This window comes from Streptomyces ferrugineus, from assembly GCF_015160855.1.
Classification (GTDB): domain Bacteria; phylum Actinomycetota; class Actinomycetes; order Streptomycetales; family Streptomycetaceae; genus Streptomyces; species Streptomyces ferrugineus.
The window spans coordinates 7,360,085-7,475,427 of record NZ_CP063373.1; the positions used below are offsets into that span (position 1 = coordinate 7,360,085).

Below are 115,343 nucleotides of genomic sequence, written 5' to 3' on the forward strand. Positions count from 1 at the left end.
GCTGTCCTCGTTGCGCTCGCGCAGCAGTCCGGGATGGCTGATCGCGCTCACGGCGACGTACGGCATGAGGCGCCACCGCCTTCCCGTAGCGGACGAACCGCCCGACTACGAGTCTAGGAACACCCGCGCCCCACCCGCCAGCGCGACCGGCCCCCGCGTCAGCCCTCGTCCGGCGTCAGCCGCAGGGCGATGCTGTTGATGCAGTACCGCTGGTCGGTCGGGGTGGGGTACCCCTCGCCCTCGAAGACATGCCCGAGGTGGGACCCGCACCGGGCGCACCGCACCTCGGTCCGCACCATCCCGTGCGAGCGGTCCTCGATCAGCTCCACCGCGTCGGTGTCCTTCGGGTCGAAGAAGGACGGCCAGCCGCAGTGCGACTCGAACTTCGTGGTGGACGTGAACAGTTCGGCGCCGCAGGCGCGGCAGGAGTAGACGCCCGTCGTCTTGGTGTTGGTGTACTCACCGGTGAAGGCGGGCTCCGTGGCGGCCTCGCGCAGCACGGCGTACTCGGCCGGGGTCAGCTCCGCGCGCCACTGCTCGTCCGGCTTTTCGACGTCGTACGACATGAATGCTTGTCCCTCACTTCGACAGGCGGTCCAGGATGAGCGGGCCGAGGTCGGTGACATCGCCCGCGCCCATGGTGAGAACGAGATCACCGGGCTTGGCCATTCCCGCGATGTGCGCGGGGACCGCGGACTTGTCGTGCGCCGCCGTCACCTGGGCGCCGGCCGCCCGGGCCGCGTCGATGATCAGCTCGCTGGTGACGCCGGGGATCGGGTCCTCGCGGGCCGGGTAGATGTCCAGGACCAGCGAGGAGTCCGCGAGGGCGAGGGCCTCGCCCATCTCCTTGCCCAGTTCCTGGGTGCGGGAGAACAGGTGGGGCTGGTAGGCGACCAGGATCCGGGCGTCCCCGGCGGCGGCGCGCATGGCCTCCAGGTCGGCCACCATCTCGGTCGGGTGGTGGGCGTAGGAGTCGATGACCTGGACGCCCGCGACCTCGCCCTTGAGCTGCAGCCGCCGCTTGACGCCGGTGTACGCCGCGAGCGCCGGGGCCAGCTCGTCGGCCGGGACGCCCAGGGCCGCGCCCGCCGCGAGGGCGGCCACCGCGTTGAGGGCGTAGTGGCGGCCCGGGACCGAGACCCCGAAGGTGCGCTCCTGGCCGTCCAGCAGGACGGTGACCTGGCTCTTCAGCCCCTGCGCCAGCACCGACAGCACACGTACGTCGGCGTCCTCCGCCTCGCCGTACGTCACCGTCCGCACGGTCCCGGCCACGCGCCGGGTCAGCTCCCGCGCCCCGTCCTGGTCGGCCGAGATCACCAGGGTCCCGCCGTCGACGACGCGATCGGCGAAGGTCACGAAGGACTCGTAGATCTCGTCCATCGACGCGTAGTTGGCGTGGTGGTCGAGTTCGACGTTCAGGACGATGGCGACCTCGGGCGCGTACTTGTGGAAGCTGCGGTCCGATTCATCCGCCTCGGCGACGAAGATGTCGCCGTCGCCGTGCAGGGCGTTCGAGCCGGGGGCGTCGAGGTCGCCGCCGATGGCGTACGAGGGCTCGAGGCCCAGCTCGGACAGGGAGACCGCCAGCATCGACGTCGTGGTCGTCTTGCCGTGCGTGCCGGCGACGGCGATCGGGCGCAGCCCCGCCATCAGCGAGGCCAGCGCGTCGGCGCGGTGCACCACCGGGACGCCCCGCTCGGCGGCGCGGGCCAGCTCGGGGTTGTCCTGCCGGATCGCCGACGACACCACGACACAGCTGGCGTCGTCGGCGAGGTGCTCCGCCGCGTGCCCGATGTGCACGGTCACGCCGAGGGCCCGCAGCGCCTCGGCGGTCCCGGACTCCTTGGCGTCACTGCCGGCCACCTTGGCCCCACGCTGCGCGAGAATCTTCGCGATCCCCGACATCCCGGCCCCGCCGATGCCGATGAAGTGCGGTCGGTCCATGGCGGTGGGAATGCCGGGTGCCATGCGTGTCTCCCTGTGCGTGCTGGTGCGGCGGACGTTCGACGCCGACCCTAGTACTTTCCGGTACCTTCTTTGACACCGCTGGTCAGCTACGCCTTGCTGTGCGAGAACAGCTTCAGCACCGGCACCCCCACCTTGTGCCGGGCCCGCGACGCCCAGTCCCGGTGGAAGAACTCCTCCACGTAGTGGGGATCGGTCAGCACGATGACCTCGTCCGCGCCGACCTCGTCCACCACGGCCTTCAGCGCGTCCAGCGGATGGTCCTCCAGCAGCCGCCCCTCCGCCTCCGCCCCGGCCGTACGCAGGGCGGTCAGCGACACCTCCAGCGCCCGCTCCCCCGTGCTCAGCGCCTCCTCGCCCTCCGGGGTCTCGCCCTCCCGCACCGCCTCGTCGAGCTCGCCGAGGGCGATGTCGTCGATGGCGCGCAACAGTCTGTCGGCCTGCTCGCCGCGTGGCTGGAGCAGCACCTGGAAGGCGACCTGCTCGTCCCCGTGCAAGGTGGTGACGAACTCCACGTCGGCGGACGTCAGGGCCTTCTCAATCATCAAAACGCTGGTGAACACCGGGCGCCCCTTCTGCGGAAACCATCCTGCCCCGTGACTGCACGGGACTGCGACTTTCAGTGTGCCCGGCGGAAGCTAAACGGAACGGTGGATTCCGCCGTTTTAAGGACTACGGCACACAGAGAACCCATGTCCGAACCAAGGTCACGTCCGCCGGTACCGGCCGAACAGAAAGCCCTCCTCCTCCAGCAGGGACACCAGCTCGAACCGTTTCGGGACCGCCACCGAGGGCCCGCCGGCGATGCGCTGGGCGTCTCCGGCGGTGAGCATCGGGGAGATCGTCAGACAGAGTTCGTCGAGCACTCCGGCGGCCACCAGCTGGCCGAGCAGCCGCGGCCCGCCCTCGGTCAGCAGCCGGGTGTGCCCGAGCTCGGCGAGGGCCTGGACGGCACGGACGGGGTCCACACCGACGCCGTCACCGGCGATCACGACCTGGGCGCCGGCCTTCTCCGCGGCCGCGATCCGGTCCGGGGCCGCGGCGGCGCCGGTCAGGACGAGGGTGGGCACGGAGGGCGAGGTGAACAGTGGCAGGCCGTAGTCCAGGTCCAGGCTCGCGCTGACCACCGCGATGGCGGGCGCGGGTCCCTGCCCGGCGGCCTCGCGCGCCTCGGCGAACTCGGCACGCGCGCGTGCCGGGCGGTACCCCTCCTGCCGTACCGTTTCGGCGCCGACGACCACGACGTCCGCCAGCGCCCGCAGCGTTCCGAAGATCCGCATGTCGGCCGCGGTGGAGATGGGCTGCGAACGCCCGTCGTGCTGGGCGGCCCCGTCCAGGGTGGACACCATGTTCGCCCGCAACCAGGGCTGCGGGCCGCCGGTCCCGGGCTCGGGCTCGGGGTACGCATAGGCGGCGGCAAGCTCGTCGAGGCTCCACTCCCGGTCGACGAGATCCCCACCGGGAACGCCGACGGCCCCACCCCGAGCCCCAGGCCCCGAGGCGACGCCCTCCGAAACCTCCTCGCCACCCCCCTCGGCCGACCCGGCACCAGTACCGGCCAAGCCGCCCGACCGGCCACCCGGCGCCCCGTCGAGCCCACCGGCCGCAAGCCCACCTCCGGCAGCTCCACCCCCGTCCGCCCCGGCCGTACCGCCGGAGGCCCTCGCTGCTGTTTCGTCGGTCACAGGGAACAGGCGTCGCATGTCATGGAGTGTGGCACGGCGCTTACCATGGTGACCCGTGTCGTCCTCCACAGCCGCGTCCAAGCCGAGCGCGATAGCCGAAGCGAGCCCGCTGTCCCTGTGCGCCCGTGAGCCGCACGTCCCGGCGGACCGGCTGGTCGCCGAGATGGTGCCGCCGCCGCGCTTCGACTCGGTCCGCTTCAGCACCTACATCCCGGACCCGAACCAGCCCAGCCAGACCGAGGCGGTCCGCGTCCTGGAGGGCTTCGCGGGCGGGCTCGGCGGGGCGCACGAGAGCGGCGCCGGCAAGAACCGGCGAGGCCTGTTCGGGTTCGGCAGGGCAAGGGCGCCCAAGGCCCCGGCCGGACCCCGCGGCGTCTACCTCGACGGCGGCTACGGCGTCGGCAAGACCCATCTGCTCGCCTCCCTGTGGCACGCCACCCCGGCCGAGCCGTCCCTGAAGGCGTTCGGCACCTTCGTGGAGCTGACCAACCTCGTCGGCGCCCTGGGCTTCCAGCAGACGGTGCGGACGCTCTCCGGTCACCGGCTGCTGTGCATCGACGAGTTCGAGCTGGACGACCCGGGCGACACCGTCCTCGTCTCCACCCTGCTCGGCAAGCTGGTCGACGCGGGCGTCGCGCTCGCCGCCACCTCCAACACGCTGCCCGGCAAGCTCGGCGAGGGCCGCTTCGCGGCGGCCGACTTCCTGCGCGAGATCCAGGGCCTCGCGGCCCACTTCCGCCCGCTGCGCATCGACGGCGAGGACTACCGCCACCGCGGCCTGCCCGAGGCTCCGGCGCCCTACTCCGCCGAACAGGTGACGAAGGCGGCGTACGCCACCGAGGGCGCCTCGCTCGACGACTTCCCGCGGCTGCTGGAGCACCTCGCCCGCGTCCACCCCAGCCGGTACGGCGCGCTGACCGATGACCTGAAGGCCGTGTGCCTCACCGACGTACAGCCGATTCCCGACCAGTCCACCGCCCTGCGGCTCGTGGTGCTCGCCGACCGGCTGTACGACCGTGAGGTCCCGGTCCTGGCCTCCGGGCTGCCCTTCGACCGGCTCTTCAGCGAGGAGATGCTGAAGGGCGGCTACCGCAAGAAGTACTTCCGCGCGATCTCCCGCCTCACCGCCCTGGCGCGCGACGCCAAGGGCCTCGTCACCGCCTGACGCCCTCTAACCGCTGAACTCCCCCTGGTCAAGGGGGAGTTCAAGCCATGCCATGCCTGCATTTCAGGCTCTCTTCAGGTGGAAACGTTAAGTTAACCCTGCAAACAACTTTGCCGGGCTAATGTGTTTCTTGACCAACGGTTGACCAAGCGTTGGCTCGCGCATGAGGAGTGGACTGCCTGGAGGGAGGCGCATGTTCCGAGGTACGACGGCCCGGACCGTGATGTCACTCCTCGCCGCCGTCCTGCTCGCCCTCCAGTTCTTCGCTCCCCGAGCGTCCTTCGCACACGCGCATACGGTCAGTCAGGCAGAGGCCAAGGCCCAGCCCGGAAACAAGCTCTCCGGGAAGGCGCTGCGCGACGAAATTCTCATGTCCCGCCAGTGCACACCGTCGGGCGATGGGGGCCCGACCGATCCGCTGCCCGGCCGGGACCGTTCACGCTTCGCCGACTGCGGGCCCACGGCGCCCGACAGACCGTCGCTCACCCGGGACCCCGCGTCCGCACACCGGCCGGAGATACCCGGGGCCGGGCAGCACCGCACGTCGAGACCCTCGGCGTCGCACACCCCGGCCGCGCTTCAGGTCTTCCGCTGCTGAGAAGCAGAGCAGTCCCCCCACCTGTCATGTAAACCCCGACGCGCCACAGCGGCGCGCCAGGAGGAGTCACCACACATGCAGCCCCTCATCGACAACGCCCGTATGTTCGGACAGCGCCCTGAGGAGTTCGCCAAACTGGCCGAAGGGCAGTCCCCGCAGGTCCTGTTCATCACCTGCTCCGACTCCCGGGTCGTTCCGGCCCTGATCACGGGCGCGCGCCCCGGCGAGCTCTTCGAGCTGCGCACCGCGGGCAACATCGTCCCGCCGTACGCCTCCGAGCACCCCACCAGCGAGGCGGCCACCATCGAGTACGCCGTGGAGGTCCTCGGCGTCAGCGACATCGTGGTCTGCGGCCACTCGCACTGCGGGGCCGTCGGCGCGCTGGTGCGCGGCGACGACCTCGACGCCGTACCGGCCGTGCGCGGCTGGCTCGCGCAGGCCGACCCGCGTCCGACGGGTGCCGTAGAGGACCCGGAGGTCGCCGAGGGCGTCCAGTCCCATGTGCTGACGCAGCTGCTGCGGCTGCGCTCGTACCCGTTCATCGACAAGAAACTGAAGGAGCGTCAACTGACCCTGCACGCCTGGTACTACGAGGTGCACAAGGGCGCGGTGCACGTCCACAGCGCCGAGACCGACGCGTTCGAGGCGCTGTGATCGGCATGATGACCAAGTTCCCTCATCTGCGGCAGGACTTCGCCGCCTCGCTGGTCGTCTTCCTCGTCGCGCTGCCGCTGTGCGTCGGCGTGGCCGTCGCCTCCGGAGTGCCGGCCGAGCTCGGCCTCGTCACCGGCATCGTCGGCGGCGTCGTCACCGGCCTGATGCGCGGCAGCAGCCTTCAGGTCTCCGGGCCCGCCGCCGGTCTGACCGTGCTGGTCTTCGAGGCCGTACGGGAGTTCGGGCTGCCGGTCCTCGGCGTGCTGGTGCTCGCCACCGGCCTGCTCCAGCTGCTCATGGGCGCCCTGAAGCTGGGGCGCTGGTTCCGGGCCATCTCGGTCTCCGTCGTCGAGGGCATGCTGGCCGGTATCGGCCTGGTGCTCATCGCCGGGCAGCTCTACTCGATGGCGGACGCCAAGGCGCCCGCTTCCGGCCTGGCGAAGATAGCCGGGCTGCCGGGGGCGCTCGCGCAGGCCGCCGGGAACACCGAGGCGCTGGCCTCCGTCGCACTGGGCGCCGGCACGATCGCCGTCCTGGTGCTGTGGAAGCAGATGCCGCGCCAGGTGCGCACCGTTCCCGGTCCGCTGGCAGCCGTGGGCCTCGCGACGCTCGTGGCCGCGATGTTCTCGCTGCCGGTCGCCACCGTCGAGGTCAAGGGCCTGCTGGGCGCCGTCCAGCCGCCGTCCCTGAGCGCCTTCGGCGAACTCGCGAACGTGGGTGTGCTCGCCACCATCGTCGCCTTCACGCTCATCGCGTCGGCCGAGTCGCTGTTCAGCGCCGCGGCCGTGGACCGGCTGCACGACGGGCCGCGCACCGAGTACGACAAGGAGCTGATGGCGCAGGGCGCCGGCAACACCGTCTGCGGTGTGCTCGGCGCGCTGCCGATGACCGCGGTCATCGTGCGCAGCTCCGCCAACGTCCAGGCGGGCGCGAAGACCAAGGCGTCCCGTGTCCTGCACGGCGTGTGGCTGCTGCTGTTCGCGGCGCTGCTGCCCGCCACGCTGGCGCTGATCCCGATCCCCGCGCTGGCCGGCATCCTGGTCCACGCCGGCTGCAAGCTGATCCCCTTCCGAGGGATCGTCTCGCTGTGGCGGGGCCACCGGGGCGAGGCGCTGATCCTCGTCGTCACCGCCGTCTCGATCGTCGCGGTGAACATGTTCGAGGGCGTGCTGATCGGTCTGGCCCTGTCAGTCGCCAAGACCGCCTGGGAGGCCTCGCACGTGAAGCTGGAGGTCATAGACAAGGGCGCCGGACCGATCCAGGCGTACCTGTCGGGCAACGCGACCTTCCTGAGGCTGCCGAAGATCCTCGACAGTCTGGAGGCCCTGCCCCAGGACCGCCCGGTGGAGCTGAACCTGTCCGGGCTGCACCACCTCGACCACGCCTGCCGTACGGCCCTGGAGAACTGGGCCGAGCGGCACAGTTCGGCCGGCACCGAACCGGTGCGGGTCACGGCGTCCTGACCGGCGCATGACCCCTGGTCCGGGGCCGGGCATGGCCCCGGACCAGACGCCGGGCATATCGTTGCAGGAGCAGACCTCAACAGCCGTCGGCGGAGGAGGTCGTCATGCTCGAGGAGCTGCTGGGCGCAGCCGTCGGAGTGGGTGCGGCGGGCCTGGTGTACGTCGCGGCCGCGGCCCGGGTCGTCAAACAGTACGAGCGCGGGGTCGTGCTCCGGCTCGGACGGCTGGTGGGTGAGGTACGGCCACCGGGATTCACGTTGATCGTTCCGATCGTGGACCGGATGCACAAGGTCAACATGCAGATCGTCACGATGCCGGTGCCGGCCCAGGAGGGCATCACCCGCGACAACGTGACCGTGCGCGTGGACGCGGTCGTCTACTTCAAGGTCGTCGACGCGGCGAGCGCGCTCATCAAGGTCGAGGACTACAAGTACGCGGTCTCGCAGATGGCGCAGACGTCGCTGCGCTCGATCATCGGCAAGAGCGATCTGGACGATCTGCTGTCCAACCGCGAGAAGCTCAACCAGGGCCTGGAGCTGATGATCGACAGCCCGGCCGTCGGCTGGGGCGTGCAGGTGGACCGCGTCGAGATCAAGGACGTGTCGCTGCCGGACACGATGAAGCGCTCCATGGCCCGGCAGGCCGAGGCCGACCGCGAGCGGCGGGCCCGGATCATCAACGCGGACGCCGAGCTCCAGGCCTCCAAGAAGCTGGCCGAGGCCGCCCACCAGATGGCCGACGCGCCCTCCGCACTCCAGCTCCGGCTGCTGCAGACGGTGATGGCCGTGGCGGCGGAGAAGAACTCCACCCTGGTGCTGCCGATTCCGGTGGAGCTGCTGCGGTTCCTGGAGCGGGGCGAGGACCACGAGCGACATGTGAAGCGCGCCCCTGAGCCGGCCCCGGGTCACGCCCTGGAGGGCGCCGCCGGCGAGGACGCTCACCCGGCCGTCGAGCCCCGGGCCGAGCGGGAGGTCGAGCGGACCATCGAGGACATCATCGAGGACGCCACCGGGCAGTGACACGTGCTACGCGCGTGGTTCCCGAGGCCCGCACCAGGTGATAGACACGGCGGGGTCACAGTTCCTGTCCGCCAGCAGGAAGGCTGCCCCATGTCCGAGAACACGTCAGCCGACCCCACGACGCGCCGTCAGCTTCTCGCCCGCACGGGCGCGTTGGGTGTCTCGATCGCCTTCGCCGGAAATCTCACCGAGCTGTTCGCCGGCACCGCCGCCGCACAGAACCTGGGCCACTCCGGCTACGGCCCGCTGGTCCGCGACCCGAAGGGCCTGCTCGATCTGCCGAAAGGTTTCCGTTACCGGGTCCTCTCACGCGAGGGCGACGGGCTGCGCTCCGGCGAGGGCCGGGTCCCCTCCAACCACGACGGCATGACGGCGCTGCCCGGCAGACACGGCCGCGTCCACCTGGTCCGCAACCACGAGAACCGCGCCGACGCCCGGATTCCCGTGCCGACCGTCAAGGGGCTCACCTACGACCCGGCCGGCAAGGGCGGCTGTACGGCCCTCACGCTCGACGCCCGCAACCACGTCCTGTCCGAGCGTGTCGCCATCGCCGGTACGGCGGTCAACTGCGCGGGTGGGCCCACCCCGTGGGGCACCTGGCTGACCTGCGAGGAGACCGAGGACAAGGCGGGCACCAACGGCTACACCAAGGACCACGGCTTCATCTTCGAGGTCGATCCCGCCGACCCGCACCGCTCGGGCGCGGTCCCGCTGACCGCGATGGGCCGCTTCCAGCACGAGGCGATCGCGGTCGACCCGCGGCGCGGCATCGTGTACGAGACCGAGGACGCCTTCGACAAGCCCTTCGGCCTGTTCTACCGCTTCCTGCCGCACCGCCCGCGCGGCGGCCTGGGCACCCTGCGCGCGGGCGGCCGCCTGCAGGCGATGCGGGTGCCGGGCGTGCCCGATCTGTCGTCGATCCAGGAGCCGGGCGCGGCCTTCGGCGACATCGAGTGGGTGGACGTACCGGACCCGCTGGCCGCCCGGACCCCCATCCGCCTCCAGGACTTCGGCCGGAAGGGCATCACCCACGCGCAGAAGCTGGAGGGCTGCTACTGGGGCGGCCGCAGCGTCTACTTCGTGTCCTCCTTCGCCCGCAGCGCGGAGGGCTCGGCCGGGGACCACTACGGCCAGATCTGGCGCTACGACCCCGCCGCGCGCCGCCTCACCCTGGTGATCGTCTTCGGCCCCGACACGAACGTCCGGCTGCCCGGCGAGTCCCCCGACAACATCTGTCTCGCCCCCAGCGGCGGCCTCATGGTCTGCGAGGACGGCAACGGCGCCCAGCACGTCTATGGCGTCACGCGGCGCGGCGAGGTGTACGCGATGGCCCGCAACGCCCAGAACCTGGGCACGCCGGAGGAGCCCGAGTGGGGCGAGTTCGCCGGGGTCGCCTTCTCGCCCGACGGAAGGACGATGTACGTCAACTGCTACACGCCGGGGACGACGTTCGCGGTGACGGGACCCTGGCGCCGCTAGCCGGCGGCGGCACGGGCCGCGGCCGGAGGCGGGCGTTCCATCACGTCCTCTAACCTGTGCGGCATGAACGCAGCGGGGGATGTGGTCGACGGCCGTTTCGAGCTGGTGGAGCGGCTCGGCAGCGGAGGGATGGGCACCGTGTGGCGGGCTCGCGACACGGTGCTGCACCGGGAGGTCGCGCTCAAGGCGGTCCGGTCCGACGCGGACACGGTCGGGGTGGTGCGCGAGCGGGTGATGCGGGAGGCGCGGGCGCTGGCCCGGCTCAGCCATCCCCATGTGGTGACGGTCCACCAGATCGTGGACGCCGAGCCGCATCCGTGGATCGTGATGGAGCTGGTGCCGGGGGTCTCCCTCCAACAGCGGCTGGACGACGGCCCGTTGACACCCGTGGCGGCGGCCCGGCTCGGCCGCCAGGTGCTCGCCGCGCTGATGGCCGCGCACGCGGCGGGCATCCAGCACCGGGACGTCAAGCCCGCCAACATCCTGCTGCGCCCCGACGGCAGCGCCGTCCTCACGGACTTCGGCATCGCCGCCCTCCAGGGCACGACGGGCCTCACGGCGACGGGCGAGTTGGTCGGTTCGCCGGAGTACATGGCCCCGGAGCGGATCCGCGGGCACGGTGACGACAGTCCGGCCGCCGACCTCTGGTCGCTGGGCGTGGTCCTGTACCTCTGTGTGGAGGGCGTCAGCCCGCTGCGCCGCCCGACGACGCTGGCCACCCTGGCCGCCGTACTCGACGACCCGCTCCCACCGCCGTCCCGCTCGGGCCCGCTGACGCAGGTGCTGCAGGCCCTGCTGGTGCGGGACCCGGCGGCCCGCCCGGACGCCGCCCGGCTGGACGCGATGCTGGCGCGGGTGGAGACGGGGGCGACTCCGCACTGGGCCGCCCAGCCGACGACGACGGCGGCCGCGCCGCACCCGGTGCCGCCGCCGACCCCCACCCAGCTGGACACTCCGCGCCCCACGACCCCGCAGCAGGTGCGCGGCCGCAAACGCCGCACTCCCCTCGTGGTGGCCGCGACCGCGGTGCTGGCGATCGCCACGGCCACGGCCCTGGTCCTCACCCTGCGGGCCGGTGACACCGGCGGCGACAACAACAGGGCCGCCCCCCTCACCAAGCCCCCGGCCCCTACCAGCGCGACCCCCACACGCACCCCGGGCCGCACCCCGCCCGGCCGCTGGATCGCCCAGCTCCACTCCGAACCGGTCTCCGCCGGCACCGCCAACCGCGACCGCAGGCTGGCCACCATCCGCCGGACCATCCCCGGGGCCAAGTTCCTGCTCAGCGACAACTACGCGTCCCTGCGCGGCGGCTACTGGGTCTTCTACGCCCCCGGCCCCTTCCGCAACGGCCGCGCGGCCCTCACCTTCTGCGCCAAGCACGACCGCACCACGGCGAACTCCTGCCTCGGCCGCTACCTGAGCACGGACCCGACCGAGTCCATCCTCCAGTGCCGCCCACCGGTCTCGGCGCCCACGGGCTACTGCACCCGCAAGGACTGAGAACCCCCGAACCGCCGGGCGGGTGACAAGGACACGGCACACCCACCGGTGTACCGAAATGCCCTTTTGATCACCATATCTTCATATAGTGATCACTCTTGTACGACGCGTCACCACCGTCTGCGCCCTGGCCGCGACCCTCAGCGCGCTCGCCTCCTGCACGGCGCCCGAGGCGACCCGCGCTCCCCTCCCGGCGCCCAGTGCCACGGCCGCCTCCCCCTCTCCCAGGGCTCCGACGCTCGCCCCGGGTCCCGCCGGCACGACGCCCGTCTTCGGGCACGGCCCCCGGAGCGGGGCCAAGGCCGTCGCGCTGACCTTCGACGCCGACATGACCGCCGATCAGGGGCCGCGGGCGGCTCGGGGAGAGCGGTTCGACAACCCGGGGCTCATCGCGGCGCTGCGGGAGTTGAAGGTGCCGGCGACCGTGTTCATGACGGGCCGGTGGGCCGAGGAGTATCCGATCCAGGCCCGGTCCATCGGGCGGGACCCGCTCTTCGAGGTCGCCAACCACTCGTACAGCCACTACGCCTTCACCGACGACTGCTACGGCCTGCCGACCATCGGCGAGGAGCGGATGCGGGCGGACGTGGAGCGGGCGTACGCCGCGTTCCGGAAGGTGGGGGTGCGGGACGCGGTGCCGTACTTCCGGTTTCCGGGCGGGTGCTACGACCGGCGGGCGCTGCGGGCGCTGACCCCGCTCGGGATCACGGCCGTGCAGTGGGACGTGGTGAGCGGGGACGCCTTCGCGACGGACGCCGGCGCGGTCGCCCGGGAGGTGCTGGACGGGGTGCGGCCGGGGTCCGTGGTCGTGCTGCACTCCACGCGCAGTGCCGCTCCGACGACCGAGCGGGTGGTCCGCAGCGTCGTGCCGCAGCTGCGCCGCAAGGGCTTCCGGTTCGTGAAGGTGTCCGAGCTGATCGGGGCCGCGAGCGGGCGGCGGTGAGCGTCCTACGCTGGAGGCATGAGCGAGGACTACTGCACCATCGCCGACACGGCGAAGCCGCCCCGGGCGGACGGTCCGCCGTACGCGATGGGGGTCCCCCCGCTCGAGCGAATTCGAGAGTGGGGGAGCGTGCTGTGCCGGGAGCCGACGGAGTACCCGGAGTCGTACAAGGGGATCACGCTGTGCCCGGTGTGCGAGTGGCAGGAGGCGCAGCGCACCGCCTGTTCAGGGTGATCTGCGCGAGGTGAGCGCGCACGCCACGGCGATCGCCGCCGCCGTGAGCAGGGCCGCGGCCGCCAGGGGCAGCACGGGCAGCGGGACCGTGCCCGAGCGGGAGCCGGTGACCAGGCCGCTGACCGCCGCCTGGGCCGGGGAGCCGGTCACCACCACGGACAGCAGGGCCGCGAGCAGCATCGCCGGGATCGCGCGGCCGGTCGAGCGCAGCAGCGGCCAGGTGGTGAGGGCTCCGACGGCGGTGCCGAGCAGGGCGCAGGCCAGCGTGGCGAGCAGCCCGGCCGCGCCCGCCGGAAGCCGCGGTACGCGCGTCTGGTGGTCCGCGCTCGCCGGGTCGCTGATCAGTGCCACGACGACGGTCGCGACCGTGCCCAGGGCCGCCGCGGTGGCCAGCGCCACCAGTAGCGCGGCGAGGTGCGCCCGCCCGGGGCCGACCGCCGCGGAGACACAACTGCGGGCGGCCGGCGGCTCGTTGGTGACGCAGATCCGCACCAGCCACGCGGCGACGGGCAGCAGGGCCGCGGCCGTGTAGCCGAGCGAGTCGAGGATCGGCTGGCCGCTCTGGACGCCGATCCCGAGGAACGCGACGTACAGGATGAACGGCGGCAGCCAGCGCTGTGAGCGGACGAGCAGGTCGGCCTGGTATCCGAGCAGGGCGGTCATCGGCGGCTCTCGGTGTCGGGGCCGGCGGGCTCCTGGTGCACGCTCACCACGTGCCAGGGCGGCCGGGCGGTCAGCAGGGCGCGCAGGAGGAGGTCCGAATGGGACGCGGGCACGGTGAGGCGGTGGGTGCCCGGCGTGGGTTCCTCGGCCGAGACGACCGCGCGGGTCGCGTCGGCGGGGAGCTGCCCGCCACTGGGCCCCTGGACGACGACGCTCACGCGCGGGCCGGCGGGCTCCTGAGGCGGTTGGTCGGTACGCAGGTCCAGTCCCGCGTTCCGCACGGTGTACGTAGCGTCGGGCGCCCCCGCCAGACGGCGCGGGTCGTGGTCCACGAAGACCACGGCGGTGCCGCCCGCGGTGCGTTCGACGACGGCCCGCTCCAGCTCCGCGCGGGCGTCGGCGTCGAGGCCCGTCCACGCCTCGTCCAGCACCAGCAGCTCCGGTTCGGCGAGGAGCGCCTGGACGACGGCGACCTTCTGGCTGCTGCCCTTCGACAGCTCGGCCATGGGGGTACGGGCGTAGGGGGCGGCGCCGAAGCGGTCGAGCCACTCCAGGGCGGCACGGGTGGCCGCCGGGCGGGAGAGGCCGTGGACCGTGCCGAGGTGGGTCAGGTAGCCGAGGGCGGTGAAGGGAAGGGCGGTGGGGAAGCGTTCGGGGACGTACGCGGTGCGCGGCGCTCCGCTGACGCGGCCCTCCGTGGGGGCGTCTATGCGGGCGAGGAGGCGCAGGAGGGTGGATTTGCCGGTGCCGTTGGGGCCTTCTATGCGAATGAGGGTGCCGGGGGGCACGGTGAGGTGGATGCCGCGTAAGACCCATGGGCCGCGCAGGCCGAAGCGGCGGCCCACGTTGTCCAGACGAAGATCGCGTTGCATAGGGGGCATCTTCTCCTATCCCCCGAGTTGGCAGACTGGACGGTGTGAACAGCGATCCTTCGATTGACAGCCCCTTTCGGTCCGAGCCGGGCGCACGCGACGCCGCGCCGCAGTTCGTGCTCCCGCTCGTCGTGCGTATCGAGCGGGGCGCTCCCCCCGCCCGCACCGACGCCCTGGAGACCTCCGCCCGCGCCGTGCTGGTGATCCTCGGCGACGAACGCTCCGCCGGCGACGGCGAGTGGGCGCAGGCCATGCGCGACTGGCAGGACGCCCGGATCCGCAAGGTGGTGCGGCGGGCCCGCGGGGCCGAGTGGCGGCGGGCCGAGGGGCTGCCGGGGATCACCGTCACCGGGAAGTCGGCCGAGGTGCGGGTCTTCCCGCCCGTGCCGTTGGACGGGTGGCCCAGGGAACTGGCCAAGCTCCAGGTGTCCGGCACCGACCTCGACGACCCCGAGCCGCCCGTGGACGCCGATGCGTCGGCGCCGGTGCTGTGGCTCAACCCCGAACTCGACATGTCGGCCGGCAAGGCCATGGCGCAGACGGGCCACGCGGCACAGCTCGCCTGGTGGGAGCTGTCGGACGAGGAGCGGGCAGCGTGGCGCGACGCGGGGTTTCCACTGTCCGTGCGGACCGCGGAGCCGAGGCGCTGGCGTGAACTGACGAGCGCCGGGCTGCCGTTGGTGCGGGACGCGGGGTTCACGGAGATCGCGCCCGGCTCGTGCACCGTCGTCGCGGACCATCCGGCGCTGCGGTAGGCACGGCCCCGGCTTACCGTGGTGGGCGAGTACGGGATCGTGATCCCGGACGACGCCGTCGTCGACGCCGAGACCCCGGGCCGATCGTCTCGGACGACGGCCTGCGTGTGCTGGACGTATGGACGCCACCTCGCGGCTGAGCCATATCCACGACCTCTTTGCGGCCTGAACGCTCCCGCCGTCCCGCGCGTACCTCCTGGTGCCGATTGGCCACGATGCCCGGGCGCGGGTCCCAACCTCAAATGTTGCTCTGAAGGCGGCCCCCGAGGGGTTCGGGCCGGCCCGGCGGGGCCATACCCCCGTCACGTCCGGCGGGTCCGAGGAGACGGGGCGGGCGGGTACGGAAGAGGCCGAGGAGGGGACGATGGAGCGACTGGGCACGGGAATCGGATGGCGTCCGGAGATCGCGGACGCCGTGGAGCGCATGCCGGGCATCGACTGGGTCGAGACCGTCGCCGAGAACGTCTGCCCCGGGCATCTTCCGCCGTCCCTGGTACGGCTGCGGGAGCGCGGGGTGACCGTGATCCCGCACGGTGTCTCGCTGGGCCTGGGCGGCGCGGAGCGGCCCGACGCCGGTCGGCTGGCCGTGCTCGCCGAGCGGGTCGAGGCGCTGGGGGCGCCGCTGGTGACCGAGCACATCGCGTTCGTACGGGCGGGCGGGCCGATGACGGCGTCCCCGCGGCTGGAGGCGGGGCATCTGCTGCCGGTGCCGCGTACCCGGGACGCCCTCGACGTGCTGTGCGAGAACGTCCGTGTCGCACAGGACGCGCTGCCGGTGCCGCTGGCCGTGGAGAACATCGCGGCGCTCATCTCCTGGCCGGGCGAGGAGATGACCGAGGGACAGTTCCTGTACGAACTGGCCGACCGGACCGGCGTACGGCTGCTGATCGATGTCGCCAACCTGCACACCAACCACGTCAACCGGGGCGAGGACCCGGCCAAGGCGCTCGCCGAGCTGCCGCTGGAGGCCATCGCGTACGTCCATGTCGCGGGCGGCTTCGAACGCGACGGCGTCTGGCACGACAGCCACGCCCACCCCGTCCCCCAGCCGGTCCTCGACATCCTGACCGACCTCGCCTCCCGGGTGTCCCCGCCGGGGGTCCTGCTGGAGCGCGACGAGAACTTCCCCGAACCGGCCGAGCTGGAGCGGGAGTTGGGGGCGATTCGGGCGGCCTTGGAGAAGGGCGGCGCCGAGCGGGCCACGCCGACGGAGGGGGCCGTGCCGACGGAGGGGGCCGCGTCGGAGGAGCGGGAGAAGCCGGCGCCGGCCCAGGACGCCCTCGCGGAAGGGGCGCCGCCGGCCCAAGACGCCCTCACCGAGGGGACGAAGCCGGTCCAGGACGCCCTCGCCCCCGCCCGTCAGCGGCTCGCCCTCGCGCAGGCCGCCCTGCTCTCCGCGCTCGTCGCCGGGACGCCCGTGCCCGAGGGGTTCGACCGGGTGCGGCTCGGGGTGCAGGCGCGGGCGCTCGCCGGGAAGCGGGCGGATGTCGTGGCGAAGGTGGCGCCGGAGTTGCCGGTGATCCTCGGGGACGGATACCGGCGGGCCTTCCTCGCGTACACGCACGGGCATCCGATGGCCGACGGCTATCGGCGGGACGCGCTGGACTTCGCCGGGTATCTGCTGGCCGAGGGGCGCTGCGAAGACGCGCGGGTGCGGGCGGAGTTGCGGGAGTGGTGGCTGGAGCGGTCGGGGCCGAAGCCCAGGTCGCGGCGGCCGGGGGTACGGCTGGCCCGGGCCACCCGTCGGGTTCTGCTGCGACGCTGAGCGGGCGCCGCCCGGCAGTGAGTGTGCCGGGGTTAACACCCCGGCCCGCATCACGGGTCTTGGCGACGTTTCGTCCTCATATGTCGCCGCAGATCACCCGCTGTCACTTCCCATTCGCCCGCATTCGCCCCGCTTGCAACCATTCGCTCCTGTACGGCAGTTGGCGTAAGCGCCGAAGTAATATGCCAACCCGACCCTCGAAGCGCACTAACGTGCGGTGCCGCAACAGGAGGCACCATGCGACCGCGACCCCCCGTCAAGGGCCGAGGCATCTTCAGCGGCACCGGGATCATCATCACCGGCCTGGCGGCGACGCTGCTGGCGATGATCTTCCCGATCTGGTCGTACGCCGACCGGTCCGGGACGGGTCTGGACGCACTGAACGCCGAGACCGTCTCGACCGGGTACGGGCCGCTGTCCGCCCTCGACCGCGACTTCCTCACCAAGGTCCGGCTGGCCGGGCTGTGGGAGCTGCCCGCCGGCGAGCAGGCCAGGAGCAAGGGCACGACCCCGGCCGTACGAACCGCGGGGGAGCATCTGGTCGAGGGGCACATGTTCCTGGACGAGCGGGTGCGCGACGTCGCCGCCAGGCTGAGCCTCGCGCTGCCCAACGAGCCCACCGAGCAGCAGCGGGCATGGCTGGCGACCCTGGACGCGGCCCAGGGCGTCGCGTACGACCGGGAGTTCGCCAACATCCTGCGGCTGGCGCACGGCAAGGTGTTCTCCGTCGTCGCCCAGGTCCGGGCCAGTACCCGCAACTCCCTGGTGCGCAAGCTCGCCGACGACGCCAACACCGCCGTGCTGGACCACATCACGGTCCTGGAGGCCACCGGTTACGTCGACTTCGACGCCCTGGCCCGGGACATGGTCGCCGACAGCACCCCTCCGCTCACCCCCGCCCCGGCCCCGCCGGGTCCGACCACCGACCCCGCCCCGGCCGTCCCGGTGACCCCGTCCCCGTCGCCGACCTACAGCCTGCCGCCGGCCGTGACCAGCCCGCGCGCAACAATTCCGGCAAGTACTGAAAAAGCACCCCAAGACCGCAACCAATAATTGAGAAACCCCCACGGCGAGCAACCAACTCCGCGAGAGCGGCGGCGGTTTAGCCGCAAAATGGTGCCATGTTCTGGGTGCTTCTTCTGCTGCTGGCCTGGGCCGTCGCCGGCACAGCGTGCACACGGCTGTGCCTGGCCGCCGTACACACCGCGGCCATGGACAGGAACGAGGCGACCACGGCCCGGGACCACGATCTGACGCTGTACGAGGCCGCGTTCCTGTCCGGCGGCCCCCGGCGGGTCGCCGATCTGACCCTCGTCTCCATGGCGCGCCAGCAGCGGCTGCTGCTCGCGCACACCGGCTGGGCGACGGTCGTCGACCCGCGCGGACGGGACGAGATGGAGCGCTCGGTGATAGGGGCCATCGGGCCGCAGGGCCAGTCCCGGATCGAGCCGGTGCGGGACGCCGCGGCCGCCGCCGACGCGGTGGGCAGCCTCGCCGACCGCCTGGTCAGCGCGGGCCTCGCCGTGCCCGCCGAGGCGCGCGACGGAATAGGCGCCGCGATCCGTCAGGTGCGGCTCGCCGCGGCGGTCGTGGCCGCGCTGGGGGTGATCGCGCTGCTGGCGCCCGCCCAGTCGGAGATGCCGGCGCACCTGATCGCGCTGTGGTTCGCGCTGCCCTTCGTGCTCACCCTGAGTTGCCTGGCCATCGCCCGCGTCGAGATCCACCCGTACGCGCGGTGGGCCTCCCCGGCCGGGCAGCGGCTGTTGAGCGCCCTGGTGAGGCGTTCCGGGGACGGCGACGACCGTACATACCTCACCTTCGTCGCGGTACGCGGTGTGCGCGCGATCGGCGAGCCGGACCTGCGCGCGGCCTTCGCGCATCGCGAGCACGAGGCGTCGCACTGGCACGACTGACGGCTCCGGGGCCGACGGGCCCCGGAGTTGATGACGCATAGGGGGCAATGCGGCGACATCGGCGAGGCGGTGCTTGCCTTCGTCAACAGACGAACGAAATATCCCTTTTGTTGCTGCCGTGCACCGAAGGGAAACGTGATGAGAGCTGCCGCCCTCTACTCCGCCGCGGGGGCCATGCTCCTGTCCGCCCTCTCCCTGGCCCCGGCCGGCGACGCCGGGGCCGCGCCGGGCGCGGACGAGCGGTACGGCACGACGGTCGCCGTCGCGCGCGCCAAGGCGGCCGGTATCGCCTTCGGCGACTGCCCCGAGGACCAGGGCCTGCCGGGCCATGTGCAGTGCGGCACGGTGTCCGTCCCGCTGGACTACGCACACCCCGAGGGCAGGCAGATCAAGCTGCTGGTCAGCCGGGCCCGAGCCACGCACAAGGACCCGCACAACAGCAAGCACCGGGTGCCGGGACAGGGTGCCCTGGTCTACAACCCGGGCGGACCGGGCGCCTCCGGCCTGCAGTTCCCCCTGATCGGGGTCCTCCCGGCGTGGAAGCGACTGGCCGCCGCCTACGACCTGGTGGGCTACGCCCCGCGCGGCGTGGGGCCGTCCGCGCCGCTGTCCTGCGAGGACCCCAAGCACTACTTCAAGGGGCCCACGCAGGCACCGATGCACCCCTCGGAGGCATACAAGGCGGAGCGCGTCGCCCGGGCCAAGGCCTACGCCCGGGGCTGCGCCGAGCGGACCGGGAGCGCGCTGCAGCACTACAACTCCCTCAACAACGCCCGTGATCTGGACGTCCTGCGCGCCGCCCTCGGCCAGTCGAAGCTGACGTTCATGGGCGCGTCGTACGGCACCTACTTCGGCGCGCTGTACGCGCACATGTTCCCCTCGCACGTGCGGCGGATGGTGTTCGACTCGGCGGTCAACCCGGACCCCCGGCAGATCTGGTACTACAACAACCTCGCCCAGTCCGCCGCGTTCGAGGGGCGCTGGACGGACTTCCGGGAGTGGGTCGCCGAGCACGACGACGTGTACGGGCTCGGCAGCACCGCCGGCGAGGTGCTGCGCAACTACGAGAAGGTGCGGGCGCGGCTGGCCGTGAAGCCGGCCGGCGGGAAGATCGGGCCGGGGCAGTTGCAGGAGGCGTTCTTGCAGGCCGGCTACTACGACGACTACTGGCCCTCGCGGGCGCAGGCGCTGTCGGCGTATCTGAAGGGCGACTCCAAGCCGCTGGTCGAGCTGGCCGCGCCGGTGACGGAGGCGGCGGCCGAGGAGGAGAACACCAACGCGGTCTACACGGCCGTGGAGTGCAATGACGCGCCCTGGCCGACGGACTGGGCGGTCTGGGACCGGGACAACACCCGGCTCGCGCGCGTGGCGCCGTTCGAGACATGGGACAACGCGTGGATGAACCTGCCGTGCGCCTTCTGGCAGATGCCCCGGCAGCAGCCCCTCGATGTGCGGACCGAGCCGGGTGAGCTGCCGCCGACGCTGATCCTGGCCGCCGAGCGGGATGCCGCGACGCCGTACGACGGGGCGCTGGAGATGCACCGGCGGCTCGCCGGTTCGGTGCTGGTGACCGAGCGGGACGCCGGGACGCACGGCATCGCGTACGGGCCGAACCGCTGTGTCAACGGCCATGTCGACGCGTATCTGCTGGAGGGCCGCCTCCCGACGCGGTACGCGTCGTGCGAGGGGCACCCGGAGCCGAAGCCGAGCACTTCGCAGAAGGCCCGTCATCAGGCTGCGGCCCGTCCGTAGCGGATCGCGCCGACGCGGCTGAGCCCCGCACCCCTCGCAGGGGTGCGGGGCTCAGCCGCGTCCCGGCCTAGGCGAGCCCGGCGACCAGTTCCGCCACGGACTTGCGGCGGCCCGTGAAGAACGGGACCTCCTCGCGGACGTGCATCCGGGCCTCCGAGGCCCGCAGATGACGCATGAGGTCGACGATGCGGTACAGCTCGTCGGCCTCGAAGGCGAGCAGCCACTCGTAGTCGCCCAGCGAGAAGGAGGCGACCGTGTTGGCGCGGACGTCGGGGTAGCCGCGGGCCATCTTGCCGTGGTCGGCGAGCATGCGGCGGCGGTCCTCGTCGGGCAGCAGGTACCAGTCGTAGGAGCGCACGAAGGGGTACACGCTGACGTAGTTCCGCGGCGTCTCGTCGGCGAGGAACGCCGGGATGTGCGAGCGGTTGAACTCGGCGGGGCGGTGCAGCGCCATGTTCGACCAGACCGGCGTCAGGGCGCGGCCCAGCTTGGTGCGGCGGAAGAGGTTGTACGCCTCCTGGAGCTGGTCGCTGGTCTCGGCGTGCCACCAGATCATGAGATCGGCGTCGGCGCGCAGCCCGGACACGTCGTACGTGCCGCGGATCGTCACGTCCTTGGCGGCGAGCTGGTCGAACAGCTCCTGGACCTCGTCGGCGTAGCCCGCGCGGTCCTCGGGGAGCACGTCCTTCAGCTTGAAGACGGACCAGAGGGTGTAGCGGATGACCTCGTTCAGGTCCTTGGCCAGCTTGCCCTTGTTCGGGATCCGGCCGGCCTCGGTGGTGGGGGCGTCGTCACTCATGTCCCTATTCTCCTGCTCCTCCGTGCAGACTCTGCACCGGGTCGGCGGTGAGCTCCTCCACACCGCTCAGGTCGCCGTCCAGCTGGTCGACGGCGGCGTAGGCGCTCGCGATGCACGCCGGGATGCCGACGCCGTCGTACGGCGCGCCGCACACCGCGAGGCCCGGCACCTTGGCGATGTGCTCGCGGACGCGGGCCACGCGCGCGTGGTGGCCGACCGGGTACTGGGGCAGGCCGTCGGTCCAGCGGGTGACGCGGGTCTCCAGGGGGGTGGCGTCGAGGCCGGTCGCCGCCTCGAGGTCCCGGCGGGAGACGTCGACGAGATGGGCGTCGTCGCGGTCCAGGATCTCCGTCTCGCCGTACCGCCCGACGGAGGTGCGCAGGACGACCACGTCCGGGTTCTCGTCGGCGATCCAGCCCCACTTCTGGGAGGCGAACGTCGACGCCTTGATGGTGCGCCCGTCGACCGGCGGCACGAGGAAGCCGCTGCCCGCCGGGAGGCCGGTGCCGGCGCGGCGGTAGGCGAGGGTGATCAGGGCCATCGAGGCGTATTCGACGCCGTCCAGCTCGGCGGCGGCCTCGGGGGCCTCGGCGCGCAGCAGGCCGGCGGCGGCCGGGGCGGGTACGGCGACGACGACCGCGTCGGCGTGCAGCACCCGGTCGCCGGCGGCCACGCGCCAGCCGCCGGACGCCTCGCGACGCAGCTCCGTCACCGGCGCCCCGGTCACGATCTCGCCGCCCCGCGCGCGCACCGACTCCGTGACGGCGAGCGGGAGTTGGCCGACGCCGCCCTCGATGCCCATGAACACCGGCCCGGTCTGCTGGTTGGCCGCCGCCTTGGCCTGGATCTCACGGACCGCCTCGGTGAGCGAGTCGTGCGTCCGCGCGGCCTGGTAGAGCTGCGGGACCGCCGAGCGCATCGAGATGCGGTACGCGTCGCCCGCGTAGACGCCGCCCAGCAGGGGCTCGACCAGCCGGTCGACGACCTCGCGGCCCAGGCGCGCCGCCACGTACTCCCCCACCGCCACGTCGTCCCCGACCTCGGTGCGGGGCAGGTCGGCGTCGCGCTCGATGCGGGCCAGGCCCTCGTCGGACAGGACGCCGGCCAGGGCGGACGCGGTGCCGGGGACGCCCATGACATGGCCCTTGGGCATGGGGCGCAGGGCCCCCCGGGTCCAGATCGAGGCGGTCGCGGTGGCGGGCGGCTGGAGACGCTCGTCGAGGCCGACCTCGCGGGCGAGGGCGACGGCCTCGGGGCGGCGGGCCAGCATCGACTCGGCGCCGAGGTCCACGCGCACGCCCGCGATCTCGCCGGGCAGCAGCTTGCCGCCGACCCGGTCCGACGCCTCCAGGACGGTCACGCGTCTGCCGCCGGCCAGCACCCGGTGGGCGGCCGCCAGTCCGGCGATCCCACCGCCGATCACGACGACATGACCATGCCTCGTCGGGCCGTCTCCCGGGCGTGTGTCCTCGCTGTGCTCGCGCATGATCCCACTCTCTCAGACCCCACTGACACCCCCACCAGGGCCGTACGGCCCCACCCGACCGGGACCCCTGTGCCCGCGCCGAGTCCCGACCGTGACCGCATCGGGACCGTTTCCCGCCAACGTTCCGCCGGACCGCGGCGTCGAAGAAGCATCAGTCGTCACGACGACCCTCGGGGGTACGCCCGCATGCGCACACGACGATCCGTACGGCCCGTTCAGGCCCTGGCGGGCCTTCTGCTGGCCACCGCCCTCGCGCTCACCGGCTGCAGCGGTGCGAACGACGACGGGGGCGACGCCAGCGCCGCCAAGGGCGAGGCCCAGGCGGACACCCAGGCCGGCGCGAGGGAGGGTGCCTCCGACGGCAACTCCGACAGCGGATCCGGCAGCTCCGGCAGCGGCTCAGGCGCCGACAAGGCCGCGCCCGCCAAGGTCACCGCCAGTCACATCATCCGCACCGCCTCGCTGACCGTGCAGGTCAAGGACGTACCGAAGGCCCTCGACGAGGCCCGCACCACCACCGAGAACGCGGGCGGCTACGTCGGCGACGAGACCACGACACGCGACGGCGAGGGCCACGAGCGCACCCGGATCGTGCTGCGCGTGCCCGTCGAGCGGTACGCCGAGGTCCTCGCGGAGCTGGAGGGCGCGGGCAAGTTGATCGAGCGCAGCGCGAAGGCTCAGGACGTCACCGACCAGGTCGTCGACGTGGAGAGCCGCATCAAGACGCAGCGGGCCAGCGTGGCCCGGATCCGCGAGCTGATGGACCGGGCGACGAAGCTCAGCGACGTGGTGACCCTGGAGGGCGAGCTGAGCAGCCGCCAGGCCGACCTGGAGGCGCTGCTGGCCCAGCAGGAGTCCCTGAAGGACCGCACCAGCCTGGCCACCATCACCCTCTCGCTCTCCGAGACGCCGGTGAAGAAGGCCGCGAAGGACGACGACGACCCGGGCTTCCTGGACGCGCTCGCGGGTGGCTGGAACGCGTTCGTGACGATGCTGCGCTGGCTCGCCGTGGCGTTCGGCGCCGTGCTGCCCTTCGCCGCGGTGGCGGCGCTGCTGGTGCTGCTGTGGCTGAAGGTGCTGCGCCCCCGGCTGCCGCGCCGCCCGGCGACCGCGTCCGTGGCCACCGCGCTCGGCCCGCTGCCGACGGCCCGCCCCGCACCGCGCCCCACGCGCGCGGGCGACGACGAGGGCGGCGAGCAGGACTGAAATGCCCGGCGCCCGTAGCGTGTTCGCATGAACATGAGCGCTGCGAGGGATGTGCCGGGCGAGCCGGAACGACTGGTCGTGATCGGGGCCGACGCCGCGGGGATGTCCGCGGCGTCCCAGGCCCGGCGCCTGAAGAGCGCCGGGGAACTGGAGATCGTGGCGTTCGAACGCGGCCACTTCACCTCCTTCTCGGCGTGCGGCATCCCGTACTGGGTGGGTGGCGACGTCCCCGACCGCGACCAGTTGATCGCCCGTACGGCCGAGGAGCACCGCGCCCGGGACATCGACCTGCGGATGCGGACGGAGGTCATGGAGATCGACGTCGCCGGCGGCCGGGTACGCGCGCGTGACGTCGATTCCGGCGCCGAGTCCTGGACGTCGTACGACAAACTCGTGATCGCGACCGGCGCCCGCCCGATCCGCCCCGACATGCCGGGCGCCGACGCCCCCGGCGTCCACGGCGTCCAGACCCTCGACGACGGACAGGCCCTGATCGACACGCTGACCCGCACGCGTGGCCGTCGCGCGGTCGTCGTCGGCGCCGGGTACATCGGCGTGGAGATGGCCGAGGCGCTCATCAACCGCGGCTACGAGGTGACGGTCGTCAACCGCGGCAGCGAGCCCATGTCCACGCTCGACGCGGACATGGGCCGCATGGTGCACGAGGCCATGGAGGGCCTGGGCATCACCATGGTCAACGACGCCGAGGTCACCAAGATCCTCACGGGCGAGGACGGCCGGGTCCGCGCGGTGGCCACCGAGGACGCCGAGTACCCCGCGGACGTGGTCGTCCTGGGCATCGGAGTGCGCCCGGAGACCACGCTGGCACGAGCGGCCGGCCTCCCCCTGGGCGAGCACGGCGGCCTGCTGACCGACCTCGCGATGCGGGTGCGCGGCCACGAGAACATCTGGGCGGGCGGCGACTGCGTGGAGGTCCTCGACCTGGTCTCCGGCCGGGAACGCCACATCGCCCTCGGCACCCACGCCAACAAGCACGGCCAGGTCATCGGCACGAACGCGGCCGGCGGCTACGCCACCTTCCCCGGCGTCGTCGGGACGGCCGTCAGCAAGGTCTGCGACCTGGAGATCGCCCGCACGGGTCTGCGCGAGAAGGACGCCCGCAGGGCGGGCCTGCGGTACGTCACGGCCACGATCGAATCGACGAGCCGCGCGGGCTACTACCCCAGCGCCTCCCCCATGACGGTCAAAGTCCTCGCGGAACGCCGCACGGGCCGCCTCCTGGGCGTCCAGATCGTCGGCAGGGAGGGCGCGGGCAAGCGGGTCGACATCGCGGCGGTCGCCCTGACAGCAGGGATGACGGTGGAACAGATGACGTACCTGGACCTGGGATACGCGCCCCCGTTCTCACCGGTGTGGGATCCGGTGCTGGTAGCGGCCCGTAAGGCTGTAAAGGCGGTAGGACAGCCCACCTAGCGCGTGTCTCTTTGATGGGTTGGTCGGTTGATCGGATGTGTCCGTCCGGTTAGTGATCACTGATGCGATGTGGGACCGGATCGAGCCGCTGATGCCGGCCGATCCGGTCCGCGGACGGCGATGGGCCGACCACCGCCGAACGCTCGAGGCCATCGCGTGGAAGTACCGCACCAACTCGCCCTGGCGGGACCTGCCCGACGAGCTCGGCTCATTCCAAACCGCTCACAAGAGGCTGATCAGATGGGCCGTCGACGGCACCTGGGAAATGATCCTTGCTGCCGTCCTGGCGGCGGCGGACGCCGACGACGACATCGACTGGACGGTGTCGGTGGACTCCACGGTCGTCCGGGCCCACCAGCATGCTGCCGGAGCACTCAAAAAGGGGCGGCTCACTGCGGCGAGCCCGCCGATCACGCGCTCGGACGTTCCCGCGGCGGGCTGAGCACCAAGGTTCACCTGGCCGCAGACGGCCACGCCCGGCCCCTCGCCTTCACCGTCACCGCAGGCCAGGCAGGTGATGCACCCGCCTTCGAGACGGTGATGTCCCGCATCCGCGTGCCCCGCACTGGCCCGGGCAGGCCCCGGACCCGGCCCCTGGCCGTTCTTGCCGACCGCGCGTATTCCTCACGTGCCATCCGCAGCCACCTGCGGCGCCGGGGCATCCGTGCGGTCATCCCGCAGCCGTCCGACCAAGTTGGCCACCGCCTGCGGCGAGGCCGACTCGGTGGCCGCCCGCCCGGCTTCGACAGCGAGGCGTACAAGCAGCGGAACACCGTCGAGCGGTGCATCAACCGCCTCAAGCAGTGGCGCGGCCTGGCCACACGAACCGACAAACTCGCGATCGCCTACCAGGCCGCACTCCACCTCGCGGGCATCCTCATCTGGACCCGACGCTGACCAAAGAGACAGAACCTAAAGCGTGTTGCAGAACGCTGTGATCAGGCAGGCTGAACTGGGCGTTTGTCGCGTCTGGTCACGCGGTGAGGGCGAGGTTGTGCATGCGGGCGACGGCCTGAACGGCGTGATGGAGGCCGTCGCCGCGCTGCCGGCAGTCACGCAGGATCTTGTAATTCTTCATCCGTCCGATCACATGCTCCACACGGGCGCGGACCTTGCGGTGCTCCGCGTTGTCCTCCTCTTCGCCCTTGAGTAGCGGCCGTCCGGGGCGTTTGCGGTGCGGGACGATCAGGCCGGTGTTGAGATAAGCGCCGTCGCCGAGCACCGTCACGCCTTCGCAGTGCTCGGCCAGTCCGGAGCGCCGCCAGGCGTGCGCGTCCGCGGTGGTGCCCGGCAGCGGACGGGCCGCGGCCACCACGAGCCGGGTGTCTGCGTCCACGATGACCTGCACGTTTGCTGAGAAACGGTAGTTACGCGAGGAGGCACCCACACCTCGGTCACGGACCGGGATGAGGGTGCCGTCCACGATCCACAACCGCTCGACTGCCTCCTGCGGGGCACGTACCGGCTCGAGCGCGAGCAGCGGCCCCAGCCGCTGGATCACCCGGCACACGGTCGCCGGGGAGATGCCGAACAGCGGGGCGAGCTGCCGCATCGTGAGGTTCGTGCGGTAGTAGACAGCCACCAGCAGCACCCGCTCGGCCAGCGGAAGCCGCCACGGACGACCCCACCCGCACCCCTCACCACCACGTTCCCGAACCGCCCTTAGCAGCCGCCCGAACTGCTCAGCCCGCAGACCGGTGAACGTCTCCACCCAGACCGGCTCAGCCCTCAACACCCCACCCATGCAAGGGAAATGCCCTGATCACAGCGTTCTGCAACACGCTTTAGGGGCGCGGGGAACTGCGCGACATGCCACAACGAACCAGCAGCCGCCGAAAACCCCACACCCCTACGGCGGTCACGCGCTTCCGTTGATCCTCTCGATCGCCTGCCTGGCCTGCTCAGCCGGCGGCCGAGAAGGCAACGAAGAAACAGACGCACTCCCACTCGGCGGCATGGCGGCAGCCGCAGGCTGCTCCCCCGTCGGCTTGGCATGAGACGCCGCGGCCCGCGGGGAACGCAACCGGTGGCTCACCGCCTCATCGAGCGTCACCGGCCGCTGCATCTGCGTCGCCAGCCGCCCCGCCTCCTGACCCAGCCGGGCCACGTCCTCCCACGGCAGCCGCACCACCACCGCGATCTCGGCCTCCCCGTCGGGCAACGCGTGGATCGGAGGATTAACTCGGTCGTTCATCGCCTGTTCCTCACGTAGTCCCCGCGACCCGCCTTCCCCGTGCCGCGGGCGGTTGCCGAGTCATACGCACGTGACCGCGGCCACGTTCACCGATTCGCCGCACGGATCCCGGGCAGATACCAGTCGTGGTCATCCCCGTCCATGACGTGAACCCGGTGCGTCGCACCCCCTGGGTGACATACGCGCTCATCGCCGCGAACGTGTTCGTCTTCCTGTCCACGCCCGGCATAGCCGGCTCGGTGGCCGGTGAGAGCAGCCTGGCCCAGACGTGCCAACTGCACGCGTTCCTGGACCACTACGCGGCGGTGCCGCGGGAGTTGGTCCACGGTCAGCTGCCGGGTGTGGTCCCCACCGGCGACGTCGCCGTGGGCCCGCGCGGCCCCGGCTGTGTGATCGGACCGCCGGACTACGACAAGTCCCCCGCGCTGTCGGTGTTCACCGCGTTGTTCCTGCACGGCGGCTGGCTGCACCTGTTGGGCAACATGCTGTTCCTGCTGATCTTCGGCAACAACATCGAGGACCGCATGGGCCACGTGCGGTACTTGCTCTTCTACGTCGTCTGCGGCTACGCGGCGTCCTACGGCTTCGCGTTCCTCAACGACGACTCGGCCGACCCGCTGATTGGCGCGTCCGGCGCCATCGCGGGCGTGCTGGGCGCGTATCTCGTGCTGTATCCGAAGGCCAGGGTGTGGGTCCTGGTGCCGTTCCTGGTCTTCCTGCCACTCAGGCTGCCCGCCTGGCTGGTGCTCGGCTTCTGGTTTGTGCTGCAGGCGGTGTACTCGAACGGCGAGGGCGTCTCCGACGCGGGCACGGTGGCGTACGCGGCGCACATCGTGGGCTTCCTGGCCGGCATGGCGCTCGCCTGGCCGCTCAAGCCGGGGACACCGCCGCCTCCGGAGCCGCGCGGCCTGCTGTTCGGCAGGCGGGCGCGGCCCCACACGTGGTGAGGGCCGCTACCGGGCCGTCCGCGTGTGGACGTACTCGACGAGCCGGGTCAGCGTGTCCGGGTCGGTGGCCGGCATCACGCCGTGGCCGAGGTTGAAGACATGGCCCTCGAGACCGGCCGCGGCGTCGAGGACCTCGCGGGTCTTGGTCTCGATCGCCTCGGGGGTGGCGAACAGGACCGTCGGGTCGAGGTTGCCCTGGAGCGCCTTGCCGGGGCCGACGCGGCGGGCGGCCTCGTCCAGCGGGACGCGCCAGTCGACGCCGACGACGTCCGCGCCGGCCTCACCCATGAGCTTGAGCAACTCGCCGGTGCCGACGCCGAAGTGGATGCGCGGGACGCCGTACCCGGCGACCGCCTCGAAGACCTTCGCCGAGGCGGGCATCACCGAGCGGCGGTAGTCGGCGGGGGCGAGCGCGCCGACCCAGGAGTCGAAGAGCTGGACCGCGGAGGCGCCGGCCTCGATCTGCACCTTGAGGAAGGCCGCGGTGATGTCGGCGAGGCGGTCGAGGAGATCGGCCCACAGCTCGGGGTCGCCGTACATCATCGCCTTGGCGTTCTCGTACGTGCGCGACGGACCGCCCTCGACGAGGTAACTCGCGAGAGTGAAAGGCGCGCCGGCGAAGCCGATGAGAGGAGTGGCGCCGAGTTCGCGGGTGAGCAGGCCGATGGCCTCGGTGACGTACGAGACGTCCTCGGGGGTCAGGTCGCGCAGCCGGTCCAGGTCGGCGCGGGTGCGGATCGGGCGCTCGACGACCGGGCCGACGCCGGGCTTGATGTCGAGGTCGACGCCGATGGCCTTGAGCGGGACGACGATGTCGCTGAAGTAGATCGCCGCGTCCACGTTGTGCCTGCGCACGGGCTGCAGGGTGATCTCGGTGACCAGCTCGGGCCGCATGCAGGACTCGAGCATCGGGACGCCCTCGCGCACCTTGCGGTACTCCGGCAGTGAGCGCCCGGCCTGCCGCATGAACCACACCGGCGTGTGCGGCACGGGCTCGCGCCTGCACGCCTTGAGGAAGGCGGAATCGTACGTGGCGGACGGCGGCGTCTGGTTGGCACTCACGGGGGCAAGTCTCGCACGGCCGAATCCGGCCCCGTGCCGGGGTTGCCGTGTTGTCCGGGTGTCTCTCCCTGCACGAAGCCCCCGTTCCCCTTAATCTTCCCGGCATGGCTGCGGCTCAGGGAAGACTGTCGGACGGCACTGGCGGAACGGATGACGCGAAGGAGACCGGGGAGGCGGACCGTCATTCGCACAACACAACTCCCGCGGCCTTCCGGGCCGCGGTCGAGGCTCTGCGCGGCAGCCGGCTGCGGCCGCAGATCGAGGTCGAGCAGACCAAGGCGCCCCAGCGGCTGGCGCCGTACGCGTACGCGCTGGAGGCGACGGTCGTCGACGGCGGCCAGGACCTGGCCGACGGCCGCCTGGTGCTGCTGCACGACCCGGCGGGACACGACGCCTGGCGGGGCACCTTCCGGCTGGTGACCCTCGTGCGCGCCGAGCTGGAGCCGGAGATGGCCGCCGACCCGCTGCTGCCCGAGGTGTGCTGGTCGTGGCTGACCGGCGCGTTCCAGGCGCGCGGGCTGTCGTACGGCGAGCCGAGCGGCACCGTCACGCGCGCGAGTTCGCACTACTTCGGCGGCCTGTCCGAGCGCCCGGCGGCCTCGCAGATCGAGATCCGCGCCTCCTGGACCCCGCGAGAGGGCCTGGGCGGCGTCCCGGACACCGCGGCCCATCTGGCGTCGTGGTGTGATCTGCTGGCCCAGGTCGCGGGCCTGCCGCCGGCGGGTCCGGGCGATGCGTCGGTGGTGACACTGCCGCAGCGCCGCGATCCGCAGTCCCGTTGATCACCATCGGCACCGGACCGCCACCCGCTTGACCATCACTTTGTCGATACGGCCACTTTCGGTCAGGAACGGTCCATGATCGAAGTCATTCACTCGCCGAGTGATCGACCGTGTGTCTGAATTGCCCTAATTGTTACTCACTAAATCGTGATCTTTCCCTAAAGGGCCATGGGTTTGGTGCCGAAGACGACTGTGACCTTGAAGTCGTCCCCGCACCCCAGGAGGCCTGGTGTCCGTTCTCCTCGAGCAGCCCGCAAGCCTGGTCGCCTACCGCCCGAACAAGCCGACCGCCATGGTGGTCGTGGCCGATCCCCGCGTCCGCTCCACCGTCACCCGGCACCTCTGGGCTCTCGGTGTGCGCGACGTCATCGAGGCCTCGTCCATCGCGGAGGCTCGTCCCCGCATCGGCAACCCCCGCGACATCTGTGTCGCCGACGTCCATCTGCCCGACGGCTCCGGCCTCACCCTGCTGTCGGAGACCCGCGCCGCGGGCTGGCCCAACGGCCTGGCCCTGTCCGCCGCCGACGACATCGGCGCCGTGCGCAACGCCCTCGCCGGCGGTGTGAAGGGCTACGTCGTCACCGGCACCCGCACCAACGTCGGGCTCCCCACCCGGCCCGGTGCCGCCCCCATCGGCGCCGCCGCCGCCCGAATGCACCGTCGCCACCCGGGTGCCCCGAGCCACCCGGGCGGCTACCGCGAACTGTCCGGCCGTGAGGTCGAGGTGCTGCGGCTGGTGGCGGAGGGCCAGTCGAACAAGGCGATCGGCGTCTCGATGGGCCTGTCCGCCCTGACCGTCAAGAGCCACCTCGCCCGGATCGCCCGCAAGCTCGGCACCGGTGACCGCGCCGGCATGGTCGCCGTGGCCCTGCGGACCGGCATCATCCACTGAATCCACTGTTGAACCCACTGAACCCACTGAACCCACTGAATCCGCTGAATCCGCTGAATCCGCTGGACGTGAACGGGATCGGCCACCGGTCCCGTCCCCGTGCCCGCCACTGACCGACTCACCCCCTGGGCGCCCGCCGACGGAACGTTCCGTCGGCGGGCGCCGCCCTGCGCGTGGCCGAGAAGCGCCGGTGGGCCACAAGAGACGACGAGCCGTGTTTCCGCAGGTCAGCGGCAACGTGTCCAGAACGCGCAGGTCAGACGCTCACCCTTGCAGATACCCTTGACACGTGACCGACGCCCAAGAAGCCGCAGCAGACTGTTCACTGCGAACCACCGGAGGCGCCCCTCCGGAAGACGACGGATCTTCTGTTACGGAGGCGCCGATCCCTTTGCTGGAGCCCCGCGAGGGCATTCCGCCCGTGATCGCCGACGAGGCCGCGCTCGCCGAGGTGATCGCCGCCTTCGCCGCGGGCTCGGGCCCGGTCGCCGTCGACGCCGAACGCGCGTCCGGCTACCGCTACGGCCAGCGCGCCTATCTGGTGCAGCTGCGCCGCGCGGGCGCGGGGTCCGCGCTGATCGACCCCGTGGCCTGCCCCGATCTGTCCGGCCTCGGCGAGGCGCTGTCCGGTGTGGAGTGGGTGCTGCACGCGGCCACCCAGGATCTGCCCTGTCTGCGTGAGATAGGCATGGTACCGACCCGGCTGTTCGACACCGAGCTGGCCGGCCGGCTCGCCGGGTTCCCCAGAGTCGGCCTCGGCGCGATGGTCGAGAGCGTGCTCGGGTTCGTGCTGGAGAAGGGCCACTCGGCCGTCGACTGGTCGACCCGTCCGCTGCCCGAGCCGTGGCTGCGGTACGCGGCGCTGGACGTCGAGCTGCTCGTGGATCTGCGCGACGCGCTGGAGAAGGAGCTGGACCGGCAGGGGAAGCTGGAGTGGGCGCGGCAGGAGTTCGACGCGATCGCCACCGCGCCGCCCGCCGAGCCGCGCAAGGACCCCTGGCGGCGCACGTCGGGGATGCACAAGGTGCGGCGCCGCCGGCAGCTCGCCGTGGTGCGGGAGCTGTGGCAGACGCGGGATCGTATCGCCCAGAAACGGGACGTCTCGCCGGGCAAGGTGCTGTCGGACGCGGCCATCGTGGAGGCCGCGCTTTCCGTTCCGGGGAATGTGCACGCCCTCGCCGCCCTCAACGGGTTCGGGCATCGGATGGGGCGGCGGCAGCTAGAGCAGTGGCAGGCCGCCGTCGATCGTGCGAAGGCTCTGACCGAATCGCAGATGCCGGCCCCCGGACAGCCCGTGACCGGGCCTCCGCCGCCGCGGGCCTGGGCCGACAAGGACCCGGTGGCGGCGGCTCGGCTCTCCGCGGCCCGGGCGGCCGTCTCCGCGCTGGCCGAGCAGCTCAACATGCCCCAGGAGAACCTGATCACTCCGGACACCGTGCGGCGGGTCTGCTGGGAGCCGCCGACGGTGGTGAGCGCGGAGTCGGTCGCGGCGGCGCTGGCCGGTTACGGCGCTCGGGAGTGGCAGGTCGAGCAGGTCACGCCGGTTCTGGTCGCCGCGCTGTCCGCCTAGTCGCCGGGCCCCGAAGGGCGGCGCCTACCTCGTCGCCCCCTTCGTGAAGCCGTTGTAGATGAAGCGCTGCAGGAGCAGGAAGACGATCAGGGTCGGCAGGATCACCAGGACCGCTCCTGCCGAGATCGTCTCCCAGTGGGCGCCGAACGGGCCCTTGAAGCGGAACAGCGACGTCGATATCACGCCAAGATCTTCCGACGGCATGTAGAGAAACGGAATGTAGAAGTCGTTGTAGGTGGTGATGCCCTTGACGATCACCACTGTGGCGATCGCCGGCTTCAGCAGGGGGAAGATGATCCGGCGGTAGATCGTGAAGGCGCCCGCTCCGTCCAGGCGGGCGGCCTCGTCCAGTGAGGTCGGGATCGAGCGCACGAACTGCAGGAAGATGTAGATCGAGACGATGTCCGTGCCCATGTAGAGGACGATCGGCGCCCACAGGCTGTCGAACATGCCGAAGCTGTTGACGATCTGGAAGGTCGCGACCTGGGTCGTGACACCGGGGACCAGGGCGGCCGTCAGGAACAGGGCCACGACCAGCTTCCTGAAGCGGAAGGTGAAGCGGTCGATGGCGTAGGCCGTCATCGAGCCGATCAGGACCGTGCCGCCGATGGCGAAGAGCAGGATGATCGCCGTGTTGCCGAACGCCGACAACATGCGGCCGTCCTGGAACGCGGTCGCGTAGTTGTGGAAGTTCAGCAGGTCGTCCGGGAGGGCGAGGGCACCGCTGCCGTCGGCCATCTCCCGCTCGGACCTGAGCGACGTCAGGACCACGGCTGCCAGCGGGAGCAGGGCCACCGCCGTCGCGGCGATCAGGGACAGGTACACCAGCGTGCGGGCCACCGTGCGGCGGGTCATACGAGGTCCACCTTTTCGTCGGGGACGAGGCGCCGCTGCACCCAGGTCACCGCCAGGACGATCAGCAGCAGCACGACCGCGGCCGCCGAGGCGAGCCCCGTCTTGTTGAACTGGAAGGCCAGCTTCACGGTCTGGATGACGAAGGTCTCGGTGCCGGTCGCCCCGCCCGTCATGATGTACGGGATCTCGAAGACCGACAGTGAGCCGGAGATCGACAGGATCACGGTCAGGGACAGGACCGGCTTGATGCCGGGCGCGATGATGTGGCGGAACTGGTGCCAGCGGTTGGCTCCGTCCAGTTCGGCCGCCTCGTACAGCTCCCCCGGGATCGACTGGATCGCGCCCAGGAAGAGGACGAAGTTCAGGCCCAGGTAGCGCCATACGGAGACGGCGGCCAGTGAGGTGTTCGCCGACTCGGGTGTGCCGAGCCAGGCCCGGTCCGTCTGCACGCCGAGCAGGCTCAGCACCGAGTCGAGGGTGCCGCCGTCCTGGAAGAAGTAGAGGAAGACCATGCCGATGGCGACCCCGTTGATCAGGTAGGGGAAGAACAGCACGCCCTTGAAGAAGTTCCGGAACCGGACGTTGAAGCTGAGGATCGTCGCGAAGTAGAGCGCGGCGACTATCTGGACGACGGACGCCGCCAGGTAGTAGCCGCTGACCCAGAAGACCTCGAACAGGTCGGAGCGGGTGAACAGTTCGGCGTAGTTCTCGGCGCCCGTGTAGTGCAGCTCGGGGCTGACGCCGTCCCAGTCGGTGAAGCTGTACGCGACCATGTTGGCGATCGGCGCGTAGGTGAAGACGATCAGCAGGGTGAGCGGCGCGAGCAGGAAGAGCCACGGGGTGGCCCCGCGCCACAGGCGTGCCGTGCGCGGGGCGGGGGCCGGTTTCGGGGCGGCCGGCCCCGGGGCCGGCTCGACGGCCGCCTTCTCGGTGGTGTCCGTCATCAGGACCCCAGGGACGCTTGCGTCTCGGTCCACTTCTTCGCGAGGCGGTCCAGGAAGTCGTCCAGGCTGCCCTTCGTGGCGCCGCGGGCCAGGTCGACCAGGTCCTGGCGGTAGTCGGGCTTGTTGATGCCGACCTCGGACTGGTTGTCGATGGACTTGACCCGGGCGCCCTTGCTGTCGTCGAGGTCGAGGAGCTTGACCCCCGCCTCCTCGTACGGCTTCAGGATCGCCGGCAGCGGATCGGCCTTGAGCGGGGACAGGGCGAGGTTGTCGGCAGCGTAGCCGGACTTGTCGGTGAACCAGTCGATCCAGGCGCGGGCCGCCTCCTTGTGCTCGGAGTGGATGTTGACGGCCTGGTTGTAGTCGGGCAGCGTCACCGCGCAGAACGTGCCGTTCTTCTGGGCGGGGAAGGGCATGAACCCGATGTCGACCGGGTCGGCGCCGGCCTGCTTCGCCGCGCCCCGCATCTGGATGACCGCCCAGGAGCCGAGCCACATCGTGGCGATCTCGCCCTTGGCGATCCGGGGCTTGGACGCCTCCCAGTTGGTGGTCGTCGGGTCCTTCTCGATGAGACCCGACTTCACGATGTCGTACAGCAGCGTGTCGGCGGTGCGCAGATCGGCGCCCTCGGCCCACGGATCGCCCTCGGCGAGCCGGGTGGTGGCCTGCTCGTCACAGCTCACCGAGCCGTTGACCTCCGTCCACTGCCGCAGCGGCCACATGTCCTTGAAGTTGGTGTAGTACGGAATGGCGTCGGTCTTGGCCTTGATCGCCTTCAGGTCGTCGAGGAACTCGTCCGGTGTCGTGGGCCAGTCGGTGATCCCGGCCCGCTGCCACACCTTCTTGTTGTAGATGAAGCCGGGGACCGCGCCGAGCGGGCTCTGGCCGTAGACCTTGCCGTCGACGGTGGTGTAGTCGGTGAAGCGGTACTTCTCGCCGCGCTCGGCCTGAGAGCCCAGCGAGGCGAAGAACCTGGGGTAGTCCTTCTTCTCGATCACGGCCGGGATCATGAGGACGTCGCCGTAGTTCTCCGTGTTCATACGGATCTTGACTTCGCCCTCGTAGTCGGTGATGCCGTCGAACTCGACCTTCACCTTGGGGTACGCCTTGTTGAACTCGGCGGCGTACTTCTTCATCGTCCCGTCCTGCACGAGGTCGGTCCGGTGGGTGAGAACCGTGATGGTGCCGCTCACCTTTGACGGGTCGTCGGCGGCCTTGGCCTCCGCGCCCTTCGAGCTTCCTCCGGTGCCGGTGCACGCCGAGAGCAGCAGGGCACCCGTGACCATGGCGAGGACTGTACGGCGGTTCATGTGCGTCAGCTCCGTTCTCGGGACGGACGAGCACGATCGGGTTGGCTGGTTCCGAACTCTGACAACGTTTTCTTAACCGGTAAAGTCCGTATCTCGCCAACGATGCCAAGCTGGTTCCCGGGACCGGGATGAATCGGTTTAGGAGTGCGCGCATGCTTCAGGCGACACCGCTCACCGACGGATGGATCCTGCGGCACGAGTCGGCCGCGCTGCCGGCCGCCGTGCCCGGCTGTGTGCACACCGATCTGCTGGCGGCGGGGGTGATCCCGGACCCCTTTGTCGGGCTGGGCGAGACCGAGGTGGCGTGGGTGGGGCGGCGGGACTGGACGTACGAGACCGATCTGGACGCCGCGTCCGCCCACACGGCGTACGAGCAGACGGACCTGGTCTTCGACGGGCTCGACACCGTCGCCGAGATCTCGCTGGACGGGCGGCCGCTCGGCCGGGTACGGAACATGCACCGCTCGTACCGCTTCGACGTGACCGGCCTGAGCGGGCGGCTGTCGGTGCGCTTCGCCTCCGCGTACGCCGAGGCGGAGGCCGTGCGCGGCAGGCTGGGCGAGCGGCCCGCCGCCTATGCCGAGCCCTACCAGTACCTCCGCAAGATGGCCTGCTCCTTCGGCTGGGACTGGGGTCCTACGCTGGTGACGGCCGGGATCTGGCGGCCGGTGCGCCTCGAGCACTGGTCGACGGCCCGGATCGCCCGGGTACGGCCCCTGGTGACCGTCGAACAGGGCACCGGACGCGTCGAGTTGGCGATCGACGTCGAGCGCACCCGGGTCGAGGCCCCGCTCACCGTCGAGGCGACGGTCGACGGGGTGCGGGCGCGGGCGGAGATCGACGGGACGAGTGGGGCCGTACGGCTCGAGGTGCCGGACGTGCGGCTGTGGTGGCCGCGCGGCTACGGGGAACAGCCGCTGTACGACGTCGAGTTGACGCTGCTGCACGGGGAGGACGCGCTGGACGTCTGGCGGCGGCGGATCGGCTTCAGGACCGTGGCACTGGACCGCCGGGCCGACGCCGACGGCACCGGTTTCACCCTCGTCGTCAACGGCGAGCGGCTCTTCGCCCGGGGCGTCAACTGGATCCCGGACGACGTGTTCCCGTCCCGGGTGACACGCGAGCGGTACCGGACGCGGCTGCGGCAGGCGGCCGCCGCCGGAGTCGACCTCGTGCGGATCTGGGGCGGCGGGATCTACGAGAGCGAGGACTTCTACGACGCCTGCGACGAGCTGGGGCTGCTGGTCTGGCAGGACTTCCCGTTCGCGTGCGCGGCCTACCCGGAGGAGCAGCCGCTGCGCGGGGAGGTGGAGGCCGAGGCCCGGGAGAACGTCGTACGGCTGATGCCGCATCCCTCGCTGGTGCTGTGGAACGGCAACAACGAGAACCTGTGGGGGTTCCGGGACTGGGGCTGGGAGCCGCGGCTGGCCGGGGACTCCTGGGGCGAGGGGTACTACCTGGGCGTGCTGCCGCGGGTGGTGGCCGAGCTGGATCCGACGCGGCCGTACACCGCGGGGAGCCCCTGGTCCGGGTCGTGGGACCGGCATCCGAACGATCCGGCGCACGGCACGCACCACTCCTGGGAGGTGTGGAACCGGGAGGACTACGCCGAGTACCGCGCGGACGTGCCGCGTTTCGTGGCCGAGTTCGGCTGGCAGGCGCCGCCCGCGTACGCCACGCTGCGCCGGGCGCTGCCGGGTGAGGAGCTCGCGGCGGACTCCCCCGGCATGCTGCACCACCAGAAGGCCGAGGACGGGAACGGGAAGCTGAGGCGAGGCCTGGAGCGCCATTTCGCCTTCCCCGAAGGGGACTTCGACCGTTGGCACTACCTCACCCAGGTCAATCAGGCGCGGGCGGTCGCGGCCGGGATCGAGCACTGGCGGTCGCACTGGCCGGTGTGCGCGGGCACGGTCGTATGGCAGCTCAACGACTGCTGGCCGGTGACGTCCTGGGCGGCGATCGACGGGGACGGACGGGAGAAGCCGCTGTACCACGAGCTGCGACGGCTGTACGCGGACCGGCTGCTGACGCTCCAGGGGCGGGAGTTGGCTGTCGTCAACCAGGCGGCCGAGGCGTGGGCGGGTGCCGTGCGGCTGCGGCGGATGTCGGTCGAGGGCGCCGTCGTCGAGGAGGCGAGCGTGGACTTCGCCGCCGGGCGGCGGGCGGTGGACCGGGTCGCCGTGCCGAAGGAGCTGGAGCCCGTGGGTCCCAAGGAGTTCCTCGTCGCCGACGCGGACGGGCTGCGGGCGGTGCACTTTCCGGCGCCGGACCGGGAAGTGCCGTATCCCCGGCCGGAGTTCGAGGTCGTGCTGGTGCCGGGCGGGATCTCGGTGACGGCCCGGACCCTCGTACGGGATCTGCTGCTCCAGGCCGACCGGCTGCATCCGGACGCCCGCGCCGACCGGGGGCTGGTGACCCTGCTGCCCGGCGAGGAGGTGACCATCGGCGTGTCCGGCTGGGAGACTCCTGACGCAGCCGCCGCCAGGTCCGCCCTGTACTGCATGGAGCCCGCCCGATGACAGGACTCTCAGGTCCTCGCGTCACCATCAAGGATGTCGCCGCGCGCGCCGGGGTGTCCAAGGGTGCCGTGTCCCTCGCCTTCAACCACAAGCCGGGGCTGTCCGAGGCGACCCGGGACCGGATCTTCCGGGCCGCGCGGGAGCTGGGCTGGGCGCCCAACCTCACGGCGCGGACGCTGGCCGGATCGCGGGTGGACGTGGTGGGTCTCGCGGTCTGCCGGCCGGCGCGGATGCTGGGCCTCGAACCCTTCTACATGGAGTTCGTCTCGGGCGTGGAGAGCGTGCTGACCGAGCACTCGTGCTCGCTGCTGCTGCGGCTCGTGCGGACCGTGGAGGAGGAGGCCGGGCTCCAGGAGTCGTGGTGGCGGGGGCGGCAGATCGGCGGGTCGATCCTGGTCGACTTCCGCGCGGACGATCCGCGGGTGGCGGTGGCGCGACGGCTCGGGATGCCGGTGGTGGCGGTCGGGCATCCGTCGCTGACCGGCGGGCTGACGTCGGTGTGGACCGATGACGCCACCGCCGTGACGGAGGCGGTGCGGTACCTGGCGGCACTGGGGCATCGGCGAATCGCGCGGGTGGGCGGGGCGGCGGCGCTGGGTCACACCGCCATCCGTACGGCCGCCTTCGACGAGGCGGCGCGGGCGCTGGAGCTGGCCGGGGCGCTGCAGGTCGCGACCGACTTCTCCGGGGACGCGGGGGCGCGGGCCACGAGGTCGCTGCTGACGGCGGCGCCCGCGGACCGGCCGACGGCCATCGTCTACGACAACGACATCATGGCGGTGGCCGGGCTGTCGGTGGCGGCCGAGATGGGGCTGCGGGTGCCCGAAGAGGTGTCGCTGCTGGCGTGGGACGACTCGCAGCTGTGCCGGCTGACCCATCCGACCCTGTCCGCGATGAGCCATGACGTGCACGGGTTCGGGGCGGAGGTGGCCCGGACCCTGTTCGGGGTGATCACGGGAGACGGGCCCGGGTCGCATCCCGTGCCCACTCCGGTACTGACCCCGAGAGGCTCGACGGCTCCGCCGAAGGTGTGACCTTCGCCGCTTGGGCCCCCGGGACTGTGCAGCTACGTTACTCATAAGTAGCATGGCCATGAGCAAGCGCTCAGCGTCCCGCACCTCTGGAGGAGAGCCATCGTGCCTCGTACCCTCAGGGACGTCGTCTTCGTCGACGGCGTCCGCACCCCGTTCGGCAAGGCGGGCCCGAAGGGCATCTACCACGAGACCCGTGCCGACGACCTTGTCGTGAAGGCCATCCGGGAGCTGCTGCGCCGCAACCCCGGTCTCGACCCGAAGCAGATCGACGAGGTCGCCATCGCCGCGACCACGCAGATTGGCGACCAGGGCCTGACCATCGGCCGTACGGCGGGCATCCTCGCCGGACTCCCCCAGTCGGTGCCCGGCTACTCCATCGACCGCATGTGCGCCGGCGCCCTGACCGCCGTGACGACCACCGCCGGTTCGATCGCCTTCGGCGCCTACGACGCCGTCATCGCCGGTGGTGTCGAGCACATGGGCCGGCACCCGATGGGCGAGGGCGTGGACCCGAACCCGCGCTTCGTCAGCGAGAAGCTGGTCGACGAGTCCGCCCTGTTCATGGGCATGACCGCGGAGAACCTGCACGACCGGTACCCGCAGATCACCAAGCAGCGCGCCGACGAGTACGCCGTGCGCTCGCAGGAGAAGGCCGCCAAGGCGTACGCCAACGGCAAGATCCAGGCCGACCTGGTGCCGATCTCGGTACGCCGCACCAACCCGGAGGCCGGCGAGACCGGCTGGGGCCTGGTCACGGCCGACGAGCCGATGCGCCCGGGGACCACCCTGGAGAACCTGGCCGGCCTGAAGACCCCGTTCCGCGTCCACGGCCGGGTCACGGCCGGCAACGCGGCCGGTCTGAACGACGGTGCCACCGCCTCGATCATCGCCTCCGAGGACTTCGCCCGCGAGCACGACCTCCCGGTGAAGATGCGCCTGGTCTCCTACGCCTTCGCGGGCGTGGAGCCGGAGGTCATGGGCTACGGCCCGATCCCGGCCACGGAGAAGGCCCTCGCCAAGGCGGGCCTGTCCATCGAGGACATCAACCTCTTCGAGATCAACGAGGCCTTCGCCGTCCAGGTCCTGGCCTTCCTCGACCACTACGGCATCGCGGACGACGACGAGCGCGTCAACCAGTACGGCGGCGCCATCGCGTTCGGCCACCCGCTGGCCTCCTCCGGCGTGCGTCTGATGACGCAGCTGGCCCGCCAGTTCGAGGAGCAGCCGAACGTCCGCTACGGCCTGACCACCATGTGCGTCGGCTTCGGCATGGGCGCGACGGTCATCTGGGAGAACCCGCACTTCGAGAACGCCGGAGGCAGCAAGTGAGCACCACCGCTGAGCTTTTGAAGGGTGCGGCCGAGCTGTTCCCCGACGAGGTCGTGACGTCCGCGCACGTACGCCACCTCGACCTGCCGTCCGGCGCCGGGCGCTTCGCCCTGATCACGCTGGACAACGGCTTCGACCACACCAAGCCGACCACCTTCGGCCCGGCCTCGCTGGCGAACCTCAACACCGCGATCGACCAGGTCGAGGCGGAGGCCGCGGCGGGCGACATCGTCGGCGTCGGCATCACCGGCAAGCCGTTCATCTTCGCCGTCGGCGCCGACCTCAAGGGCGTCGAGCTGCTGAAGGAGCACGAGGACGCGCTGGCCATCGGCAAGGGCGGCCACGAGGTCTTCAAGCGCCTCGCGGCCCTCGCGGTGCCGACCTTCGCGTACTACAACGGCGCCGCGATGGGCGGCGGCGTCGAGGTCGGTCTGCACTGCAAGTACCGGACCGTCTCCAAGGCGCTCCCGGCCTTCTCCCTCCCCGAGGTGTTCCTGGGCCTGGTCCCAGGCTGGGGCGGCTGCACGCTGCTGCCGAACCTGATCGGCGCCGACAAGGCCGTCTCGGTGATCATCGAGAACAGCCTCAACCAGAACAAGCAGCTCAAGGGCCAGCAGGTCTACGACCTGGGCATCGCCGACGCCATCTTCGAGGGCGCCGACTTCCTCGAGCAGTCGCTGATCTGGACGGCGGGCGTCCTCAAGGGCGACATCGAGGTCGAGCGTCCGGTGATCGACCGTGGTGAGGCCTGGGACCAGGCCGTCGCCAAGGGCCGCTTCATCGCCGACGGCAAGGTGCACGGCGCGGCCCCCGCCGCCTACCGTGCGCTGGACATCGTCGCCGCCGCCAAGAACGGTGACCTGCAGCAGGGTTACGACGCCGAGGACAAGGCCCTCGCCGACCTGATCATGGGCGGCGAGCTGCGGGCCGGCATCTACGCCTTCAACCTGGTGCAGAAGCGCGGCAAGCGCCCGGCCGGTGCCCCGGACAAGAACCTGGCGCGTCCGGTCACCAAGGTGGGCGTGGTCGGCGCGGGCCTGATGGCCTCGCAGCTGGCGCTGCTCTTCCTGCGCCGCCTGGAGGTGCCGGTCGTGCTGACCGACATCGACCAGGAGCGCGTCGACAAGGGTGTGGGCTACGTCCACGCCGAGATCGACAAGCTGCTCGGCAAGGGCCGTATCAACCAGGACAAGGCCAACCGCCTCAAGGCCCTGGTCACCGGTGTGCTGGACAAGGCCGAGGGCTTCGCGGACGCCGACTTCGTCATCGAGGCCGTCTTCGAGGAGATCGGCGTCAAGCAGCAGGTGTTCGCGGAGGTCGAGGCGGTCGCCCCGGCGCACGCGATCTTCGCCACCAACACCTCTTCGCTGTCGGTCTCCGAGATGGCGTCGAAGCTGAAGCACCCCGAGCGGGTCGTCGGCTTCCACTTCTTCAACCCGGTCGCGGTGCTGCCGCTGCTGGAGATCGTCCGCGGCGAGCAGACGGACGACGCCTCGCTGGCGACCGCTTTCGCGGTGGCCAAGAAGCTGAAGAAGACCGCGGTCCTCACCAAGGACGCCCCGGCGTTCGTCGTGAACCGCATCCTCACCCGCTTCATGGGCGAGATCCAGAACGTCATCGACGAGGGCACCCCGGTCGAGGTCGCCGAGAAGGCCGTCGAGCCGCTGGGCCTGCCGATGTCCCCGCTGGTGCTGCTTGAGCTGGTCGGCCCGGCGATCGGCCTGCACGTCTCGGAGACCCTCAACCGGGCCTTCCCGGACCGCTTCAAGGTCTCCCCGAACCTCGCGGCCGTCGTCAAGGCGGGCAAGCGCGGCTTCTACGTCTACGACTCCGGCAAGCCGGAGCTGGACCCGGAGGTCGCCGCGCTGCTGAAGCAGGGCGACGTGGTCCTCACCGAGGAGCAGGTCCGCGACCGGGTCCTGGACGCGGTGGCGCAGGAGATCGGGCTCATGCTCGACGAGGGCGTCGTCGCCGAGGCCCAGGACATCGACCTCTGCCTGATCACGGGCGCCGGCTGGCCCTTCCACCTGGGCGGCATCACGCCGTACCTGGACCGCGAGGGCGTCTCGGAGCGCGTGAACGGCAAGAAGTTCCTGGCCCCGGGCGTGGCGTCGGTTCCCGCGTAACGGGCGTACGGGTGTGAAGAGGGCCTCCGCCGCGGCGGAGGCCCTCTGTCGTCGGTCAGTAAGTACCGCCGTAATAGGCGCTCGTGCCGCTCACGGCGGAGGCGGTCATGACGGTGAAGGGCACCTGCGTCACGGCGGACTCGGCCCCGAAGGCGTCCACGGTGAAGACGTCGACGAGGTGGGCGCCCGCGCTCCAGGCCCAGCCCGAGTCCCACGACCAGCCGCCGTTCGCGGCGACCACGGCGCCGCCCAGCAGCACACCGTTCTCCCGGAAGCCGACCTGCGAGGCGCCCGGTGCGGACCCGGCGAAGACCACTCGGGAGTCCATCACCTGCTCGTGGGCGACGGGTTCCAGCACCGCCGGCGCGGCCGCTCCCTGTCCGACCGTGGAGACCACGGCTCCCTGGACCATGCCGGGCACCGCCACGCCCCGCGGCGGCGGGGTCGCCCCGGCCGGGCTGTCGACGGCCGTGAAGGACACCTCGGTCCGCTCCGAGTGGAAGCCGTCCGCGTTCACCGCGAAGAGCCTGAGGAGGTGCTTGCCCCTGGTCCAGGGCCGTTTCGGATCCCAGGACCAGGTGCCGTCGGCGGCGACGGGCGGGGAGCCCAGAAACTTGCCGTTCTCCCACAGGCTCACCCGTACGGCTCCCCTGGAGACGCCGGTGAGCCGCGCTCCGGACACGGGTATCTCGGCGTGGGAAGCCGGAGTCGTCACCACCGGCGGCGGGAAGGTCTCCGCGTCCCTCACCAGGGACGTGGCGGACAGATAGGCGTTGATCGCCGACTTGTCGCGGTCGGGCTCCTCAAAGCCGTTGCGCACGAAGCCCAGTCGCGGCGCCATGCCGTCGACCAGCAGGTTGAGGATGCCCATCAGGGCGGGGACGTTGCGCCTGGTGACCTGTGCGTGGTCGGTGATGAGCGGCGACTCGCTCTGGATGAAGTTGAAGTTCTCGTACCGCTCGAAGAGGCCCAGGAACGGCTCCACCTGGGTCGCGTACTGCTCGTCCTGGGGCGAGGAGACCAGGTAGATGTTGGCCTCCCTGTTGACCTCGGACCCGACCAGGTCAGGAAGGAGCGCGTCGAGGACGCGCACGTTCTCCTCCGGCACGCCCTCGCCCAGCATGAACGCCGCCACCTTCGGCTGGGCGTCCCGCACATACGTCCCGACCCGGAACTGGGGGACGATGGAGACGATGTTCCGGAAGCCGTACCGCAGTCCGAAGTGGAGGGCCGCGCTGCCGCCCTTGGAGCCACCCCACAGGGTCACGTCGTCCCGGGTGAGCGCCAGTGCCTCCATCACGTTGAAGATGAGCGTGGCGACGGACCCCTCCAGCGAGAAGTCCATCTCCTTGCACCAGTAGTAGCTGTTCATCCCGTCGAACCGGTCACGGATCCAGAGGATGTTGGCCCGGACATTGTCGAAGACACCGTTCGACCAGCCGTAGTCGTCGGGCGCCGAGAAGTTGGCGAAGACGACGACCAGGTGCCGGTTGCCGTTCTTGGCATGGGCGAACCGGTACTCGACCGGAAACGCCCCCGAGGCTTCGATCCCCTTGAGCACTTGCCGCCCGTTCGAGGGTGCTTTGGACATGTACGGACTCCACTCTCAGATTTTTGTGTCCGAACAGCGCATCGGACATCATGTCGTGATGCTTCCGACAACCTCCCGGCCGGTGCGGGCCGCGGCCGCCGCGCTCGCGCTGCTGGCGCTGGCCGCGGCCGTGGCGCTGACGCAGTGTGCCGCCGGGCCGGCCCGCTCCACCCCCTCGGTCCGGGCGCTGACGGTGGCGACGTGGAACATGTGCGGGGTGCGGCAGTGGCACTGCGAGCACACCGGCGACCGCGACGCGAAGCAGCGCGCGCTGAAGTGGCTCGCCACCACCGGCGGGGCTCGGGTGATGCTCGTACAGGAAGCGTGCGCCGGCGATATGGAGGCGGTGCGCGAGGACCTCGGCCGGTCCTGGCACACCGCGTTCCGGGCCTACACCTGGCGCGACGGCGGCGGACGCATCGCGACCGTGCGCTGCGCCGGGCGCGGGCAGGGCGCGGCCGGTCACGGCATCCTGTCGGCCGAGCCGCTGTCGGACGTGCGGTCGGTGCCCACGCAGCAGCCCACCGTCGGGGTGCGGCGCGGCGTCCTGTGCGCGACGGTCGCGGCAGTCGACGTACGGGTGTGCGGCGCGCATCTGAGTCCGCCGGGCAGCGACCGGGCGCACTCCGGCTGGGAGTTCCGCGACGACCAGCTCAGGGCGCTGGTGGCCGCGGTGCCCGCGCGGCGCACGGTCTACGGCGGTGACCTGAACGTCGGTCCGCCCCATGAGCGCAATCCCGACGCGGGGGTGTGGCCCGCCGCCCCCTACCGCACCCACCGGGAGTGCGACCAGGCGACGGCCGCCGCCCGTACGGGCCGGGCGACGCATGCCTCCGGCCACAAGCTGGACTATCTGTTCACCGGGCTGCCCAAGTCCCGCTGCCAGGTGCGCGACACCGGCGCCTCGGACCACCGGGCCCTGCTGATCCGGGTGCGCACCGGCTGAGGCGGGGGTCATCGGGCGTCGTGGCCCGGTGGGCGGGCCGGTCCGGGCCGGGGCGGGCGGGGGTCCCCGGCCGGAGGCGTCGGCGTCGGCGTCACGCGATCACGTCCTGGTGTGTCCGGCCCTCGGCCGCCGTCCCGTACGTTCCATACGTTCCGTCCTCGGCAGTCGCCTCGTATGTCGTACGGCCGTCCAGGGCGGGCTGGGCCGGCAGCGCGTCCAGCGGGTCGGCGCCGGGCCGGGCGAACCAGTGCTGGGCGTTCCACCGGATCGGGGTGAGCGAGCGCGCCGAGTGCCGGGGGTCGGCGCTGCCGACGGGCGGGGCCATGGCGTCCTCGGGCGCGAGGTCGCCGCCCGCGACGAGCATCCGGTCGGCGAGCCGCGCGGACGCGTACCCGTCGTCCAGGTCGCAGAAGTCGCGCTGGAAGCGGCGGTAGCGCTCGGCGTAGGTGTCCTGGATGCGGTCGATGTCGGCGATGGCCGTCACCAGGTCCTGCGAGGTGTACACCAGGGGGCCGGGTGCGCTGTGCTCGAAGTCGAAGTAGAAGCCGCGCAGTGTGTCGCGGTAGTGGTCCAGGTCGTAGGTGAAGAACAGGATCGGGCGCCCGGTGTTGACGTAGTCGAACATCAGGGACGAGTAGTCCGTGATCATCACGTCGGTGATCAGGGACAGGTCGGCCATGTCCGGGTAGTCGGAGACGTCGAAGACGAAGCCGTCGCCGGCGCCCGGCACCGGGTCCACCACGTTGGGGTGGCGGCGCACCAGCAGCACGTGGTCGGCGCCGAGGCGGGCCCGGGCGTCCGCCAGGTCGATGCGGAAGTCCAGCTTGTACTTGCCGGGGGCGTAGAACTGGTCGTCGCGCCACGTGGGCGCGTACAGCACGACCCGCTTGCCCTCCGACAGGCCGATGCGCCGGCGGATCTCCTGCTCGCGGTGGGCCATGTCCGGGCGGCGCAGGACGTCGTTGCGCGGGTAGCCGCACTCGACCATCTCGCCGGGGAAGCCGAAGGCCCGCTTGAGGATCGGGGTGGAGAAGCTGTTGGGCGAGACCAGCATGTCCCAGTTGCGCACCTCCTTGTCGACCCGTTCCAGGTAGCGCTTGTCGGCGAAGTGGATGGCCTCGATGTCGTGGCCGATCTTCTTCAGCGGGGTGCCGTGCCAGGTCTGGACGACGACCTGCCCGTCCCGCTTCTGGAACCAGTCGGGCAGGTGGTTGTTGGCGACGACGTAGCGGCTGGTGGCCAGCGCCTCGTACCACTCGGGGGACCACATGCGCACGGGTGTCGCCGTCGGCGGCACCTGGACCTGGTCGTCGCGTACGACCCACAGGTGCTCGATGTCGACGCCGCGCCGCACGAGTTCCTCGTGCAGGGCGCGCGGGCTGTCGGAGTACTGGGTGCCCTTGAAGGCGTCGAAGAGGACGGCCGGGCGCACCGGCCGGCGGCGGGCGGCCGGGTAGCCCCTGGTGCGCAGCAGCTTCTGGCGGTAGGGGCCGCGGGCGTCGTCGGGCATGGCCGAGTGCACCAGCAGGGAGAGCCGGTCCCAGGCCTCGGCCTGCAGTTCGTAGCGGCGCTCGTTCTCCTCGTAGTCCTGTGGGAACGCGGGGATGAGGTCCTGCTCGATCTTCACCGTCAGGTCTTCGAGGCGGTCCTCGCGCGCGACCGCCGAGTGGTCCTGGCGGCGCAGGAAGAAGTCCCAGCGGCCGGCCGCCAGCGGGATGTCCCCGGCCAGCGTCCGCATGGCGGCGGGGAGCAGGACGCAGCGGAACTCGTCGCCGTCCCATTCGAGCGGGACGCCGCGTTCCGCGCCGTGTGCGCGGGAGCGCACGACCAGGTGTGCGTCCCGGTACTCCTCGGCGGTCAGCCGGTCCGCGGCCAGGTAGCGGCCGTGGATCTCCAGGGCGCCGTCCGGCCGCCATGCCACACGCGTCGCCATGGGCAGGGTGGCGCGTTCGAACAGCACGAGGTAGCCGGAGCCGTTGCGGTGGACCACGACCTCGCGGTCGCCCTGAGGGGTCTGGAGGGAGTCGGGCATGCGGTGGTGCCCGTCCGGGGTCTCCTCCGCCATGACCGGGTAGAGGGGCGTCTTGCGGCCCTCCACGTGGAAGGTGGTCTTCCAGCCGTTGCCGCCCATGTTCCAGGACTGCGGGACCTCCGCGCCCGCCTCGGCGCCGGCGCGGTGGCCCGGCACCAGGACACGCAGCGGGATGCGGGCCGCGAACGTGCACCAGCCCTCGCCGCCGGGGGTGAAGTACACCCGGGCGTCGTGCCGTCCGGCGCCGCTCATGCTGGTGACCCGGAACTTGCCCCACTCGGGCACCTTCGGGCCGAGGTGCACACCGCGCAGTTCGAGCTGGTCCCCGACGATGCGGTGCCCGGTGATCCGGCAGCGCACGATCTCCACGCGCAGTTTGAGCTTGCCCTGGAGGAACACCGGAAGGACGCGGGTGTTCTTGTCGACGTACCGGTACGGCGGGTTGGCGCCGTTGCCCGCGCCGCCGCGGGAGATGCCGCGATAGCGGAAGAGCCCGCGGCTGAGGACGCCGGCGGCCACGTCCCAGGTGCCCTCGACCCACTGGCCCTTGCGCTTGAGGCGGGTGGTGTCGATACGGGCCTCGAAGCCGGCCCAGTCATAGCAGTAACGATTCTGTTGAGAGTGCTCGGTGGCCTGCGGCGCATACGTCGTCTTCGCGGGAGTGACCAGCATCCGCCCCTGCTTCTTGTTCCGCAGCGCGATCGCCTTCACCGACATGTGCTTCTTGTGCACATTGATGAAGCGGACGTACGCCGTGCCGCTGAGGGTCAGCAGGTCGGAGTCGGCGCTCCAGTTCGCGTCGGTCAGCGAGCCGTGCAGGGAGAGTTCCTTGTCGAGCCGGTACGCCTTCTTGTCGAGGCCCACCTCGCGGTCACCGAGGTAGGGGTAGTTCAGATAGCGGCGGAAGCGGCGCTGGACGGGCATCGGGCCGCCGCGGCGCTCGAACTCGACGACCTCGAGGAGTTCGGCCGGCCGCCCCGCACGGACCAGCAGCCACTTGATCCGGTCGACGGCGGGCAGTTCGTCGATGATGGTGGGGTCGGCCTCGTCGAGGAACTCCTTGGCCCACCGCATGAAGGACTCGCGGTACTCGTCGTCGGCGTCCGGCAGCACCTTCAGGTGCAGCATGAGGTCGGACTTCAGACAGGCGAGGTCGTACTTGCGCTTGCTGTCCTCGTACGCGCGCGTGCCCTGCCCGGCGAGGAAGCGGCTGACCGACTGCACGGCGGAGACCCGGTCCCGCAGGTTCGACAGCTCGGTGTGGCGCTGGGTGATCGAGGGCGCGGCCCCGCCCTCCCGGCGCCGCCAGAAGTAGACGACGTCGGTGATGACGTCGACCTTGGCGGCGCTGAAGTGGGCGTACATGTTGACCCAGGAGTCCTCGTACATGACGCCCTCGGGGAACCGGATGCGGTGGTGGTCCCAGAAGGAGCGCCGGAACAGTTTGTTCCAGACCGTGCGGTCGTAGATCAGCCCCTCGAACCTGGTGATGTGGGTACCGCGCCGGTTCTTCTGCATCAGCGCCTTGTGCAGGGGGGACTGCCACTTCTTGGTGGAGTTCATCATCTGCACGTTGCCCGAGACGAAGTCCGCGTCGGACTCCCGCAGCGTGCGGATCAGCAGTTCGTAGGCGTACTCGGGGATGACGTCGTCGCCGTCGACGAAGGCGAGGAACTCCGCTCTCGGGTCGGCGGCCCGCAGTCCGTGGTTGCGGGCGTGTCCCGGGCCGTGCGCGTGCTGGCGGACCAGGCGGAAGCGCGGGTCCGCGGCGCAGAACTCGGCCGCGATCCGGGTCGAGCCGTCGGTGGAGCCGTCGTCGACGAGGATCACCTCGAAGTCACGGAACGACTGGCGCGCTATCGACTCCAGGCATTCGGCGAGATAGCCCTCCACATCCTGAAAAGGCACGACAACGCTGAGACGTGGATGCTCCGCCAACTGGCACTCCTACCAAAACATTTCGCCCCGTGCGGACAGTCACTCCACACCGGACGCCCCACCCCTGAACACGGAGTGCCAAGCGGCCCCCTTGCCGCAGCGGCATCACCGGCTCCCCTCGCCCCGACCAACAGCTCCCCCCACCGTTGGTCACAGGTTCGCCACATCTTATGCGACTCTTATGGCTGGTCAAGAGCGCTTACTGTGTTGTTCATCGCCGAGACATGCTAAAGTCCCCCGCCCTCAAGGCGACTGTGTGTCGTTGCTTATAGTTCTCGCAGTTCATCAACGGCATCAGTGGGCCGGCACCCCCCACCCGGACCCCCGCACCCCCGCCGACGCGGGGTCCGTGAGGAGAGGAAACCGGACACGATGACGCACAGCGCCACCACCGAGTCCCGCCGTGCCCGCCGGGCCGCCCCGAGCGATGGAAGGCGCAAGTCCCCGCGCGGCAAGAGACGTTGGGGACGCATCGTGCTGCTGACGCTCCTGGTCCTGCTGCTGGCCGCGGGCGGTACCGGCTACTGGCTCTACAGCAGCCTCGACGGCAACATCAAGGGCGTCGACCTCGACCAGGCCATCGGCGACAACCGGCCCGAGAAACTGCCCACCTCCGGACAGAACATCCTGGTCCTCGGCTCGGACTCACGCGCCGGCGCCAACGCCGCGCTGGACACCGGCCGCGTCGCCGGCGCGCGCTCCGACACCGCGCTGGTGATGCACATCCCCGAGGGCCGCACCCGTGCCGTCGCCGTCAGCATCCCGCGCGACACCCTGGTCACCCGGCCCGCGTGTACGAAGGCGGACGGCACCGAGGCGAAGTCGGCCGAGCGTGTGATGTTCAACTCCATCTACTCGCAGATCGGCCCGGCCTGTGTGGTCAAGACCGTGGAGCAGATGTCCGGGGTGCGCATGGACCACTATGTGGAGATCGACTTCGCCGGATTCCAGGGGCTGGTCGACGCGATCGGCGGCGTGACCGTCACCGTCGAGCAGGACATCCACGACTCCTCCAGCGGCCTGAACCTCGCCGCCGGCACCCACCGGCTCGACGGCACCCAGTCCCTGCAGTTCGTGCGCACCCGGCACGGCGTCGGGGACGGCAGCGACCTCGGGCGCATCGGCCTCCAGCAGCAGTTCATGGTGGCCCTGCTCACCGAGATCAAGAAGCAGGACCTGCTGGGCAGCCCCACCAAGACCTACAAGATCGCCGACGAGCTCACCACCGCCCTCACCACCGACTCCGACCTCGCCTCGCTCACCAAGCTTGCGGACTTCGGCCGCAGCCTGAACGGGGTCGACCCGTCCACCATGGAGACGATCATGCTGCCGGTGGCGTACGACAAGGTGGATCCCAACCGGGTGGTGGCCGCCGAGCCGCAGGCGACCCAGCTCTGGAAGGCGATCCGCTCGGACTCCGCGATCCCCGAGTCCGCGAAGAAGTCGCCCGCGACGGGCGGTTAACGACCACGGCGCCGGGCTACAGGCGCTGCCACCCGCCGAGGGACAGCCCGGCGCCGTCCTCCTGACGGGCCACCTTCGGAACCCCGTCGGGACCGATCAGTGCCATCACCACCCGGTCGCGGCCGTCCCGGGCCAGCGCCGGGGCGCCCTGGCAGGGCTCGGACAGCCCGTACCACCAGAACCCGGCCGACTCGTTCTCGGTGCCGCCCATACCGAGCACGGCCGAGCCGTCGCGGTCCCGGTAGGCGAGGGCGACGCAGTCGTAGCCGTCCAGCGACGTGCGCAGCACCGCGTACGGCCGTACGGCCGGGGAGGCGCCCAGCGCGGTCGGCGAGCCCCCGGCCCGCCAGGCCGCGGCACCGCCGCTCTCGGTGTCCGTCCAGAAGAACGTGGGCCGGTCCGGTCCGGTCTCCACGGCGGCGACGGTGCCCGGCGCGGGGCGCAGGGAGAAGCCCCGCGGCCCGCTGAAGTCGCCGCCCGGCGCGGTCTGACGCCAGATCAGTACGCCGGTCTCGGCGGCGGCGCAGATCTCGATCCGGCCGCCGGCGAGGGCGACCGGTGCGGGCAGCGCGTCGAGGCCGGCGCCGTGCAGGTCCTCCCAGGCGCGCCACTTGCCGTTCGGGGCCTCCCGGCGCAGCATCAGGCCGCCGTGCGCGCCGCGCACGAAGACGTGCACGGTGCCGTCGGAGGCGATCGCGCCGACCGGCGGGCCGAGTTTCCCGGCCTGCTCCCGGTCCTGGTGCGGGTTGCCGAGCGAGCGCCAGTCGGTGACGGCGAGTCCCGTCTGGTACTGGATGGCGTGGACGACGTCCACCCCGGGCGTGCCGTCGGCGGCGGTCCGCTCCCGGCGGCCGAGGAAGTGGACGTAGGAGTCCGCGCCCCGGGCCACCGTCAGATGGGTGAGTCCGGCCACGGGCACGAAGTGCGGTCCGCTCCACCCGGGGCCGCCGACGGCGGTCTCCGTCCAGCGCAGCAGGCCGCCTTCGGTGGGCGCGTAGAGCGTGAGCCGACGGTCCTTGCCGAGGGTGAGCCAGTCACCGTGGGCCGCCCCCGACGCGACGCGTCCCTGATCCGCCGTGCCGCGCCCGTCCGGACCTGAAGTGCCCACGGGGCCCGCCGACCTTCTCCGCATGGCCTGGTGCACCTTCCTCAAGCCCGCCGCGTCACGAACGCGGGAACCCCTGAACCCGGTACATCATATGCGGTTCGCTCACCAGTTCCCCGGCGGTGCGCGGCGCGTCAGACCGCTTCCCACGCCGACAGCGCCAGCCCCGGCTCGTCCTTGCGGCGCGTCAGCAGCAGCTGTCCGGCCGAGGGGGACAGGGCGGCCGCGACCACCCGGTCCTGCTCGTCCCTGGCCAGCGCCACGGTCGCGTCGGCGGGCAGCCGGGGCCCCGACTCGGTCCACCAGGCGCCGGCCGACTCGTCCTCGGTGGGATAGGCGGCGAAGGCGATCCGTCCGGACGCCGAGCGCTGGGCGAGCAACGTGCAGTCGTGGCCGTCGAGTTCGCAGCGGACCGCGGACACCGGGCCGGGGCCGGCGGACGTCAGCAGGGTGACGGGCTTGGTGCCGGGGCGCCAGGCGCACAGGTCGCCGGAGTCGTCGGCGTAGAAGAGGGTGGTGTGGTCGGCGGAGGTGGCAAGGGCCCGCAGGGTGCCCGGCCGGACCGGGGTCTGCATCGCCTCCTGAAGGACCGGGACGGCACCCGGCTTCTCCTGCCGCCAGTACAGGATGGCCCCGGGGACGGCCGCGTACAGCTCGACCAGCCCGGACTCCCCGGTCACCGCGGCCAGGTCCTCCTGTACGTCGCGCCCCTTGAGGTCGCGCCACGGGCCCCAGCCGCCGACCTCCTTCTGGCCGCGCATGCTCACGCCGCCGCCCCTGTTGCGGACGAAGACATGGGCCCGCCCCTGCGCGTCGACCGTGACGGCGGGTGTGCCGGTGCGGTCGCCGGCCTGGTTCGGGTGGCCGATGGGGATCCAGTCCAGGGCGGCCAGGCGCGGCCGGAAGTGCGTGGAGTGGACCAGGCCAGCCTCGCCCGCCCTGGTGGGGCGCCAGGCGGCCAGATGGGCGTAGGCGTCGGTGCCCTGGCCGATGGCGGGGCCGGGGTGCAGCTTCTGGTCGCCGCCGACCCGGCGCGGGGGTTCCCAGGGGCCGCCGGGTCCGAGCTCCGCCCGGCACAGCACGGCGTCGTCGGTCGGCAGATAGACGCTGAGGCGGCCGTCGCGGCCGCGGATGAGCCAGTCGCCGTTCACCGGTTCACTCTATTCGGGGGCGCTTCCCCCGGGCGCCCCGGCCCCGGGCAAGCTGGATCACAGCAGCAACGTCCGCACGAGAACAGGGAGTCGACCTCATGTCCGACAAGCTCACCGTGAGCGTCCTGGGCACCGGCATCATGGGCGCCGCGATGGCCCGCAACCTGGTCAGGTCCGGACACACCGTCCGCGTCTGGAACCGCACCCGGGCCAAGGCCGAGCCCCTGGCCGCCGACGGGGCGTCCGTCGTCGCGACCCCCGCCGAGGCGGTCGAGGGCGCCGACGTCGTCCTGACCATGCTGTACGACGGCCCCGCGACGCTGGACGTCATGCGTGAGGCGGCGCCCGGGCTGCGCTCCGGTGCCGTGTGGATGCAGTCGACGACGGCCGGCGTCGACTTCATCGCCGACCTGGCCGCCTTCGCCCGCGACCACGGCCTGGTCTTCTACGACGCCCCGGTGCTCGGCACCCGCCAGCCCGCCGAGGCCGGTCAGCTCACCGTGCTGGCGGCGGGGCCGGTCGAAGGGCGCGGGACGGTGACTCCCGTGTTCGACGCCGTCGGCGCCCGTACGGTGTGGACCGGCGAGGACGGCGGGGCGGGCACCGCGACCCGGCTGAAGCTGGTCGCCAACAGCTGGGTGCTCGCGGTGACCAACGCGGCCGGGGAGGTGCTGGCGCTGTCCAAGGCCCTCGACGTCGATCCGGGGCGGTTCTTCGAGGTGATCGACGGCGGCCCGCTCGACATGGGGTATCTGCGGGCCAAGACCGGGCTGGTGCTGAACGGCGGGCTGTCGCCGGCCGCGTTCGCGGTGACCACGGCCGCGAAGGACGCGCGGCTCATCGTGGCGGCGGGACGGCGGCACGGCGCCCGTCTGGACGTGGCCGAGGCGAGCGCTGAGCGCTTCGAGCGGGCGGCCGCGCAGGGGCACGGGGACGAGGACATGGCGGCGGCGTACTTCGCCAGCTTCGAGGAGGGGAAGTCCGGGGAGTGAACCGGGTGCACCGCAGGACTCTCGCTCCCTGAACGCCGTGCGACCCTTGCCCCATGAACGATGACGTCCCCCTGCTCGTGATCGTCGACGCCGCGAACGTCGTCGGGTCGGTGCCCGACGGGTGGTGGCGCGACCGGCGGGGGGCCGCCGAGCGGCTGCGGGACCGGCTGGCGACGGACGGGGTGCCGGGGCGTGCCGGGCCGGTGGAGATCGTGCTCGTGGTGGAGGGCGCCGCCCGGGGTGTCGAGACGGTGCCGGGGGTGCGGGTGGAGTCCGCCGCCGGCAGCGGCGACGACCACATGGTCGAGCTCGTCGCGCGGGCCGGTGGTCGGCCCTGTCTGGTGGTGACGGCGGATCGGGAACTGCGCGGGCGGGTCACGGAGCTGGGCGCACAGGTGGCGGGGCCGCGCACGGTACGGCCGTGAGGCTGTGTGCCAGGGGTGTTGAAAGCCCCTGCGGTCCCCGCGCCCGCCGCGGCAGCGGCTGTAGTCACAGCCGCTGCGTGCCGGGCACCGCGGGTGCCGTGCGCGAAACTCAAAACACCCCCAGGCACCCGGCGAGCACTACCGCTCGCCCCGTCGCGGCCGCCTCATGACCTCGCCCACCGTCGTCTCCTCATGCCGCGCGAGACGGCTGTGGAAGCGGCTGTAGAAGAGATACACGAGGAAGCCCGCGCCGTGCGGTGCCCGCGCCCGCCGTGGCAGCGGCTGTTGTCACAGCCGGAAACTCAAAACACCCCCAGGCACCCGGCGAGCACTACCGCTCGCCCCGTCGCGGCCGCCTCATGACCTCGCCCACCGTCGTCTCCTCATGCCGCGCGAGACGGCTGTGGAAGCGGCTGTAGAAGAAGTACACGAGGAAGCCCGCCGCCATCCAGATGGCGAAGCGGACCCAGGTCTCGGTGGGCAGGTTGATCATCAGCCACAGCGAGGCGCACACCGACAGGACCGGGATGACCGGCACCCACGGGGTGCGGAAGGCCCGGTGCAGGTCGGGGCGGGTCCTGCGCAGGATGATCACGCCGATGGCCACGACCACGAAGGCGAACAGGGTGCCGATGTTCACCAGGGCGGCGAGTTCGGTGAGCGGGGTGAAGCCGGCGAGGACCGCGATGACCACACCGAGCAGGATGGTCGGCCGGTGCGGGGTCCTGAACCTCGGGTGGACGCGGGAGAAGAAGCGGGGCAGCAGTCCGTCGCGGCTCATCGCGAAGAAGACGCGGGTCTGGCCGAGGAGCAGGATCATGCAGACCGTCGTCAGGCCGACCGCGGCGCCGAAGCTGATGAAGCCCGCGAACCAGGGATGCCCGGTCGCCTTGAAGGCGTCGGCGAGCGGGGCGTCGACGGACAGGTCGGTGTAGTGCTGCATGCCCGTGACGACGATCGACACGGCGACGTACAGCGTGGTGCAGATCAGGAGCGAGCCGAGGATGCCGCGGGGCATGTCGCGCTGCGGGTTCCTGGTCTCCTCGGCGGCGGTGGCCACCACGTCGAAGCCGATGAAGGCGAAGAACACGACCGAGGCGGCGGTGAAGATGCCCATCACGCCGTAGTTGGACGGGGCCCAGCCGAACATCAGCTGGATCAGCGGGGCCTGGAGGCTGCTGCCGGCCTCCACCGTCTGCGTCTCGGGGACGAACGGGTCGTAGTTGTCGCCGTCGATGAAGAAGGCGCCCGCGACGATCACGGTCAACACGACGATCACCTTGATGGCGACGACCAGGGACGTGATCCGCGCCGACAGCTTCATGCCGACCACGAGGATGCAGGTGAGGACGAGGACGAGCGCGGCGGCGAGGATGTCGAAGCCGAATTCGCCGGTCCCCTCTCTGCTGCCGAGGCCCGCGGGCATCTCCCAGCCCGCGTTGTCCATGAGCGACTGGATGTAGCCCGACCAGCCGACGGCCACCACCGCCGTGCCCAGCGCGAACTCCAGGACCAGGTCCCAGCCGATGATCCAGGCGGGCAGTTCGCCGAGCGAGGCGTAGGAGAAGGTGTACGCGGACCCGGCGACCGGGACGGTGGACGCGAACTCGGCATAGCAGAGGGCGGCCAGCGCGCAGGCGACACCGGCCGTGACGAACGCCAGGGCCACCGCGGGTCCGGCGTTGTTCTTGGCGACGGTGCCGGTGAGCACGAAGATTCCGGTGCCGATGATGACACCGACGCCGAAGACGGTCAGATCCAGCGCGGACAAGGACTTCTTGAGCGCGTGCTCCGGCTCCTCGGTATCGAGGATGGACTGCTCGACTCTCTTCGTGCGGAAGAGTGTGCTGCTCACGGTCGTACCTCCCACGCTTGTCGTCCTCGACATGATCGAGAGGGGGGCGTGGTACGCATGCCCCGACGCGGGCGGATACACACGGATGGGCCGGTTTCACCACCCTTGGCGATGGTGAAACCGGCCCGTGCTTCCCGGGTTCGCTCAGTCGCGCGCGGGCTCCACCGAGTCGACCTCGGCCGCCGTACCGCCGATGGGGGTCCCCCCGCTCGAGCGAAGCCGAGAGTGGGGGAGGCCGTCCAGCTTGGAGACGAGGCCGGTGACCTGGCGGGCGATGTCGGGGGCGGTGAGGCCGATCTCGGCCATGACCTCGGCGCGCGAGGCGTGGTCGAGGAAGCGCGGCGGGATGCCGAAGTCCCGCAGCGGGACGTCGACGCCCGCGTCGCGCAGCGCCTGGGCGATGGCGGAACCGACGCCGCCGACACGGGAGTTGTCCTCGACGGTGACGACCACGCGGTGGCGCTCGGCGAGCGGGGCCATGGCCTCGTCGACGGGCTTGACCCAGCGCGGGTCGACGACGGTGGTGGAGATGCCCTGCTTGTCGAGCAGGCCGGCGATCTCCAGGCACATCGGCGCCAGGGCGCCCACGGAGACCAGCAGCACGTCCGGGGTGTCGGTGCCCGGCTCGCGCAGTACGTCCATGCCGCCGACGCGTCCCACGGCCGGTACGGCGGGGCCGACGGCGCCCTTGGAGAAGCGGACGACGGTGGGCGCGTCCTTGACCTCGACGGCCTCGCGGAGCTGCGCGCGCACCTGGTCGGCGTCGCGCGGGGCGGCGAGCCTGAGGCCGGGGACGACCTGGAGGATCGACATGTCCCACATGCCGTTGTGCGAGGCGCCGTCGGTGCCGGTGACGCCGGCGCGGTCGAGCACGAAGGTGACCCCGCACTTGTGCAGGGCGACGTCCATGAGGACCTGGTCGAAGGCGCGGTTGAGGAAGGTGGCGTAGACGGCGAAGACGGGGTGCACTCCGCCGTGGGCGAGGCCCGCCGCGGACACGGCACCGTGCTGCTCGGCGATGCCGACGTCGTAGATCCGGTCCGGGAAGGCGTCGGCGAACTTCTTCAGGCCGACCGGCTGCAGCATGGCCGCGGTGATCGCCACGACGTCCTCGCGCTCCTTGCCGAGCCGCACCATCTCGTCGCCGAAGACGGAGGTCCAGTCGGCGCCCGAGGCCTTGATCGGCAGGCCCGTGTCGGGGTGGATGGGGCCGATGCCGTGGAAGCGGTCGGCCTCGTCCTGGAGGGCGGGCTGGTAGCCGCGGCCCTTCTCGGTGAGGCAGTGCACGATGACCGGGCCGCCGAAGCGCTTGGCGCGCGCGAGCGCCGACTCCAGGGCCTCGATGTCGTGTCCGTCGATCGGGCCGACGTACTTCAGCCCGAGGTCCTCGAACATGCCCTGCGGCGCGATGAAGTCCTTGAGGCCCTTCTTGGCCCCGTGCAGGGTCTCGTAGAGCGGCTTTCCGACGACCGGTGTGCGGTCGAGGATCTCCTTGGTGCGGGTGAGGAAGCGCTCGTAGCCGTCGGTCGTGCGCAGCGTCGCGAGGTGGTTGGCGAGGCCGCCGATGGTGGGTGAGTACGACCGCTCGTTGTCGTTGACGACGATGACCAGCGGGCGGTCCTTGGCCTCGGCGATGTTGTTGAGCGCCTCCCAGGCCATGCCGCCGGTCAGGGCGCCGTCACCGATGACCGCCACGACATGGTCGTCGCGTTTGCGCAGCTGGTTCGCCTTGGCGAGGCCGTCGGCCCAGCCGAGGACGGTCGAGGCGTGCGAGTTCTCGATGACGTCGTGCTCGGACTCGGCCTGCGAGGGGTAGCCGGACAGGCCGCCCTTCATCTTCAGCCGCGAGAAGTCCTGCCGGCCGGTGAGCAGCTTGTGCACGTAGGACTGGTGACCGGTGTCCCACAGCACCTTGTCCTTCGGCGAGTCGAAGACCCGGTGCAGGGCGATGGTCAGCTCCACCACACCGAGGTTGGGGCCGAGGTGGCCGCCGGTCTTGGACACCGCGTCGACGAGGAAGGTGCGGATCTCCTCTGCCAGCTGGTCCAGCTGCTCAGGGCTGAGCCGGTCCAGATCGCGCGGTCCCGTGATGCGGGTCAGCAGCGGCACCCGTGCCTCCTTGCAGTAGAGCTGATCGAGCTGTTACCGGGCTTGTCGAGTCTAATGTTCCGCGTGCGCGGCCGATGCCCGGGCGGTGCGTGATGCGTCACGCGATCGGCTGTACCCAAGATGTGGCGTTCCTACGACACAGCTGTTGCCCGGTACCGCCATGGGTACCGGGCAACAGCTCTGTGTGACGCGTTACGCGCGACCGGCGGTCCGCTGCGTCCGCCGGGTGACCGCGTCGATGACGACGGTCGTCAGCAGAACACCGCCGGTGATCATGTACTGGACGGGGGAGGCGATGCCCTCCAGGGCCAGGCCGTACTGGATCGAGACGATCACGAGGACACCGAGCAGGGCGTTCCACGTGCGGCCCCGGCCGCCGAAGAGCGAGGTTCCGCCGATCACGGCCGCGGCGATGACGTTCATCAGGAACTCACCGGTCCCCGCGCCCTGGTTGGCGGAGGCGATCTTCGAGGCGACGAAGAGGCCGCCGATCGCGGCGAAGGTGCCGGCGATCGCGAAGACCGAGATCCGGATCAGCTCCACGTTGATACCGGCACGGCGGGAGGCCTCGACGCTGCCGCCGAGCGCGAAGACCTTACGGCCGTAGGCGGTGCGGCGCAGCACGAAGTCCGTGATCAGCAGGACCGCGAGGAAGAGCACCACGGCCAGCGGCAGACCCTTGTACTGGTTGTAGACGATGGCCACGGCGAACGTCAGGACGGCGAGCAGCCCGGTCCGCACGATGATCTCGCTCAGTGGACGGGACGGCACACCGGCGGCTTCGCGGCGGCGGTTCTCGAGGAAGGCGGCGAGGAAGTACCCGGCGGTCGCGACGATCGCCAGGCCGTAGGCGGCGGCCACGTCGGTGAAGTAGTAGCTGGTGAGGTTGGCGACCAGACCGTCGGAGTCGAGGTTGATGGTGCCGTTGCTGCCCAGGATCTGGAGCATGAAGCCCTGCCAGAACAGCAGACCGGCCAGCGTCACGGCGAAGGCGGGGACGCCGACCCTCGCGAAGAAGAAGCCGTGGATCGCGCCGGCGGCCGTGCCGGTGAGGATGGCCAGCACGAAGGCGAGCCACTCGGTCATGCCGTGGGTGACGCTCAGCACCGCGAAGGTGGCGCCCGCGACGCCGGAGACCGAGCCGACCGACAGATCGATCTCGCCGAGCAGCAGCACGAACACGATGCCGACGGCGATCATGCCCGTGCCGACCATGGCGACGGAGATGTCGGACAGGTTGCCCGCGGTGAGGAAGTTGGAGTTCAGGCTCTGGAAGATGATCCAGATGATCGCCAGACCGATGACGACCGGGACGGAACCCAGGTCACCCGCCTTCAGCTTCCGCTTGAACTCGGTGACGTAGCCCGCGAGGCCCTGTTCGCGCACCAGCAGCCGGGGGTCGACGGCGACGTCGGCGCCGGGCGCCGCCTCGGGGTTCTCCACGACGTGGTCTTCGGGAGCCCCCGAAGTCGCCGTGGTCTTTTCGATGCTCACTTCTGGCCCTCCCCATTGCTGCGCGCCGCACGACGGGTCACGGCGTTGTCCGTGGCGCCGGTGATGGCGGAGATGATCTCTTCCTGCGAGGTCGACTTGACCTCGAAGACGCCGTTGTTGCGCCCGAGGCGCAGGACGGCGACCTTGTCGGCCACCGCCTTGACATCGGCCATGTTGTGGCTGATGAGGATCACGGCGTGGCCGCGCTCGCGCAGCCGCTCCACCAGGTCGAGGACCTGGGCGGTCTGCTCGACTCCGAGGGCGGCGGTGGGCTCGTCGAGGATGACCAGCTTGGGCTCGCCCAGCATGGAGCGGGCGATGGCCACGGTCTGGCGCTGACCGCCGGAGAGCGACGCGATCGGGATACGGACGCTGGGGATGCGGATCGACAGCGTGTCCAGCAGCTCGCGGGAGCGGCGCTCCATCTCGACCTCGTCCAGGACTCCGCGCTTGCGGACCTCCCGGCCCAGGTAGAGGTTGCCGACGACGTCGATGTTGTCGCACAGCGCGAGGTCCTGGTAGACGGTCGCGATGCCCAGGTTCTGGGCGTCGTGCGGCCTGTTGATCGTTACGGCCTTGCCGTCCCACTCGATGACGCCCTCATCGATGGGGTGTACGCCGGCGATTGTCTTGACCAGCGTGGACTTTCCGGCGCCGTTGTCGCCGACCAGGGCGACCACCTCACCGGCGTGGACCTCAAGCTCTACGTCGGTGAGCGCCTGAACGGCACCGAAGCGCTTGGAGACCCCGCGCAACGCCAGCACGGGCGTAGCGGACACGTGAACCATCTCCTTCGCCGCCTGACCCGGCGGGAGGTTGTGCAGAAAGATTGCTGGGCGGGTGGGCGGGAGCTACCCGCGGGAACGTTCCGTCCGGCGCCCCGCGGCGAGCTTGCGGGGCTGGTGTGCGCGGGGGCCGGACGGAGCCTTGAGCGCTGAGTCCCGGGCCGGACTTCGGGGGCGAATCCCCTGGTCCGGCCAGGCACTTGCGGCTGTTTACTCGAGGCCGATCTTCTCGCAGGCCGCCTTGTACTTGGCGGTGCAGATCTCGTTCACCGTGTAGACGCCGTCCTTGATGACGGTGTCCTTGATGTTGTCCTTGGTCAGCGAGGTGACGTCGACCAGGACCGACGGGATGCCCTGGTTCGTCGGGCTGTCGACCTTGTCCTTGGCGATGGAGTCGAGCGACTTGCCCTGGGCGAGCGCGACGGCCATCTCGGCGGCGGCGTCGGCCTCGGGGGCGTACGGCTTGTAGACGCTCATGTACTGCTCCCCGGTGACGATGCGCTGCACACCGGCGAGTTCGGCGTCCTGACCGGTCACCGGAACGTCCGCGATCCCGGCGGCCTTGAGGGCGGTGATGATGCCACCGGCCATGCCGTCATTGGCGGAGTAGACGCCGATGATCTTGTCCTTGCCGATCGCGGAGATCGCGCCCTCCATGTTGGCGTTGGCGTTCTCCGGCTTCCACTCCTTGGTGTCGTACTCCTTGCCGACGTTCACCTTGCCGTCGAGGACGGAGTGCGCGCCCTCCTTGAACTGGGCGGCGTTCGGGTCGGTGGAGGAGCCGTTCATCATGACGATCTGGCCGTCCTTGGCCTTGTCGCCAAGGGCCTTGAGGAGGGCCTCGCCCTGGGTCTTGCCGACCGTCACGTTGTCGAACGAGGTGTAGGCGTCGATCGGGCCCTGCGCGAGGCGGTCGTAGGCGACGACCGGGATGCCCGCGTCCTTGGCCTTCTGCACCGAGGACTTGATGGCCGCGGAGTCCACCGCGTCCAGGATGATCACGTCGACCTTGTTGGTGATCATCGACTCGACCTGCTGGGCCTGCTGACTGGCGTCCTGCTTGGCGTTGGCGTAGACGACCTCGCCCTTGCCGTTCGTCAGCTCACCGATCTTCTTCTCGATGAGCGGCCGGTCGAACTTCTCGTAGCGAGCCGTCTGGTTCTCCGGGAGCAGGAGACCGACCTTGATGTCGTCACCCTTGGCCGCGGAGGCGGTCGAGTCGTTGTCGCCGCCCGCTTCCTCGGCGCTGCCACAGGCAGCCAGCGAGATGGCCATCGCACCAGCGGCAACGGCAACGGCGGCACGACGCATGCGCGTGTTCACTTCAGAAACCTCCCTGACGAGGCCGCGTCGTTGCGGCCGAGGTGGCTGGAAGTCAACTCGGCCGCACGTGCGACGTCAAGAAGTAAATCCTTAACGGGTTGGCAACGGTGCCATACGTTCTCTAAGTGAAGGCAGGCGCGGCGACCGAAAGAGGGCTGGCGACACTTCCGTCCAAAAGCGCCGAATCCCCCATCTCGCTGAGTGCGAGCGCAAGGGCTCCGAGCACCTCGGCGCGGCCGCCAAGTGCCCCGGGGAGAACGGACAGTTGGCGCGCGGCGCTGGGGATGGCGTAGCGGCCGACGGACTCCCGGATGGGCCCGAGGACCAGTTCGCCGGCCTCGGCGAGATCACCGCCCAGCACCACGCGGCTGGGGTTCAGGAGGTTGCAGAGATTGGCGACTCCGCTGCCGATGTGACGGCCCACGTCGGCGATCACCCGACGGCAGCCCGGGTCTCCGTCCCTGGCCAGCCGTACGACGCCCTCCATGGTCAGATCGGTGCCATGGCTGGACTGGAGCAGCGGGAGCACATAGCGCGCGGCCGCGAAGGTCTCCAGGCAGCCCCGGTTTCCGCAGCGGCAGACCGGGCCGGATTCATCAAGGGTGATATGCCCGATTTCACCTGCCGTGCCGCCGGGGCCCCGGTAGATCTTGCCGTTGATCACCAGACCGGCGCCGACACCGCTGGCGACCTTGATGTACGCCAGGTCCCGCACGCCCCGCCCGCTGCCCCAGACCAGCTCGCCCAGGGCGCCCAGGTTGGCGTCGTTGTCCACGTGCACGGGCACGCCGAGCCGGCCGCGCAGCTCCTCGGCGGGCTTGGTGCCGGTCCAGCCCGGCAGGATGGCGGTGGAGCCGAGGGTGCCGGACTCGACGTCGATCGGGCCGGGCACGCCGAGGCCGACCCCGGCGATCTTGGAGCGGTCGACGCCGGTGGCCGCGATCAGCCGGTTGACCAGCTGTTCCGCGCGGTCGAACCCCTGGGTCGAGGAGGCGTCCACGTCCAGCGGCTCGGACTCCTCGGCCAGCACCTGATGGGCCAGGTTCCCGACCGCGACACGTAGATGGGTATGGCCGAAGTCGACCCCTATGACGATGCCGGCGTCCCCGCTGAGCGAGACGCTGCGGGCCCGGCGGCCGCCCGCCGATGTGGGCGTGACCTCGACCGTTCCGCCGTCCTTGAGTTCACGGACGATATTGGAGACCGTCGCCGCGGACAGACCGGTGGTCCTCGCGATCTCCGCCTGGGTGAGGGATCCGGCCAGCCGTACGGCCCGCACGACCCGCTCCAGGTTGGCTCGGTGCAGCGACGACTGCGACCCCGGAGTCTCCACGACGACCTCCTGCGCGCGGGGCCGCTTCGGTGAGGCCCCGTTCGTGTCCAACTAGTGAACTCTAAGCTGAGCCGTTCGGGTTGCCTCCCGTCAAGAGGTTGAACCGGATCCGGGTTTGTGCACACACATGTACACGCCGCTCCCGGGGCCGGGAACGGCGTGCACTCGATCGGTTCCGGAGCGCTACCCGCCGCTTGGGTTCAGGACGCCGCCTCGGTCTATTTCAGCGCCCCCGCGGTCAGCCCCGCCACCACCTGGCGCTGGAAGACGATGTAGGCCGCCAGCACCGGCAGCATGGCCATCACCAGGCCGGCGAAGAGCCCGGACCAGTCCCCCTTGTAGCCCTGGCTGACGGCCAGTTGCACCAGGCCCTGGGTGAGCACCCGCTTCTCGGGGTCGGTGTTGAGGACCGTGGGCAGCATGTACTGGTTCCACTGGCCCAGGAAGTTGAAGATGCCGACGCTGACCAGGCCCGGCTTGGCCATCGGGAGCATGATCTGGAAGAACGTACGGCTGTGCGAGGCGCCGTCCACGAAGGCCGCCTCGGCCACCGAGGTCGGCAGGGTGCGGAAGAACGCCGTGAGGAAGAACACCGTGAACGGCAGCGAGTACGCGATGTAGACCAGGATCAGCCCGTGGATCGTGTTCAGCAGCCCCATGTTGTTCACGACGTAGAACAGCGGGACCAGCGCGAGCATGATCGGGAAGCTCATGCCGCCGATGAACAGGTAGTAGATGAAGCGGTTGCCCGGGAAGTCGAAGCGGGCGAGCACATAGGCCGCCATCGAGCCGAGCACCAGGGTGCCGATGAGCGAACCCCCCACCACCAGGACGGTGTTGAGGAAGTAGTCGCTCATGTTGGCCTCGGTCCACGCCCGGGCCCAGTTCGAGAAGTGCAGTTTGTCCGGCAGCGACCAGGGCGAGCCGAAGATGGACGCGTCGTCCTTGAAGGACGTCATCACCGCCCACAGCAGCGGCATGACGACCATGAACGCCCAGATGATCAGAATGCCGTGGGAGAAGACGTTGAGGGTGGTGCCCTCCTTCTTCTTCCCGCCCGGCTTCTTGGCCGATACGTCGATCTTGGTGACGGGCGTACCGGACTCGGCCGGTACGGGAGCGGTGGTCTCGGTCGTCTTCATCTGTCAGAACTCCAGCCGCTCGCGCCGCCCCAGCCGCATCACGACGGCGGCGAAGGCCAGCGTCACGATGAGCAGGGCCACGCCGATCGTGGTGGCGTAGGCGGCCTGCCCGTCTCGGAACGCCTTCTGGTACACGTACAGGACCATGACCGTGGTCGAGTAGTCGGGGCCGCCGGGTCCGGTCGTCATGATGTGTACGACCGCGAACGACTCGGCGCCGAGGGCGAGGATGCCCATATAGACCCAGCCGGACTGCACGGTGTCCCACAGCAGCGGCAGGGTGACCCGGAAGAAGGTGGTGGCACGGCCGGCGCCGTCGAGCAGCGCGGCCTCGTACAGATCGGCCGGAATGGAGGCCATACCGGCCGAGAACAGGACCACGAAGAAGCCGACCGTGGACCAGACGATCACCGCCATCACGGCCCACAGGGCGAGGTTCGGGTCGCCCAGCCACAGCGGCTGGATGCTGTCGAGCCCCACGCCGCGCAGGATCGAGTTGATCGCGCCGCTGTCCGGGTTGTACGCGAAGGCGAACAGCAGCGCGACGATCGCGATCGACAGCACCTGCGGGAAGAAGTAGACGATCTTGTAGAACGAGGACCCGCGGACACCGCTGATCGCCGGGCCGCCCTTCCGGCGCCGCCCGCCCACATTGATCATGAAGGCGAGGAACAGCGCGAAACTGAGGGTCACCAGCGGCAGCAACAACGCGAACAGCAGGCTGTGCTGCAACGACTTCCAGAAGATGTCGTCGTCGAGCATTCTCTCGTAGTTGTCGAAGCCGACCATCTTGAATTCGGGGCTGAGCCCGGTCCAGTCCGTGAACGAGTAGTAGATGGACTGGATGAACGGCCAGACGACGAAGAGCCCGTACAGGCCCAGGGGCACCGCGAGGAACCCCACGATGAACCGGTACTTGCCGTGCTGCATTGCTATCGACCCCGATCTGCGCGCGGGTGCAGCCGCTGGTGACGGATCCTCACGGGACCTACTGGTGCTTGTAGTGCTTGATCGACGTGTCCTTCGCCGCCTCGTCGGCGAAGGCCTGGATCTTCTTGATGGCCTCGGCCGGGGTGAGGCGTCCGGCCATCATCTCGCCGAGACCGGAGACACCGATCTTCTCCTTCTGCAGCTGCACGTACCAGTCCTGGAGCCGCGGGTTCACCACGTTCTGGCCCGCCTTCTCCAGCGCCGCGACGCCGGACTGCAGACCCGGGGTCAGGGTGATGCCGTCCGTGCCGCCGTTGTACGCGGTCAGCGACTTGACCTTGCTGGTGAAGTTCTTGGAGCTCGCCTCGCTCAGCATGATGCGCAGCTGCTCCATGCCGCCGGCGGTGTTCCTCGCCTTGGCCGGGACGATGAAGGGCTCACCGCCGGAGGCCCAGATCGTGCCGAAGGGCAGCTTGTCGGAGGAGTCGATGCCGGTCGGCGCGGAGACGGCGAGGCCGAAGTCCTTCGGGATGACGTTGGCCGACTCGTTCTCCACCCAGGAGCCGTTCGGGATGAACAGCGCCTTGCCCTGGGCCCACGCGGTCTGCGACTGGATGTGGTCCAGGCCCGGGGTGCCCTTGAGGACGTAGCCCTTCTTGTAGAGCTCGTAGTAGGCGTCGAAGCAGGCCTTGACCGCCGGGTGCTTCCAGGCGTTCGGCTCCAGGTTGTCGATGGCGTCCAGAACCTCGACGCCGCCGACCTTGCCGATCATCGGGTAGAGCGAGAAGGGGAGGTAGTAGGGGTACTTGCCCGCGTACGTCCAGCCCGCCATGCCCTTCTTCTTGGCCTTCTCGCAGACCGCGAGCATCTGGTCCCAGGTCTCGGGGTACTGCTCGTCGAGCGAGTCCAGGGCCTTCTGCGAGTACCACACGCCGTACACCGTGTAGGCGTAGTACATGATCCAGACCTTCTCGCCGTCGAACTGGCCCATCTCCACGATGCCGGGGCGCAGCGTGTCGCGGACCTTCTTGTTCGGGTCGTCGTACGACGGGGCGTCCAGCAGGGGCGTGAGGTCGGCGAGCTGGTCCTTGCCGACCAGGACGCCCATGTCCATCTGCTCGGCGCCGGAGTTGTCGATGAGGTCCGGCGGGTTGCCCTGGTTGAAGCGGGGCTGCAGGGTGGACTGGATCTTCTGGGTGGCCGAGAACTTCACCTTCACCTCGGGGAAGTTCTTCTCGTAGATCTTCACGGCGTCCTCGGCGTACTCCTTGCCGAAGCCGCCGTCGAACAGCACGAACTCCATCTGCGCGGTGTCATTGACGCCGAGCGGGTTCTTCGCGGTCTTCTTGCCTTCCTTGGCCTTGTCCCCGTTGTCGCTCCCACCGCCGCTGGCACAGGCGGACAGGAAGCTCATGGTGGGGACGGAGATCAGGCCGAGCGCGGCGGACCGCTTGATCAGATCGCGGCGTCCGACGCGCGCGGAGCCGTTGGTCTCGGGGTTCTGGGCGGAAGTGGATCCCATGCTCAAGTCCTCGCCTTCTCCAGGACTCAGGCGGTGAACCGGATCCTCCCCGGCACCGCGATCGGGTCAAGCTGGGGTCGTGCAGGAAGTGCGGAATCATGTGAAGTGCCGACAGGTATAGTCCACTTCCCGTCAGCGGAGCAAGATCGAACGCAAGGTTGGCCGGTGGTCTTTTCCGAGTTGAGACCTCCCGGAAATATGAGTGGCCTGTGCGCGGCTTGCCCCAAAAATCCGCGACATAAGCCCCGAATGCCACAGCCAACACCCTTGACAATACTTGGCACTTGAGCCACAACTGGTCCTTGCGCAGCGAAGTTGACAACGTTGTCCCGTGCGCAGGGAGGGTACCCGTTGAAGCAGCAGAGAGCTCGGCACAGATGGGGTACGGCGGTCGTGTCGGCGGCCGCCTTTGCTTTGACCGTGGGTTCGCAGGGGGCGGCGGTGGCCCTGCCCGAGGCGCCCGCGACAGCCGACCGGGAGTTCGCCTCCTCCTTCGAGGCGGACGATCCGGCACCCGACTGGCTCAACACCGTCGACACCGCCCCGGACGGCACCAAACGCGCCTCGGGCGTCGACGGCGGCTACAGCACCGGCATCCCGGGCAATGTGACCGACCACGTCACGGACGTACGGGCGAGCGGGGAGAACACCGGCGGCGGCGAGGTGAAGGAGAACCTCGTCGACGGGGAGCCCAGCAGCAAATGGCTGGTCTTCGCCCCCACCGGGTGGGTGGAGTTCGACCTGGACAAGCCGGTGAAAATCGCCAAGTACGCCCTCACCTCGGCCAATGACTACGCCGAACGCGACCCCCAGGACTGGATCCTTCAGGGCTCCACGGACGGCAAGGACTGGAAGACGGTCGACACCCGATCGGGTGAGAGCTTCGCCGAACGGTTCCAGACCAGGACGTACGACCTCGCGGAACCGGCCGAGTACCAGCACTTCCGGCTGGAGATCACCGAGAACCACGGCGCCGCCGACATCCTCCAGCTCGCCGACGTCCAGTTCTCCACGGGCGGCAGCGACGGCCCGGTCCCACAGGACATGCTCTCCCTGGTCGACCGCGGCCCGAGCGGCTCGCCGACCGCCAAGGCGGGCGCCGGCTTCACCGGCAAGCGGGCGCTGCGCTACGCCGGCCGGCACACGGCGGACGGACGGGCGTACTCGTACAACAAGGTCTACGACGTGAACGTGGCCGTCGGCCGCGACACCCGGCTGTCCTACCGCGTCTTCCCGTCGATGGCCGACGGCGACCGCGACTACGACGCCACGAACGTCTCCGTCGACCTCGCCTTCACCGACGGCACCCACCTCAGCGACCTCGGCGCCACCGACCAGCACGGCTTCCCGCTGTCGCCGCGCGGGCAGGGCGCGGCCAAGGTGCTCTACGTCAACCAGTGGAACAACGTCGCCTCGCGCATCGGATCGGTCGCGGCCGGCAGGACGGTCGACCGGATCCTGGTGGCGTACGACTCCCCCAAGGGCCCGGCGAAGTTCCGCGGCTGGCTGGACGACATCGCGCTGAAGGCGGTGGCCCCCGAGAAGCCGAAGGCCCACCCGTCCGACTACGCGCTCACCACCCGCGGCACCCTCTCCAGCGGCGGCTTCTCACGCGGCAACAACTTCCCGGCGACCGCCGTGCCGCACGGCTTCAACTTCTGGACGCCGGTGACGAACGCGGGCTCGCTGACCTGGCTGTACGACTACGCCCGCGCCAACAACGACGACAACCTGCCGACGGTCCAGGCGTTCAGCGCCAGCCATGAGCCCAGCCCCTGGATGGGTGACCGGCAGACCTTCCAGATGATGCCGTCGGCCGCCGCCGGCACCCCGGACACCGGGCGGGAGGCCCGCGAGCTGGCCTTCCGGCACGAGAACGAGACGGCGCGGCCGTACTACTACGGGGTGCGGTTCGAGAACGGGCTGAAGGCGGAGATGGCGCCGACCGACCACGCGGCGGTGCTGCGCTTCACCTACCCGGGTGACGACGCGAGCGTCGTCTTCGACAACGTGACGGACCAGGCGGGGCTCACCCTCGACGAGGAGAACGGGATCGTCACCGGCTACTCGGACGTGAAGTCCGGGCTGTCGACGGGCGCGACCCGGCTGTTCGTGTACGGCGAGTTCGACAAGCCGGTGACCGAGGGCTCGTCCAGTGGGGTGAAGGGCTATCTGCGCTTCGACGCCGGAGCCGACCGGACGGTCACCCTGCGCCTGGCCACCTCGCTCATCAGCGTCGACCAGGCGAAGGACAACCTGCGCCAGGAGGTCGACGGCGCCTCCTTCGAGCGCGTGAAGTCACGCGCCCAGCACCAGTGGGACCGGCTGCTCGGCAAGGTCGAGGTTCAGGGCGCGACGCCGGACCAGCTGACCACGCTGTACTCCAGCCTGTACCGGCTGTACCTGTACCCCAACTCCGGCTTCGAGAAGGTCGGCGGGAAGTACCGGTACGCGTCGCCGTTCTCGCCGATGCCGAACCCCGACACCCCGACGCACACCGGGGCGAAGATCGTGGACGGCAAGGTGTACGTCAACAACGGCTTCTGGGACACCTACCGGACCACCTGGCCCGCGTACTCGCTCCTCACCCCGGGCCAGGCGGGCGAGATGGTCGACGGCTTCGTGCAGCAGTACAAGGACGGCGGCTGGACCTCCCGCTGGTCCTCCCCCGGCTACGCCGACCTGATGACCGGCACCTCCTCGGACGTCGCCTTCGCGGACGCCTACGTCAAGGGCGTCGACTTCGACGCGAAGTCGGCGTACGACGCGGCCGTGAAGAACGCGACCGTCGTGCCCCCGTCGTCCGGCGTCGGCCGCAAGGGCATGGCGACCTCGCCGTTCCTCGGCTACACCAGCACCGAGACGCACGAGGGCCTGTCGTGGGCGCTGGAGGGCTACCTCAACGACTACGGCATCGCGAAGATGGGCCGGGCCCTGTACAAGAAGACTGGCGACAAGCGCTACAAGGAGGAGTCGGAGTACTTCCTCGACCGCGCCCGGGACTATGTGAACCTGTTCGACGGGAAGGCCGGTTTCTTCCAGGGCCGGGACCAGAAGGGCGACTGGCGCGTCGAGTCCTCGAAGTACGACCCGCGCGTGTGGGGCTACGACTACACGGAGACCAACGGCTGGGGGTACGCCTTCACGGCACCCCAGGACAGCCGGGGCCTGGCCAACCTCTACGGCGGCCGGGACGGTCTGGCCGACAAGCTGGACGAGTACTTCGCCACCCCGGAGACGGCCTCGCCGGAGTTCAAGGGCTCCTACAACGGTGTCATCCACGAGATGACGGAGGCACGGGACGTCCGGATGGGCATGTACGGCCACTCCAACCAGGTCGCCCACCACGCGATCTACATGTACGACGCGGCCGGGCAGCCCTGGAAGGCGCAGAAAAACGTGCGCGAGGTGCTGTCGCGGCTGTACGTCGGCAGCGAGATCGGACAGGGCTACCACGGCGACGAGGACAACGGCGAGCAGTCGGCCTGGTTCCTGTTCTCCGCGCTGGGCTTCTATCCGCTGGTGATGGGCAGTGGCGAGTACGCCATCGGCTCACCCCTGTTCAATAAGGCGACGGTCCAGCTGGAGAACGGCCGCAAGCTGGTGGTGAAGGCGCCGAGGAACAGCGCCCGCAACGTGTACGTCCAGGGCCTGAGGGTCAACGGGGTGCCGTGGAAGTCGACCTCGCTGCCGCACTCGCTGATCGCGAAGGGCGGCGTCCTGGAGTTCGACATGGGCCCGCGGCCCTCGTCCTGGGGCACCGGCAAGAACGCGGCGCCCGTGTCCATCACCAAGGACGACAAGGTGCCGACGCCTCGGGCGGACGCGCTGAAGGGTGACGGAGCTGACGGGGCGCTGTTCGACGACACCTCGGCGACCCAGGCGAGCGTCACATCGGTGGACCTGCCGGTGTCCGAGGGCACCAGGGCCGTGCAGTACACCCTGACGTCGCCGTCCGACCGGACGAAGGCGCCGGCCGGCTGGAAGCTCCAGGGGTCGAAGGACGGCACCACGTGGCGCACCCTCGACGGACGCTCCGGGCAGTCCTTCGCATGGGACCGCCAGACACGGGCGTTCTCCGTGGGGTCGCCGGGTACGTACGCGAAGTACCGCCTGGTGCTCGACGGCGAGGCGGTGCTGTCGGAAGTCGAACTGCTCGCCTGAGCAACGGAGTTGGGGGTCTCATGCAGGGTGTCGATCCGGCCTGGCTGCCGGACGGGGCGTTCCGGCCGATCGGCACCCGGCGGACCCTGATCCGCGGCTCGGGTCCGCTGGTGGACACCGTGCACGGGGAAGTGGCGGATGCCTGCGCGCGGTTCGGGGGGAGCGTCTCGCGCGAGGGCTCCCCCGAACCGTACGACCTGGTGCTGGAGCTGACCGGCCCGGGTGACGGCGAGGCGTTCGCCTTCGAGCGCGGTGACGGCCGTACGACCGTCACCGCGTCCGGCGGGCCCGGGCTGCTGTACGGCCTCTTCCACGTCGTACGGCTCGGTGACACGGCGTTCCAGGGCTCGCACGACCGCGAGGAGCACCGGCCCGACGTGGCGCTGCGCATGCTCGACCACTGGGACAACGTGGCCGTGCATCCGGTCATGGGCCAGGTGGAGCGCGGATACGCCGGCGGCTCGCTGTTCTGGGAGGACGGACGGGCGCGCGGCGAGCTGCTGGGGCGGGTGCGGGCGTACGGGCGGCTGCTGGCGGCGTGCGGGATCAACGCCGTGGCCGTCAACAACGTCAATGTGCACGAGACCGAGGCCCGTCTGCTGACGGACCGGATCGGCGAGGTCGCCGCGATCGCGGCTGTGCTGCGGCCCTATGGCATCCGCACCCATCTGTCGGTCACCTTCGCGGCGCCGATGGTGCTCGGCGGGCTGTCCACGGCGGATCCGCTGGATGCGGGTGTGCGCGGGTGGTGGGCGCGGACGACCGCGCGAGTGTACGGGGCGATCCCGGACTTCGGCGGGTATGTGGTGAAGGCCGACTCGGAGGGGCAGCCGGGGCCCTTCGCGTACGGCCGCAGCCACGCGGACGGGGCGAACATGCTGGCCGCCGCACTGGGGCCGTACGGCGGCACGGTGCACTGGCGGGCCTTCGTCTACGACCACCGACAGGACTGGCGGGACCGGACGACGGACCGGGCGCGGGCCGCGTACGACCATTTCGTGCCGCTGGACGGGCAGTTCGCCGCCAACGCTGTGCTCCAGGTGAAGCACGGGCCGATGGACTTCCAGGTGCGGGAGCCTCTCTCGCCGCTGATCGGTGCGATGCCGCGCACTCGGCTCGCCGTGGAGCTGCAGGCCACCCAGGAGTACACCGGGCAGCAGCGGCATGTGTGCTGGCTCGGGCCCATGTGGAGTGAGGTGCTGCGGTTCCGGCCGGAGGAGTCGGCCGCGGTCGGGGAGTTGGCGCGCGGTGGGCTGGTGGCCGTGTCCAACGTCGGTGACGATCCGTTCTGGACCGGCCATCCGCTGGCCCAGGCGAACCTGTACACCTTCGGGCGGCTGGCCTGGGAGCCCGGCGCGGATCCGGGCCGGATCCTGGACGAGTGGATCGCCCTCACCTTCGGACCGCGTCCGGCGGCGGAGCTGCACGCGGTGCTCGACGGTTCGTGGCGGACGTACGAGAAGTACACGGCGCCGCTCGGGGTGGGCTGGATGGTGCAGCCCGGCCACCACTACGGGCCGAGCGTGGACGGGTACGAGTACAGCCCCTGGGGCACCTACCACTTCGCCGACCGCGACGGCGTCGGCGTCGACCGCAGCGTGGCGACCGGCACCGGGTACGCGGGGCAGTACGCCGAGCAGTGGGCCGAGGTGTACGAGTCACCGGACACCTGCCCGGACGAGGTGCTGCTGTTCTTCCACCATGTGTCGTACAACCATGTGCTCCGGAGCGGGAAGACGGTGATCCAGCACATATACGACACACACTTCGAAGGCGTGGCGGAGGTGGAGCGGGCCCGCGAGGTGTGGGCCTCGCTGGCGGGGCTGATGGACCCGGCGCGCCACGCGCGGGTCGCGGAGCGGTACGAGGAGCAGCTCCGCAGTGCCCGCGAGTGGCGCGATCAGATCAACAGCTACTTCCTGCGCAAGTCAGGTGTGGGCGACGCACATGGGCGCCGCATCTACTGAACCCGCAGGATCGCTGTGCCGAGTGGGTCGAGAGTCAGTGGCCCGCCTTTCTCGACCCGCTTGCCGGTCAGCAGGTCGGTGGCGGCGGTGTGGGCGGTCAGACGGGCCGGTTCGGGGGCGTGGTTGAGGAGGAAGAGCAGGCGGGTGCCGTCGGGGGCGACGCGCGTCGCCGTCTCGACGGTCGGCTGGTCGGAGTACGGGCCGAGCAGGTCGTGGCGGGCCAGGATCCGGCGGACGACCCGGTCGACGCCGGGCTGGTCCAGGGCGGTGGCGACGTACCAGCCCTCGCCCCCGCTCGCACCGAGGCGGTTGTGGGTCACGGCCGGGGTGCCGGCGTAGAAGTCGGCGCCGTACGTGCCGACCGGCTCGGCGCCGCGCGGCAGGACGATCTCGAAGACCAGGCGGGCCTCGCAGGTCAGCTCTCCCAACTGGACCGGCTGCACGACGTCGGCAGGCCGCGCGTCCCATTCGTCCACGCGGACGCCCATGAGAGGGGCGAGCGGGCCGGGGACGTCGGTGAGGAAGGCGCGGTCGTGTTCGTCGACGCGCCCCGAGAGGAAGGTCGTCAGAACGGTGCCGCCGCGTGCGGCGACGGCCTCCAGGCGGGTGGCCAGGTCGCCCTTGACCATGTGCAGGACCGGCGCGAGGACCACGTCGTACCCCGTGAGGTCGGCCGTGACCGGCACGACGTCCACGTCCACGCCGGCCTCGCGGGCGGCCCGGTAGTAGGCGTGGACCATCTCCTGGTACTTCACCAGCCGGGAGGGCCCGTCGGAGGTCTCCAGGGCCCACCAGCTGTCCCAGTCGAAGAGGAGCGCGGTGCGCGCGGGGGTACGAGCGCCGAGCGTCACGTCGCCGAGCGCCTCCAACTCCCGCCCCAGCCCCGCCACTTCACGGAACACGCGGGTGTCGTCACGGCCCGCGTGGCCGATGACCGCGCCGTGGTACTTCTCGCAGGCGCCGCGCGAGGCGCGCAGCTGGAAGTAGAGGGCGGCGTCCGCGCCGTGGGCGATGGCCTGGAAGGTGGCCAGGCGGAGTTCCCCGGGGCGGCGCAGCGGGTTGACGTCACGGCAGGCCGTCGTGGACGGGGTCTGCTCCATCAGCCAGAAGGGGGCGCCGTCCTTGAGGCCGCGCATCAGGTCGTGGGCGAGGGCGGGCCAGGTGGGCGGGGCGTCGAGGGGCGGGTAGCTGTCCCAGGAGGCGAAGTCGAGGTGCGGCGCCCAGCGGTGGTAGTCGAGGGGGCGAAACATGCCCATGAAGTTGGTGGTGACGGGCGTGTCCTGGTCATGGGCGCGGATCACCTCCTTCTCGGCGAGGAAGCAGCCGAGCAGCGCGTCGGTGGTGAACCGGAGGTAGTCGAGGGTGATGCCCTGGAACGCGGTGTGGTCGGGGCCCCGCCAGTGCTCGGTGAGGGCGTTCGGGGGCTCGATCTCGCCGAAGTCGGTGTAGCGGTGGGACCAGAAGGTGGTCCACCAGGCGTCGTTGAGGGCGTCGAGGGTGCCGTACCTGTCCTTCAGCCACTCCCGGAAGGCCCCGGCGCACAGGTCGCAGTAGCACGCCCCGCCGTACTCGTTGTTGACGTGCCAGGCGAGCAGCGCCGGGTGGGCCGCGTAGCGTTCGGCGAGGCGGGCCGCGAGCGCCGTGGCGTGGTCACGGTACGCCGGTGAGCTGGGGCAGAAGTTGTGGCGCTGGCCGTAGCGGTGGCGGCGGCCCTCGAAGTCCGTTCGGTTGACCTCGGGGTGCCTCCTGGCCAGCCAGGGCGGGAGGGCCGCGGTGCCGGTGGCCAGGCAGACCCGGCGGTTCTCGGCGGCCGCACGGTCCAGGATGCGGTCGAGGACCGTGAAGTCGTAGGTGTCGGGCGCGGGTTGGGTGAGGGACCAGGAGAAGACGCCGACCGTGAGGGTGTCGATGCCGGCCCGCGTGAACAGACGGTGGTCGTCGTCCCAGACCTGCTCCGGCCACTGCTCGGGGTTGTAGTCGCCGCCGTACGGGATCCTCGGGGTGCGCGGCGCGCTCATGCCGTGAAGTCCTCCTCGGTCTCGGCGATCACCGGGCGGCTGCTGTGCAGCAGGGACAGCAGCAGCGGGGCGGCCAGCAGGGCGGGCAGGGCCTCGGTCAGCAGGGCGGTCGACGCGGCCACCAGCACCAGCAGGGAGGCGGCGCCGAGGGTGGCGCGGGCGTGCCGGAAGAGGAAGTACCCGGCGAGACGGGCGGTGTCGCGGGCGCGGAAGGCGAACAGGGAGGTGAGGACCAGCGCGTGCGCGCCCCACAGCAGGGAGCCGGCCCCGATCGCGCCGAGCAGCACCGCCCACCAGCCGGGCAGGCCGGTGGCGGAGAAGTGGGTCAAGGTGAACGCGATGACCGTCAGCCAGGCGAGCAGCGGCGCCCAGAGCTTCAGCGCGGGGAGGGCGTTGAGCCGCCAGCCGCGGGCGTAGGCGCGGGCCGGGTGCAGATCGGTGAGATCGGCGGTGCGGTGGTGCAGGGCGTAGAGGGCGGCGGACAGGGCCGGGCCGAGCGGCAGCAGGCATACGGCGGCCAGGGGCAGGTTGGCCGGGTCGGGGCCGAGCAGGAGCAGGCCGGCGAGTCCGGGCGCGGCGGCCAGGAGCAGCAGGGCCTCGACGGTGACCAGGGTGTGGATCAGGGCGGCGGCGCGGGAGAGGACTCCGGTGCCGAAGTCGGCCGTGCGGACGCCGCCGCTCACCCGTTCTCCTTCTCGAAGCGTTCGTACGCCTTGTTGTGCAGGTCGACGAGCCGGTCCATGTTCTTGGACTTGAGTTCGGTGACGTAGGCGTCCCACTCGGACATCGGGCGCTTGCCGAGGACGAACTTGAGGGTGTTCTGGGTGACGTGGTCCCTGAGCGGCGTCTCCCACAGGGATGCCTGTTCCTGCTCGAAGGACTGCAGCGGGTGGGCCGGGGCGATGGGCGTCTGTTCGCGCCGGGACATGACGTCCTGGAACTTCTTCTCGTCGGGGCTGAACATGGAGGAGACGAGTTCCCAGCTGCCGCCGTAGGCGAAGACGCCGTTGTAGAAGCCGTAGTCCTTCTGCATGTCCTTCGGGGCGTCCGGGTCGGACCCCATGAGGCTGATGCCGGGCTTCGGCTGGTACTGGCCAGCGGAGCGGGTGTAGGTGACGCCCTCGACGCCCCACCGCGCGAACCGCTGGCCCTCGTCCGAGTACCACAGCCAGTCCACGAACTGCATCGTCGCGACGAAGCTGTCGCTCTTGAGCGCCTTGCTGGAGATCATGACGCCGTTCTCCAGCCGGACGCCGCCCAGCACCACGGGACCGGCGGGTCCCAGCGGCACCGGAGTCATCTCGATCTTCGCGCCCTTGACCTGCTTCTCGAGGTTGAAGCGGTAGTTCTGCACCAGTTCCTGCGGGTTGGCGCTGATCGCGAAGGACTTCTCGCCGAGCAGCTTCTGCACTGCCTCGTCGTCGGTCTGGGTGAAGCTCTCCGGGTCCACCAGCTTCTCGGCGACCAGCTTCCGCACGAACTCGATCATCTGCCGGTAGGCGTCCCTGGTTCCGGTGAAGACGAACTTCCGCGCGTTGGCGTCCCAGTCGACGGTGTTGTACGTCCATCCGGCCCGGACCCCGTACGCCTGGCCGAGGTAGCTGAAGAGGGCGGCGGCCGGGTAGGGCGTGTTCTTGCTCCAGCGGTCGGAGAACGGGTAGCGGTCCGGGTACTCCGCCTTGATCGCCTTGAAGACCTCGTACACCTCGTCCCAGGTGGTGGGCAGGCTCAGTCCGAGCCGGTCGAGGACGTCCGTGCGCAGCGCCAGCGAGTAGCCGGACCTGGGCTTCTCGTGCAGGCCGGGCAGCAGATAGAACCTGCCGTCGGACTGCCGGATGGAGTCGATCTCCGGCTCCAGTCTCCAGCGCTTGACCTTGTCCCGGAAGTTGGGCATCAGGTGCACGTAGTCGCTGACCGGGAGGATCGCGCCCGACGACACGAACGCGACCTCCGAGGGGTGGTACGTCTTGGGGATCAGGAACGGGGCGTCGCCCGAGCCGATCAGGACGCTGCGCTTCTTCTCGTAGTCGACCAGGGGGACGCCGACCGGCTCGAAGGTGACGCCGGTGCGCTTGGTGAGCTCCTTCCAGAACAGCCAGCCGTTCTTCATCGGGTAGACCGGGTTGTCGTTGTGCAGGACCGACAGGGACAGCGGCTCGGCCGCCTTGAACTGCTGGCCGACGCGGTACTCCTTCATGGCGCCGTTCCGCTTCTTCGACAGGTCCTTGGAGTCCCCGCCGTCGTCGCCGCTGCCGCAGCCGGTGAGGGTGGCGAGGCCGATGAAGCCGGCGGCGGCGAGGATCTGACGCCGCGACAGCTGTCCTGCGTTCTTCACGGTTTCTCCCTTGTTAGCCCTTGACCGCGCCGAGCATCACGCCCGAGACGAAGTAGCGCTGGACGAACGGATAGACACAGAGGATGGGCAGCGAGGTCAGCACGATCGTCACCGCCTGGATGTTCGCCCCCACCTGGCTGAGCTGTGCGTCGGCGGCACCCGCGTTGCCGCCCGTGGTGGCGCCCGAGATGAGGTTGCGCAGATAGACGGTGACCGGCATGAGCTCGGACTTGTCCATGTACAGGAAGGCGCTGAACCAGGAGTTCCAGAAGGACACCGAGTAGAACAGCACCATCGTCGCGACGACCGCCTTCGACAGGGGCAGCACGATCCGCAGCAGAATGCCGTACGTACTGAGGCCGTCGATCTGCGCGGCTTCCTCCAGTTCGGTCGGCAGGCTCTCGAAGAACGCCTTCATCACCAGCAGGTTGAACACACTGATCGCGTTGGGGAGCGCTATGGCCCAGACGCTGTTCTTCAGGCCGAGGCTGGTGACCAGGACGTAGTTGGGGATCAGGCCGCCGGTGAAGAACATGGTGAAGACGGCGACGCCGACCAGTACGCCGCGTCCCTTGAGGTGCTTCTTCGACAGGACGTAGGCATAACAGGTGGTCAGGACCATGGCCACGGTGGTGGCGACCGCCGTGTACAGCACGGTATTGCCGTAGTTCCGCCAGAACATCGAGTCCTGGAACACGATCTTGTACGTGGTGAGGTTGAACCCCTTGGGCCACAGCGTCACTTCCCCGGCCCGGATCTGCCGCTCCGAACTGAACGACCGGGCGATGATGTTGGCGAACGGGTACAGGGTGACGATCACGACCAGGGTGAGGACGACGCCGTTGACGCCCTGGAAGACGCGGTAGGAGCGGCTCGGCTTCACCACAGGCTCGTCCCCACCGTGCGGCGCGAGAGGTGGTTGGCGGAGGTGATCAGGACCAGGCCGATGATCGCCTCGAACAGCCCGATGGCGGCGGCGTAGCTGAAGCTGTTGGACTCGACACCCGCGCGGTAGAGGTACGTCGAGATCACGTCGGCGGTCGGATAGGTCAGCGGGTTGTACAGCAGCAGGACCTTCTCGAAGCCGACGGCCATGAAGGTGCCGATGTTGAGGATCAGCAGCGTGATCATGGTGGGCCGGATGCCGGGCAGGGTGACGTGCCAGATCTGCTGCCAGCGGTTGGCGCCGTCGATGCGGGCGGCCTCGTACAGGTCCTCGTCGATGGTGGTGAGCGCGGCGAGGTACAGGATCGTGCCCCAGCCGGCGGTCTGCCAGATCTCCGAGCCGACATAGACGGTACGGAACCACTCGGGTTCCTGGATGAACCGGATCGGGTCGTGCCCGAACCAGCCCAGAACGTGGTTGATCGCGCCGTCCGTGGCGAGCATCTGCAGGGTGATGCCCGCGACGATCACGATCGACAGGAAGTGCGGCAGATACGACACCGACTGCACGAACCGTTTCAGCGCCCGCCGGCGCACCTCGTTCAGCAGCAGCGCCAGCACGATCGGGATCGGGAAGCAGAAGACGAGTGTGAGCCCGCCGAGCCACAGGGTGTTGCGGAAGACCTGCCAGAAGGTGGGGTCGCTGAGGAACATCTCGACGTAGCGCAGGCCCACCCACTGCTCGCCGAAGATCGAGCCGCCCGGTTCGAAGCGCCGGAACGCGATCACGTTGCCGAGCATCGGCAGATAGCGGAAGACCAGGAAGAACAGCAGCGGCAGCACGGCCAGCGAGTAGAGCTGCCAGTCCCGGCGCAGCGCCCGCCGCCAGCCGGTGCGCGCCGGCCGCCGGCCGCGGCGGGGTGGAGCCTTCCCCGACGGCGGCTGCCGTGTGCCGGGCGGTGGAGCCGACGTGGTGGACGTGCTCATGCAGTGGCCTCCCGGTGGCACCGAAAGTTTCGGAGTCGTACCGGCAACTTTGCGGCGAGGTTAGGGCCGGGTGTAATGGCTGTCAATGGGACTGACAGGGAAGGTCAGTTGGGAAGGAAGCAACCGCGACGAGCCAAAAGACCACGAAACATTCTGGTAGCGAGGCGCAACAATCGGAGGTCACCGTTGCCCGCATTCGATCTGCCGCCGGACGCCCTGGAGCACTTCCGTCCGGACCTCCAGGAGCCCGCGGACTTCGACGAGTTCTGGCACGGCACCCTCAAGGAGGCGGCCCGGCCCGAGGTGTTGGTGTCGGCACGCCCGGTGGAGACCGGCCTGCGCCTGACGGACACCTGGGACGTGACCTTCCGGGGCTTCGGCGGAGACCCGGTGCGGGCCTGGTTCAGCAGACCGGCCGGACTGCGCGAGGCACGTCCCGCCGTCGTCGAGTACGCCGGCTACGGCCGGGGCCGCGGCCTCCCGCACGAGCGGCTGACCTGGGTGAACGCCGGGTACGCCCATCTGCTGATGGACAACAGGGGCCAGGGCGACCAATACGGCAACGGCGGCGCGACCCCGGACCCGCACACCACGGCACCGGGCGGCCCGGGCCCGGCCGTACGCGGCCTGCTCTCCCCCCGGGACTACCACTACCGCCGCCTCATCACCGACGCGGTACGAGCGGTGGAGGCGGTGCGCACGCTGCCCGGCGTGGACGCCTCCCGGATCGCGGCCGTCGGCAACAGCCAGGGCGGCGGACTCGCGCTGGCCGTCGCGGGACTCGTGCCCGACCTCGCGGCGGTGCTGGTCACCGCCCCGTTCCTGTGCGGCATCCGGCGCGCACTCGACCTCACCGACGCCGCGCCCTACGGCGAGATCACCGCGTACCTCTCGGTGCACCGGGGCGCAGAGCGGGCCGCGTACGACACGCTCTCCTACATGGAGGGGATCTCCTTCGCCCGGCGCGCCCACGCCCCGGCCCACTTCGGAGTCGGCCTGCGCGACACGGTGTGCCCGCCGAGCGGGGCGTACGGCGCCTTCAACCGCTATGCGGAGCTGTCGGGCGCCGGGCCGCGCAAGGAGATCCACCCCTATCCGTTCAACGGCCACGAAGGCGGCGACGCGGTACATGTGCGCCGCCAACTGGACTGGCTGACAGAGGTGCTGGGGCTCAGTCCGTGGCCGGCGTGAAACACGTCCCGGTGCGCAGGGGGTGTGACGTCGCTCAGTGGACCAACTGGCTTGACGTCGTTGTCCGTTGAGGCGGTAGAGTCATGCACAGGCCACTTCGACATCGTTGTCGGACTGCGGGCCTCGTACTGGCCGCACAAGCCAATCGCCGCCCGGACGAGCTTCTTTCCCCCCTCGAGCCCGTCCGGCTCGCGGACCCGGTGGGCGTCAGCCCAACGCCACCGGGTCCGCCCGGAGCGGAGGCGAACCGCCGGGTGGGGCACCACGGTCCACGGTCGGCCGGCATCGCGCTCAGCGGCTGGTCCGTCCCGCGTTCGCGCGGAACACCCGCTCCTCGTGCGGCCCGTAGGCGAGGTCGAAGACGACCAGGACGCCGGTGCGGCGGTCCCGATGCTCCTCCGCGTCTCTGAGCTGCACGTCGATACGGCGGTCGCGGATGCCCCCGAGGATCGCGGGGAGGACGGCCAGCGAGAGCACGGCGAGGGCGATGACCGTCTGGACAGTAGCGTCGAAGGTATTGTTCATGACTCAAGCCTGACGGCCGACGCGGCCGGACAGGAGGGGCAGGGCTGCCACGTGCCTTCAAATTCCTGCCAGGCATACCCACCGACGAACGGGGCCCACGTCGGCCGCCCTTCGGCGCCTGCCGCACCCGGTGACCGGGACCAGCCGGCCACCGGGGCTGCCGGGAGCTGCCGCTCAGCCCACGCGGCAGGGCAGCGTCGTCGCACTGTCACCGCCGGAGCCGGTGACGACGTACCCGAAACTGGCGCTCTGGCCCGGACTCAGGGAGCCGTTCCAGTCGGCGTTGTGGACCATCACGTCCTGGCCGTTGTACGTCGCGTTGCCGCTCCAGAGGCTGTCGACCTTCTGGCCGGCCGGGAGGGTCCAGTCGACCATCCAGCCCAGCATCGGGACGTCGCCGGTGTTGGTGACCGTCACCTCGGACTGGTAGCCGCCGGACCAGGTGCCGGTCGTACGGCGGGTGGCGGAGCACTCGCCGGGCACCGGGTCGGTCGGGTTGCCGGGCTCCTTGACGCCGGTCACCTCGCCGTTGCCGCCGTCGAAGACGACGTCGGAGCAGGAGTAGAAGGTCTCGGCGCTGTCCGAGCGCTGCCAGACCATGTAGATGATGTGGCGGCCGGACTTGTCGTCGGGGAGCTTGCCGGACCAGGAGTAGTTGGCCTCGACCGTGCCCGGGGAGCCGTTGAGGGGCGGGTGGTCGACCGAGAGGAAGGGCTGCTCCTCCATGTCGTCCCAGGTGAGGGTGCGGGTCGGGTCGAAGCCGTCCTTGGTGATGTAGACGTGGAACCAACCCGGGTGCGCGGCCCAGGCGTTGTAGGAGAAGTCGACGGTCGCGCCCGAGGTGAGATGGGTGAGCGGCCAGTCGCCGCTGGGCGTGTTGAAGCCCGTGAAGTTGGTGTTGCCGCCGCTGCACAGCTCGCCGTCGGGCACGAAGCCGCGGGTGCGGCCGGCGCCGTCGGAGCGCAGCACGGAGAACCAGTTGTAGAACGGCGTTGTGCCGCTGACCTGTTGGGCCGCCCTGCAGGCCGGGTTGACGGGCTTGATCTCACCGGTGTCGGTGAGGCCGTCCTGCCAGCACAGGAAGGTGCGGCTGCCCGGCTTCATGGGGGTGCCGTGGGCCTCCGCGCGGCCGCCGGTGCTCATGACGAGGGCGACGGCCGGGATGGTGGCGACCAGGGAGATCAGGACGAGGAAGAGGGCCCTGGCGCGGGTGGGGAGCGTTAATCGGCGGGGTGGGGGCGTGGGGGCGCCGGGAGTGCTTGTCAGGATCATGACAGTCGAGTCCGTTCCTTGAGGTACGGGCCGTGCGGCTGCGTGTGTGAGTGTGCGTGCACTGGTGCGTACGGGTGGCGCTCGTGGGTGCGGGGCGGGAGCGGGCCGGGGCGGCGGGTTCCGGTCCACCACCGATGGGAGCGCTCCCACCCCGTCTGTTGCGGAAGGTAGCGCCGTGGGGCGTGGTTGTAAACGCCTGGCGCGGGAGGAAAGTGTGGGTCGCGGCGAACGCCGAGCGTATGGCTGCTCCAGTAGCTTCCCCGCGGTGCGGTAGCTTCCCAACTCCGTCGGCGGTCAAGAACCGCCGTGCAGCGGAGCGATCGGAGAGTCGTGCATGCCCCGACCGGCGCCCTACCTGGAAGTGGCCGACGCGCTGCACGCGCGGATCCTCGCGGGTGAGTGGCGGATCGGGGAGCGGCTGCCGTCGCGGGCGCGGCTCGCCGAGGAGTACGGGGTGGGGCGCAATGTGACGCAGCGGGCCGTGGACCGCTTGATCACCGAGGGCCTCCTCGAAGGGCGCGCGGGCTCGGGGACTTACGTCCGGGTACCGCGTGAACGCCTGCTGATGGTCCGCTCTCGGCACGGCGCTCCGTCGCTCGCCGCCATGAAGGAGCGAGGCAGGGCAGGGGCCTGGGATGCGCACAGCGAGGTCCGGGTCCCGGCCCCCGCGGCGATCGCCGAGCGGCTCGCGATCGGTCCCGGCGACCTCTGCGTCAACACCCACTACGAGTTCCTCGCCGATGGGCAGCCGGTCCAGCTCTCCGATTCCTGGGAACCGATGGCCGTCACGGACGGAACACCGATCATGCTGCCCGAAGAGGGTCCGCTCGCGGGAAAGGGAGTGGTCGAGCGGATGCGCTCCATCGGCGTGGACATCGAAACGGTGATCGAGCTGCCGCGCCCGGCTCGCGCCACCCGGGAGCAGGCGAATCTCCTGGGGATCGGCGTCGGGGATCTGGTGCTCCGGATCGAGCGCACCATTTACGACACCGACCGGCGTCCGGTGGAGACCGCCGACATCGTCATTCCGGACGTGCGGCGGGAAGTGGCCTACGAGTTCGCGGTGGAGCGGCACGGCAAGTGACTCGTATATCGACACGTCCCCGGCCAGGAGTGTTACGGGATCCGGATTTCCGCCGGCTCTTCGCCGCCACCGCGTTCGGTCAACTGGGCGACCGCGTCGTGTTCCTGGCGCTGCCGCTGATCGCCATCACGGCTTTGCGGGCCGACGAGTTCCAGGTCGGACTGCTGACGACGATGACGACCGCGGGCTCGCTCCTGGTCGGGTTGCCGGCCGGCGCCTGGGTGGACCGGATGCGGAAGCGATCGGTGCTGGTCAGCACCGATCTGGCGAGGGCACTGGTCCTGCTCACCCTTCCCTTGGCGTGGTGGGCGGATCTGCTGAGCATCTGGTGGCTGTACACGGTCGCACTGGTCCATGGGGTGCTGACGGTCTTCTTCGACGTCGCCCACGTCAGCTTTCTGCCGCATCTGGTGGGGCGCGACCAGCTCATGGAGGGGAACTCGAAGCTCTCGGCGATTCGCTCGGTGACCAGTATCAGCGGGCCCGGGCTGGCGGGTCCGCTGGTCGGCTGGGTCGGGGCGCCCGTGACGGTGCTGGTGAGTTCGGTCGGGATGGCCCTGTCGGGAGTGCTGGCGACCGGCATCCGCACCCGCGAGCGGAAGCCGGAGCCGAGCCGGCAGCCTCGACTGGGCCGGGACATCGGGGAAGGTCTGAAGTTCGTGCTCCGGCATGCCGGCCTGCGCGCGATCACGCTGGGGGACGCGACGTTCAATCTCTTTCTGGTCATGTACCAGGCCATGCTGCTGGTCTTCCTGGAGCGGGAGATCGGCCTCGGCTCCTTCGGTATCGGCGTCGTTCTGTCAGGGATGGGGTGTGGTGCCCTCGTCGGGGCGCTGGTGGCGGCCCGGGTTTCGAGGTGGGTCGGGCAGGGGCCGGTCATCTGGCTGGCGCCGCTCGTCACTTGTCCCCCGACGGCCTTGATGGCGTCGGCCCGGCCGGGGTGGAGTGTGTGCGTGGCGGTCGTCGGGATCGCGGGGCTCTCGCTGGGGGGTGTCGTGCGCGTGGTGGCCCAGTCGAGCTTTCAGCAGGCCCTCGCCCCGGACCGGCTCCTGGGTCGGGTGAGTGCGACGGCCCGCTTCGTCTCCTGGGGCGTGATTCCGCTGGGCGGTCTGTCGGGTGGCGCGCTCGGCTCGGCGTTCGGCGCGGCGGCCACCCTGTGGATCGGTGCGGTCGGCATGACGCTCAGTGCCGTCCCCACCTTCTTTTCGCCGCTGCGCACCCTGCGCACCGCGCCGAAGGAGGAGGCCGCCGCGCTCGCCCGCTGAGGTGCGGGGCCCCGGCCCTCAGACGCGCTGCCCCACCGTCGCCGCGCGCGGGGACGGCGCGGCCGGCAACGTCACCGCGAGAGGCAGTCGTACGGTGAACTCCGTACGGCCCGGCACGCTCTCGACCTCGATCAGCCCACCGTGGGCCGACACGATCGCATGCGCGACGGCGAGGCCCAGCCCGGATCCGCCGTGGTGCGGGCCGCTTCGGGCGCGGGAGGTGTCGGCGCGGGTGAAGCGGTCGAAGACCGTCGGGATCAGGGCGGGCGGGATGCCGGGGCCGTCGTCGCGGACGCGTACGACACACCGGTCGTCCCCGGCCTCCACGACCGCGACGACCCTCGTGCCCGTGGGCGTGTGCGCACGCGCGTTGGCCAGCAGGTTGGCCACCACCTGGCGCAGCCGGGCCTCGTCGCCGAGGACCGACGGGGCGTGGTCCAGGCGCAGTTCGAGCCGCCAGACGTGTCCGCTCCCGGCGGCCCGCGCGTACCGGACCGCCTCCGCGACCACTGCCGCGAGGTCGACCTCCGCGGAGTGCAGGGGTCTGCCCTCGTCCAGTCGGGCCAGCAGCAACAGGTCCTCGACCAGGCCCGTCATCCGTGCCGACTCTGCGGAGACGCGGCGCCAGGCGAGCAGCGGCTCGATCGGGTCCGTGCCCCGGTTCATGAGTTCGGCGTAGCCCGCGATGGAGGCGAGCGGGGTGCGCAGTTCGTGGCCGGCGTCGGCGAGGAAGCGGCGCATCCGCTCCTCGGTGTGCCGACGCGCGGTGAGGGAGGACTCGACGTGGTCGATCATGCGGTTGAGCGCGGCGCCGACCTGGCCGGCCTCGCTGGCGGGGTCGGTGTCCCGGGCCGGGACCCGGGTGAGGCCGGTGACCTCGCCGCGGTCGAGCGGTGCGCGGGAGACCTCGGCGGCGGTGGCGGCGATCCGGCCGAGGGGGCGCAGCTGGCGTCGTACGACGACCGCGCAGAGGCCGCCCGCCACGGCGAGACCGGCCCCGGCGACGGCCGCTTCGGCCACGACCATGCCGCTGATCATGCGCTGTACGTCGTCCATCGGGAGCCCGGCCAGCACGCGCGTCCCGTCGCTCTCGGCGACGGTGACCCGGTAGGTGCCGAGGCCGGGGACGCTGGTGGTGTGCATGGCGCCGTCGGCGGCGACGTCCGCCAGGGCGGTGCGCTGGGCGTCGGTGAGGGCGCGCGGTGCGGCGTCCTGGCGCACCACCTCGGCGGCGAGGATGTCACCGTCGTCGTCGAGCCGGGCGGCGAGCATCCCGGTCGGGTGTCCGCTCGCCGTGAGGAAGCTCAGGTCGGCCGTCCGCTCGGGGTGCAGCCGAGCGCCGCCCAGGCCGCGGGTGGCGGCGGAGTCGACACGGTCGTCCAGGTCGCCCAGCAGATAGGAGCGTTGGACGAGGGCCGTGGTGAGCGCCATCGCGGCGCACACGGCGACGAGGGCGAGCCCGATGAGGACGAGCAGGCGGGTGCGCAGGGGGCGAAGGCGCCGTCGGGCGCTCATCTGCCGTTCTCCACCGGGCCGGTGGCGTGGCCGGGGCCATGCGCGGTGGAGGTCGTCGGCACCCGGCCCTCGTCGTTGTGGAACCCAGCGGTGGCGGTCATGTCCCGATCCTGTCCGCGTCCGCTGAGGGAATCCTGTGTTCCATCTGGGGATGGGTGATGACCTGGGGTTCTTCTCACCGAGGCATGGCGGAGGGCCGCACCCCCGTCACCGGGGATGCGGCCCTCGACTGCCGTGCCGTACCGCCTACTTGCGGATCAGGCTGCGCAGCACGTACTGCATGATGCCGCCGTTGCGGTAGTAGTCGGCCTCACCGGGGGTGTCGATGCGGACGACCGCGTCGAACTCGACGCCGGTGTCGGTGGTGACCTTCACCGTGCTCGGGGTGGTGCCCTCGTTCAGCTCGGTGATGCCGGCGATGGAGAAGGTCTCCTCGCCGGTCAGACCGAGCGAGTCGGCCGACTGGCCCGCCGGGAACTGCAGCGGCAGGACGCCCATGCCGATGAGGTTCGAGCGGTGGATGCGCTCGTACGACTCGGTGATGACGGCCTTGACGCCGAGCAGGGCCGTGCCCTTGGCCGCCCAGTCACGGGACGAGCCGGAGCCGTACTCCTTGCCGCCCAGGATCACCAGCGGGGTGCCGGCGGCCTGGTAGTTCTGCGAGGCGTCGTAGATGAAGGAGACCGGGCCGCCCTCCTGCGTGAAGTCGCGGGTGTAGCCGCCCTCGGTGCCCGGCGCGATCTGGTTGCGCAGGCGGATGTTGGCGAACGTACCGCGGATCATGACCTCGTGGTTGCCTCGGCGCGAGCCGTAGGAGTTGAAGTCACGACGCTCCACACCGTGCTCGGTGAGGTACTTGCCGGCCGGGGTGTCGGCCTTGATGGCACCGGCCGGGGAGATGTGGTCGGTGGTGACCGAGTCGCCCAGCTTGGCGAGGACGCGGGCGCCGGAGATGTCGGAGACGGGGGCCGGCTCCATCTCCATGCCCTCGAAGTACGGGGGCTTGCGGACGTACGTCGACTCGGCGTCCCACTCGAAGGTGTTGCCGGTCGGGATGGGCAGGGCCTGCCACTGGGCGTCGCCCGCGAAGACGTCGGAGTAGGACTTGGAGAACATGTCCTCGCCGATGGCGTTCGCCACGACGTCGTTGACCTCGGCCTCGGAGGGCCAGATGTCCTTCAGGAAGACCGGGTTGCCGTCCTGGTCGGTGCCCAGCGCGTCCTTGGTGATGTCCACCTTCATGGAGCCCGCGATGGAGTACGCGACGACCAGCGGCGGGGAGGCCAGGTAGTTCATCTTGACGTCGGGGTTGATACGGCCCTCGAAGTTCCGGTTGCCGGAGAGGACCGAGGTGACCGCGAGGTCGTGGTCGTTGACGGCCTTGGAGACCTCCTCCGGCAGCGGGCCGGAGTTGCCGATGCAGGTGGTGCAGCCGTAACCGACCAGGTTGAAGCCGACCTTGTCCAGGTACGGCGTCAGACCGGCCTTGTCGAAGTAGTCGGTGACGACCTTCGAACCCGGGGCGAGGGTGGTCTTGACCCAGGGCTTGCGGGTCAGGCCCTTCTCCACGGCCTTCTTCGCGACGAGCGCGGCGGCGACCATGACGTACGGGTTGGAGGTGTTGGTGCAGGAGGTGATGGCGGCGACCGTCACCGCTCCGTGGTCGATCTCGTACGTCGAGCCGTCGGGGGCGGTCACGGTGACCGGGTTGGACGGGGTGCCGTTCGGGGCGACGGCCGGGGCGTCGGAGGCCGGGAAGGACTCCTGGCCGGCCTCGTCGACGACGTCGACGTAGTTGCGGACGTCCAGCTTGAACTGCTCGGCGGCGTCGGCGAGGACGATGCGGTCCTGCGGGCGCTTCGGGCCGGCGATCGACGGGACGACCGTCGACAGGTCGAGCTCCAGCTTCTCGGAGAAGTCCGGCTCGGCCGTCGGGTCCAGCCAGAGGCCCTGCGTCTTGGCGTACGCCTCGACGAGTGCGACCTGCTGGTTGCTGCGGCCGGTCAGGCGCAGGTAGTTCAGGGTCTCGTCGTCGATCGGGAAGATCGCGGCGGTGGAGCCGAACTCCGGCGACATGTTGCCGATGGTGGCGCGGTTCGCGAGGCTCGTGGCGGCCACGCCCTCGCCGTAGAACTCGACGAACTTGCCGACGACACCGTGCTTGCGGAGCATCTCGGTGATGGTCAGCACCAGGTCGGTGGCGGTGGTGCCCGGGGTGAGCTCGCCGGTGAGCTTGAAGCCGACGACGCGCGGGATGAGCATCGAGACCGGCTGGCCGAGCATCGCGGCCTCGGCCTCGATGCCGCCGACGCCCCAGCCCAGCACACCGAGGCCGTTGACCATGGTGGTGTGCGAGTCGGTGCCGACGAGGGTGTCGGGGTACGCCTGGCCACCCCGGACCATGACCGTGCGGGCCAGGTGCTCGATGTTCACCTGGTGGACGATGCCGGTGCCGGGCGGGACGACCTTGAAGTCGTCGAAGGCGGTCTGGCCCCAGCGCAGGAACTGGTAGCGCTCCTTGTTGCGGCCGTACTCCAGCTCGACGTTCTGCGCGAAGGCCTCGTTGGTGCCGAACTTGTCGGCGATGACGGAGTGGTCGATGACCAGCTCGGCCGGGGAGAGCGGGTTGACCTTCGCCGGGTCGCCGCCGAGCTCCTTCACGGCCTCACGCATGGTGGCGAGGTCGACGACGCAGGGCACGCCGGTGAAGTCCTGCATGATCACGCGGGCCGGCGTGAACTGGATCTCCTGCGACGGCTGGGCCTGCGAGTCCCAGCTGCCGAGGGCGCGGATGTGGTCGGCGGTGATGTTCGCGCCGTCCTCGGTACGGAGCAGGTTCTCCAGGAGAACCTTGAGGCTGTACGGAAGACGGGCCGAGCCCTCCACCTTGTCCAGCCGGAAGATCTCGTAAGACTCGTCGCCCACCTGCAGCGTGCTGCGGGCGTCGAAGCTGTTCGCCGACACGACAGTCTCCTTCATTTTGGTGCGCTTACCACCGCATCCTGCCGCCACGCCTGCTTGGCCGATCCGCTAAGGTAAGGCTAAGTTAGGTATGCCTTACTGTCAGACCCGATAACGGCGTGCGACTACGGTGCGCCTCGGCAGATATCTCGATGTCGAGATAACTCTAGTACATGGGGCCGGGATGGTCATGCCCGGGGCTTCGACACGCCCCCTTTGCATGATCATGCGTCATCATGCATACTCTTCCTATGTCCAAGGTCCTCACCTCCCTCCCCACCGGCGAGCGCGTCGGCATCGCCTTCTCCGGCGGCCTCGACACCTCGGTCGCGGTCGCCTGGATGCGCGACAAGGGCGCCGTCCCGTGCACCTACACCGCCGACATCGGCCAGTACGACGAGCCCGACATCGCCTCGGTGCCCGGCCGCGCCAAGACCTACGGCGCCGAAGTCGCCCGCCTGGTCGACTGCCGTGCCGCCCTGGTCGAGGAGGGCCTGGCCGCGCTGACGTGCGGCGCGTTCCACATCCGCTCCGGCGGTCGGGCGTACTTCAACACCACGCCGCTGGGCCGTGCCGTCACCGGCACGCTGCTGGTGCGGGCGATGCTGGAGGACAACGTCCAGATCTGGGGCGACGGCTCGACCTTCAAGGGCAACGACATCGAGCGGTTCTACCGCTACGGCCTGCTCGCCAACCCCAACCTGCGGATCTACAAGCCCTGGCTGGACGCGCACTTCGTGACCGAGCTCGGCGGCCGCAAGGAGATGTCGGAGTGGCTGGTCGCCCACGGCCTGCCCTACCGGGACTCGACGGAGAAGGCGTACTCCACCGACGCCAACATCTGGGGCGCCACCCACGAGGCCAAGACCCTGGAGCACCTGGACACCGGCGTCGAGACCGTCGAGCCGATCATGGGCGTCCGGTTCTGGGACCCGTCCGTGGAGATCGCCACCGAGGACGTGACGATCGGCTTCGAGCAGGGTCGGCCGGTCACCATCAACGGCAAGGAGTTCGGCTCCCCCGTCGACCTGGTGATGGAGGCCAACGCCATCGGCGGCCGGCACGGCCTCGGCATGTCGGACCAGATCGAGAACCGGATCATCGAGGCCAAGAGCCGCGGCATCTACGAGGCGCCGGGCATGGCGCTGCTGCACGCGGCGTACGAGCGCCTGGTGAACGCGATCCACAACGAGGACACCCTCGCCCAGTACCACACCGAGGGGCGGCGCCTGGGCCGGCTGATGTACGAGGGCCGCTGGCTGGACCCGCAGGCGCTGATGATCCGCGAGTCGCTGCAGCGCTGGGTGGGCGCCGCCGTCACCGGCGAGGTCACCCTCCGCCTGCGGCGCGGCGAGGACTACTCGATCCTCGACACCACGGGCCCGGCATTCAGCTACCACCCGGACAAGCTCTCCATGGAGCGCACCGAGGACTCGGCCTTCGGCCCCGTCGACCGCATCGGCCAGCTCACCATGCGCAACCTCGACATCGCCGACTCGCGCGCCAAGCTGGAGCAGTACGTCGGCCTCGGCCTGATCGGCACCGGCAGCCCCACCGTCGGCGCCTCCCAGGCGGCCGCGACCGGTCTGATCGGCACCATGCCGGAACTGCCGGAGGGCGGCGCCGAGGCCATCGCCTCCCGCGGCGAGGTCTCCGCCGAGGACGCCGCGCTGGACCGTGCCGCGATGGAGTCCGGCACGGACTGACCGACCACGAGGGACGGACGGACACACCGGAAGGGCCGGTTCGACGCCGAGAGCGTCGAACCGGCCCTTCCGGTGTGTCCGACATGCCATCAGTTCCACCGGCCGGGGTAGCCGAGAAGTACGACAGCACCATAGGACGCCACAGGACGTCATACGACATCAACGCATTTGCCCGGATCTTCCGGATGACGTCGCACCCGTACCGCCAGGCGGCATTGACGAGGTGTCACCCGAATGGCCCCCTCGGAATGTGCCATCTCATATCTGAGATAACCTCAACCTCATGGCAGACGACTACCTCGTACGCATCGGCAGGCTCATCCGTGACGCCCGGCAACACCGGGGCTGGACACAGACGCAGCTCGCCGAGGCGCTCGGCACCTCTCAGAGCGCAGTCAATCGCATCGAGCGCGGCAACCAGAACATCAGCCTTGAGATGATCGCCCGAATCGGTGAAGCCCTGGACAGCGAGATCGTGTCGCTGGGGTACGCCGGTCCGATGCATCTGAGGGTCGTCGGCGGACGTCGACTGTCCGGTTCGATCGACGTCAAGACCAGCAAGAACGCCTGTGTGGCCCTGCTGTGCGCCTCGCTGCTCAACAAGGGGCGCACGGTGCTGCGCCGCGTCGCCCGCATCGAAGAGGTGTACCGCCTCCTGGAGGTGCTCAACTCCATCGGCGTACGCACCCGTTGGATCAACGGCGGGGTCGACCTGGAGATCGTGCCGCCCGCCGAGCTGGACATGGCGGCGATCGACGCGGAGGCCGCCGTGCGCACCCGCTCGATCATCATGTTCCTCGGACCGCTGCTGCACCGCATGGACCACTTCAAGCTGCCCTACGCCGGCGGCTGCGACCTCGGCACGCGGACCATCGAGCCGCACATGATCGCCCTGCGCCGCTTCGGCCTGGACGTCGCGGCGACCGAGGGGCAGTACCACGCCATGGTCGACCGTGCCGTACGCCCCGACCGCCCGATCGTGCTGACCGAGCGCGGCGACACCGTGACCGAGAACGCGCTGCTGGCCGCCGCGCGGCACGACGGCGTCACCGTCATCCGCAACGCCTCCTCCAACTACATGGTCCAGGACCTGTGTTTCTTCCTGGAGGCGCTCGGCGTCCGGGTCGAGGGCATCGGCACCACCACGCTCACCGTGCACGGCGTACCGACCATCGACGCCGACGTCGACTACTCGCCGTCCGAGGACCCGGTCGAGGCGATGAGCCTGCTGGCCGCCGCCGTGGTCACCGAGTCGGAGCTGACGGTGTGCCGGGTGCCGATCGAGTTCCTGGAGATCGAGCTGGCGGTCCTGGAGGAGATGGGCCTCGACCACGACCGCACACCCGAGTACTTCGCCGACAACGGCCGTACGCGACTGGTGGACCTCACGGTCCGGCCCTCCAAGCTGGAGGCGCCGATCGACAAGATCCACCCGATGCCGTTCCCGGGCCTGAACATCGACAACGTCCCGTTCTTCGCGGCCATCGCGGCCGTCGCCTCGGGCAAGACCCTCATCCACGACTGGGTGTACGACAACCGCGCGATCTATCTCACGGACCTCAACCGCCTGGGCGGACGACTGCAGTTGCTGGACCCGCACCGCGTCCTGGTCGAGGGCCCGACCCGCTGGCGCGCGGCCGAGATGATGTGCCCGCCCGCCCTGCGGCCCGCGGTGGTCGTGCTGCTGGCGATGATGGCGGCGGAGGGCACGTCCGTGCTGCGGAACGTGTATGTCATCAACCGGGGTTACGAGGATCTCGCCGAGCGGCTGAACTCGATCGGGGCGCAGATCGAGATCTTTCGGGACATCTGACACGTGACGCCTCGGCAGGGTTCAGGTGCGGTCCGGCCAGGTCAGGCGTCGGGCGAAGTGCGCCCACACGGCCACGGCCATGAACGTGGCCGTGGTGCCGCCGAGCACCATGACGGTGGACGGGGAGGAGTGGTCCACGACCACTCCTCCGGCCGGCGCGCCGGTGGAGATCGTCGCCTGGAAGGATGCGGTGAACAGCACCGAGGCCGCCTCGGGTGACGCGGGGGACGCCTTGGCGAACCACGTCTGCGACGAGACGGGGACGGCGCCGTATGCGACACCCCAGACGATCAGCAGGGCCACCGCGCCGGTCTCCCAGCGGCCGAGCACCGGCAGCAGCAGGGTGGCGCCCGCGATCAGGGCGGCGGCGAGGCCGAAGGTGGCGCGGGGACGGCGGGACACGATCGCGCCGCCCAGGAAGTTGCCGGCGATTCCGGGCGGTTCCAGCGGTCGTACCGGGCGCTCACGGTGCCGCCCCGAGCCCGGCGTCCCGCGCCAGCAGCGCCGCCTGGACCCGGTTCTCGCACTCCAGCTTGGTCAGGATGCGGCTGACGTACGTCTTGACCGTGGCCTCGCTGACGTGGATCCGTTCGCCGGCGTCGGCGTTGGACAGGCCCTCGCCGAGGAGGGCGAGGACCTCGAGTTCGCGGGCGCTGAGGGACTGCAGCCGGCGTCGTGCCGCTTCGGTGCGGGCCGCGGCCCGGCCCGAGGCGAGGGAGTCGACGACGTGCCGGGTGGCGGCCGGGGACAGATACGCGTCGCCGGCCGCGGCCGCCCGTACCGCCTGGATCAGCTCGCCCGGTGCCGAGTCCTTGAGCAGGAAGCCCGCCCCGCCGTGGCTGAGGGCGCGCAGCACGTTCTCGCGTTCGCCGAAGGTCGTCAGGATGAGCGGGCGCACGGTGGGCGCGGCCCGGCGCAGTTCGGCGAGGGCGGACAGGCCGTCCAGTACTGGCATCTGGATGTCGAGCAGGGCGACGTCGACGGCGTGGGCGCGGACCAGGTCGACGGCCTCGCGCCCGTTGCCGGCCTCCGCCACGACGTCGATGTCGTCGGCGGAGGTGAGGATCATCCTGATGCCCGCCCGGATGAGCGGTTCGTCATCCGCGACGAGGACCCTGATCACAGCTCTCCCGCAGGCTTTCGATGGACGCGTAGGACGCGACAACCATACTCACGGCCCAAAGCACACCCTACGACTACGACTTGACCGTGTATGACCGCTTCTCGATCAGCTTTCCGTCCTTGAAGCAGAACCGGAAGACCGGCTCGTCGTCCAGGCTGTCCGGTATCTCCGTCGACATCAGGACCAGACAGCTGGAACCCTTCGGCTGTGCGGGCCCCTCGGTGTCCAGCCCCTCGGTGAGGAACGACTTGCCGTCCGGGAGCTTGTCGCGTACGTCCGTCTCGGCGTCGCCGACCTTCACCGACTTGTAGACGGACGGCTCGATCATGGCCTTGTCGCTCTCGTTCACCAACGCGACGAAAGCCACGGCGGCCAGTGCCACGAGGCCGACGACGACCACCACAGCGACGGTGCATCCGATCGCGACGCCCTTTTTCTTCTTGCCCATGGCGAGGTCGAGCTCCTTCTGTCTGTCCGGCGATCCGGACCAGTCGATGACCTCACCACCGTCGCCGGACGGCGCCCCGTCCCTCTGCCCCCGGAAGTCGTTCCCCGCAGCTACGAAGGTTGTCGGCGAGGGCTCCGGCGAACCGTCCGGCGAGGCCGAGCGCTGGGGGCCGTACGGCAGGACGCCCGCCACCCGGAACCCGCCCCCGACCACCGGTCCGGCGTGCACCATCCCGCCGACCAGCCGGGCGCGTTCCTGCAACCCGGTCAGCCCCTGCCCGCCGCTCACCACGACCCGCTGCCCGCCGCCGGCCGGGGCGGGAGCCGGGCTGTTGGCGACCTCGACCACCAGCGAGTCCGGCTCGTACCGAAGTTCCACGGTGATCGACGCGCCCTGCGCGTGCTTCAGCGCGTTGGTCAGCGCCTCCTGCACGATCCGGTACGCAGCGTGGTCGGCGGCGGGGGCGAGTGACCGCACCTCGCCCTCGCGTCGCAGCTTCACGTCAGCCCCCGCGCCCCGTGACGCCTCCACCAGGCCGTCGATCCCCGCCACGCCCCGGGTGGCGGCCGCCGATTCGCTCTCCTGCTCCGGTGCGTGGGTGCCGTCGCGCAGGATGCCCACGGCCTCGCGCAGTTCGTGCATCGCGGCCACCGAGGCCTGCCGCAGTACCCCGACCGCCTCGCGCTGGCCGTCCGTCAGCGTCCGGTCCACCTCGAGGGCGCCCGTGTGCACGGCGATCAGCGCCAGTTGGTGGCCGAGGCTGTCGTGCATGTCCTGGGCTATCCGCTGCCGCTCGCGCAGCCGTGTGTGGGACGCGATCATCTCGCGTTCGCGCAGCAGTTGGGCGTTGTGCTCGTGCAGCGCGTGCATGAGCGTGCGGCGCTGGGTGCGGTAGCGGGCGGCGAGGCCGGGCACGACGGTCGTCGCCAGGAAGGCGAGGGTGGTGAACACCAGTGTCTGCGCCGCGTAGAGGCCTGAGCGCTCCTGCAGCGCGGACAGCCCTGCGTAGAGGACGTAGGAGACCGCGAACGCCGCGAGGGCCCGCCGCGGCGCCTTGATCCTCGGGCCAGCCGACCAGCCCGCGACCATCAACAGGGCCCAGAATCCGCTGAACACACCGGTGATCGCGCCGGTGAGAACGAGCACGCTCGCCGGGAACGCCCGCCGCAGCAGGGACAGTGCGAGGGCGACCACCGCCACGGCGGCCATTGCGAACACGCCGTCGCCGAGCACGCTCAGCGTCGCCAGCAGGGCCAGTACGGGGGCCAGAACCGCCTCGCCGACGATCCGCCGCCGGGACCACATCCCCGCCGCGACCAGGTGTTCTCGGACGTCACGGGCCATCGTCGTCAGATTCACACGCCAACGGTAGGGGCCGATGGTCAGTCCCACAGCATCCGTTCGTCGCACTGGCGTCCGACGAAAGTCGTACCCGGACTTGCCGCCGGGGGGTCCCGCACGGCGCGTTCCAGTCCCGCACGGAAACGAACAGGCTCGAAGCGAGGGGAACCGGGCCGCAGTCCGTCCTCGTGCCGGCGCCCCCATCGGGGCTCCACGATCGCCCGCGCCGCATGCCGGGGACCGTGCCCTCGCGGCGCGGCGCAAAGCCACCGTCGGCGGGGTCGGACGTGGCACTTCGGTTCCGGTTCGCACCGAAGGCGGAGGGGACGCACCGGCGCCGAAGCGCTCCGCCCTCATCCGCCCTCGCGCAGGTCAAGCCGACGTCGACCGCCCCGACTTCGGCGCGCTGTTCGCGGTCATGGCCGTACCGGACGGCGGTGCGGTGCCCGCCGGTCGGCTGCTGCGGCCCAAGGCGAAGGCCGAGGTGGCGCTCGTCCTCGGGCGCGACCTGCCGGACCCCGCGTGCACGGTCGTCGACGTGCTGCGGACGGTCGACTTCAAAGCCTGCGTCGCGGTCGCCGACCTCATGGGCTGGACCACGTCTGCGACCTGTTCCCCTGATGGACGCGGCCGACGATCCGGTACGAGACCCTCAGCCTCGGCTACGCGGGCGTGTACTCCGGCTTCCCGCGCCATGCCGAGACGGCGGCGGCCCGCCCTGGGCCGGCACCCGCGGCATCCTCGACGAGGTGGGGCGCCGGCGGATCGTCGGCGGGCAGGAGGACATGATCACCGGCATCGCGCCGGACCTGGCGGCCCGTGCGGAGACCGGGTCGTCCTGACGCCGGTCCCCGTACGGGCACCCGTGTCACGCCTTCGACAGGGTGACGTTCTTCTTCAGTACGGCGTGGAAGTGCGGCAGGGGCAGGCCGCCCAGGATGTCCGCGGAGCGGAGTTCCACGATGGTGGCCTCGACGTCCGCCTTGCCGTGCTTGAGGGTGGACGGGGAGGGCCTGCTCTCGTTCTCCCAGCGGTGCTCCTTGCCGTCGCACACGGCGACGGTGCCGCCGATGGCGTACCGGTTGGTGGAGGCCCGCTGGCCGACGGAGGCGCTCACGAACGTGGGCCCCGTACTGTCGACGCACTTGTAGGTGCCGGAGACGGTGACGGTGCCGTCCGCGGCCATGACGGCCGAGCCGTCGACGGTCACGGTCTCCTTGGGCTCGGCCTTGGCGTCGGAGTCGGCGGGCGCCGAGGGCGCGGCGACCAGCAGGATCAGGGCGGCGCCGGCAGCGGTGGCGAGAGCGGGGCGCAGGGGCATGGGATGACCTCCCGGGTGAGCGGAGTGGGGCCTTCCACTGGTACCCGGCGGGTGCGCCCGGGGACGTGACCGTCACCCCTTCGGTGGCGAGTCCGCCCCGACCTTCGTGGATCGGTCAGAGAGTTGTCCGCGTGTTGTCACGGTTCCCAGGAGGCCGTTCCGATGAGTCCGCGAGGGGAGGATGGTCTACCCATATGGACGACCCACACAGCTCGTCCGCCCTATGTGGAGGTGCGCCATGTGTTCCCACCAGCCTTCGTGCCCTGCCTCCGACGACCGCGGCGCACATGTGGTGTCCGCACACCCCGAGCAGGGCTGGAGCCTGCTGTGCGACGGCGCCATCGTGTTCGACGACAGCGGCGAGCTGCTGCCCGACGGCCGCGTGATCGCCCCGCACCGGGTGCCGGCCGCGCGCCTGGCGATGGCCGCGTGAGCGAACCCGTCGAACGAGCGAACCGTCGAACGAGCGAACCGTCGAATGAGGGAGCCCGTCGAATGAGCGGGTGCTACGGCAGCACCGCGAACCCGTCGAGTTCCACCATCGCCGCTTCGTCCCAGAGCCGCACCACCTCGACGACCGCCATCGCCGGGTAGTCGCGGCCCGCCAACTCCCGCCAGATGCGGCCGAGTTCTGCGGCCCGGGTGCGATACGCCGCGACGTCGGTCGCGTAGACGGTGACCCGGGCGAGGTCGGCGGGGGTGCCGCCGGCCGCGGTGAGCGCGGCCAGCAGATTGGTCAGCGCCCGTTCGAACTGCTCGGGGAGGGTGTCGCCGGTCACCTTGCCGTCCGTGTCGAGGGCGGTCTGACCGGCCAGGAAGACGACCCGTGAGCCGGTGGCGACGACCGCGTGGGAGAAGCCGGCGGGCGGGGAGAGATCGGGCGGGTTGACGCGCTCGGTGCTCACTGAGCGGCCTCCACGGTCGCGTACAACTCCTTGGCGATGATGCCGCGTTGCACCTCGCTGGCGCCCTCGTAGATGCGCGGGGCGCGCACCTCGCGGTAGAGGTGTTCGAGCAGATGGCCGCGGCGCAGGGCGCGGGCGCCGTGCAGCTGGACGGCCTTGTCCACGACGTACTGCGCGGTCTCGGTGGCGAGCAGTTTCGCCATCGCGGCGCGTTTCGGGACGTCGGGGGCGCCTTCGTCGTACGCCGTGGCCGCTGCGTACACCATCAGACGGGCCGCCTCCGTCCGCAGGGCCATCTCGGCGACCTGGTGGGCGACCGCCTGAAGGTCCTTCAACTTGCCGCCGAAGGCGTCCCGTCGGTCCGTGTGCGCGAGGGTCGCGTCCAGGGCCGCCTGTGCCATGCCGACGGCGAAGGCGCCGACGCTGGGCCGGAAGAGGTTGAGGGTGCCCATCGCGACCCGGAAGCCCCGGTCCGGCTCGCCGAGCACGTCGTCGGCGGTGACGGGGACGGCGTCGAAGGTGAGGGCGCCGATGGGGTGCGGGGACAGCATGTCGAGGCCCGCGCCGGTGAGGCCGGGACGGTCGGCGGGGACCAGGAAGGCGGTGACGCCGCGGGCGCCGGCGCCGGGGGTGGTGCGGGCGAAGACGGTGTAGAAGTCGGCCTCGGGGGCGTTGGAGATCCAGCACTTCTCGCCGGTGAGGCGCCAGCGGGCGGGGCCGCCGGCACCCGGGGCCTCCGGCTCCGCGCGCAGCTCCAGCGCCGCCGCGTCCGACCCGGCCCCCGGCTCGCTCAGCGCGAAGGCCGCGACCGCGCCGCCCTCGGCCACGTCGGGCAGCCAGCGTTCCCGCTGGGCCGCGGTGCCGTGGGCGTGCACCGGGTGGGCGCCCAGGCCCTGGAGGGCGAGGGCGGTCTCGGCCTCCGTGCAGGCGTGGGCGAGGGACTCCCGCATCAGGCACAGATCGAGCGCTCCGGAGGTGAACAGCCGCTCCAGCAGGCCCAGTCGGCCGAGTTCGGCGACGAGGGGGCGGTTGACGTGCCCGGGTTCGCCCTTCTCGGCGAGCGGGCGCAGCCGTTCGGCGGCCAGGGTGCGCAGTTCCGCACACCAGGCGGCCTGTGGCGGATCGAGTGAGAATGCGGGCATTGCCGACCTCCCTGCGGGCCGTCCGCGACGGACCCACTCGATGGACCTTCCCGACGGGTCCTTCCGACGATATCGCGCCCCATTGACTGTCGTCACCAACACGATACGCTCCCCGTGCGAGCCCACCACGACGCCCACAAGCACGACGCCCGTAAGGCAGCCCACAAGGCAAGGGGGCGAACCACCATGGCCGGTCTGCACCGCTCCGCCCACGTCGACACCTTCGCTCGCGAGCATCTGCCACCGCCCGACGAGTGGCCCGAGCTCCGTTTCGACCTGCCGGGCCTGGGTTACCCCGAACGGCTCAACGCCGCCGCCGAACTGCTCACCGGCCCCGACGCCGAGCGGCCCGTGTTCCACACCCCGTCCGGCGACACATGGACGTACGGCACACTGCGCGCCCGCGTGGACCGGCTGGCACATGTGCTCACCCACCAGCTCGGCGTCGTCCCGGGCAACCGGGTGCTGCTGCGCGGCCCGACCACACCGTGGCTGGCGGCCTGCTGGCTGGCGGTGCTCAAGGCGGGCGCCGTCGCCGTCACGGTGCTGGCCCAGCAGCGGCCGCACGAGCTGCGGACCATGTGCGAGATGGCTCAGGTGCGGCACGCGCTGTGCGACGTCCGCGCGGTCGACGACCTCGCCAAGGCCGAGATACCCGGCCTGCGCATCGCGACGTACGGCGGCGACGCGCCGGACGACCTGCTGCGCCTCCCGGCGCCCGACACCCCGTACCCCGCCGCGGACACGGCGGCCGACGACGTCGCCCTCATCGCCTTCACCTCCGGGACCACCGGCCGCCCCAAGGGCTGTATGCACTTCCACCGGGATGTGCTCGCCATTGCCGACACCTTCTCGGAACATGTGCTGCAACCACATGTGGGCGATGTCTTCGCCGGCAGTCCCCCACTCGGCTTCACCTTCGGCCTCGGCGGGCTCGTCATCTTCCCGATGCGGGCCGGCGCCAGCTCCCTCCTCCTCGAACAGGCCGGCCCCAAGCAGCTGCTGCCCGCGATCGCCGAGCACCGGGTGTCCGTGCTGTTCACCGCCCCGACGGCGTACCGCGCGATGCTCGACGAGCTCGACTCGCACGACATCTCCTCCCTGCGGCGCTGTGTCTCCGCGGGCGAGAACCTGCCCGCCGCCACCTGGCAGACCTGGCACGAGCGGACCGGGCTGCGCATCATCAACGGCATCGGCGCCACCGAGCTGCTGCACATCTTCATCTCGGCGGCCGACGAGCACATCCGGCCCGGGACGACCGGGATGCCGGTACCGGGCTGGCACGCGCGCGTGGTCGACGGCGACGGCCGGGACCTGCCCGACGGGGAGCCCGGGCTGCTGGCCGTACGCGGACCCGTCGGCTGCCGCTATCTCGCCGACCCGCGCCAGCGCGAGTACGTGCGCCACGGCTGGAACATCACCGGCGACACCTACGTCCGGGAGAGTGACGGCTACTTCCGCTACGTCGCCCGCGCGGACGACATGATCATCTCGGCCGGTTACAACATCGCGGGCCCCGAGGTCGAGGAGGCGCTGCTGCGCCACCCGGACGTGCTGGAGACGGCGGTGGTGGGGCGGCCCGACGAGGCACGCGGCCAGGTCGTGGTGGCATACGCGGTGCTCAGGGACGGTGCGCGACGGGACGCGGAGGCGCTGCGGGCGTTCGTCAAGGCCGAGCTGGCGCCGTACAAGTGCCCGCGCGAGGTCGTCTTCCTGGACGCGCTGCCGCGCACCGCGACCGGCAAGCTCCAGCGGTTCCGGCTGCGCGACGGCGATCCCCCACGGGGTGACCGGCAGTGATCCGTACGACCTAAGATGATCAACGTGTCCGACCAGCATGCACCACGGTCTCTCATCGTCACGCTCTACGGCGCCTACGGCCGCCACATGCCCGGCCCGGTGCCGGTGGCCGAGCTGATCAGACTGCTGGCCGCGGTCGGCGTGGACGCCCCTTCCGTACGGTCGTCGGTGTCCCGGCTCAAGCGGCGCGGGCTGCTGCTGCCGGCCCGCACGGCACAGGGCGCGGCCGGGTACGAACTGTCGCCGGACGCCCGCCAGTTGCTCGACGACGGCGACCGGCGCATCTACGCCACCGCGCCGCCCGGCGACGAGGGCTGGGTGCTCGCGGTGTTCTCGGTGCCGGAGTCGGAGCGGCAGAAGCGCCATGTGCTGCGTTCCCGGCTGGCCGGGCTCGGCTTCGGGACGGCGGCCCCGGGCGTGTGGATCGCGCCCGCGCGGCTCTACGAGGAGGCCCGGCACACCCTCCAGCGGCTGCGTCTGGAGGAGTACGTCGACTTCTTCCGCGGCGAGCACCTCGGCTTCACGCCGACCGCCGAGGCCGTCGCCCGCTGGTGGGACCTGGCCGCGATCGCCAAGGAGCACGACGCGTTCCTCGACCGCCACGCGCGCGTGCTGCGCGACTGGGAGCGACGGGCGGACACCCCGCCCGAGGAGGCGTACCGCGACTACCTCCTCGCCCTGGACTCCTGGCGCCATCTGCCGTACACCGACCCCGGGCTGCCCGCCCGGCTGCTGCCCGAGGACTGGCCGGGGGCGCGCTCGGCCGCCGTCTTCCGGGGGCTGCACGAGCGTCTGCGGGACGCGGGAGCAACCTACGCCGGGCTGTGACCTCGGGCACATCATGCGCCACTAACGGAACCCTCAGGTTCCTCTGCGCCTCTTCTCAAGTTTCCTACCTAGCGTCCATCGGGTCGTCCGCAGGTGAGGAATGAGGACTGCTGCGCATGACCACCACGTCAAGAACCCAGGGGGCCACGGTCTGGCTGACGGGGCTGCCGAGCGCGGGCAAGAGGGCTTCTCGCGGGCGGACCGCGACACCAATGTGCAGCGCATCGGCCTGGTCTCGGAGGTGCTCGCGCGCAACGGCGTGCTGTCCGTCGTCCCGGTCATCGCCCCGTACGCCGACAGCCGCGAGGCCGTCCGCAAGCGGCACGAGGCGTCCGGGACACCGTACATCGAGGTGCATGTGGCCACGCCGGTCGAGGTGTGCGGCGAGCGGGACGCGCAGCAGGTCCGCGATGGCGACAACGTCGTGGAGCGCTCGGCCCACATGGACTGGTACCCGGGCCCGGCGCTGCTGGAGTTCCTGCAGAGCGTGCCGGTCGGTGTGGACGCCGCCGACGGGCCCGCCCGCTTCCCCGTCCAGTACGTCATCCGGCACGGCGAGGCCCGGCACTACGCGGGCCAGTTGGCGTCCGGCTCGCTGCGCGTGGGCGACCGGGTCACGGTCCATCCGTCCGGCGGGGCCACGGAGATCGCCGGCATCGACGTGCTGGGTGAGGCCGCCGAGGAAGCGGTCGCCCCGCAGTCGATCAGCGTGCGCCTCGCCGACCAGCGGGACGTCTCGCGCGGCGACATGATCACCGCCGGTGTCGACGCGTCCCCGCGCTCACCCGGGACGTCATCGCGGCCGTCTGTCACCTGGCCGACCGCCCGCTGCGGGTCGGCGACCGGGTTCTGGTCCGGCACACGACCAGGACGGTCAAGGCCGTCGTACGGAACCTGTGCGGCGCCTCCGAGCTGCTCGCGAACGACCTGGGCCGTGCCACCCTGCGCACCGCCGAGCCGCTCGCTCTGGACGACTACGCGCTCTCCCGCCGCACCGGCGCGTTCCTCCTGATCGACCCGGCCGACGGCACGACGCTCACCGCCGGCATGGCGGTCCTCAACTCCCCAGCGTGAGCCTCGGCTTCGGCGCGTCCGTACGCCCCGTCTGCGGCCGCCGGCTGCCGGCACGGTACGGGGCCGGCCAGACGACACCCGGACCGTCGTAGCCCTGCTCGGCCGCCGCGTGCAGCGTCCAGTACGGGTCGTACAGGTGGGGGCGGGCCAGGGCGCACAGGTCCGTGCGGCCCGCCAGGATCAGGGAGTTGACGTCGTCCCAGGACGAGATCGCGCCGACCGCGATCACCGGCAGGCCGGTGGCGTGACGGATCCGGTCCGCGTACGGGGTCTGGTACGACCGTCCGAACTCGGGCCGCTCGTCGGCCACGACCTGACCGGTCGACACGTCGATCGCGTCGGCGCCGTGCGCGGCGAAGGCACGGGCGATCTCGACGGCGTCCTCGCCGGTGGTGCCGCCCTCGGCCCAGTCGGTGGCGGAGATACGGACGGTCATGGGCCGCTCCTCCGGCCATACCCTCCGTACGGCGTCGAAGACCTCGAGCGGGAAGCGGAGTCGTTTCTCCAGGGTGCCGCCGTAGGCGTCGGTGCGCCGGTTGGTGAGCGGGGAGAGGAAGCCGGAGAGCAGATAGCCGTGCGCGCAGTGCAGTTCGAGGAGGTCGAAGCCGGCTCGGGCGGCCCGCCGGGCGGCCGCGGTGAACTGCTCGCGGATGTCGGTGAGCTGGGAGCGGGTCAGTTCGCGCGGGGTCTGGCTGTACGGCTTGTACGGGATGGGGGACGGGGCCACGAGCGGCCAGTTGCCGTCCTCCAGCGGCTCGTCGATGCCCTCCCACATCAGCCTGGTCGAGCCCTTGCGGCCGCTGTGCCCGAGCTGTACGCCGATCGCGGTGCCGGGCGCCTGCTCGTGCACGAACCGGACGATCCGCTTCCAGGCATCGCCCTGTCCGCCGGTGTAGAGGCCGGTGCAGCCGGGGGTGATCCGTCCCTCGGGGCTGACGCACACCATCTCGGTCATCACCAGGCCGGCGCCGCCGAGGGCGCGGGAGCCGAGGTGGACCAGGTGGAAGTCGCCGGGGACGCCGTCGGTGGCCGAGTACATGTCCATCGGGGACACCACGACCCGGTTGCGCAGGGTCAGGCCGCGCAGCCGGAACGGGGTGAACATCGGGGGCGTGCCGGGCGGGCAGCCGAAGTCGCGCTCCACGGCCTCGGTGAAGCGGGCGTCGCGCAGGCGCAGATTGTCGTGGGTGACGCGACGGCTGCGGGTGAGCAGGTTGAAGGCGAACTGGCGCGGCGGCTGGTCGAGGTAGCGGTCGAGGTTCTCGAACCACTCCAGGCTGGCCCGGGCGGCGCGCTGCGTGGAGGCGACGACGGGCTTGCGCTCCTCCTCGTACGCCGCCAACGCCCGCTCCAGGGAGGGCTGTTCCTCCAGGCAGGCGGCGAGCGCGAGGGCGTCCTCGACGGCGAGCTTGGTGCCGGAGCCGATGGAGAAGTGGGCGGTGTGGGCGGCGTCGCCGAGCAGCACGATGTTGCCGTTCGACCAGCGTTCGTTGACGACGGTGCGGAAGGTGGTCCAGGCCGACTTGTTGGACTTCAGGGGCCGCCCGCCGAGCGCTTCCGCGAAGATCTTGGCGCAGCGCTGGACGGACTCCTGCGGGGTGACTTCGTCGAATCCGGCCGCGTTCCACACCTCCTCGCTCATCTCGACGATGACGGTGGAGGCGTCGGCGGCGTAGGGGTAGCCGTGCAGTTGCATCACGCCGTGCTCGGTCTCGGCGATCTCGAAGCGGAAGGATGCGAAGGCGAAGTCCGCGGCGAGCCAGATGTAGCGGCAGTGGTGTTCGGCCACATGGGGGCGGAACACATGGGCGTAGGCCTCGCGGGTGGTGCTGTGCACACCGTCCGCGGCGATGACGAGGTCGTATGTCTCGGCCAGCCAGGCCGGGTACGGGGCCTCCGTGCGGAAGCGGAGCTCCACGCCGAGGTCGCGGCAGCGGGTGTGCAGGATTTCCAGGAGGCGTTTTCTGCCGAGGGCGGCGAAGCCGTGTCCTCCGGAGGTGTGGCGGGTGTCTCGGTGGACGATGTCGATGTCGTCCCAGCGGGTGAAGTGCGACTGGAGGGCCTCGTAGACGACGGGGTCGGCGTGTTCGATGCCGCCCAGGGTCTCGTCGGAGAGGACCACTCCGAAGCCGAAGGTGTCGTCGGGGGCGTTGCGTTCCCAGACGGTGATCTCGCGGGCCGGGTCGAGGCGTTTGAGCAGGGCGGCGGCGTAGAGGCCGCCGGGGCCGCCGCCGATGATCGCGACGCGTAGGGGGTGGCTGGGTTTCGTCGGCGGCTGCGGGCCCACTGTGGCTGGTCGCGCCCGCGCCGCGGTAGCCGCATATTCAATACCGCCCCGCGCCCCTTTGGTTGGCATGATCACCGCCCCCTCCACTGGGGAGGGCGCTTCTCCTTGAACGCCGCGTGGAACTCCGCGTAGTCCTCGCCGTTCATCAAGAGCGCCTGCGTCGACGCGTCCATCTCCACCGCCGTCGCCAGCGGCATGTCCAGCTCCGCCGTGAGCAGGGCCTTCGTCTGGGCGTACGCCAGTGCCGGGCCGTCGGCCAGGCGGCGGGCCAGGGTCCGGGCGGCCTCGTCGACCTGGCCCTCGTCCGTCAGTTCGCTGATCAGACCGATGCGCTCGGCCTCCGGCGCTCGGACCGGCTCCCCCAGCATCAGCAGACGGGTCGCATGGCCCAGCCCCACCACCCTCGGCAGTAGGTATGCCGCACCCATGTCGCCGCCGGACAGGCCGACCCGGGTGAAGAGGAAGGCGAAGCGTGCGGTGGGGTCGGCGATCCGGAAGTCGGCCGCGAGCGCCAGTACGGCCCCCGCTCCCGCCGCCACCCCGTGCACGGCCGCGATCACCGGGAACGGGCACTCCCGTACCGCCCGCACGACCTGTCCCGTCATCCGGTTGAAGTCGAGGAGCTGGGCGGTGTCCATGGACAGGGTCGCGCCGATGATCTCGTCGACGTCGCCGCCGGAGCAGAAACCGCGGCCCTCGCCGGCCAGCACCAGGGCTCGTACCGCCCGCTCCCGGGACAGCTCGGCGAGCAGATCGCGCAGGTCGGCGTAGGCGCCGAAGGTGAGCGCGTTGAGTTTCTCGGGGCGGGCGAGGGTGACGGTGGCGACTCCGTCCGTGTGCTCGACCCGCAGATGCTTCCAGTCGGAGGTGCGGGCGGCGGAGCCGGTGAAGGGACTCATGACGTGCGGCCTCCTCGGGCGGACGGCGCGGGCACTGCCTCACTGAGCTCTACCCTCCGAGCTCTACCCCTCGAAGCTATCACTCAACTTTGACTGTCGTCACGACTGCGCGATAAGCCGATCGGGTGTGACCCCGTCCGGTCACATACGTCACGGCTCGTCGACGCCCGCGTAACGGCGGGATCAGCCGTGCGAGGCCGTCCGTTCACCTGGGTAAGCCGCCCATCAGTCGGGGCCACAGGTCCCGAACGGCGCCCGCCGAGCGTTCCCGCGAGGTGTCGCCGTACCATTCATAAGGTTGAAAGCAGGACAGCCTGCTCATGAACGGACCCGCCTTGCACGATCGCTCCCCCGCCTCTGCCTCATGGCGCATCGCGCTGCCGCACACCACCGCGGCCGTGCCCGTGGCACGCGCGGTGATCCGTACGGCGCTGGCCGAGCTGGAGTTCGCCGCCGACAGCGACACGGCGGAGCTGCTCACCGCGGAGCTGGTCGCCAACGCCGTGGAGCACACCGCGGGCAGCGGCCCGATAGAGCTGGTGGTGGAGCTGCTGCCGTCGATCTGCCAGGTCGAGGTGCACGACCCGGACCCGGCCCCGCCCGGCGATCTGACCCACCCCGCCCAAGGCGCCCCCGACCCGTGGCAGGAACACGGCCGAGGGCTGCTCCTGATCCGCACCCTCAGCTCGTCCTGCGGCCATCGCCCGACGGCCTCCGGCAAGGCGGTGTGGTTCAGGCTGCCGGTCGTGCCGGCCCAGCGCCGCCCGCTGTAGCCAGCGGCTCAGCCCAGCGTCGCCACCAGAACCGCCTTGATCGTGTGCATCCGGTTCTCCGCCTCGTCGAAGACCACCGAGTGCTCCGACTCGAAGACCTCGTCGGTCACCTCCAGCGACTCCAGCCCATGGCTCTCGAAGATCTCCAGACCGACCTTCGTACCGAGGTCGTGGAACGCCGGCAGGCAGTGCAGGAACTTCACGTCCGGGTTGCCGGTGGCCCGCAGGACGTCCATGGTCACCGCGTAGGGGCCGAGCGCGGCGATCCGCTCGTCCCACACCTCCTTCGGCTCCCCCATGGACACCCACACATCGGTCGCGACGAAGTCGGCGCCGCGGACACCGTCGGCGACGTCCTCGGTCAGCGCGATGACCGCGCCGCTGGCCTGCGCCAGCTTGCGGGCCCGGGCCACGACGTCGTCGCCGGGCCAGTACTCCTTGGGCGCGACGATGCGCACATCCATGCCGAGCAGCGCACCGGTGATCAGATACGAGTTCCCCATGTTGAAGCGGGCGTCACCGAGGTACGCGAAGCCGATCTCCTTGAGGGGCTTGGCGCAGTGCTCGGTCATCGTCAGCACGTCGGCCAGCATCTGGGTCGGGTGCCAGTCATCGGTGAGCCCGTTGTAGACCGGCACGCCCGCGTACGCCGCCAGCTCCTCCACCTTCGCCTGACTGTCCCCGCGGTACTCGATCCCGTCGTACATCCGCCCGAGCACACGCGCGGTGTCCTTCACGGACTCCTTGTGCCCGATCTGCGAGCCGGACGGGTCGAGGTACGTCGTCGAGGCCCCCTGGTCGGCGGCCGCGACCTCGAACGCGCAGCGTGTGCGCGTCGAGGTCTTCTCGAAGATCAGCGCGATGTTCCTGCCCCGCAGGTACTGCCTCTCGGCCCCGGCCTTCTTCGCGGCCTTCAGCTCCGCGGCCAGCTCGATCAGCCCGAGGAACTCCTGCTCGGTGAAGTCGAGCTCCTTGAGGAAGTGGCGGCCGGCGAGGGCGGTCGGGACAGTCGCCATGGGGGGCGCTCCAGAGGTACGAGTACAAGGGACTCTGGAAGTCTATACGACATTCAGAATTAATATACGGGTGCCCGCTCGACGGGACAGCTCATGCACCGCGGCCCACCTCTCCCCCGCCCCAGCTCACTGCCCGGAATCTCGATCACCTCGATGCCCTGCTTGCGCAGATGCGTGTTGGTGGTGGAGTTCCGCTCATAGGCGACCACGACACCCGGCTCGACGGCGAGCACATTGCAGCCGTCGTCCCACTGCTCGCGCTCGGCCGAGTGGACGTCCTGCGTCGCGGTCAGGACGCGGATCTCGCTGAGCCCGAGCGCGGCGGCGATCGCCCGGTGCATGTGCTCCGGCGGATGGTCGGTGACCTTCAGCTCCTTGTCGCCGCCGCCCGGCTCGATGGTGTACGAGCGGAGCATGCCGAGCCCGGCGTACTGGGTGAAGACATCGCCGTCGACCATCGTCATCACGGTGTCGAGGTGCATCAGCGCACGCCGCTTGGGCATGTCGAGGGCCACGATGGTCTGCGCCGACCCGGCGGCGAACAGCTTGTGGGCGAGCATCTCGACGGCCTGGGGGGTCGTCCGCTCGCTCATGCCGATGAGCACGGCGCCGTTGCCGATCACCAGGACGTCGCCGCCCTCGATGGTGGAGGGGTAGTCGGCCTGGCCCTCGGACCAGACGTGGAACGTTTCGTCACGGAACAGCGGGTGGTGCCGGTAGATCGCCTCGAAGTGCACGGTCTCCCGCTGCCGGGCGGGCCAGCGCATGGCGTTGACGGAGACGCCGTCGTAGATCCAGGCGGAGGTGTCACGGGTGAAGAGGTGATTGGGCAGGGGGGCGAGGAGGAAGTCGTCCAGCTCCATGACATGGAAGCGCACGGAGGTCGGCTCGGGGTGCGAATCCAGGAACTCCCGCTTGGTCATGCCGCCGACCAGAGCCTCGGCCAGTTCGGGGGAGGGCAGGCCCTCGAAGGCGGCACGGAGGTGGTCGGTGGCGAGCACCCCGTACTCCTTCTCGTCGAAGACCCGGTCGAGGACGAGCGTGCGGGCCGCCGGGATCTCCAGGGCCTCGGTGAGCAGGTCGCCGAACAGGTGGACGGTGACCCCGCGGTCGCGCAGCACGTCCGCGAACCCGTCGTGCTCGACGCGCGCCCGGCGCACCCACAGCACGTCGTCGAAGAGCAGGGCGTCCTTGTTGCTGGGGGTGAGCCTTTTGAGCTCGAGATCCGGCCGGTGCAGTATGACGCGGCGCAGCCGCCCGGCCTCGGAGTCGACATGGAATGCCATGCCTCCATCCTGACCATCGGGAACCGCATTCACCCCCCACTTGCCACCCTCTTCTTTTCGTCCTCTTGACGAAAACCGCCACCCTCGATTATCGTCCTTATGACGAGAACGAGGGGGTTCCATGGCCGACATCACCCGGCGCCTGGGCCTGCGCCATCTGCGCGGCGGCAGGCTGCTGCACGACGGCCCGGGGCTCAGCTTCTGGTTCCGTGCGCTGACCGCGGCGATCTCCGAAGTGCCGGTCGACGACCGCGAGCCGGCGATGACCTTCCACGCCCGTACGTCCGACTTCCAGGACGTGGCCGTACAGGCGACGGTCACCTAGACCCCGGCCGCAACCCGGGCGTGCTGGTGCGCCACCGCCCGGTGGACGCGGCCAGATTGTTCGCGTCCATGCAATCCGGAAACGGCCGCTTCGACGAACTCACCATGGTCGAGGCCGTCGCCGACGACACACAGCGGCTCGTGGCACTCAACGAGATCTACCTGGGCGCCGTCGGACACCAGACGGCCAGATACCGCCTGGGCCTGGAGGACGACGGGGGTGTCGTCGAGGCCCAGGCCTCGTCCGGGGTGCTCATCGGCACCGGGACGGGGGCGACCGGCTGGATCCGGTCGGTATGGCAGGAGCGGGGCGGGCGGCTGCGGTTCCCCGCCCCGACCGAGGCCCGGCTGCTGTGGTACGTCCGCGAGGCCTGGCCGTCCCCGGCGACCGGTACGTCACTGTTGGCCGGGGAACCCACCGCCGCGACCCGCCTCCACCTCACCGTCGAGTCCGAGCGGCTCGTCGCCTTCGGGGACGGCATGGAGACGGACGCGGTCGAGCTGACCTGGGGGCAGACGGTCCGGGTCGGCGTGTGCCGGGAGCGGCTGCGGCTCGTCGGCTGACCGTCACAGCCGCGGGTCCACCGGCTCCGACTCCAGCGCCAGCACCCCGAACACCGCCTCGTGCACCCGCCACAGCGGCTCGCCCTCCGCCAGCCGGTCCAGGGCCTCCAGACCCAGCGCGTACTCGCGGACGGCGAGCGACCGCTTGTGGTTGAGGAACCGCTGCCGGAGGCGGGCCAGGTTGTCCGGGCGCGTGTACTCCGGACCGTAGATGATCCGCAGGTACTCGCGGCCCCGGCACTTGATGCCGGGCTGCACCAGACGGCCCTCGCCGGTGCGCACCACCGCGCCCAGCGGCTTGACGACCATGCCCTCGCCGCCGCGGCCCGTCATCTCCAGCCACCAGTCGACGCCGGCCCGGACCGACTCCGGGTCCCCGGTGTCGACGTACAGCCGTCGGGTGGTCTGCAGCAGTCCGCTGCCGTCGTGCTCCACCAGCCGGTCGAGGAGCGCGAGCTGCTCGTCGTGCGGGAGCGCGGCGAGGCTGCGGCCCTGGACCGCCAGGATCTGGAACGGGGCCAGGCGTACGCCGTCCAGGCCGTCCGTCGTCCAGCAGTAGCGCCGGTACGCCTCCGTGAACGCGGCCGCGTCCGACGCCCGTTCGCGCTGGCGCGCCAGCAGGTCCGACACGTCGACACCACGCGCCGCCGCGCCCTCCAGCGCGGCCAGCGCACCCGGGAACGCCGCCCCGGAGGCGGCGCCGACCGCCGCGTACTGCGAGCGCAGCAGGCCCGCCGCCTTCAGCGACCACGGCATCAGCTCGGCGTCGAGCAGCAGCCAGTCGGTCTCCAGCTCCGTCCACAGACCGGCCTCGGTCGCCGCCGCGCGGACCCGCTCCAGGATCGTCTCCGTCACCGACTCGTCGTCGAAGAACGGGCGCCCGGTGCGGGTGTAGAGCGATCCGGTCGGGCCGTCCACCCCGAACCGCTTCCGCGCCGCCTCCGCGTCCCGGCACACCAGCGCCACCGCCCGCGAGCCCATGTGCTTCTCCTCGCACGCGACCCGCTCGACGCCGTCCTCGGCGTACTGCGCGAAGGCCTCGGCCGGGTGCTCCAGATAGCCATCGACGTGACTCGTGGCCGTCGGCGCCATCGTCGGCGGGAGGTACGGCAGCAGACGCGGGTCGACGGCGAAGCGGCTCATGACCTCCAGGGCCGCGGCCGCGTTCTCCTCCCGGATCGAGACGCGGCCCTGGTGCCGGGTCTCCACGACCCTGCGCCCGTGCACGTCCGCCAGGTCCAGCGGCCGCCCGTCGTGCCCGCCCGGCGCCTCGGAACGCAGCGGCTTGGCCGGCTCGTACCAGACCTGCTCGGCCGGTACGTCGACCAGCTCCCGCTCCGGCCAGCGCAGCGCGGTCAGCTTGCCGCCGAAGACGGCGCCGGTGTCCAGGCAGATGGTGTTGTTCAGCCAGGTGGCCTCCGGAACCGGAGTGTGGCCGTACACCACGGCCGCCCGGCCCCGGTAGTCCTCCGCCCACGGGTAGCGCACCGGCAGCCCGAACTCGTCGGTCTCCCCGGTGGTGTCGCCGTACAGCGCGTGCGAGCGCACCCGCCCCGAGGTACGGCCGTGGTACTTCTCCGGCAGACCGGCGTGGCAGACCACCAGCCTGCCGCCGTCGAGGACGTAGTGGCTGACCAGCCCGTCGATGAACTCCCGTACCTCCGCGCGGAACTCCTCGCTCTCGGTCTCCATCTGCTCGATGGTCTCGGCGAGCCCGTGCGTGTGCTGGACCTTGCGGCCCTTGAGGTGACGCCCGTACTTGTTCTCGTGGTTGCCCGGCACGCACAGCGCGTGGCCCGACTTCACCATCGACATCACGCGCCGCAGCACGCCCGGGCTGTCCGGGCCGCGGTCGACGAGGTCGCCGACGAAGACGGCGGTACGGCCGTCCGGGTGCACGCCGTCGACATAGCCGAGCTTGCCCAGCAGCGACTCCAGTTCGGCGGCGCAGCCGTGGATGTCGCCGACGATGTCGAACGGCCCGGTGAGGTGGGTCAGGTCGTTGAAGCGCTTCTCGGTGACGACGGTGGCGTTCTCGACCTCCTCCACACCCCGCAGGACGTGCACCTTGCGGAAGCCCTCGCGCTCCAGGCGCCGGACCGAGCGGCGCAGTTCGCGGATGTGCCGCTGGATGACCCGGCGCGGCATGTCGGCCCGGTCGGTGCGGGCCGCGTTGCGCTCGGCGCACACCTCCTCCGGGACGTCGAGCACGATGGCTATCGGCAGCACGTCGTGCCGCTTGGCCAGTTCGACGAGCTGCCGCCGGGACTCCTGCTGCACGCTGGTGGCGTCGACGACCGTACGGCGGCCGGCGGCCAGTCGCTTGCCCGCGATGTAGTGCAGGACGTCGAAGGCGTCCCGGGTCGCGCTCTGGTCGTTCTCGTCGTCGGAGACGAGTCCGCGGCAGAAGTCGGAGGAGATCACCTCGGTGGGCTTGAAGTGCCGGCGGGCGAAGGTGGACTTGCCGGAGCCGGAGGCGCCGACGAGGACGACGAGGGAGAGGTCGGTGACGGGCAGGACGCGCCCGTTCGGTGCCTGGGTCATGCGGCCTTCGCCTCCTTCTCGCCGTTCACGTTGCTCGGCATGCCGGCTGTGCTCATTACAAAGATGGCCATCTGGGTGGGCGGACCGACCTCCGGGTCATCGGGCCCCACCGGTACGAACTCCACCCCGTACCCGTGCCGTTCGGCCACCGCCCGCGCCCACGCGCGGAACTCCTCGCGCGTCCACTCGAACCGGTGGTCACCGTGCCGGACGTGCCCGGCCGGGAGGGACTCCCAGCGGACGTTGTACTCGACGTTGGGGGTCGTCACGAGGACGGTCTTCGGGCGCGCCGAGCCGAAGACGGCGTACTCCAGGGCGGGCAGCCGGGGCAGGTCGACATGCTCGACGACCTCGCTGAGCACGGCGGCGTCGTAGCCCTTGAGGCGGCTGTCGGTGTAGGCGAGGGAGCCCTGGAAGAGCTTCACGCGCGAGGCCTGCCGCTCCCCCATCCGGTCCAGCTTCAGCCGCCGGCCGGCGATGGTGAGCGCCCGCATCGACACGTCGACGCCCGCGATCTCGGTGAACGCCGGGTCCTTGAGCAGCGCCTGCACCAACTGGCCCTGCCCGCAGCCGAGGTCGAGCACACGGGTGGCACCGGACGCCTTGAGCGCGGCGACGATCGCGTCCCGGCGCTGCACGGCGAGCGGGGTCGGCTTCTCCTCGGTCTCGCTCTCGGCCTCGACGGCGTTGTCGATGTCCTCGACCTCGCTGTCGTCGGCTTCCGCGAGCCGCACCAGCTCCAGCCGCTCCATCGCCTCCCGGGTCAGCGACCAGCGCCGCGACAGATACCGGCTGGTGATCAGCTTCTGCTCCGGGTGGTCCGGCAGCCAGCCCGCTCCGACGCGCAGCAGTTTGTCGACCTCGTCGGAGGCGACCCAGTAGTGCTTGGCGTCGTCGAGGACGGGGAGCAGGACGTAGAGGTGGCGCAGGGCCTCGGCGAGGGTGAGGGCCTCCGACTCCAGCACGAGCCGGACGTAGCGCGAGTCACCCCACTCGGGGAACCGCAGGTCCAGCGGCACCGGCTCGACGGTCACCGCCCAGCCGAGCGGCTCGAACAGCCGCCGTACCAGCTCCGGGCCGCCCCTGGCGGGCAGTGCGGGCACCTCGATGCACAGGGGCAGCGCCTCGGCGGCGCGCTCGGGGCGGGCATGGCACACGCCGCGCATCGCGCTGGAGAACACGGCGCTGAGGGCGACCGCCAGCAGCGAGGAGGCGGCGTACGGCCGGTCGTTCACGTACTGCGCGAGTGCCGCGTCGGGCGCCCCGCCGCGGCCCTTGCCCTTGCCGCGCCGGACCAGCGCCACCGCGTCGACCTCCAGGAGCAGCGCCGCCGTGCAGCGCTCGGCCTCCGCCTCCGGGTAGAGGACGTGGGCCGTGCCGTAGGAGGTGGAGAACGCCTGCGCCTTTTCCGGGTGCTTGTGCAGCAGGAAGCCGAGATCGGTGGCCGGACGTTCCGGAGTGCCGGTGGTGGTGATGGTCAGGAACACGGTGGGTGGCCTTGGAGTAGTGGTCTGAACTGCGGATACGCACACCGTACAGAGCGGGCATCGGCAGCACTCGGGAATTTTCGCTAGCCTCCGGACCGTCCGGGCGTTCGAACGCGGTACGGCTGAGCGCCCACGCATGTCCACCAGCGGAGGCCTCACGTGACAGACGCCGGATTACGCGCGACCCCTCTCGACACCAGCAGGCCCCACTCGGCCCGCATGTACGACTACTTCCTCGGCGGGAAGGACAACTACCCGGTCGACGCGGAGGCGGCAGAGCAGGTGATCTCCCTGTTCCCGGCCGTGCGGGAGATGGCCCGGACCAACCGCCGGTTCATGCACCGCGCCTCCCGGCTGCTGGCCGAGCGCGGTGTCCGTCAGTTCCTCGACATCGGCACCGGCATCCCGACCGAGCCGAACCTCCACCAGATCGTGCAGGGGATCACTCCCGACGCCCGTGTCGTGTACGCCGACAACGACCCGATCGTCCTGCGCCACGCCGAGGCCCTGCTGCACAGCACCCGGGAGGGCAGGACGGCCTATGTCCACGGCGATGTGCGGGAACCGGGCGAGATCCTCGCGGCGGCACGGCGGACCCTCGACTTCGCGCAGCCGGTCGCGCTGTCCCTGGTGGCGCTCCTGCATCTGGTACCGGACGAGGACGAACCCGGCCGGATCGTGCGCGAGCTGCTCGAACCCCTGGCGCCCGGCAGCTACTTGACGCTGTCGCATGCGACGGGGGACTTCGATCCGGAGACCTGGGAACGCGTCGTCGAGGTGTACCGCAGGGGCGGCACTCCCGCGCAGGTGCGCTCGCGCGAGGAGTTCGCCGGCTTCTTCGCCAGTCTCGACCTGCTGGACCCCGGCCTGACGCTCGCCGCGCTCTGGCACCCGGAGCCCGGTGAACCGCACGACGGCGAGGAGACACCGCTGTACGCGGCGGTCGCCCGCAAGCCCTGACGAGCCGGCCGGCGGATCGCGGGCCGTGCCCCGATCCGCCGGCCGGACTCCTGCCGATGTGACGTGCTTACGACAGCTGCGACTGGACCTGGGAGCTGATCAGGTCCAGGTGGTCCAGGTCGTCCAGGTCCAGGACCTGGAGGTAGATCCGCTGCGAGCCGATCTCCCGGTACCGGCCGATCTTCTCGACGACCTCGGCCGGCGAGCCGGCGAGCCCGTTGACCTTCAGCTCCTCGACCTCGCGTCCGATGGCGGCGGCGCGGCGGGCGACCTCCTGGTCGTCCTTGCCCACGCACACGACCAGGGCGTTGGAGTAGACGAGGTCGTCCCCCTTGCGGCCGATCTCCTCGGCCGCGGCCCGCACCCGGCCGAACTGCCGCTGGCTGTCCTCGACCGAGGCGAACGGCATGTTGAACTCGTCGGCGTACTTGCCGGCCAGCCGCGGCGTACGGGTGGCTCCGTGGCCGCCGATGAGCACC

At 70.7% G+C, this 115,343-nt stretch carries 90 protein-coding genes and 6 pseudogenes (2 of these 96 running past the window's edge); 46 read left to right on the forward strand and 50 right to left on the reverse strand.

Annotated elements, in window-relative coordinates:
- From IM697_RS32920 to IM697_RS32940, 5 genes are all read right to left on the reverse strand, one after another.
- Positions 1-66, reverse strand: the beginning of a protein-coding gene (locus tag IM697_RS32920) for a PP2C family protein-serine/threonine phosphatase (protein ID WP_194039733.1). Its footprint begins 681 nt before the window's first position; 66 of the gene's 747 nt are visible here — the first part of the coding sequence; it begins with the start codon at positions 64-66; its stop codon lies beyond the left edge, outside the window.
- 92 nt (positions 67-158) lie between these two features.
- A complete protein-coding gene (gene msrB, locus IM697_RS32925; RefSeq protein ID WP_194039734.1) occupies positions 159-566 on the reverse strand; it encodes a peptide-methionine (R)-S-oxide reductase MsrB in 408 nt (135 codons plus the stop codon).
- Positions 567-579: 13 nt separating this feature from the next.
- Positions 580-1,968: a UDP-N-acetylmuramate--L-alanine ligase gene (gene murC, locus IM697_RS32930; RefSeq protein ID WP_194039735.1), complete on the reverse strand. Its 1,389-nt coding sequence runs from the start codon at positions 1,966-1,968 to the stop codon at positions 580-582.
- A gap of 86 nt (positions 1,969-2,054) precedes the next feature.
- Entirely contained in the window at positions 2,055-2,510 is a 456-nt protein-coding gene (locus IM697_RS32935; RefSeq protein WP_228044275.1) for an indole-3-glycerol phosphate synthase, read from the reverse strand.
- A gap of 162 nt (positions 2,511-2,672) precedes the next feature.
- The gene (locus IM697_RS32940; RefSeq protein WP_407699563.1) at positions 2,673-3,668 is read right to left on the reverse strand and encodes a pyrimidine reductase family protein; all 996 of its coding nucleotides are present in this window, start codon (positions 3,666-3,668) and stop codon (positions 2,673-2,675) included.
- Positions 3,669-3,705: 37 nt separating this feature from the next.
- On the opposite strand from IM697_RS32940, the gene zapE reads away from it, so the two are divergent.
- The 9 genes from zapE to IM697_RS32985 all read left to right on the forward strand — a co-directional run bounded on the left by zapE (position 3,706) and on the right by IM697_RS32985 (position 12,708).
- Entirely contained in the window at positions 3,706-4,815 is a 1,110-nt protein-coding gene (gene zapE, locus IM697_RS32945; protein WP_194039738.1) for a cell division protein ZapE, read from the forward strand.
- A 193-nt stretch (positions 4,816-5,008) separates the two neighbouring features.
- Entirely contained in the window at positions 5,009-5,413 is a 405-nt protein-coding gene (locus IM697_RS32950; RefSeq protein ID WP_194039739.1) for a hypothetical protein, read from the forward strand.
- Positions 5,414-5,488: 75 nt separating this feature from the next.
- Complete coding sequence (locus tag IM697_RS32955; protein ID WP_194039740.1) at positions 5,489-6,067, forward strand: carbonic anhydrase; 579 nt, start codon at positions 5,489-5,491, stop codon at positions 6,065-6,067.
- A 5-nt stretch (positions 6,068-6,072) separates the two neighbouring features.
- Positions 6,073-7,530, forward strand: a complete 1,458-nt coding sequence (locus IM697_RS32960) for a SulP family inorganic anion transporter (protein ID WP_194039741.1) — start codon at positions 6,073-6,075, stop codon at positions 7,528-7,530.
- Positions 7,531-7,634: 104 nt separating this feature from the next.
- Positions 7,635-8,549, forward strand: coding sequence for a slipin family protein (locus IM697_RS32965; protein ID WP_194039742.1), 915 nt, complete (start codon positions 7,635-7,637; stop codon positions 8,547-8,549).
- Between the two features lie 90 nt (positions 8,550-8,639).
- A complete protein-coding gene (locus IM697_RS32970; RefSeq protein WP_194039743.1) occupies positions 8,640-10,028 on the forward strand; it encodes a PhoX family protein in 1,389 nt (462 codons plus the stop codon).
- Between the two features lie 63 nt (positions 10,029-10,091).
- Positions 10,092-11,531, forward strand: a complete 1,440-nt coding sequence (locus IM697_RS32975) for a serine/threonine-protein kinase (RefSeq protein WP_194039744.1) — start codon at positions 10,092-10,094, stop codon at positions 11,529-11,531.
- Between the two features lie 88 nt (positions 11,532-11,619).
- On the forward strand, positions 11,620-12,474 hold the full coding sequence (locus tag IM697_RS32980) for a polysaccharide deacetylase family protein (RefSeq protein ID WP_194039745.1): 855 nt from the start codon (positions 11,620-11,622) through the stop codon (positions 12,472-12,474).
- A gap of 18 nt (positions 12,475-12,492) precedes the next feature.
- Positions 12,493-12,708, forward strand: a complete 216-nt coding sequence (locus tag IM697_RS32985) for a hypothetical protein (RefSeq protein ID WP_194039746.1) — start codon at positions 12,493-12,495, stop codon at positions 12,706-12,708.
- On the opposite strand, the gene IM697_RS32990 is transcribed toward IM697_RS32985, so the two are convergent.
- Positions 12,700-13,371: an ABC transporter gene (locus tag IM697_RS32990; RefSeq protein ID WP_194039747.1), complete on the reverse strand. Its 672-nt coding sequence runs from the start codon at positions 13,369-13,371 to the stop codon at positions 12,700-12,702. The genes IM697_RS32985 and IM697_RS32990 overlap by 9 nt on opposite strands.
- Positions 13,368-14,243 carry an ABC transporter ATP-binding protein gene (locus IM697_RS32995; RefSeq protein WP_194039748.1) on the reverse strand — a complete coding sequence of 292 codons (876 nt, stop codon included), beginning with the start codon at positions 14,241-14,243 and terminating at the stop codon, positions 13,368-13,370. The genes IM697_RS32990 and IM697_RS32995 overlap by 4 nt, the downstream gene beginning before the upstream one ends.
- A 44-nt stretch (positions 14,244-14,287) precedes the next feature.
- Between IM697_RS32995 and IM697_RS33000 the strand changes: the two genes are divergently transcribed.
- The 5 genes from IM697_RS33000 to IM697_RS33020 all read left to right on the forward strand — a co-directional run bounded on the left by IM697_RS33000 (position 14,288) and on the right by IM697_RS33020 (position 20,428).
- On the forward strand, positions 14,288-14,998 hold the full coding sequence (locus IM697_RS33000; RefSeq protein WP_194039749.1) for an aminoacyl-tRNA hydrolase: 711 nt from the start codon (positions 14,288-14,290) through the stop codon (positions 14,996-14,998).
- 364 nt (positions 14,999-15,362) lie between these two features.
- Positions 15,363-16,763, forward strand: coding sequence for an MbnB/TglH/ChrH family RiPP precursor modification enzyme (locus tag IM697_RS33005; RefSeq protein ID WP_194039750.1), 1,401 nt, complete (start codon positions 15,363-15,365; stop codon positions 16,761-16,763).
- A gap of 237 nt (positions 16,764-17,000) precedes the next feature.
- Entirely contained in the window at positions 17,001-17,816 is an 816-nt protein-coding gene (locus IM697_RS33010; RefSeq protein ID WP_194039751.1) for a DUF4142 domain-containing protein, read from the forward strand.
- A gap of 68 nt (positions 17,817-17,884) precedes the next feature.
- Positions 17,885-18,676, forward strand: a complete 792-nt coding sequence (locus IM697_RS33015) for a TIGR04222 domain-containing membrane protein (protein ID WP_194039752.1) — start codon at positions 17,885-17,887, stop codon at positions 18,674-18,676.
- Between the two features lie 138 nt (positions 18,677-18,814).
- Positions 18,815-20,428 (forward strand): alpha/beta hydrolase, encoded by a 1,614-nt coding sequence (locus IM697_RS33020; protein WP_194039753.1) that lies wholly within the window; start codon positions 18,815-18,817, stop codon positions 20,426-20,428.
- Positions 20,429-20,495: 67 nt separating this feature from the next.
- Here the strand turns inward: IM697_RS33020 and hemQ are convergent, their stop codons facing one another.
- Complete coding sequence (hemQ, locus tag IM697_RS33025) at positions 20,496-21,227, reverse strand: hydrogen peroxide-dependent heme synthase (protein ID WP_194039754.1); 732 nt, start codon at positions 21,225-21,227, stop codon at positions 20,496-20,498.
- Positions 21,228-21,231: 4 nt separating this feature from the next.
- The gene (hemG, locus tag IM697_RS33030) at positions 21,232-22,713 is read right to left on the reverse strand and encodes a protoporphyrinogen oxidase (protein ID WP_194039755.1); all 1,482 of its coding nucleotides are present in this window, start codon (positions 22,711-22,713) and stop codon (positions 21,232-21,234) included.
- Between the two features lie 186 nt (positions 22,714-22,899).
- On the opposite strand from hemG, the gene IM697_RS33035 reads away from it, so the two are divergent.
- The 3 genes from IM697_RS33035 (at position 22,900) to IM697_RS33045 (ending at position 26,250) form a co-directional block, all read left to right on the forward strand.
- On the forward strand, positions 22,900-23,919 hold the full coding sequence (locus IM697_RS33035) for a DUF4349 domain-containing protein (protein WP_194039756.1): 1,020 nt from the start codon (positions 22,900-22,902) through the stop codon (positions 23,917-23,919).
- 27 nt (positions 23,920-23,946) lie between these two features.
- A complete protein-coding gene (locus IM697_RS33040; protein ID WP_194039757.1) occupies positions 23,947-25,353 on the forward strand; it encodes an FAD-dependent oxidoreductase in 1,407 nt (468 codons plus the stop codon).
- A 67-nt stretch (positions 25,354-25,420) separates the two neighbouring features.
- Positions 25,421-26,250, forward strand: a protein-coding gene (locus tag IM697_RS33045; RefSeq protein ID WP_265582736.1) for an IS5 family transposase whose coding sequence is annotated in 2 segments (ribosomal slippage) — positions 25,421-25,738 and positions 25,741-26,250 — 828 coding nt in all. Because the reading frame shifts where the segments join, the coding sequence is not laid out codon by codon here.
- Between the two features lie 76 nt (positions 26,251-26,326).
- On the opposite strand, the gene IM697_RS33050 is transcribed toward IM697_RS33045, so the two are convergent.
- Positions 26,327-27,097, reverse strand: coding sequence for a transposase family protein (locus IM697_RS33050; protein ID WP_194038123.1), 771 nt, complete (start codon positions 27,095-27,097; stop codon positions 26,327-26,329).
- 114 nt (positions 27,098-27,211) lie between these two features.
- Entirely contained in the window at positions 27,212-27,547 is a 336-nt protein-coding gene (locus tag IM697_RS33055) for a hypothetical protein (RefSeq protein ID WP_194039758.1), read from the reverse strand.
- 125 nt (positions 27,548-27,672) lie between these two features.
- Here IM697_RS33055 and IM697_RS33060 point away from each other — a divergent pair, with 125 nt between their 5' ends.
- Positions 27,673-28,494: a rhomboid family intramembrane serine protease gene (locus IM697_RS33060; RefSeq protein WP_194039759.1), complete on the forward strand. Its 822-nt coding sequence runs from the start codon at positions 27,673-27,675 to the stop codon at positions 28,492-28,494.
- Positions 28,495-28,500: 6 nt separating this feature from the next.
- On the opposite strand, the gene hemE is transcribed toward IM697_RS33060, so the two are convergent.
- On the reverse strand, positions 28,501-29,556 hold the full coding sequence (hemE, locus tag IM697_RS33065) for a uroporphyrinogen decarboxylase (protein ID WP_194039760.1): 1,056 nt from the start codon (positions 29,554-29,556) through the stop codon (positions 28,501-28,503).
- 104 nt (positions 29,557-29,660) lie between these two features.
- On the opposite strand from hemE, the gene IM697_RS33070 reads away from it, so the two are divergent.
- From IM697_RS33070 to IM697_RS33080, 3 genes are all read left to right on the forward strand, one after another.
- Positions 29,661-30,338, forward strand: coding sequence for a DUF3000 domain-containing protein (locus IM697_RS33070; RefSeq protein ID WP_194039761.1), 678 nt, complete (start codon positions 29,661-29,663; stop codon positions 30,336-30,338).
- A 229-nt stretch (positions 30,339-30,567) separates the two neighbouring features.
- The gene (locus IM697_RS33075) at positions 30,568-31,230 is read left to right on the forward strand and encodes a response regulator transcription factor (RefSeq protein WP_003997051.1); all 663 of its coding nucleotides are present in this window, start codon (positions 30,568-30,570) and stop codon (positions 31,228-31,230) included.
- Positions 31,231-31,519: 289 nt separating this feature from the next.
- Positions 31,520-32,800, forward strand: coding sequence for a ribonuclease D (locus IM697_RS33080; protein WP_194039762.1), 1,281 nt, complete (start codon positions 31,520-31,522; stop codon positions 32,798-32,800).
- 24 nt (positions 32,801-32,824) lie between these two features.
- Here the strand turns inward: IM697_RS33080 and IM697_RS33085 are convergent, their stop codons facing one another.
- Genes IM697_RS33085 through IM697_RS33095 form a run of 3 tightly spaced genes read right to left on the reverse strand, consistent with a single transcriptional unit; the run spans position 32,825 to position 35,909 of the window.
- Entirely contained in the window at positions 32,825-33,655 is an 831-nt protein-coding gene (locus IM697_RS33085; RefSeq protein WP_194039763.1) for a carbohydrate ABC transporter permease, read from the reverse strand.
- A complete protein-coding gene (locus IM697_RS33090; protein ID WP_194039764.1) occupies positions 33,652-34,599 on the reverse strand; it encodes a carbohydrate ABC transporter permease in 948 nt (315 codons plus the stop codon). Before IM697_RS33090 ends, IM697_RS33085 begins: the two co-directional genes overlap by 4 nt.
- Positions 34,599-35,909 carry an ABC transporter substrate-binding protein gene (locus IM697_RS33095; protein WP_194039765.1) on the reverse strand — a complete coding sequence of 437 codons (1,311 nt, stop codon included), beginning with the start codon at positions 35,907-35,909 and terminating at the stop codon, positions 34,599-34,601. The genes IM697_RS33090 and IM697_RS33095 overlap by 1 nt, the downstream gene beginning before the upstream one ends.
- Positions 35,910-36,061: 152 nt before the next feature.
- Between IM697_RS33095 and IM697_RS33100 the strand changes: the two genes are divergently transcribed.
- The 4 genes from IM697_RS33100 to IM697_RS33115 all read left to right on the forward strand — a co-directional run bounded on the left by IM697_RS33100 (position 36,062) and on the right by IM697_RS33115 (position 42,917).
- Positions 36,062-38,428, forward strand: coding sequence for a glycoside hydrolase family 2 protein (locus tag IM697_RS33100; RefSeq protein WP_194039766.1), 2,367 nt, complete (start codon positions 36,062-36,064; stop codon positions 38,426-38,428).
- Positions 38,425-39,462 carry a LacI family DNA-binding transcriptional regulator gene (locus IM697_RS33105; protein WP_194039767.1) on the forward strand — a complete coding sequence of 346 codons (1,038 nt, stop codon included), beginning with the start codon at positions 38,425-38,427 and terminating at the stop codon, positions 39,460-39,462. Before IM697_RS33100 ends, IM697_RS33105 begins: the two co-directional genes overlap by 4 nt.
- A gap of 102 nt (positions 39,463-39,564) precedes the next feature.
- Positions 39,565-40,791: a thiolase family protein gene (locus IM697_RS33110; RefSeq protein ID WP_194039768.1), complete on the forward strand. Its 1,227-nt coding sequence runs from the start codon at positions 39,565-39,567 to the stop codon at positions 40,789-40,791.
- Positions 40,788-42,917, forward strand: coding sequence for a 3-hydroxyacyl-CoA dehydrogenase NAD-binding domain-containing protein (locus IM697_RS33115; protein WP_194039769.1), 2,130 nt, complete (start codon positions 40,788-40,790; stop codon positions 42,915-42,917). Before IM697_RS33110 ends, IM697_RS33115 begins: the two co-directional genes overlap by 4 nt.
- 55 nt (positions 42,918-42,972) lie before the next feature.
- On the opposite strand, the gene IM697_RS33120 is transcribed toward IM697_RS33115, so the two are convergent.
- Complete coding sequence (locus IM697_RS33120; RefSeq protein ID WP_194039770.1) at positions 42,973-44,508, reverse strand: hypothetical protein; 1,536 nt, start codon at positions 44,506-44,508, stop codon at positions 42,973-42,975.
- Between the two features lie 58 nt (positions 44,509-44,566).
- Between IM697_RS33120 and IM697_RS33125 the strand changes: the two genes are divergently transcribed.
- Complete coding sequence (locus IM697_RS33125) at positions 44,567-45,454, forward strand: endonuclease/exonuclease/phosphatase family protein (protein WP_194039771.1); 888 nt, start codon at positions 44,567-44,569, stop codon at positions 45,452-45,454.
- Between the two features lie 91 nt (positions 45,455-45,545).
- Here IM697_RS33125 and IM697_RS33130 read toward each other — a convergent pair whose 3' ends face one another.
- Positions 45,546-49,394, reverse strand: coding sequence for a bifunctional glycosyltransferase/CDP-glycerol:glycerophosphate glycerophosphotransferase (locus tag IM697_RS33130; protein ID WP_265582685.1), 3,849 nt, complete (start codon positions 49,392-49,394; stop codon positions 45,546-45,548).
- 402 nt (positions 49,395-49,796) lie between these two features.
- On the opposite strand from IM697_RS33130, the gene IM697_RS33135 reads away from it, so the two are divergent.
- Entirely contained in the window at positions 49,797-50,888 is a 1,092-nt protein-coding gene (locus IM697_RS33135; RefSeq protein ID WP_194039773.1) for an LCP family protein, read from the forward strand.
- A 16-nt stretch (positions 50,889-50,904) separates the two neighbouring features.
- Here the strand turns inward: IM697_RS33135 and IM697_RS33140 are convergent, their stop codons facing one another.
- Together IM697_RS33140 and IM697_RS33145 are read right to left on the reverse strand one after the other, a co-directional pair.
- Entirely contained in the window at positions 50,905-52,020 is a 1,116-nt protein-coding gene (locus IM697_RS33140; protein WP_194039774.1) for a PLL family lectin, read from the reverse strand.
- Positions 52,021-52,127: 107 nt separating this feature from the next.
- Entirely contained in the window at positions 52,128-53,144 is a 1,017-nt protein-coding gene (locus tag IM697_RS33145) for a hypothetical protein (protein WP_194039775.1), read from the reverse strand.
- 98 nt (positions 53,145-53,242) lie between these two features.
- On the opposite strand from IM697_RS33145, the gene IM697_RS33150 reads away from it, so the two are divergent.
- Positions 53,243-54,136, forward strand: a complete 894-nt coding sequence (locus IM697_RS33150) for an NAD(P)-dependent oxidoreductase (protein WP_194039776.1) — start codon at positions 53,243-53,245, stop codon at positions 54,134-54,136.
- A 53-nt stretch (positions 54,137-54,189) separates the two neighbouring features.
- Positions 54,190-54,561, forward strand: coding sequence for a PIN domain-containing protein (locus IM697_RS33155; RefSeq protein WP_194039777.1), 372 nt, complete (start codon positions 54,190-54,192; stop codon positions 54,559-54,561).
- Between the two features lie 331 nt (positions 54,562-54,892).
- Here the strand turns inward: IM697_RS33155 and IM697_RS33160 are convergent, their stop codons facing one another.
- The 9 genes from IM697_RS33160 to ngcE all read right to left on the reverse strand — a co-directional run bounded on the left by IM697_RS33160 (position 54,893) and on the right by ngcE (position 67,054).
- Positions 54,893-56,416: an amino acid permease gene (locus tag IM697_RS33160; protein ID WP_194039778.1), complete on the reverse strand. Its 1,524-nt coding sequence runs from the start codon at positions 56,414-56,416 to the stop codon at positions 54,893-54,895.
- 144 nt (positions 56,417-56,560) lie between these two features.
- Entirely contained in the window at positions 56,561-58,525 is a 1,965-nt protein-coding gene (gene dxs / locus IM697_RS33165; protein ID WP_194039779.1) for a 1-deoxy-D-xylulose-5-phosphate synthase, read from the reverse strand.
- A 192-nt stretch (positions 58,526-58,717) separates the two neighbouring features.
- A complete protein-coding gene (locus tag IM697_RS33170; protein ID WP_194039780.1) occupies positions 58,718-60,019 on the reverse strand; it encodes a sugar ABC transporter permease in 1,302 nt (433 codons plus the stop codon).
- Positions 60,016-60,807, reverse strand: coding sequence for an ATP-binding cassette domain-containing protein (locus IM697_RS33175; RefSeq protein WP_194039781.1), 792 nt, complete (start codon positions 60,805-60,807; stop codon positions 60,016-60,018). The genes IM697_RS33170 and IM697_RS33175 overlap by 4 nt, the downstream gene beginning before the upstream one ends.
- A gap of 207 nt (positions 60,808-61,014) precedes the next feature.
- The gene (locus IM697_RS33180; protein ID WP_194049985.1) at positions 61,015-62,115 is read right to left on the reverse strand and encodes a substrate-binding domain-containing protein; all 1,101 of its coding nucleotides are present in this window, start codon (positions 62,113-62,115) and stop codon (positions 61,015-61,017) included.
- Positions 62,116-62,248: 133 nt separating this feature from the next.
- Positions 62,249-63,460 (reverse strand): ROK family transcriptional regulator, encoded by a 1,212-nt coding sequence (locus IM697_RS33185; RefSeq protein WP_194049986.1) that lies wholly within the window; start codon positions 63,458-63,460, stop codon positions 62,249-62,251.
- A gap of 218 nt (positions 63,461-63,678) precedes the next feature.
- Positions 63,679-64,602: a carbohydrate ABC transporter permease gene (locus IM697_RS33190; RefSeq protein ID WP_194039782.1), complete on the reverse strand. Its 924-nt coding sequence runs from the start codon at positions 64,600-64,602 to the stop codon at positions 63,679-63,681.
- A 3-nt stretch (positions 64,603-64,605) separates the two neighbouring features.
- Positions 64,606-65,532, reverse strand: a complete 927-nt coding sequence (locus IM697_RS33195) for a carbohydrate ABC transporter permease (protein WP_194039783.1) — start codon at positions 65,530-65,532, stop codon at positions 64,606-64,608.
- Positions 65,533-65,590: 58 nt separating this feature from the next.
- Positions 65,591-67,054 carry an N-acetylglucosamine/diacetylchitobiose ABC transporter substrate-binding protein gene (gene ngcE, locus IM697_RS33200; RefSeq protein WP_194039784.1) on the reverse strand — a complete coding sequence of 488 codons (1,464 nt, stop codon included), beginning with the start codon at positions 67,052-67,054 and terminating at the stop codon, positions 65,591-65,593.
- A 414-nt stretch (positions 67,055-67,468) separates the two neighbouring features.
- Between ngcE and IM697_RS33205 the strand changes: the two genes are divergently transcribed.
- Together IM697_RS33205 and IM697_RS33210 are read left to right on the forward strand one after the other, a co-directional pair.
- Positions 67,469-71,218 carry a GH92 family glycosyl hydrolase gene (locus tag IM697_RS33205; RefSeq protein WP_194049987.1) on the forward strand — a complete coding sequence of 1,250 codons (3,750 nt, stop codon included), beginning with the start codon at positions 67,469-67,471 and terminating at the stop codon, positions 71,216-71,218.
- A gap of 20 nt (positions 71,219-71,238) precedes the next feature.
- Positions 71,239-73,185 carry an alpha-glucuronidase gene (locus tag IM697_RS33210; RefSeq protein WP_194039785.1) on the forward strand — a complete coding sequence of 649 codons (1,947 nt, stop codon included), beginning with the start codon at positions 71,239-71,241 and terminating at the stop codon, positions 73,183-73,185.
- Here IM697_RS33210 and IM697_RS33215 read toward each other — a convergent pair.
- From IM697_RS33215 to IM697_RS33235, 5 genes are read right to left on the reverse strand one after another with little or no spacing between them, the layout of a single operon-like run.
- Positions 73,179-75,203, reverse strand: a complete 2,025-nt coding sequence (locus IM697_RS33215) for a beta-galactosidase (RefSeq protein WP_194039786.1) — start codon at positions 75,201-75,203, stop codon at positions 73,179-73,181. The genes IM697_RS33210 and IM697_RS33215 overlap by 7 nt on opposite strands.
- A complete protein-coding gene (locus IM697_RS33220; protein ID WP_194039787.1) occupies positions 75,200-75,886 on the reverse strand; it encodes a hypothetical protein in 687 nt (228 codons plus the stop codon). Before IM697_RS33220 ends, IM697_RS33215 begins: the two co-directional genes overlap by 4 nt.
- Entirely contained in the window at positions 75,883-77,538 is a 1,656-nt protein-coding gene (locus tag IM697_RS33225; protein WP_194039788.1) for an ABC transporter substrate-binding protein, read from the reverse strand. Before IM697_RS33225 ends, IM697_RS33220 begins: the two co-directional genes overlap by 4 nt.
- A 13-nt stretch (positions 77,539-77,551) precedes the next feature.
- Positions 77,552-78,424, reverse strand: coding sequence for a carbohydrate ABC transporter permease (locus IM697_RS33230; protein ID WP_194039789.1), 873 nt, complete (start codon positions 78,422-78,424; stop codon positions 77,552-77,554).
- Positions 78,418-79,410 carry an ABC transporter permease gene (locus tag IM697_RS33235; RefSeq protein ID WP_194039790.1) on the reverse strand — a complete coding sequence of 331 codons (993 nt, stop codon included), beginning with the start codon at positions 79,408-79,410 and terminating at the stop codon, positions 78,418-78,420. The genes IM697_RS33230 and IM697_RS33235 overlap by 7 nt, the downstream gene beginning before the upstream one ends.
- 186 nt (positions 79,411-79,596) lie before the next feature.
- Here IM697_RS33235 and IM697_RS33240 point away from each other — a divergent pair, with 186 nt between their 5' ends.
- Complete coding sequence (locus tag IM697_RS33240; protein WP_194039791.1) at positions 79,597-80,601, forward strand: acetylxylan esterase; 1,005 nt, start codon at positions 79,597-79,599, stop codon at positions 80,599-80,601.
- A gap of 291 nt (positions 80,602-80,892) precedes the next feature.
- On the opposite strand, the gene IM697_RS33245 is transcribed toward IM697_RS33240, so the two are convergent.
- Both IM697_RS33245 and IM697_RS33250 read right to left on the reverse strand, forming a co-directional pair.
- Complete coding sequence (locus IM697_RS33245) at positions 80,893-81,126, reverse strand: hypothetical protein (RefSeq protein WP_194039792.1); 234 nt, start codon at positions 81,124-81,126, stop codon at positions 80,893-80,895.
- Between the two features lie 174 nt (positions 81,127-81,300).
- The gene (locus tag IM697_RS33250; protein ID WP_194039793.1) at positions 81,301-82,398 is read right to left on the reverse strand and encodes a lytic polysaccharide monooxygenase auxiliary activity family 9 protein; all 1,098 of its coding nucleotides are present in this window, start codon (positions 82,396-82,398) and stop codon (positions 81,301-81,303) included.
- A 334-nt stretch (positions 82,399-82,732) separates the two neighbouring features.
- Between IM697_RS33250 and IM697_RS33255 the strand changes: the two genes are divergently transcribed.
- Together IM697_RS33255 and IM697_RS33260 are read left to right on the forward strand one after the other, a co-directional pair.
- A complete protein-coding gene (locus IM697_RS33255; protein WP_194039794.1) occupies positions 82,733-83,482 on the forward strand; it encodes a GntR family transcriptional regulator in 750 nt (249 codons plus the stop codon).
- A 29-nt stretch (positions 83,483-83,511) separates the two neighbouring features.
- Complete coding sequence (locus IM697_RS33260) at positions 83,512-84,747, forward strand: MFS transporter (RefSeq protein WP_228044276.1); 1,236 nt, start codon at positions 83,512-83,514, stop codon at positions 84,745-84,747.
- Positions 84,748-84,765: 18 nt separating this feature from the next.
- Here the strand turns inward: IM697_RS33260 and IM697_RS33265 are convergent, their stop codons facing one another.
- Positions 84,766-86,262, reverse strand: coding sequence for a sensor histidine kinase (locus IM697_RS33265; protein WP_194039795.1), 1,497 nt, complete (start codon positions 86,260-86,262; stop codon positions 84,766-84,768).
- Positions 86,263-86,508: 246 nt separating this feature from the next.
- A complete protein-coding gene (gene acnA, locus IM697_RS33270) occupies positions 86,509-89,226 on the reverse strand; it encodes an aconitate hydratase AcnA (protein ID WP_194039796.1) in 2,718 nt (905 codons plus the stop codon).
- Between the two features lie 248 nt (positions 89,227-89,474).
- Between acnA and argG the strand changes: the two genes are divergently transcribed.
- Together argG and IM697_RS33280 are read left to right on the forward strand one after the other, a co-directional pair.
- On the forward strand, positions 89,475-90,929 hold the full coding sequence (gene argG / locus IM697_RS33275; protein ID WP_194049989.1) for an argininosuccinate synthase: 1,455 nt from the start codon (positions 89,475-89,477) through the stop codon (positions 90,927-90,929).
- A gap of 283 nt (positions 90,930-91,212) precedes the next feature.
- Entirely contained in the window at positions 91,213-92,742 is a 1,530-nt protein-coding gene (locus IM697_RS33280) for a helix-turn-helix domain-containing protein (RefSeq protein ID WP_194039797.1), read from the forward strand.
- Positions 92,743-92,763: 21 nt separating this feature from the next.
- On the opposite strand, the pseudogene IM697_RS33285 reads toward IM697_RS33280, so the two are convergent.
- The 3 genes and pseudogenes from IM697_RS33285 to IM697_RS33295 form a co-directional block, all read right to left on the reverse strand.
- Positions 92,764-93,177, reverse strand: a pseudogene (locus IM697_RS33285) (MFS transporter); the annotation flags it as partial.
- A 28-nt stretch (positions 93,178-93,205) separates the two neighbouring features.
- Positions 93,206-93,865: a response regulator transcription factor gene (locus IM697_RS33290; protein ID WP_194039798.1), complete on the reverse strand. Its 660-nt coding sequence runs from the start codon at positions 93,863-93,865 to the stop codon at positions 93,206-93,208.
- A 73-nt stretch (positions 93,866-93,938) separates the two neighbouring features.
- Positions 93,939-95,657 carry a sensor histidine kinase gene (locus IM697_RS33295; RefSeq protein ID WP_228045064.1) on the reverse strand — a complete coding sequence of 573 codons (1,719 nt, stop codon included), beginning with the start codon at positions 95,655-95,657 and terminating at the stop codon, positions 93,939-93,941.
- Positions 95,658-96,213: 556 nt separating this feature from the next.
- Between IM697_RS33295 and IM697_RS33300 the strand changes: the two are divergent.
- Positions 96,214-96,496: pseudogene (locus tag IM697_RS33300) on the forward strand (4-hydroxy-2-oxovalerate aldolase); the annotation flags it as partial.
- 26 nt (positions 96,497-96,522) lie between these two features.
- Here IM697_RS33300 and IM697_RS33305 read toward each other — a convergent pair.
- Positions 96,523-96,975, reverse strand: coding sequence for a DUF6299 family protein (locus IM697_RS33305; protein ID WP_194039799.1), 453 nt, complete (start codon positions 96,973-96,975; stop codon positions 96,523-96,525).
- Positions 96,976-97,213: 238 nt separating this feature from the next.
- On the opposite strand from IM697_RS33305, the gene IM697_RS33310 reads away from it, so the two are divergent.
- Positions 97,214-97,408, forward strand: a complete 195-nt coding sequence (locus tag IM697_RS33310; protein ID WP_194039800.1) for a DUF5999 family protein — start codon at positions 97,214-97,216, stop codon at positions 97,406-97,408.
- A gap of 73 nt (positions 97,409-97,481) precedes the next feature.
- Here IM697_RS33310 and IM697_RS33315 read toward each other — a convergent pair whose 3' ends face one another.
- Positions 97,482-97,880 carry a RidA family protein gene (locus tag IM697_RS33315; RefSeq protein WP_194039801.1) on the reverse strand — a complete coding sequence of 133 codons (399 nt, stop codon included), beginning with the start codon at positions 97,878-97,880 and terminating at the stop codon, positions 97,482-97,484.
- Positions 97,877-99,022 (reverse strand): acyl-CoA dehydrogenase family protein, encoded by a 1,146-nt coding sequence (locus IM697_RS33320; RefSeq protein ID WP_194039802.1) that lies wholly within the window; start codon positions 99,020-99,022, stop codon positions 97,877-97,879. The genes IM697_RS33315 and IM697_RS33320 overlap by 4 nt, the downstream gene beginning before the upstream one ends.
- A gap of 186 nt (positions 99,023-99,208) precedes the next feature.
- On the opposite strand from IM697_RS33320, the gene IM697_RS33325 reads away from it, so the two are divergent.
- The 4 genes and pseudogenes from IM697_RS33325 to IM697_RS33340 all read left to right on the forward strand — a co-directional run.
- Positions 99,209-100,822 (forward strand): AMP-binding protein, encoded by a 1,614-nt coding sequence (locus tag IM697_RS33325; RefSeq protein ID WP_228044278.1) that lies wholly within the window; start codon positions 99,209-99,211, stop codon positions 100,820-100,822.
- A 15-nt stretch (positions 100,823-100,837) separates the two neighbouring features.
- Positions 100,838-101,650: a PaaX family transcriptional regulator gene (locus IM697_RS33330; RefSeq protein WP_194039803.1), complete on the forward strand. Its 813-nt coding sequence runs from the start codon at positions 100,838-100,840 to the stop codon at positions 101,648-101,650.
- Positions 101,651-101,750: 100 nt separating this feature from the next.
- A pseudogene (locus IM697_RS33335) lies at positions 101,751-101,993 on the forward strand (adenylyl-sulfate kinase); the annotation flags it as partial.
- Positions 101,994-102,062: 69 nt separating this feature from the next.
- Positions 102,063-102,724 (forward strand): annotated as a pseudogene (locus IM697_RS33340) (elongation factor 1-alpha C-terminal domain-related protein); the annotation flags it as partial.
- Here the strand turns inward: IM697_RS33340 and IM697_RS33345 are convergent.
- Positions 102,708-105,080 carry a bifunctional salicylyl-CoA 5-hydroxylase/oxidoreductase gene (locus tag IM697_RS33345; RefSeq protein WP_228044279.1) on the reverse strand — a complete coding sequence of 791 codons (2,373 nt, stop codon included), beginning with the start codon at positions 105,078-105,080 and terminating at the stop codon, positions 102,708-102,710. The pseudogene IM697_RS33340 and the gene IM697_RS33345 sit on opposite strands and share 17 nt — an antisense overlap.
- A gap of 2 nt (positions 105,081-105,082) precedes the next feature.
- Positions 105,083-105,910: an enoyl-CoA hydratase family protein gene (locus IM697_RS33350; RefSeq protein ID WP_194039805.1), complete on the reverse strand. Its 828-nt coding sequence runs from the start codon at positions 105,908-105,910 to the stop codon at positions 105,083-105,085.
- Positions 105,911-106,230: 320 nt separating this feature from the next.
- Here IM697_RS33350 and IM697_RS33355 point away from each other — a divergent pair, with 320 nt between their 5' ends.
- Positions 106,231-106,683 carry an ATP-binding protein gene (locus IM697_RS33355; RefSeq protein WP_194039806.1) on the forward strand — a complete coding sequence of 151 codons (453 nt, stop codon included), beginning with the start codon at positions 106,231-106,233 and terminating at the stop codon, positions 106,681-106,683.
- Positions 106,684-106,691: 8 nt separating this feature from the next.
- Here the strand turns inward: IM697_RS33355 and argF are convergent, their stop codons facing one another.
- The gene (argF, locus tag IM697_RS33360) at positions 106,692-107,699 is read right to left on the reverse strand and encodes an ornithine carbamoyltransferase (protein WP_194039807.1); all 1,008 of its coding nucleotides are present in this window, start codon (positions 107,697-107,699) and stop codon (positions 106,692-106,694) included.
- A gap of 59 nt (positions 107,700-107,758) precedes the next feature.
- Positions 107,759-108,985 (reverse strand): arginine deiminase, encoded by a 1,227-nt coding sequence (locus tag IM697_RS33365; RefSeq protein WP_194039808.1) that lies wholly within the window; start codon positions 108,983-108,985, stop codon positions 107,759-107,761.
- 121 nt (positions 108,986-109,106) lie between these two features.
- Between IM697_RS33365 and IM697_RS33370 the strand changes: the two are divergent.
- Both IM697_RS33370 and IM697_RS33375 read left to right on the forward strand, forming a co-directional pair.
- A pseudogene (locus tag IM697_RS33370) lies at positions 109,107-109,307 on the forward strand (SPFH domain-containing protein); the annotation flags it as partial.
- 2 nt (positions 109,308-109,309) lie between these two features.
- Positions 109,310-109,873 (forward strand): annotated as a pseudogene (locus IM697_RS33375) (hypothetical protein); the annotation flags it as partial.
- Positions 109,874-109,876: 3 nt separating this feature from the next.
- Here IM697_RS33375 and IM697_RS33380 read toward each other — a convergent pair.
- Together IM697_RS33380 and IM697_RS33385 are read right to left on the reverse strand one after the other, a co-directional pair.
- Complete coding sequence (locus IM697_RS33380) at positions 109,877-112,417, reverse strand: polynucleotide kinase-phosphatase (protein ID WP_194039809.1); 2,541 nt, start codon at positions 112,415-112,417, stop codon at positions 109,877-109,879.
- Positions 112,414-113,904, reverse strand: coding sequence for a 3' terminal RNA ribose 2'-O-methyltransferase Hen1 (locus IM697_RS33385; RefSeq protein ID WP_194039810.1), 1,491 nt, complete (start codon positions 113,902-113,904; stop codon positions 112,414-112,416). Before IM697_RS33385 ends, IM697_RS33380 begins: the two co-directional genes overlap by 4 nt.
- Before the next feature lie 159 nt (positions 113,905-114,063).
- On the opposite strand from IM697_RS33385, the gene IM697_RS33390 reads away from it, so the two are divergent.
- The gene (locus IM697_RS33390; RefSeq protein ID WP_194039811.1) at positions 114,064-114,864 is read left to right on the forward strand and encodes an SAM-dependent methyltransferase; all 801 of its coding nucleotides are present in this window, start codon (positions 114,064-114,066) and stop codon (positions 114,862-114,864) included.
- A 67-nt stretch (positions 114,865-114,931) separates the two neighbouring features.
- On the opposite strand, the gene IM697_RS33395 is transcribed toward IM697_RS33390, so the two are convergent.
- Positions 114,932-115,343 carry the 3' end of an LLM class F420-dependent oxidoreductase gene (locus IM697_RS33395; RefSeq protein ID WP_194039812.1) on the reverse strand. 512 nt of this gene lie beyond the right edge of the window, so the window shows 412 of its 924 coding nt (coding positions 513-924); its start codon lies off the right edge, out of view — the gene reads right to left on this strand; the stop codon is at positions 114,932-114,934.

Bases quoted from the DNA above. Each gene is read 5' to 3' on its own strand.
- msrB (WP_194039734.1), bottom strand. From the start codon at position 566: ATGTCGTACGACGTCGAAAAGCCGGACGAGCAGTGGCGCGCGGAGCTG.
- murC (WP_194039735.1), bottom strand. From the start codon at position 1,968: ATGGCACCCGGCATTCCCACCGCCATGGACCGACCGCACTTCATCGGC.
- IM697_RS32935 (WP_228044275.1), bottom strand. From the start codon at position 2,510: ATGATTGAGAAGGCCCTGACGTCCGCCGACGTGGAGTTCGTCACCACC.
- IM697_RS32940 (WP_407699563.1), bottom strand. From the start codon at position 3,668: ATGCGACGCCTGTTCCCTGTGACCGACGAAACAGCAGCGAGGGCCTCC.
- IM697_RS32950 (WP_194039739.1), top strand. From the start codon at position 5,009: ATGTTCCGAGGTACGACGGCCCGGACCGTGATGTCACTCCTCGCCGCC.
- IM697_RS32955 (WP_194039740.1), top strand. From the start codon at position 5,489: ATGCAGCCCCTCATCGACAACGCCCGTATGTTCGGACAGCGCCCTGAG.
- IM697_RS32960 (WP_194039741.1), top strand. From the start codon at position 6,073: ATGATGACCAAGTTCCCTCATCTGCGGCAGGACTTCGCCGCCTCGCTG.
- IM697_RS32965 (WP_194039742.1), top strand. From the start codon at position 7,635: ATGCTCGAGGAGCTGCTGGGCGCAGCCGTCGGAGTGGGTGCGGCGGGC.
- IM697_RS32970 (WP_194039743.1), top strand. From the start codon at position 8,640: ATGTCCGAGAACACGTCAGCCGACCCCACGACGCGCCGTCAGCTTCTC.
- IM697_RS32975 (WP_194039744.1), top strand. From the start codon at position 10,092: ATGAACGCAGCGGGGGATGTGGTCGACGGCCGTTTCGAGCTGGTGGAG.
- IM697_RS32985 (WP_194039746.1), top strand. From the start codon at position 12,493: ATGAGCGAGGACTACTGCACCATCGCCGACACGGCGAAGCCGCCCCGG.
- IM697_RS32990 (WP_194039747.1), bottom strand. From the start codon at position 13,371: ATGACCGCCCTGCTCGGATACCAGGCCGACCTGCTCGTCCGCTCACAG.
- IM697_RS32995 (WP_194039748.1), bottom strand. From the start codon at position 14,243: ATGCAACGCGATCTTCGTCTGGACAACGTGGGCCGCCGCTTCGGCCTG.
- IM697_RS33005 (WP_194039750.1), top strand. From the start codon at position 15,363: ATGGAGCGACTGGGCACGGGAATCGGATGGCGTCCGGAGATCGCGGAC.
- IM697_RS33010 (WP_194039751.1), top strand. From the start codon at position 17,001: ATGCGACCGCGACCCCCCGTCAAGGGCCGAGGCATCTTCAGCGGCACC.
- IM697_RS33015 (WP_194039752.1), top strand. From the start codon at position 17,885: ATGTTCTGGGTGCTTCTTCTGCTGCTGGCCTGGGCCGTCGCCGGCACA.
- IM697_RS33020 (WP_194039753.1), top strand. From the start codon at position 18,815: ATGAGAGCTGCCGCCCTCTACTCCGCCGCGGGGGCCATGCTCCTGTCC.
- hemQ (WP_194039754.1), bottom strand. From the start codon at position 21,227: ATGAGTGACGACGCCCCCACCACCGAGGCCGGCCGGATCCCGAACAAG.
- hemG (WP_194039755.1), bottom strand. From the start codon at position 22,713: ATGCGCGAGCACAGCGAGGACACACGCCCGGGAGACGGCCCGACGAGG.
- IM697_RS33035 (WP_194039756.1), top strand. From the start codon at position 22,900: ATGCGCACACGACGATCCGTACGGCCCGTTCAGGCCCTGGCGGGCCTT.
- IM697_RS33040 (WP_194039757.1), top strand. From the start codon at position 23,947: ATGAACATGAGCGCTGCGAGGGATGTGCCGGGCGAGCCGGAACGACTG.
- IM697_RS33050 (WP_194038123.1), bottom strand. From the start codon at position 27,097: ATGGGTGGGGTGTTGAGGGCTGAGCCGGTCTGGGTGGAGACGTTCACC.
- IM697_RS33055 (WP_194039758.1), bottom strand. From the start codon at position 27,547: ATGAACGACCGAGTTAATCCTCCGATCCACGCGTTGCCCGACGGGGAG.
- IM697_RS33070 (WP_194039761.1), top strand. From the start codon at position 29,661: ATGGCTGCGGCTCAGGGAAGACTGTCGGACGGCACTGGCGGAACGGAT.
- IM697_RS33085 (WP_194039763.1), bottom strand. From the start codon at position 33,655: ATGACCCGCCGCACGGTGGCCCGCACGCTGGTGTACCTGTCCCTGATC.
- IM697_RS33090 (WP_194039764.1), bottom strand. From the start codon at position 34,599: ATGACGGACACCACCGAGAAGGCGGCCGTCGAGCCGGCCCCGGGGCCG.
- IM697_RS33095 (WP_194039765.1), bottom strand. From the start codon at position 35,909: ATGAACCGCCGTACAGTCCTCGCCATGGTCACGGGTGCCCTGCTGCTC.
- IM697_RS33100 (WP_194039766.1), top strand. From the start codon at position 36,062: ATGCTTCAGGCGACACCGCTCACCGACGGATGGATCCTGCGGCACGAG.
- IM697_RS33105 (WP_194039767.1), top strand. From the start codon at position 38,425: ATGACAGGACTCTCAGGTCCTCGCGTCACCATCAAGGATGTCGCCGCG.
- IM697_RS33120 (WP_194039770.1), bottom strand. From the start codon at position 44,508: ATGTCCAAAGCACCCTCGAACGGGCGGCAAGTGCTCAAGGGGATCGAA.
- IM697_RS33125 (WP_194039771.1), top strand. From the start codon at position 44,567: ATGCTTCCGACAACCTCCCGGCCGGTGCGGGCCGCGGCCGCCGCGCTC.
- IM697_RS33135 (WP_194039773.1), top strand. From the start codon at position 49,797: ATGACGCACAGCGCCACCACCGAGTCCCGCCGTGCCCGCCGGGCCGCC.
- IM697_RS33140 (WP_194039774.1), bottom strand. From the start codon at position 52,020: ATGCGGAGAAGGTCGGCGGGCCCCGTGGGCACTTCAGGTCCGGACGGG.
- IM697_RS33150 (WP_194039776.1), top strand. From the start codon at position 53,243: ATGTCCGACAAGCTCACCGTGAGCGTCCTGGGCACCGGCATCATGGGC.
- IM697_RS33155 (WP_194039777.1), top strand. From the start codon at position 54,190: ATGAACGATGACGTCCCCCTGCTCGTGATCGTCGACGCCGCGAACGTC.
- IM697_RS33175 (WP_194039781.1), bottom strand. From the start codon at position 60,807: ATGGTTCACGTGTCCGCTACGCCCGTGCTGGCGTTGCGCGGGGTCTCC.
- IM697_RS33180 (WP_194049985.1), bottom strand. From the start codon at position 62,115: ATGCGTCGTGCCGCCGTTGCCGTTGCCGCTGGTGCGATGGCCATCTCG.
- IM697_RS33190 (WP_194039782.1), bottom strand. From the start codon at position 64,602: ATGAAGACGACCGAGACCACCGCTCCCGTACCGGCCGAGTCCGGTACG.
- IM697_RS33195 (WP_194039783.1), bottom strand. From the start codon at position 65,532: ATGCAGCACGGCAAGTACCGGTTCATCGTGGGGTTCCTCGCGGTGCCC.
- ngcE (WP_194039784.1), bottom strand. From the start codon at position 67,054: ATGGGATCCACTTCCGCCCAGAACCCCGAGACCAACGGCTCCGCGCGC.
- IM697_RS33210 (WP_194039785.1), top strand. From the start codon at position 71,239: ATGCAGGGTGTCGATCCGGCCTGGCTGCCGGACGGGGCGTTCCGGCCG.
- IM697_RS33215 (WP_194039786.1), bottom strand. From the start codon at position 75,203: ATGAGCGCGCCGCGCACCCCGAGGATCCCGTACGGCGGCGACTACAAC.
- IM697_RS33235 (WP_194039790.1), bottom strand. From the start codon at position 79,410: ATGAGCACGTCCACCACGTCGGCTCCACCGCCCGGCACACGGCAGCCG.
- IM697_RS33245 (WP_194039792.1), bottom strand. From the start codon at position 81,126: ATGAACAATACCTTCGACGCTACTGTCCAGACGGTCATCGCCCTCGCC.
- IM697_RS33250 (WP_194039793.1), bottom strand. From the start codon at position 82,398: ATGATCCTGACAAGCACTCCCGGCGCCCCCACGCCCCCACCCCGCCGA.
- IM697_RS33255 (WP_194039794.1), top strand. From the start codon at position 82,733: ATGCCCCGACCGGCGCCCTACCTGGAAGTGGCCGACGCGCTGCACGCG.
- IM697_RS33265 (WP_194039795.1), bottom strand. From the start codon at position 86,262: ATGAGCGCCCGACGGCGCCTTCGCCCCCTGCGCACCCGCCTGCTCGTC.
- argG (WP_194049989.1), top strand. From the start codon at position 89,475: ATGTCCAAGGTCCTCACCTCCCTCCCCACCGGCGAGCGCGTCGGCATC.
- IM697_RS33280 (WP_194039797.1), top strand. From the start codon at position 91,213: ATGGCAGACGACTACCTCGTACGCATCGGCAGGCTCATCCGTGACGCC.
- IM697_RS33295 (WP_228045064.1), bottom strand. From the start codon at position 95,657: ATGGCCCGTGACGTCCGAGAACACCTGGTCGCGGCGGGGATGTGGTCC.
- IM697_RS33305 (WP_194039799.1), bottom strand. From the start codon at position 96,975: ATGCCCCTGCGCCCCGCTCTCGCCACCGCTGCCGGCGCCGCCCTGATC.
- IM697_RS33310 (WP_194039800.1), top strand. From the start codon at position 97,214: ATGTGTTCCCACCAGCCTTCGTGCCCTGCCTCCGACGACCGCGGCGCA.
- IM697_RS33320 (WP_194039802.1), bottom strand. From the start codon at position 99,022: ATGCCCGCATTCTCACTCGATCCGCCACAGGCCGCCTGGTGTGCGGAA.
- IM697_RS33325 (WP_228044278.1), top strand. From the start codon at position 99,209: ATGGCCGGTCTGCACCGCTCCGCCCACGTCGACACCTTCGCTCGCGAG.
- IM697_RS33330 (WP_194039803.1), top strand. From the start codon at position 100,838: ATGATCAACGTGTCCGACCAGCATGCACCACGGTCTCTCATCGTCACG.
- IM697_RS33345 (WP_228044279.1), bottom strand. From the start codon at position 105,080: ATGCCAACCAAAGGGGCGCGGGGCGGTATTGAATATGCGGCTACCGCG.
- IM697_RS33350 (WP_194039805.1), bottom strand. From the start codon at position 105,910: ATGAGTCCCTTCACCGGCTCCGCCGCCCGCACCTCCGACTGGAAGCAT.
- IM697_RS33355 (WP_194039806.1), top strand. From the start codon at position 106,231: ATGAACGGACCCGCCTTGCACGATCGCTCCCCCGCCTCTGCCTCATGG.
- argF (WP_194039807.1), bottom strand. From the start codon at position 107,699: ATGGCGACTGTCCCGACCGCCCTCGCCGGCCGCCACTTCCTCAAGGAG.
- IM697_RS33365 (WP_194039808.1), bottom strand. From the start codon at position 108,985: ATGGCATTCCATGTCGACTCCGAGGCCGGGCGGCTGCGCCGCGTCATA.
- IM697_RS33380 (WP_194039809.1), bottom strand. From the start codon at position 112,417: ATGACCCAGGCACCGAACGGGCGCGTCCTGCCCGTCACCGACCTCTCC.